The organism is Stenotrophomonas sp. G106K1, assembly GCF_037969685.1.
In the GTDB taxonomy this organism is placed as follows: Bacteria; Pseudomonadota; Gammaproteobacteria; order Xanthomonadales; family Xanthomonadaceae; genus Stenotrophomonas; species Stenotrophomonas lactitubi.
This window is the reverse complement of the sequence record NZ_JBBPFR010000005.1, coordinates 113,769-226,879: the sequence shown is the minus strand read 5'-3', so window position 1 is coordinate 226,879 and position 113,111 is coordinate 113,769. Positions and strand designations below refer to the sequence as shown.

Sequence of the window (113,111 nt, the reverse complement as noted above, 5' to 3'; positions counted from 1 at the left end):
GCGCTCGGGCGCGTCGCTGTCGAGGCCATTGGCATGGCGGCGAACCTCCAGTGGCCTGTCTGCGGCGCGGTCGAACCTGACGCTGCTGCGATAACGCGGCCACAACGTCGCGCCCTGGTACAGCGCCGGGTCAACGCGTGCACCCGCCGCATCGACACGCGCCCACGTATCCAGCTGTCGCAGCCACCAGCCATCGTCGCCCGCTGCACGCGCCTCGTCGAAGTTGCCACTCAGCAGCACCGCGCCCTTCTCATCCTGCACGCGGCATGGGGCCATTTCATAGTCGCCGCAGATCACGTACACCTTCCGATCTGCGAAGGGTCCGCCCACCCATATCTCCTGCGCATCGATGTGCAGGACTTCGCGACCGTCGAGGCTGAAGATGCGTGCGCCGCCATCGCGCCCCTGCCAGGCCATCCGATCAGGCGCAATCACCATCCAATCACCAGCCTCGCGCATCGGGGGGAAATGCACCTTTCCCTGCGCATCGGCCAGGCCGGTCCCCTGATAACCGCCCTGCTCGTCGCGCAGCTCGATTTTCCAGAGCAGATCGCTGCCTTCAAGACGGTCGCCGTAGCGGATGCCTCGCGTGGACGTGTGCAGCAGCCGGCCTTCATCATCGAACCACTGCGAACGCTGCGCGTTGCCGTTACCTGTCTGCTGGTACCAGTCGCTGCGGTACCAGCGATCCGGTCCCAGCGGAATGATGCTCGAGCCATCAGGTGCCACCCGCAGGCGACCGTCCGCCCCCAGCAGTGGGTCGCCTTCAAAACCGCTCAGCTGCGGTGCGAAGGCACCAGGAGCGGCCATTGCCACACCGCAGGCTGACAGCGCGCAGCAGAGAAACATCCTTTTCATCGTTCACACCATGACGAGCAGCGCTGCACGCTATGCGATGCTGGTGAACGATGCAATCGAAGCATTTCCGTTGCACAGGCGGATACCGACCTTGCGCCGGCATCCATCCGGGCAGAGTCCGCTCAATACACCGGCAGTTCGATGTAACTGGCCTGCGCGGCGCTGTGCCATACCCGCTGCGTGGCCTTCTGGTAATCACCCGGCTTGGCCAGGTAGATGTTCGGCACATAGGTCTGCGGGTTGCGGTCGTACAGCGGGAACAGGCTGGACTGCACCTGCACCATCACCCGGTGGCCCTTCTGGAAGGTGTGGTTGGCATTGGGCAGGTCGAAGCGGTACGGCAGCACCTGGTTGGCCACCAGCGCCGTGGGATCGCTGAAGCTCTCGCGGTAACGGCCGCGGAAGATCGCCAGTGACACCGGCAACTCATAGCCCCCCATCTCCGGCGTCGATGCCTCCTGGTCCGGATAGACGTCGATCAGCTTCACCACCCAGTCGCTGTCGGTGCCACTGGTGGACGCCTGCAGGTTCACCACCGGCGTGCCACCGATGCGCAGCGGTGCGGTCAACGGCTCGGTGATGAAGGTCAGCACGTCAGGCCGTCCATCGACGAAGCGCTGGTCCTTGACCAGCCAGGTGGTCCACATGTCGCGGTCGCCAAAGCGCACCGGGCGCGGTACGAACGGCACCGGCTTGGCCGGATCGGACACGTATTCCTCGAAGTCGCCCTCGCCCGCCGCCGGTGCCTGGAACGCCAGCTTGCCACCGGCGCGCAGGTACAGCGGTTTGCTGCTTGTCGCGCACGCCTTCTCGCAGCTGCGCGGCCAGCCCTGCAGGCGGTCCCAATGGTTTTCACCGGTGTTGTAGACCAGCACCGGTGGCGTATCGGCCTTCGGTGCGCCGTCCACCAGGTACTGGTCGAAGAACGGCTTGAGCACGTCGCGGCGGAACTGCAGCGCGGTATCGCCGTCGAACTTCAGCGCTCCCAGCTGGCTGCCGTCATAGTTCACCTGGCTGTGCCGCCACGGCCCCATCACCAGGTAATTGTGGGTGTTGCCGGTATCGCGCCCTTCCATCGCCTGGTAGGCATGGTTGGCACCCCACATGTCTTCCTGGTCCCACAGGCCCTGCAGCCACATGGTCGGCACCTTCAGCGGCGTCTTCGCCATCACCTCGTCCAGCGCCTGGCCCTGCCAGAACGCATCGTATGCAGGGTGCTGCACCAGCTTCTTCCACCAGGTCAGCTGGTCCACGCCGGTGAAGCGCGCGTAGTCACCGGCCGAACCGATGCGCAGGAAGGTACTGTAATCGTCGTAGCCCAGCGACGGCAGCGGCGTGCCCTTGCCGCGCTTCTCGGTCTGCATTGCGAAGTAGTTGAAATTGACCTGGCGGAAGGCGCCGTAGTTGAGCCAGTCGTCGCCCATCCAGCCATCGACCATCGGGCTCTGTGGCGCCGCCACCTTCAGTGCCGGGTGTGGATCGGTCAGCGCCATCACCACGGTGAAACCTTCATACGATGAACCGAGCATGCCGACCTTGCCATTGGTTTCCGGCACATGCTTGACCAGCCAATCGATGGTGTCCCACGCATCGGTGGAATGATCGACCTTTGTACCGTTCAACGGCCCGCGCAGCGGCCGGGTCATCACGTAGTCGCCTTCGGAGCCGTACTTGCCACGGATGTCCTGGAACACGCGGATGTAGCCGCCATCGACGAACACTTCATCGCCCTGCGGCAGCAGATCGCGCATGCGCGGAGAATCACTGCGGCTGGCGCGGCCGGCGGCGTCGTACGGTGTGCGGGTCAGCAGGATCGGCGCGTTGTGGGCGCCCTTGGGCACTACGATCACCGTATACAGTTTGGTCCCATCGCGCATCGGCACCATCACCACGCGCTTGTCGTAGTCGCGGCCCACATCGGGAGCGACGAAGGGTTTTTCGCTGATATCCGGGGTCATCGGCGGCGTGTCGGCGGCCAGCACGGTGCTGGACAGGCTCAGGGCTACGGCAACAGCAACGGCACGCACACGCATGGACATCACCTCCCGGCAGGAAAGGCCCCAGCCTACTCCCGTAGCACCCGGCAAAGCGCGTGCCTGCTTTGCATTCTGCGGCGTTTACAGGCAGGACTGATGGCACATGTGCGGGCTGCTGCCGTTGCGCTCGCCGGGCCATGCCCGGCGGATCCATCACGCCACCGTTACCTCATGCAGCGCCAGCCAGTGCCAGCGACCGTTTTCCTGCCGCAGCACCGCCAGGGATTCCCGCCATGTGGTTTCTCCCTCGCCAATGGCATGTCCCTCGCGGTAGCGCAGCACCGCCAGCGGCGACGGCGCTTCCACCGCCTGCACAGCCTCGATGGCGATCTGCAACCCAGGTCGTGCACCGTGGCCGCCCGCGAACAGCGCCTGCACTGCACTCCGGTCCAACCTGCGTCCGGCAATGCCCACCATGCTGAAGTCCGCGCAGAAATGCATCATCAGATCGTCCAGCGCATCGGCCGCGGCCTCTGCGCGGAACCAGGCCTGCAGCTTGTCGTGCAGAAAATGGATTTCGTGTTCGGCAGTCTTGTCCATCAAGCAGTCTCCGGAGTGGAAAGGGAATGCAGCTGCGACCGGCGCAGCAGCGCCAGCGGCAACAAGGTGAGTACCGCAGCCAGGCCGAGCGCCACGCCGGTGGCATGCGCCGGCCACCACTGCATGGCCAGGGCCAGCAGCAGGGCGATGGCGGCGGTACCCAGGCAGAAGCTGAGCTGGCGGTTGAGATTCCACAGCGCGCTGGCATCGCCCAGCGCCTCCGCGTCCACACCATGGAACGCCAGCGTCTGCGCGGTGCTGCTGCACAGGCTGCCACCCGCACCCATCAGGGCGAACAGCATCACGGCCAGCACGAACGATGGCTGTGCTTGCAGCGCCATCAACAGCAGACCGCTGGCCTGCAGGACCATGCCCAGCCGCAGCACCGTGCCCGGCCCGAAGCGCGCCATCAATCGCCGGCTGCCGGTGATCGCCATTGCCGAAGCCAGCGCCCACGGCAGCATCAGTGCGCCGATCTGCGCGGCGCTGTAACCGGCGTGGTTCAACTGCAGGGTACTGGCCAACTGGCTGCCGATGAACACGCCCGGTACTGCCAGATACACCAGCATCGCCATGCGCAGGCCACTGTGTGAAAGCAGCGACCAGCGCAGCAGGGGCTGCGGCTGCCGGCGCGCATGGCGCAGATGGGCGATGGCCAGCACCACCGCCAGCAGCAGCAACCCTGCACCGGCGAAGCGATGGCCGGGCTCACCCAGCCAGGTCAGCGCCAGCAGCAACGCGCCCAGCGCAGACATCGCGGTGGTCAGCGCATAGCCTTGCAGGCGCGGCGCACTGCGCCGGCCATCAGCCGGCATCCACGCCAGCACCAGGGCAATCGCCAGCACCGCCAGCGGCAGACTGGCCCACAGCACGCCTCGCCAGGACAACCATTGCACCAGCAGACCGCCAAGGGCCGGTGCCAGTGCCGGCACCAGCAACGCCACCAGCAAAATGCGCCGGGTCAGCGCACCGCGTTGTTCAGGGGTGCACTGCCGGTACGCCGCCGCCTGTGCCACCGGAATCAGCAGGCCACCGGCCAACCCCTGCAGCAATCGCCAGCCCAGCAGCCAGCCAATGGACGGTGCGGCGCCGGCCAGGCCCGCGGCCACCGCGAACAGCAACAAGGCAACCAGCAGCAGACAACGCTCACCGCAGCGCGCGGCCAGCCAAGGTGCCAGCGGAATCACCACGCTCAGGCCCAGCATGTAGGCGGTGCCAACCCAGGCCAGGGTACCGACGTCCGCATGCAGCTCGGCCGCCAGCGCCGGATAGGCCACCGTGGCGATGAACATGTTGACCAGGTCCAGGGCGAACACCAGCAGGAAGATCGCCTCATGGCGCAGGCGCGGGGAAGGCATCAGCAGGCTCCAGCAACGAAGGTGCCAGCATGGCGGACCAGCCTTGTTGGAAAAACACGACGGCAGCTGCAACACTGTCAAATCTGTTTTGACAATGAGCCACCATGGTCAGCCTCGATCGCTTCGATATCTTCCGTGCCGTGGTCGAGGCCGGCAGCCTGACCGCCGCCGCCGAGCGCCTGGGCCTGAGCCGTGCGGTGGTCAGCTTCAACCTGAAGCGGCTGGAGCAGGAGCTGGGGGTAACCCTGCTGCTGCGCAGTACCCGTCACCTGGCGCTCACCGAGGCCGGCGAACAGTTCCTGCAGCACTGCGTGCAGGCGCTGGATGCCGCGCAGGCCGCGATCGATGCCGCACGCCGCGACCAGCATCAGCTGCAGGGCATGCTGCGCCTGACCACCACCCCGGAGTACGCGCAGCTGCGGCTGATTCCGGCACTGGAAGCCTTCCGCACGCAGCATCCAGCGCTGGTGCTGCATCTAGCGACCTCACCGGCACCGGCCGATCTGATTCCCGAACGCTTCGATCTGGCGATCCGTCTCGGCCGCCTGCCGGACTCGGGGATGCATGCCAGTGAACTGGAACGGCACCCACTGTGTGCGGTGGCCGCTCCGTCGCTGCTGGCGCGCCTGCCGTCTGCCGATGCCGTCGATGACCCGGCGCTGCTCGGCACCCTGCCCCGTCTGGGCTATCCGCGCCTGGCCGATGTACCGGTGGTCGCAGCGGATGGCAGCGATGCCCTGTTCGCCACCAACCCGGGCAACGCGGTGGTACGCGTGGATGGGGCCAGCAGCCTGCGCGCGTTCGCCGTGGCCGGTGCAGGCGTCACCGTGCTGCCGCGCTGGCTGATCGAAGATGACCTCGCCCACGACCGCCTGCGACCCGTTCTGCGCCAGCACCGCTTTCCGCAGCAGAGCGTCTACGCGGTGTACCCGCACAGCAACCAGCCCTCGCCGAAGGTGCGGCAGCTGATCGATTTCCTGCGCGTGTGGTTTGGAACATGAAAACACGGCCCCTTTCGGGGCCGTGTCTTCAAGCATCAGGACCGCGCCGTATCAGCGCAGCACCTGCTCCACCAGCTGCACGTCCACGCTCTGCAGCGGCTCGGCAGCATTGCGCGACAGCTGCACCTGGTAGGTGCCGCCATCGATCTTCCACTGGCGGGCCTGTGCATCGTAATGGGCCAGGGTCTTCGGCTCGGCTTCGATGCGGATGCGGCGCTGCTCGCCCGGCTGCAGGTTCACCTTGTCGTAGCCGATCAGGCGGATCGGCGTGGTGCTGCCGGCCGGCAGCTTCAGGTACAGCTGGGCGACATCTGCACCCGCGCGCTTGCCGGTGTTGCGGATGTCGACGCTGGCGACCAGACGCGAACCCTCCACGCTCACCTTCAGGTTTTCATAGGCGAACGAGGTGTAGGACAGGCCGTGGCCGAAGGCGAAGGTCGGGGTCAGCCCCTTGGCTGCCATCCACTTGTAGCCGACGTTGGCGCCTTCAATGTCGAAATCGAACACATCGCCGAACGGCTTGGCCGGCTTGAAACCGAGGCCATCGATGTGCGGACGCGGCAGCTGCGATTCGTCCACTACCCAGGTCACCGGCAGGCGGCCGGACGGATTGGCCTGGCCGGTCAGCAGCGCGGCAATGCCTTCACCGCCACGGATGCCCGGGTACCAGGCCTGCAGCACCGCCGGCACCTGCGCCAGCCACGGCGTGCGCACCGGGCCGTTGGTCTCCAGCACCAGCACGGTCTTCGGGTTGGCCTTGACCACTGCCGAAATCAGTGCATCCTGGTTGTCCGGCAACTGCATGTCCGGCAGGTCCACCGATTCGGCGGCCCACTGGGTAGCGAACACGATGGCCACATCCGCCTGTGCAGCAGCCTTGGCTGCAGCGGCAGCATTGGTGCCGTCCACATAGGTGATGGTGGCATCCGGACGCGCGGCACGCAGCGATTCCAGCGGCGAAGACGGATGGAAGATCACCGGGCCCGGCCAGGTGGTCGGCAGCACGCCCGGCACCGCATTGGTGCCCTTGGCAGTGACGCCTACCATCGACGAACCACCGCCACCGATCACGCCCTTGTCGGCATGGCCACCAATGATGACGATGCGCTTGGCGCTGTCGGCCAGCGGCAGCAGGCTGCCTTCATTGCGCAGCAGCACGCTGCCTTCTTCCACCGTGCGCTGGGCCACGGCGAAACCGGCCTCGGCGTCGACCTTCTGGTGCTGCGGCGGGTTGTCGAAGTTGCCGTGCAGGAACATCGTGCGCAGGATGCGCGCCACCATGTCGTTCAGGCGCGCCTGCGGCACTACGCCGCCGTGCACCGCCAGGCGCAGCGGCTCATCGAAGAACACCGCCGCATCGAACACTTCACCGGCGGACTGCTGGTCCAGGCCGGCCAGCGCCGCCTTCGAACCGCTGTGCACGCCGCCCCAGTCGGACATCACGAAACCGGGGAATTTCCACTCCTGCTTCAGCACCTGGTTCATCAGGTAACCGTTCTCGCAGCCGTAGGTGCCATTGATTTTGTTGTAGGAACACATCGCCACGCCCGGACGACCGGCTTCCAGCGCGATCTCGAACGCCAGCAGGTCCGATTCGTGCATGGCCTGTTCGCCGATGCGCACGTCGTGGAAGTTGCGGCGGGTCTCCATGTCGTTCAGCGCGAAGTGCTTCATCGAGGAGATCACGTGCTGGCTCTGCACGCCCTGGATCACCGCGCCGACCATCGAACCGGCCAGCAGCGGGTCTTCACCGGCGTATTCGAAGTTGCGGCCGTTGCGCGGGTCACGCTGCAGGTTGACGCTGCCGGACAGCAGGATGTTGAAGCGCTGCTGCCAGGCTTCGCGACCCATCGTTGCGCCACCGGCAAAGGCAACACCGCGGTTCCAGGTGGACGCCGTGGACGGGCCCGACGGCATAGCCGTGGCGAAATCACCCGGGCGGATACCCCCCGGATTGGTCACGCCCACGCCGGCGTCGGCCGACTGCTGCGAAGGAATGCCCAAGCGCGCCACGCCCGGCACGAAACCGGCCGAACCCACCGCACCTTGCGGCAGCTTGCCGCCATCCTTGCCCAGCCCGAAGTAGCTGTGCAGCATCTGGAACTTCTCGTCCTCGGTCATCGCCTTCAGCAACAGCGCAGCGCGCGCATCGGCAGTGAGCGTGGTGTCCATCCACGGCTGCTCGCCTCCCTTGTCGGCGGCATAAGCCAGCGTCAACAGGGTCGCACGCAGCGTGCTGCCTTCCACCTTGAACGGCGCACTGCTGGCAGCCTGGAAACCATCGCTGAAATAGCTGGCATCGGCTTCCAGAGCCACGCGTGCCGGGTCGAAGCCGGCAGCCTTCGCCGATTCACCGGCTACCGCACCGAGCAGCACCGCCGGGGCGCCGAGCCGCGAACGCGACACCAGCGCCGGCAGCTGCGTGGCACCGGCGCCTGCGTCGGTGTAGACCGCCACCGCATGGCGGCCGTCATCCAGGCGCAGGTAGTTCAGGCCCGGCTGGTCCGGGCCGGATTCGGCAGCGATCGGCAGCCGGGTCAACACGGCCTGGCCGTGCTGGGTCTGGCCATCATCCTTGCCGGCGGCGATGAAGCGGTACTGGTAGCCCAGGCCATCGGCCAGCAGCTGCAGCGGATCGACCTGGCCGATGCCGCGCTGTACCTGGCGAACGCTGACCGCGTCCACCTGCAGGGTCTTCAACTGGGCAGCCAGGGCCGGCATCGCGTCCGCTGCCGGCGCCTGCTCCAGGGTCAGCACGGTGAAGGCGGCGGAGTCGGCCCAGGCCGGGGTGGCCAGTGCGGCAGACAGGGCCAGGGACAGGGCGAGCGGCTTTGTAAACGTTTTCATCGGCGGGCGTAATTCCGTTGCCAAGGCAATCGGTCCAGGGAAAGTGCCGCCGAAGGGTGCAGCGTCATGCCGCGCATGCGTTGCCGGGCAACGCCTTGCAGGCCAGAGGACGGACCGGTCTGCGCGCGGGACCCTCCTCCCGTGCGTGACAACCTGCCTGTCCGGGCCGCGCAGGGCGACCCATCATGTGAAGAGTGTGCGAGGGCGTTCATCGCTGTCAACAGGACCTAAGTCACAGGCGCTACCTGCATGATGGTTATCAGCCCATCACCGGCGGTCATCAGCGGGCCGCGCGAGGCTGCCGATAATGGATCTCCCCGGCGACGAATCGAGCCCATGACCGTACATCGCGACTTCGACCATCTCTGGCGCGACCGCTGTGACACCTCCAGCCAGCGCAGCCCGCGCGTGCTGATCCGGGTATTCGTCGCCCCCGGCGAGCTGGAACGCAGCGTGGCCTTCTACGAGCAGCTGCAGGGTGTGGTCGCCGATGCCGGCTTTCCGTTTCCCGAGGCGGGCCTGCGGCTGGCGATGGTCGGTGCGTTCCTGCTGATCGAAGGCTGCGACGAGGCACTGGCGCCCTTCACTTCGACAACGGGCACGTTGCTGGTCGACGACGTTCGGCCGTATCACGACAAGCTGGTGGCCGCTGGCGCCGAGATCATCTTCCCGCTGCAGGTGGTGCCCACCGGTGCGGCGTTCAATGCGGTGCATCCCGACGGTACCGTGGTCGAGTACGTGCACCACCGGCCGGACCCGCAGGGGCGCTGAGGTGGCGCGCCCCACCTCAGTAGATCCACGCCATGCGTGGATGCCTTGCACCCGGAGCCGTGCGGCACCATGACCGCTATCCACGCATGGCGTGGATCTACTGCTCTACCTGCGCCATCCACGCATGGCGTGGATCTACAATTCCCCCATGTCCTCCCCCGCTCTGCCCTGGAATGGCACCCTGCTGCTGGATGCACACGTTGCCGTGCTGCAGGGCCACGCCGGTGACAGCGCTGCGCATGCGCACTACGCCCATCAACTGCTGCTGAGCGAAGGCGCGCCTTGGCAGGTCGAGATCGATGGCGTTCCGCAGCAGGGCCGGCGCGTGTGGCTGCCCTCCTTCCAGCCGCACGCGATCCTGTCGGCTCCCACTGACGGCTGCACGGTGTTCCTCGAACCGGCGCATGCCGACCTCGAACAGATCCAGCAGCATCTGCAGTCGTTGCCAGGCAATGCCGCGCAGCTGCACGAGTGGCTGCCACGGCTGAGTCGCCCGCAGCCCCTGGACCGTCGCGTGCAGGCGGCGCTGGCCCGCATCACCCAGCACCTGCCCGGCCCGGTGCCGGCCGCCGATATCGCCGAGGCCGCGCATCTGTCGACCAGCCAGCTGCATCGGCGCTTCCAGTCCGACCTGGCCGTGACCCTGCGCGGCTGGGTGCTATGGCAACGGCTGCGCAGCGCACTGGCGCATCATCTGCGTGGGCACAGCCTGACCGACAGCGCACATGCCGCCGGTTTCGCCGACCTTCCCCATCTCTCGCGCAACCTGCGCCGTATGTTCGGCATCGGCGCCGCACAACTGCAGGGCCTGCAGCTGCACGCGGCCTGACGCCCCGATCAACCGCGCCTGCGCAGGCCCTCCGGCAGCTCCGGCACATCGCCATGCGGCAGCTCGCGGAACGGCGCCAGCAGTTGTGCGGAATACGCCTGCGGATAGTCCGGCTGGCTGCCGATGCCCAGATCACGCTGCCCCAGCCGATAGCCCGGTGCGTCGAACGCCGTCCCCAGCAGGTGGTCCCACACGGTCAGGAACAAGCCGAAATTGACGTCGCCCGCAGTGCCATAGCGGATGTGGTGGAAGCGATGCAGCGGCGCCCATGCCATCACCCTGCCCAGCACACCCGGGCGCATGTCCACGTTGGAATGCTGCAGCAACAACTGGATCGCAATGGCAAACGCCAGCACTGCGGCCACCGGCATCGGCATTCCCAGCAACAGCAGCGGCAATACGCCGCCCACTGCTTCGGCGGCCTGGTGCAGCGGGTGTTTCATCAATCCATTGAAACCGTACATGCGGGTCACGCTGTGATGCACCGCATGCAGCCGCCACAACCAGCCGATGCGATGGCTGGCGTAGTGGACCAGGGTGATGCCAAGGTCAGCCGCGATGATCGCCACCAGCACCTGCAGCGCGAATGGCCACTGCATCGGCCAGATGTGCCAGGGCACGATCGCCGCCAGCAGCGGCACCGTGGCGATCGACAGCAGGTTCAGGCTTTCATTGACCAGCGCATGCAGGACGTCGCGCAGGCGGTCGCCATGGTCGTGGTTGAACGCCGGGTCATATGGCCACATCCGTTCGGCAGCGAACGCCATCGCGATGGCGACAACCAGCAAGGCAAGCAGCCACAACGGGTCACCGTGATGGTGACCAACCCATACGATGGCGGCAGTGACAAAACCCAGCAGAAACAACGGGGCATACAGGCGGAGCATCCAATTCTTCATGGGCAACCCGGGAAGTGAGGGGCCTGCATGTTGGCGGGGCGTACAGACTGTCGGCTTGAACAAACGGCGCAACCCCTGCGTCGTCCATCCACGCATGACGTGGATCTACAATGGCGACCTCATTGCGGCCGGGACCGGCATGGACTCCTTCACCTTGATGCGCGCCTTCCGCCGCATCGTCGAACGCGGCAGCCTGGCCCGTGCCGCCGAAGACCTGGGCCTGTCGCCAGCCGGGCTGAGCAAGCAGCTGCGCACGCTGGAAACGCACCTTGGCGTAGTGCTTCTGCAGCGGACCACCCGCCGCATGAGCCTGACCGAAACCGGCCATGCCTATTACCGCGAATGCTGCCGCCTGCTCGATGAGCTGGACGCCCTGGAGCGCGGCATCGCCCAGCAGCGCGGTGAAGTGAGCGGACGCCTGCGCGTCAATGCACCGCAGTCGTTCGCGCTGAGCACGCTGTCGCCGCTGCTGCCACGTTTCCTGCAGCAGCATCCGCAGCTTGCGCTCGACCTGGTGATGGAAGACCGGCTGCTCGATGCGGTCGGCGAAGGCTTCGATGTCTCCCTGCGCATCCGCGCCGAGCTGGAAGATTCGCGGCTGGTCGCACGCCGTCTGGCGTCGCTGCAGCAGGTGCTGTGCGCGGCGCCGTCCTACCTGCAGCACCATCCGGCACCGCAGGTGGTGGAGGAACTGCAGGCGCACAGCGTGCTCGGCTACAGCCTGTCCGATTCACCCGGCAGCTGGCCGCTGCTCGGCCCCGATGGCCAGGTCACGGTGACCCTGCCGACACGGGTCACCGCCAACAACAGCCTGCTGCTGCGTGACCTGCTGGTCGCCGGCGTCGGTATCGGTGCGCTGCCCTCGTTCCTGGCCGCACCGGCACTGGCCAGAGGCGAGCTGCTGCAGGTGCTGCCCGACCATCGCTATCCGCCGCGGTTCGTCTACGCGGTCTACCCCACCGCGCGCCACCTGCAACCGAAGGTACGCGCCTTCATCGATTTCCTGCACGCCGAGCTGCCCGCCTGCGCCGGCCTGGATTCGTAACCGCCAGCGAAAACTGAGCTGCCCGCCGCGTGCTGTTTCGGCCCGCCGGCGCCACCTACTCTGCCGCCTCCCCTCTCACGGACGGCAGGCCGATGATCGCCTCTCCTTCGCTGACCACCGCCGCACCGGTGGTCGATTTCTTCCATGACGTGGTCTGCGGCTGGTGCTTCGTGCTGGCCCCGCGCCTGCTGCAGGTCTCGACCGAATTCGGCATCCAGGTCCGCCACCGCAGCTTCGTGCTGCAGGACTCGCGCGAACAGATGATCGAGGTGTTCGGCTCGATGCCGCGCGCCAAGGCCATCATCCTGCGCCACTGGGCCGACTGCGCCGCGCACGACGACAGCACGCGCATCGACATCGACGGCATGCGTGCCCAGCACTTCGAGTATCCCTCCGGCTGGCTCGGTGCGCTGGCCTGCCAGACCGCCGGGCTGATGGGCGGCAACGACGCGCACGGCGTGATGTTCGATGCCGTGCAGTGGGCACACCTGCACCAGCACCGCAACATCGGCGACGCCGAAGTTCTGCTCGATATCGCCGAGTACCTGGGTCATCGGCGTGGCGTCTTCGCCGACCGGATGCGCAGCGATGAGGTGCGCCAGCGTGTGCAGGCCGACCGCGCTGAAGCTGCCGCGCTCGGCATCCGCTCCATTCCCACCGTCATCACTGGTAACGGTCTGCGCCTGCAGACCCTGCCGCTGCCGCAACTGCGCCAAGCCCTGGCGCCGCTGGTCGCGGCCTGAGCCGCGCCGTTCCCCCACCCTGCAAGGAGATTTCCCATGACCCCACATACCCTGGGCACCGCCCTGGCCCTGCTGCTGGCCGGCGCCGCCGTCAGCATTCCCGTATCCGCACACGAACGCGTTCCTTCCGGCCAGCAGGTCGGCACCAGCCCCTGGGGGCCGAAGGACGAGATCGGCCGCCTCAACCTGATCACCGAGGCATCGCGCGCGGCGATCCTGTCGCGGGTCAGCGGCGGCAAGGCCTACGATCTGGCCACCGAGTACTACGTCGGCATGCCCAGCTGGCAGGATGCCGGCGACCCGCACTACCAGTTCTGGATGACCCACACCCCGCGCGGCACGGTGATGGACGACCCGATGGGCGTGGGCGAGACGATGAACCTCACCCGCAGCTACACCGGCACCGCGTTCTCGATGTACAGCCACACCGGTACCCACATCGATGCGCTGAACCACTTCGGCATCCATGGAAAGATCTGGAATGGCTTCGAGGCCGACAAGCACCTCGGCGACCGCGGCTGGAACGTTACCGGCATCGAAAAATTCCCGCCGCTGATCGCCCGTGGCGTGCTGATCGACGTGGCCGGTGCCAAGGGCATGGACATGCTGCCGGACAGCTACCGCGTCACCCGCCAGGACCTGAAGGATGCGCTGGCGCGCCAGCACGTGCAGTTGCAACAGGGCGACATCGTGCTGATCCGCACCGGTCGCATGCGCCTGTTCGAACAGCCCAGGGCCTACATGGCCAACCCGCCGGGCATGGGCCTGGATGCGGCGCGTTTCCTGGTCGAGGACAGCGGCGCGATGATCGTCGGCGCCGACAACCTCAGCTTCGAGACCTTCCCCTCCGAAGTGTCGGACGACTACGTGCCGTTGCACACCTACCTGCTGGCGCAGCAGGGCGCGCCGATCATCGAACTGGTGGCGCTGGATGAACTGGCCCGCGACAAGGTCTACGAGTTCGCCTTCATCGGTGGCCCGCTGAAGATCCGCGGTGGCGACGCCGCCCCGCTGCGCCCGGTGGCCCTGCCGGTACGCCCATGACCCGATAGCGCCGGACCGGGGTGCGGCGGTGCCGGCCTTGGTCGGCACCGTCTTTTTCCCATCCACGCATGGCGTGGATCTACTGCGGGAAGGCCGCCTTCCCCGCATCCAGGCCACCGACTCCCCCAGTAGATCCACGCCATGCGTGGATGCCTTACCTTCTTCAGCAAGCTGAAACCCCACCCTCTGATTTCATTAGTAATATTACTCACAAGCCGAGTAGCATGTCCGATCTCAGCCCCTGATATCGGTCTGTCGATACTCGCTCCATGCCTGCCGTTCCCGCCCACTCCTGTCGCTTGCCGCCAGCCCGGCGCCTCCCTCGGAGGACCGGCTGATGGGTGCCGTCGTCGCCCTCGACCGCCTGCTGGACGGCCGCCAGGTCTGGCGCGGGCCGGCACGCCAGGGCCAGGCCAGCGACCATCTGGCCAGTGGTCACCCGGCGCTGGACGCGCGCCTGCCCGGCGGTGGCTGGCCAGCCAGCGGGCTGTGCGAAGTGCTGCAGGCCGCACCCGGGGTCGGCGAACTGGCCCTGGTCTGGCCGGCGCTGGCAAAGCTGAGCCAGCGCGAACGGCCGATCGTGCTGGTCGCCCCGCCCTACCGGCCGCATGCCCCGGCATGGGCCGCTGCCGGGCTCGACCTGGCCCAGATGCAGATCATCCACGCTGCACCAAAGCAGGCCCTGTGGGCGACCGAGCAGTGCCTGCGCTCTGCTGCCTGCGCCGCCGTGCTGTGCTGGCCGCAGCAGGCCGACGATCGCGCCCTGCGCCGCCTGCAGGTTGCCGCCGACAGTGGCCAGTGCCTGGGTTTCGTGTTCCGCGAAGCCCGCGCCGCCCGCAATCCCTCCCCGGCCAGCCTGCGCCTGCAGCTCGACCACGGCCAGGTGCGGGTGTTGAAGTGCCGCGGCGGGCTGCCACCGGCGCAGCCGTTGCCGCTGGCCATCGCCCACTGAGGCCGCGCCATGCACTGGGCCTGCCTGTTGTTGCCGCAGCTGGCGCTGGACAGCGTGCTGCGCCTGCAGCCCGATCCGCGGCGGCCGCTGGTGCTGCTGCAGGGGCCGGCGCAGCGTCGTGTGCTGCGTGCGGTCAGCCCTGCCGCGCGGGCAGCGGGGCTGCGCCCGGGCATGCTGCTGTCGGCCGCGCAGGTGCTGGTGCAGGACCTGCAGCTGCACGACTACGATCCCAGCGCCGAACAGCACACCCGGCAGTTGCTGGCCAGCTGGCTGTATGCCACCAGTTCGCTGGTCAGCCTCGATTTCCCGCATGCGCTGGTGCTGGAGATCGGTGCCAGCCGTGCCCTGTTCGGCGATTGGCTGACGATCGAACAACGCCTGCGCAACGGCCTGCACGAACTGGGCTTCCGCCATCGCCTGGTCGCCGCCCCCAACCCGCATGCCGCGCGCGTGCTGGCCAATGTGCACGACGGCCTTGGCATCGACGCGCAGCAACTGCCCGCCGCACTGGCGCAGCTGCCACTGGCGCGTAGTGGCCTGCCCATTGATGCGGTGACCGTGCTGGCACGCTCAGGCCTGCGCACGCTGGGCGCAGCCTTCAACCTGCCACGCGAGAGCCTGGCCCGCCGCTTCGCCCCCGGGGTGCTGCAGCAACTGGATGCCGTGCGCGGCCTGGGCAACGCGCCGTTGCGCTATTACCAGCCGCCGGACCGGTTCGATGCGCGCATCGAATTCGAATACGAGATCGAATCCAGCCAGGCCCTGCTGTTCCCGCTGCGGCGCCTGCTGCTGGACCTGGCCGCGTTCCTGTGTTCGCGCGATGGCGGCGTGCAGCGTTTCGACCTGCATTTCGAACACGACCTGCTGCCGGCCAGCGTGCTGACCATCGGCCTGCTGGCCCCCGAACGCGATGCGGCGCTGCTGTTCGAGATCGCGCGCAACCGCATGGAAGCCTTCGCCCTGCCCGCCGGCAGCCGTGCATTGCGCCTGCAGGCCGAGCAGCTGCCGCCGTTCGTGCCGGCCGCGCGCGATCTGTTCGACACGCGTCCGGCGCAAGCGATGCCATGGACCCAGCTGCGCGAACGCCTGCGTGCCCGCCTTGGCGATGACGCCGTGCAGCCGCTGGCCGTGCAGGCCGACCACCGCCCCGAGCGCGCCAGTGGCACCCAGCCACCGGCCAAGCCACCGGCGTACTGGCCGCTGCGTCCCGGCTGGCTGCTGGACACGCCGCAGCCGCTGCGCGATCCGCGCCTGCGTATCGTCGCCGGGCCGGAGCGGATCGAATCGGGTTGGTGGGACCAGGCCGACGCGCGCCGCGACTATTACGTGCTGGAAACCGCGCAGGGCCAGCGTGGTTGGGCCTTCCGCACGCGCAATGATCCGCATGCGCCGTGGATGTTGCACGGCTGGTTCGGTTGATCCCCATGCACATCGACCTGCCCGGGTACGCCGAGCTGCATTGCCTGTCGGCCTTCAGTTTCCAGCGTGGCGCCTCCATCGCCGAGGAGCTGTTCGCACGCGCGGCCGGACAGGGCTATCGCGCATTGGCGATCACCGACGAATGCTCGCTGGCCGGCATCGTGCGTGCCTGGCAGGCGGCGAAGGCACACGGCGTGGCACTGATCGTCGGCGCCGAATTCCAGGTCGAGGACGGACCGAAGCTGGCCCTGCTGTGCACCGACCAGGCCGCCTATGCGGGGCTGTGCCAGCTGATCACCACCTGCCGCCGGCGGGCAGCCAAGGGTGAATACCGCTGCCTGCGCGAGGATCTGCATGAGCTCCCCGAGGGCCTGCTGTGCCTGTGGCTGGACCGGCAACCGGCGGCCACCGAACTGGAACTGCTACGCCGTTGTTTTCCGCAGCGCCTGTGGCTGGCGGTGGAGCTGCACCACGAACACGACGACACGCGCCGGCTGCAGCAGCTGCAGGCCTTCGGCGAACGCCACCAGTTGCCGTTGGTCGCCAGTGGCGACGTGCACATGCACGTGCGTCGGCGCCGCGCCCTGCAGGACACGCTGACCGCGATCCGCCACCGCTGCAGCGTGGCCGAGGCCGGCTGGCGTCTGTTTGCCAATGGCGAGCGCCATCTGCGCCCGCGCACCGCACTGGCCCAGCTGTATCCGCCCGAACTGCTGGCTGAAACCCTGCGCATCGCCGAACGCTGCCACTTCACCCTGGACCAGCTGAAATACACCTACCCGCGCGAACTGGTACCCGAGGGCCACGACCCGGACAGCTGGCTGCGCGCCTTGGTCGAGAAAAACATTCACTGGCGTTGGCCAAAGGGCATCGAGCCCGCGCAACGTGAGCAGATCGAACACGAGCTGGACCTGATCGCGAAGAAACAGTACGCGTCCTACTTCCTCACCGTGCAGGACATCGTAGGCTTCGCGCGCAACGAGGGCATTCTGTGCCAAGGGCGCGGCTCGGCCGCCAATTCGGCGGTGTGTTTCGTACTGGGCGTGACCGAGATCGACCCGGCGCGCAGCAACCTGCTGTTCGAGCGTTTCATCTCCGCCGAGCGTGATGAACCACCGGACATCGACATCGACTTCGAGCACGAGCGCCGCGAGGAAGTGCTGCAGTACGTGTTCAACCGCTATGGCCGCGAGCGTGCCGCGTTGACTGCGGTGGCGATCAGCTACCGTGGACGCAGTGCTATCCGCAATGTCGCCCGTGCGCTGGGCCTGCCGATGGACCAGGTCAACGAGCTGGGCGCGGCGATGGATCATTGGGGCGGCAACATCCCGCTGCCGGAGACCCTGCGCGAGCGCGGCTTTGATCCGGAAACACCGTTGATGCGACGGCTGCTGGCATTGACCGCCGAGCTGATCGATTTTCCGCGCCACCTGTCGCAACATCCGGGTGGCTTCGTGATTTCCGAACACCCGCTGTCGACCCTGGTGCCGGTAGAGAACGCGGCGATGGCCGACCGCACCGTCATCCAGTGGGACAAGGACGACCTGGACGCCACCGGCCTGATGAAGGTCGACTGCCTGGCGCTGGGCATGCTCACCGCCATCCGCAAATGCCTGGCGATGCTGCAGCAGCATGGCCTGCATGCAGGGCGGATGGATGCCATTCCCTCCAAAGATGCCAGGACCTACGACATGATCTGCGCCGCCGATACCATCGGCGTGTTCCAGATCGAATCGCGCGCGCAGATGGCGATGTTGCCACGCATGCAGCCGCGAAATTTCTATGACCTGGTGATCGAGGTGGCGATCGTGCGCCCCGGCCCGATCCAGGGCGACATGGTCCACCCCTACCTGGAACGCCGGCGGATCCTGCGTGAACAGGGCCCGGATGCGTTGAACGACCCGGACAACCCGCTGTATCCAGCGCGACTGGAACGCGTGTTCGCGCGCACACTGGGCGTGCCACTGTTCCAGGAACAGGTGATGCAGCTGGCGGTGGATGCGGCCAACTACACCGCCGGTGAAGCCGATGCCCTGCGCCGCTCGATGGCCGCCTGGAAGCGTCGTGGCGGCCTGGAGCCCCATCGCGAAAAACTGCTGACCGGCATGTTGAAAAACGGCTTCAGCCTGGAATACGGCGAGCACCTGTTCGAGCAGATCAAGGGTTTCGGCGATTACGGATTTCCCGAAAGCCACGCCGCCAGCTTCGCCCTGCTCACCTATGCCAGTTGCTGGCTGAAGTGCCATCATCCGGCCGCGTTCACCGCCAGCCTGATCAACAGCCAACCGCTGGGCTTCTACAGCCCCGACCAGCTGCTGCAGGATGCGCGCCGGCATGGCATCACCGTACTGCCGGTGGACGTGCGCCACAGCGACTGGGACTGCACGCTGGACTTCAGCAAAGGCGCGGCGGCAATCCGCCTCGGCCTGCGCCTGGTCGATGGCTGCAGCGAACCGGCCGCGCAGGCCATCATGCGCGAACGCGCGCGGCGCCCGTTCGACGATGTCGGCGACCTCTGCCAGCGCACCGCACTGGATCGCCGCCAGCAGGGCCTGCTCGCCGATGCCGGCGCCCTGCGCGGCCTCAGCGGCCATCGCCACCGTGCACGCTGGGATATCTCCGGCGTGGAGAACCGCCTGCCGTTGTTCGACCAGGCCCGCGCCACCGCCGAAGCACGCGTGGCCCTGCCCCTGCCCAGCGCCTGGGAAGACATGCAGGCCGATTACCGCAGCACCGGCACCACCCTTGGCCGCCATCCGATGTCATTCCTGCGCGCGCAGCTGCGAACCCGCGGCTGCCTGGATGCCGCGCAGCTGGCCAACCACGGCCATGGCCGGCGCATACGCATCGCCGGCCTGGTACGCATGCGCCAGCGCCCGCAGACCGCCAGCGGCGTCACCTTCCTTACCCTGGAAGATGAAACCGGCATGGTCAACGCCGTGGTCTGGCGACATCTGGCCGACCGCCAGCACCACATCCTGGTAGACACGCAGCTGATGCAGATCGATGGCCGACTTGAACGCGTGGATGGCGTGCAGCATGTGATCGTGCAGCGCATGCACTGCCTGGACGAACTACTGCAGGGACTGCGCAGCCACAGCCGCGACTTCCATTGACGATACACATCGTCACACAACGAACTGGCCACGATCGACCGGATTCCGCTATCGTCGGCCACGTCCAAGGAAGGAATACACAATGGCTCGTGCCCTGACCCTGACCACCCTGGTGGTCGCCACACTCGCGTTGCTCGTTTCCGGCTGGACCGCCTGGAACCTGCATCGCAGCCAGTCACCGCAACGCGTGATCGAAGCGCGTGGCCTGATCATCCACGATGCCAGCGGCCAGCCGCGGGTGATCCTCGGTGCACCGGTCCCCGATCCCCTCAGCCAGGGCCGCCCGCAAGGGCCGCGTGCCACCGCCCTGTCCGGCGTGATCCTGCTCGGCCCCGATGGTTCCGAGCGCGGCGGCTATGGCACCAGCGACCGGGGTGGCGAAGCGCTGCTGACCCTTGACGATGCCACCGGCACCACCGAAGTCTTCAAAGTGGTCGCCAACCCGGACCGCGGCGCCAGCCTGATGGTCAAGCACCAGAACAACACCGGCGCCATGCTGAGTTCCTGGCAGGGCAAGCCGGAGCTGGTGTTCCTCGACGACAGTGGCCAGTCCTACTACGTGCGTCCGGGCGCCAGCGCCGCGCCCTGAGCACGCTCAGCGCATCACCGCCGCCAGGTCATCGGCCATCCGACGCTGCTGCTGCGGTCCAAGTGCCGCACAGGTGATGCGCAGCCCATGCGCCGGTGCAGCCACGGCAAAGACTTCACCTCCACGCACATGCCAGCCACGCGCCGCCAGCGCCAGCACCTGCGGTGTGCTGTCGGCCGGCAGTGGCAGCCACAGATTCAAGCCCTCCATCGGCATGGGTGTCGGCAGTCCACGCGCCTGCAGCAGGGCCTGCAGACCCTGCAGCCGCTGCTGGTAGCGTTCACCGGCCGCAGCGACCTTCGCCCGTTGCTGCGCCGACTCCAGTACCGCACTGACCGCATCCTGCAACAGATGGCTGACCCAGCCGGTGCCCGCCGCCAAGCGCAGGCGCAGGCGCGCCGCGGTCTGCTCATCGCAGGCCAGCCAGGCCACTCGCAGGTCCGGGCCCAACGCCTTGGACAACGAACGCAGCAACGCCCAACGCCGACCGTCCATCGGCAACACCGAGTGATAGGCCTGCTGCGAGAGCAGTGCGTAGTGATCGTCGATCAGCACCGCCACCTGCGGATAGCCGGCCAGCAACTGGCGCAGCGCACGTGCACGCTTCGCGTCCAGGCTGGCACCGGTGGGATTGTGCGCGCGCGGGGTCAGCAGCACCGCGCGTGCGCCTGCATCCAATGCCTGCCGCAGTGATTCCACCTGCATGCCGTGCGCATCCACCGCCACCGGCAACGGCGCATGTCCGGCCGCACCGAGTACATTGAGGCTGCCCAGGAAACAGGGATCCTCCACTGCGATGCGGTCCCCCGGCAGCAGCCACGCCGACAACAAGCGCTCGATGCCATCGACCGCGCCGTGGGTCAGCTCCAAGGCATAGCCCGGCGGGCAATCGGCATCCAGCGAGGCTCGTGCCAGGCGTTGCATGCGTGGATCGACCGTCTCCACCCCATACAGGCGCGAGGCCGTCGCAGCTACGCGCAGGCTGGGCAGGCAGCGCGGATCCGGATTACCACCGGCCAGATCATGCAGGGCCAGTCCCGGCGCACTGCCTTCGCGTGCCATCGTCGCTGGCAGGCCGCGCACCACCGTGCCGCGACGTCCCGCCGTACTGGCCAGGCCCGCCGCGTCCAGCCGCTTGTAGGCGGCGGCCACGGTATTGCGGTTGACCCCCAACTGATCGGCCAGCTCCCGCACCGGCGGCAGCACGCTGCCCGCCGCCAGATGGCCGCTACCGATGCCCTCGCGGATGCTGTCGAAGATCGCTTCGGCGTTGCTTCCGGTGATTTTCATTTTGTCCTATGCCAAACTATCTATTGTCCTGTGCCAGTGTATCCCACCCTGGCCACCCCGCACCGGAGGTGCCCCATGTCCCTCGCCCCCGCCGACTGGCCTGTCGCCCGGTCCGTCGAACAGATCGCCGCCAACCTGGCCACCGTGCGCCAGCGCATCGCCAGCACCTGTGCCCGCGCCGGTCGTGATCCGGCCAGCGTGCGCCTGCTGCCGGTCAGCAAGACCGTCGATGAAGCACGCATCCGCATGGCCGTAGCCGCCGGTTGCCACGAGCTGGGCGAAAACAAGGTGCAGGAGGCGCAGCGCAAGGCCGAGGCCATGGCCGACCTTGGCGTGCACTGGTCGGTCATCGGCCACCTGCAGACCAACAAGGCCCGTTACGTCGCACGCTTCGCCAGCGAGTTCCAGGCGCTGGACAGCCTGCGCGTGGCCGAGGCGCTGCAGCAGCGGCTGCTGCTGGAGGACCGCACGCTGGATGTGTTCGTACAGGTCAACACCTCGGCCGAGCCCAGCAAATACGGCCTGGAGCCGGCCGCGGTGGCCGACTTCGTGCAGCAGCTGCCCGCCTTCGACCGCCTGCGCGTGCGTGGCCTGATGACCCTTGCCATCTTCACCCCCGAGGTGGAACGCGTACGCGCCTGCTTCGTGCGCCTGCGCACGCTGCGTGAGCAGCTGCAGCAGACAGCGCCGGCCGGCATCGACCTGTCGCAGCTGTCGATGGGCATGTCCGGTGATTTTGAAGTCGCCATCGAGGAAGGCGCCACCGTCGTCCGTGTCGGCCAGGCGATCTTCGGTGCACGCTCCACGCCCGACAGCTTCTACTGGCCCACCCCGGGAGCACCGGCATGAAGCGCGCCGTTGCCCTGCAGCACGTGGCCTTTGAAGATCTCGGCACCCTGCACCCGCTGCTGCTCGCGCAAGGGTGGGATGTGCAGGTCCTGCAGGCAGGCGTGGATGCACTCGATGCCGCCGAAGATGCCGATCTGCTGGTGGTGCTGGGGGGGCCGATCAGCGTCAACGATGGAGCTGCCTATCCGTTCCTCGCCGACAGCATCGCGTTGCTGCAGCGTCGGTTGCAGCAACAGCGGCCGACGCTCGGCATCTGTCTCGGCGCCCAGCTGATGGCGTACGCCCTGCACGCCGACGTCGCCCCCACCGGTGGCAAGGAAATTGGTTTCGCACCGCTGCTGCTCACCGATGAGGGCCAGCGCTCGCCATTGCAGGCATTGCAGGGCATCCCGGTGCTGCACTGGCATGGCGAAGCCTTCGAGCTGCCGGTGGGCGCGCGGCGCCTCGCCAGCACGCCCGCCTGTCGCCACCAGGCATTCGCCATCGGCCACCATGCACTCGCGCTGCAATGCCATCCCGAACTGGATGCGCGCCAGTTCGAGCGCTGGCTGATCGGCCATGCACTGGAACTGGCCGAGACCGGCATCGATCCCGTCGACCTGCGCACGCACGCCCGTCGCTATGGCGGGCCGCTAGCGGCCGCGGCGACCGCGATGTTCCACCAGTGGCTGCACGACCTGCCGGAGACCCGCCCATGCACTACCGCCTGACCATCCAGCACAACGGCATCCATTGGGGCCATGTCGACTGCGACGGTCCCAACGCGCTGCAACGCATCGATGCCATCGCCGCACGCCTGCCCGCTGCCGAAGGCTTCATCCTGCAACGGCAGAAGGGCATCGGCGAGGAGCGCATCCTCTCCAGCACCGCCGATGGCCTGCGCGTGCTGGCCGCGCAGATCCAGTACCGCGATCTCTGACCCAGCAGGTGATGCAGCTTCCATTGCCGCAGTGCGCTGGCGGAGGCGCCACAGGAACGGGGGTGCTGGTGGAGTACTCGGTGGAGTACTCTCTGCGCTAGGCGCTGTAGGCCTCGGCCTCGATCTCGAACAGCATTCCGTCCAACGCCAACCGCGGCACCGGAATCAGCGTGCAGGTCGGTGCCGGGCGATTGGCCCAGCGCCGCCGCACCTGGCGCGCGATGATGCCCAGACGGTCCTCATCGTGGTCTACCACCAGGATCCGCAGTCGCGCAACATCGGTCAGATCCGCATGGGCCGAGCGCAGCGCGGTCTGCAGATTGTCCAGTGCCTGCGACACCTGCTCCTCGAAGCTGGGCGACAGGGTTCCCTGCTCGTCTTCGCCCCCCTGCCCAGCGATGTGGATCACACGCGCCGGCAGTCGTACCACCGCCACGTGCGAATAACCGTTGGCACTGGGATCGTATAGACCGGGCGGATCGAACAGATCCAGCAGGCCATGGCTGAAGTCCGGGGTGGTCAGCAGGTTCATACCGCATGCCTCGTGGGGAATGCGAAGCAGTCTGCGACCTCAACTGCTGTTGAGGTCAAAGCAATTGCATGCAACAGAGCGGTCCACCGCACGCAACGATCGGCGGCAACAACATCAGGTCCATGCCGGATCCGCGGCGAAATCGATCGTCAGCCAGAACGTGCTGCTGCGCGCGTCCATTCGTACCGCGATCTCATCGCGCATCGCATCCACTTCGCCCACCGTGCCCAGCAGGGGCGACGGCGAGGTCAGGATGTGGATCTCGATGAACCGCATCCGTTCCATCTTCGCCACATGGCTGGTGAAGCCGGCATAGCCATGCCCGGCCACGAACGCCTGCATCAGGCGCGTACACGCAGGCCAACGACAGGATCACTCCTCCCAGTGCCTCGACCATCTGCTCCAGGTGCCAATAGCCGTACTGGAAGCGCGGGCTGTGCTCCCTCGCCACCAGCCGCAGCACCGACAACGACACCAGGGTCAGGGCTACGTCGACCAGGCTGTAGATGCCGTCGAACAGGATGGCCTGCGATCCCACCAGCAGGCCACCGATGAAGCCGACCGCGCTGACCGCCACGGTGACCCCGATCGAGAACTTCAGGATGCGTTGCTCGCGCGCGGTATCCATCGTTCGCCGAAGGGCCGACCATACCGGCTCAGACCTTCAGCACCTCCACCTTGTAGGACGGCACGTCGCCATCGCGCTCGATGATAAGGCCATGCACGTCCGACTCGAAGCCCGGGAAGCGCGCGTTCTGCTCGCGGGCGATGCGCAGCGACTGGATGATCGGCTCGTCGCGGTCGCCGAAGCGCTCGCCCGGCATGATGGTCGGGATGCCCGGCGGGTACGGCACCAGCATCGTCGCCGCGATACGGCCGCTGATCTGCTCGATGTCGACCCGCTCGATCTCGCCCTTCACCAGGTGGTTGTAGGCATCGGCCGGGGTCATCACCGGTGTCGGCAGGTCCACGTACATCTCACGCATCACCTTGGCCACCGCGAACTCCTGGTTGAACGCATGCAGCGCGTCGCACAGGTCACGCAGGCCCCAGCCGGCATAGGCATGGGGGTAATCGGCGGCCAGCGACGGCATCGCCTGGGTCAGCGGTGCGTTGCGGTCGTACAGTTCCTTGAACGCCATCAGTTCGGTAACCAGTGTGCTCCACTTGCCCTTGGTGATGCCCATCGAGAACAGGAACAGCACCGAGTACAGATTGGTCTTCTCCACGGTGATGCCGCGGCCCCACAGGAACTTGCTCAGCACCGCTGCCGGAATGCCCAGCTTGCCCATGCTGCCGTCCATCGACAGGCCCGGGGTCAGCAGGGTCACCTTGATCGGATCGATCAGCACATAGTCGTCGACCAGGTTCTCGAACCCGTGCCAATGCGCATCGGGCTGCAGGTACCACTCCTCGCGCTTGGCGACCAGCGGCGCCGGTGTATCGCCCTTGTCCAGGCTGCGCTCGACCTGGGTCGGCTGCCATACGCTGAACCACCAGTCATCGCGACCCAGATCATCGCGCACGTGCAGCATGGCCCGGCGGAAGGCAATCGCCTCGTCATGCATTTCCTGCACCAGCGAACGACCGGCATCGCCCTCCATCATCTTCGAGGCCACATCGCACGCGGCGATCACCCCGTAGTGCGGGCTGGTCGAGGTATGCATCATGAACGCTTCGTTGAAGCGCTCGGCATCCAGGTCGCGGCTGGCCGAGTTGCGCACGTGGATCATCGACGCCTGCGAGAATGCGGCCAGCAACTTGTGCGTGGAGTGCGTGGTGAAGATGATCGCATCCTGCTCACGCGGCTTGCCCTTGGCCATGCCGTAGTGGTTCTCGTAGAACGGATGGAACGCGGCATAGGCATACCACGCCTCGTCGAAATGCAGGAAGTCGACCGCGCTGCCGATCTCATCGGCGATCTTCTCGGCGTTGTAGCACAGGCCGTCGTAGGTCGAGTTGGTCACCACCGCGATGCGCGGCTTGGAGCCGGCCTGGTAGGCCTGGCTGGCCAGCGGATTGGCGGCGATACGCTGCTGCAGCGCTTCCGGAGTGAACTGGTCCAGGCTGATCGGGCCGATGATGCCGTGCGCGTTGCGGCTGGGCGTGAAATACACCGGCACCGCGCCGGTCATGATCAGCGCATGCAGCAGCGACTTGTGGCAGTTGCGGTCGACGAACACCACGTCGCCGCGGGCCACGGTGCCGTGCCACACGATTTTGTTGGCCGTCGACGTACCGTTGGTGACGAAGAAGGTGTGGTCGGCACCGAAGTTGCGCGCGGCCTCGTCCTCGGCGTCCTTGATCGGGCCGGTGTGGTCCAGCAGCGAGCCCAGCTCCGGCACCGAAATCGACAGATCGCTGCGCAGCGTGTTCTCACCATAGAACTGGTGGAAGGCGCGTCCGACCGGTGACTTGGTGAAGGCCACGCCGCCGGCATGGCCCGGCGTATGCCAGGAATAGTTCGACTCGGCCGCGTGATGGATCAACGCCTTGAAGAACGGCGGCAGCAGATTCTGCATGTAGTCCTCAGCCGCGCGCATCACCTGGCGCGAGATGAAGCTCTTGGTGTCTTCGAACAGGAAGATGAAGCCGTGGATGTACTTGAGCAGCTTGCTCGGCACCTTCTCGATGGTGCGTCGCTCGCCGTACAGGAACACCGGAAGATTGGCGCGGCGCGCACTCTGTTCGCGCAGGAAAGCGGTCAGGCGCTGGAACTCGCCATCGACCTCCTCGCTGCCGTCGATCGAGATCAGCACCGCCGACGCGGCCACGTAGGTCCGGGCGCCGGCACGGGCGTCATCGAGGTTCAGGCCGCACAGCACGCGCTGATCATTGCTGCGCAGTTCTTCCACCAGCGCACGGATGAGGATGCCGCCGATGCGCGGCGAATCGTAGTCACCGTCAATGACGATGACCGGATAATCCAGGGACTTGAAATACACGTTGATTCTCCTTGTCTAACTCAGGAACGCTGCGCGCCGACTGAAATCGCCGCCGCCTCGCGGGAACGCTGCCGCTGCTGGCGACGCTCCTCGCTGAAGAAGGGATAGAACACAGTGATGAACAGCACGAACAGGAAGGCGTACTGCACGATCGTTCCCGACGAGCCATAGATCGCCCACAGGCAGTACACGACCGTCAGGCTGGTCAGGGTCCAGAACGCACCGGTGTGCACCAGCGTGTGCGACCGCTCCACCACGAAGTAGCACGCCACGCACGAATAGATGTACGGCAGCAGCGTCAACACCACCGCCGCCGAGGTGATCACGTCGAACTGGGCCGAGGCGGTCTTCGAGGTGGAGGTCACCAGCACCGCCAGGGTCATCAGCACAGCCACGATCAGCACGCCCTTGACCGGCACGTCGTCCTTGTTGGTCTTGCTGAAGATGCTGGGGAACAGGCCATCATCGGAGGCCGCCTTGGCGCTCTGCGCGGTCAGCAGGATCCAACCGCCCAGCGAACCGGCGGCGCCAACGAAGGCACACAGGCTGACCACCGCACCACCCCAACCGCCCACGGCCTTGGCCGCGGCCAGTGCGAACGGTGCGTCAGACACCTGCAGCTCGCCGTTGGGCACCATGCCCATGATCACCGACGAGCTGGCGATGTAGGCAATGGCGGCCAGGAACACACCGGCCAGGGTGGCGCGGGCCACGTTCTTCTCCGGATTCTCGACCACACCTGCGGTCACCGACGCCGACTCCACGCCGATGAACGCCCACAGGGTCAATGCCGCAGCACTGGAGATTGCGCCGAAGTTCGATTCGCCGGACACGTTGTACGCGCCCTTGAAGATGTCGGCATCGAAGAAGAACCAGCCGAAGATGGCGATACCCAGGATCGGCACCAGCGCGAAGCTGGTGGTGACCGTCTGCACGCGGCTGACGAATGCCGGGCCAATCATGTTGGCAAAGCTCAGCGCCCACACCAGGATCAGCACCGCGATGCAGCGCACCAGCGGCTCGGACAGGATCGGGAAGAAATAGCTGAAGTAGCCCACCGCCGCGATGGGAATGGCAACGTTGCCGATCCAGTTGGCGAACCAGTAGATGGTGTTGGTCTGGAAGCCCATGTAGGGACCGAACCAGTCGCGCGCATACGCGTACGGGCCGCCCGCCTTGGGCGCCAGCTTGCCGAGCTTGGCGAACACGAAGGCCAGCAGCAGCGCGCCGGCCGTGGTGATCAGCCACCCCCATATCGAGGCGGTACCGATCTTGGCCAGGCTGGAGGGCAGCAGGAACACCCCTGAGCCCATCATGTTGCCGGCGACGAGGAAGGTGGCTCCGACCACCCCGATTTTCTTTGCTTCTGCCATGACAATCTCCTGTACCTGGCATGGGCCCGGTGAACCCGGGCGTGGGGAATGGCTACGCTGGCGTGCTGCCGCTGGCGCCTACTTGATGAAGTTGTATTGCAGGCTGCCCTGCACCCGGACCGTGTCGCCGCGCGCTCCGCCCTGCTGCTGCAGGCGGCCGTACAGCAGTTCCATGCCCATCGTCCACGACGGTGCCGGGCTCCAGATCAGGTTGAACATGCCGTAGCGGCTTTGCCGGAATGCATCGGTCGGCAGCGCCACATTGCGTTCCAGGGTCAGCTGACCGTAGATCAGGTTCGAGCGCCACAGATCCGACCAGTAATGGGTGTAACCGACGAAGCCACCGTGCAGATCCAGCGCATCGATGCGTCCATCGGCACCTACCACGGCGTCCAGACCTGAGCCGGTGAGGTCGGCGGTATAGCGGCTCAGGCCGCGGCCGCCCAACGCGCCGAACAGCAGCAGATCGCGTTCCCCCACCGAGACCGAGCCACTGAGCTGCGCGCCACCGGCAAAGACGCGGTCACGACGGGCATCGCCGTCGTAGGCCAGATTGCGCGCCACGACGCCCAACTGCAGGTGGCCCCAGTCGCGCTCCATGCGCGCGATGGCACTTACATCCGGCAGTCGATTGACTGCCGCCATCGCATCGCTGGCGCCAGCCAGCTCGGTGTCCGGGTCTTCGGCGGCCAGCGTCAGGGTGTTGCCCTTGCCCAGCGCAAAGCTGTGATGGATGCCGGCCACAAGCAGGTAGCCGGCGCCGCCGGGGCCAGCAAAATCCAGCGTGTCGGGCAGGCTGTCCGGATCCATGAAACTGGAATAGCCATACCCCGCGTAGGTGTTGCCCAGCTGGCCATAGGCGTGACGCAGGCGGAATTCATAGCCATCGCTGCTGCCGAAGAAATCATTCTCCAGATAGAAGCGGAGGTTGCCGTGCGTGGTCGGCCGCCGCGCCTCGAAGCTGAAACGCGTCTGCTTGGCGTGGATGTTGAAGTTCGAAACATCCCGATGGTTGCCGCCCACCGGCATCGATGAGGGAATGAACTGATCTTCGTCCCCTGCCCCGCGCGAATCCGCAATCGCATCGAGCTTGGCATAGCCGCCAATGCGGATCACGGTGTCGGTGCCGGGAATGGCAAAGAAGCCTTTCAGGTCCGGATCGGTGGGGCCGGCGGCGCTGTCTGGACGCGAGGCTGCCGTTGAAGGATCGGCCACCGATTCACGCTGTGGCAGCACAGGAGGTGCCACGCCAGGCACCTGGGTAGGGTGCAGGATGCCGCTGGCGGTTGACTCCGTCGTGGTCGACTGCGCTGCAGCGGGCATCGGCAACGACGCTGCAACGGGAGCCGCAACTGCATGCTCTTCGCGTCGTTCAAGCTGGTCCAGACGCTGCTGCATGCTTTCCAGCGTCTGCCGCATCGCGTCGATCTCCCGACGCAACGCCTGCGCATCGTCCTGAGCACGCAGCGGCATCGCTGCCATCGCCGTCAGACACCCCAGACTCAGTACCGCCAAGCGCATTGCATCCTCCCTGGGCTGAAACTCCCGCTGTCCGGTCGTACAGCGCGCGTGCGCCATCCCGACCTCAACGAGCCGTTGCTGGAAATGCGGGTACTGCGTCGACGACCGTCGCCAGCCTGCACGTTGCAGGCAACAGGGCAATGAAACTGTCCCGATTGCCAACACTGCGCCGGGGTCGCTCCCACTGCAGCAGTGCTGCCGAAGGGGTGGCGACCGCAGGCGTCTGGGTAACAAGCGCTGGGTGAGAATGTCGTGAATGGCATTGCGCGCACGCCCTCTCGAGGGCGTGACGTATGCGGCATCCATAACGCAGTGACGCTGTAATCCATGCGCCAAGGCTAGTTCGACTGTCGTTTTTGGCCTTGATTGGGATCAAAGCGAAATGCTTGATGTCAGTCACGATTCAGACGTGACATCTGTTCACGACGTGCGCAGCCCTCATCGCCGGGACTGTCGCAGAAAGCAACAGGCCCACACGTTGCCGTGCGGGCCTGTCGCTCAAAACAGCATGTCGAGGGCGCCTCAGCGTGGGCCGAGCACCGCCTGCAGATCGTTGCCCTGCGGAAGGCCGGCACGTCGCTGCACCTGGCCCTGCGCATCCTGGAACAGGATGCCCGGCGTGCCCTGGAAGCCCATCTCCACCATCAGCACCTGGTTGGCATCCAGCTTGGCTGCGATCTCCCGGCTGATGCTGGGCAGCGGCTTGATGCCACCACGATCGAACTGATGCTCGTTCTCCAGCAGTGCGGCACTCGGATCGCGTGCGGCCATGATCGCCGCCGCTTTGGCCGGGCTGTCCTCCCGGATCACGCCGACCATGATGTGGCGCAACTGCACCTTTCCTGCGTCCACCCAGGGGCGTGCCGCCTCCCAGAATTTGTGGCAGTAAGGGCAGTTGGCATCACTGAAGGTGTACACCACGCGCGGCGCATCAGCCTTGCCATCGCGTACCCAAGCACTGGCTTCAAGCTTGCTCCACATCTTGGCCGACACCGGCGCGGCAACCAGCTTCTCCAGCGTCTCGGCTGCAACTTCGTTGCCCTCGGCGTCGAACAGGCTGCCCACCAGCACATGCTTGCCATCGGCGGTCACGTAGGCCGCCGCCGGCTGCTGGCCGCCGACCATGCCGGCAAAGCCGCGCAGGCCACCCGGCGCGTCGAATTCGGAGACCACCTCGAAGCCATGCTTCTCGATGCCCTTCAGGACAGCCGGCAACTCGCCCTTTTTAGCAGCCGCCAATGCCGAAGCGGTTGCCGGTGCAGCGGCATCCTTGCCCGGCGGGGTCTGTGCCTGGCTGCAGGCAGCCAGCGCCAGCATGGCCGGCAGCATCAGCGTATGCGCGATGCGCGGGGAAATCGACAACATGGAAACTCCGTAGTGGGATGCCAGCGCAGGCTACCGCAGCCGGCGCAGTTTGTGTTCAAGACCGGCCTGGGTCAGTTCGCCAAGATGCAGTTCCTGCAACCGTCCCTGCGCATCGAAGAAGAGCGTGGAAGGGAAAGCCCGGACGTCCAGCGTGGTCGACGCAGCCGAAGCCTCATCCAGCAGGACGTTGCCCAGCGAGATGCGTTCAGCGGCAAGAAAGGTCTGAACCTCCACAAGGGTCTCGCCCTGGTTGAGGAAAACGAACTGGACATCTGCATGTTTCTGCTGCGCCGTCGCCAGCACCGGCATCTCCCGGCGGCACGGGCCACACCAGCTGGCCCACAGGTTCAGTACCAGCGGCTTGCCATGAAACTTCTGCAGGTCAATCGCCCTGCCCTGCAGGTCGACCACCTGCAGCGTGGGCAGTGGCATCTGCTTTGCCTGCCAGTACGCGAGCCCCTGGCTTGCCCCGCCCCACAACAGCAACCCAACCAGCGCACCTGCCAGCACCGGCGCCCGCAACGGGCACTGCCGGCGCAGCCGCCACAGCGCCCAGGCAAATCCAGCGCCAACAACAACGGGAAGGTGGTACCCGCCATCGGCAATCTGCAGCACGCTCCAGGGAGCTTCACGATAGAGGCTGAAATGCGCTGCGACAAACGACAGCCGGCCACACAGCAGACCAACCAGCAACATGTCCAGCACCATCCCAGCTGCGGGCGGCCGAACCTGACCAGGTTCACCACGCGACCAGATCCGCGCAATGGCCATCGCCAGCAGCAGGAAGATCAGGATCAACACCACCGGCATCGGCACCGGCCCAACACTCGACATCAGCTTACCCGCTCTCGCCTGCACAGACCCGCATGGTCAAAGCGTCGAGCCCGCTATGCAAGCACGACGCATTGAACCTTGTTCATCAAGCGGCGCTGCGACCCAGCTGCGTGCCCGGCGAGGCGCGCAGCCCCCGCAGGCTGCCGGCCACAGCAGGCGTCAGCGGACGATCGCGGCGTTTGCTGCTGACGTGGCGACGATAGTTGGCGGGCGTCATGCCGACAATGCGCAGGAACAGCCGGCGGAATGCGCTCTGATCGGCGTAACCCACACCCCAGGCAACTTCATCGATGCTGGCGCCCTGCTGCAGCAACGTCTGCGCCTTGGCCACGCGCAGCCGCTGGCAATACTCGATGGGCCGCAGCCCGGTCGCCTTCAGGAAACGACGCTGCAGGGTCCGCGGTTCCAATCCGGAAATCTCACAGATCGCGCCCAGCGTGGCCCCACGTGCGGCCGTGGTATGCAACCAGCGCTGTGCCTTCAGCACGTCCCGGTCGCCATGGGCGAAATTGGCACTGAATCGCTCGAGATCCTGCTGGATGCCGACCGGCACCACTATTCCCAACTGCTGCGCCACCGCGCTGGCCACGCCCTGGCCATGCAGCCGGTACAGCAGGCGCAAGCCAAGGAAGCGCCAGGCCTGGGCGCCGCCCACGGTGAGCAGATCGCCGTCATCGACGAGTGCCCGCTCACTGGGCGCCCAGCTGCCGACCTGCACCTGCAGCGCCGGATGGCGGTTGAGGTCAGGGCCGGATACCGTACGCCCGGTCAGCAGACCGGCCCGCGCCAGCACACTCACCCCGTCACCTGCGGCGGCCAGCAGGCTGCCGCCGTCGTAGTGGGCCCGCAACCAATCCAGCAGGACGTCCTCGGCACGCACCGACGTGCTGGAACTGACCTGCCCCGGCAAGGCGATCACCGCAGGAATTGCCGCGTCCAGCATCTCTGCACCGGCGATGCGGTGCACGCCGGTGTTGCTGGCGGGCACGATCCAGCGGGTCACCAGCACCCGCTTGCAGGGCCGCCGCTGCTGCTGTGCCAGACGATTGGCGACGTGTGCCATTTCGGCAAGCACCGATGCAGCCGACGGATCGCCTCCGGGGTATTCAACCACCGCAACCTCTACGAATCCCTCGTTCCTGATTCCCTCCACTCCCCACCTCCTCTTCCGGTTCAGGCCGTCGAGCGGCCGGTTCAGGCGCAGGGTAGGAACTGCTTTGCCCTGGGGGATATGAAGAAAGTTGCAAAGTGTGCTGAATAGGCGATGCCGGCAAAGCCTTGACTCTTGACCAGAGTCCAGGGATGACTATGCACGGCAGGTCCCAAGGAGTCCGCCGTGAACATTGGTCAGTTGGCACGTCAGGCCGGCGTTCCCATCGATACCGTCCGCTACTACGAACGTCAGCAGCTTCTGCCCACCGCAGCGCGCTCGGCAGGTGGCTACCGCATCTTCGGCGAGCAGGACCTGCGACGCCTGCGCTTCATCCGCCGGGCAAAGGCGTTGGGCTTCAGTCTCGATGAGATCGGTGAACTGCTTTCCCTCAGCGACCATCCTCCGCAGGACATGGGCAGCGTGCGTGACACTGCGCGGATACGCCTGCAGGACATCGAACTGCGGATGGCGGAGCTGCAGCGCATGCATGGCGCGCTCTCCCAACTGGTCGATGCCTGCCCCGGACATGGCGCGCTCGACCAGTGCCCGATCCTGGCAGCGCTGACCGGGGAAGACCGCTGAACCCTTCGCTTCTGCATCGACACATGTGCTGCCCGGCATGCAGAAAACGCAGCTGCGCCATCGCGCGCGCTACGTGAAGAAAAGTGCAACAAAGCGCTTGCCAACCCCCGGGGGCACAGCTATTATTTCGCTCCTCAGCGACGTGGGGCCATAGCTCAGCTGGGAGAGCGCCTGCATGGCATGCAGGAGGTCAGCGGTTCGATCCCGCTTGGCTCCACCATACTTTCGGCATTAGGCCGTCGAAAGGTCGCAAAGAACATTGATGAGATCTGCGTCCCCATCGTCTAGAGGCCTAGGACATCACCCTTTCACGGTGGCGACCGGGGTTCGAATCCCCGTGGGGACGCCACTCATCATGAACAACGAGGACCCGGCCGATAACCGGGTCTTTTTTGTTCACCGCCCACCGGCATTCAGGTTGTGGCGTCGGAACGCTCCCCGCCCTTGTGGCAATGAACGATTCGATGAAAAAGCTTCAAAAAAAGCTTCCACAAATGTGAACAGGCAGGTATGATAGGCGGCTCGGTAACACGGGGCCATAGCTCAGCTGGGAGAGCGCCTGCATGGCATGCAGGAGGTCAGCGGTTCGATCCCGCTTGGCTCCACCACTTTCGACATTAGGCCGTCGAGAGTTCTACAACTTGAAGTTTTTCGTGCGTCCCCATCGTCTAGAGGCCTAGGACATCACCCTTTCACGGTGGCGACCGGGGTTCGAATCCCCGTGGGGACGCCAGTTTCAAAAAGGACCCTGCTCCCAGCAGGAATCCGAAGTTTCATGGGGCCATAGCTCAGCTGGGAGAGCGCCTGCATGGCATGCAGGAGGTCAGCGGTTCGATCCCGCTTGGCTCCACCACTTTCGGCATTAGGCCGTCGAAAGTCCTACAACCTGAAGTTTTTCGTGCGTCCCCATCGTCTAGAGGCCTAGGACATCACCCTTTCACGGTGGCGACCGGGGTTCGAATCCCCGTGGGGACGCCAATCTTTGAAACCCCGGCTTCGGCCGGGGTTTTTCTTTGCCTGCGATTCCGCGGTAACCGTACCTCAGAACCGGCGATACATGCCGATCGAGGCTGGCGCGGTCGGCGCAAAGCCAAACTGCGCATACAGCCGATGCGCTTCGCCATCGGCCAACAGACTCACGTACGCCGAGGGCGGCAGATTGCCCTGCATCCAGTCGCCCAGACGCTGCATCACCGCCTTGCCCAGGCCCTGACCCTGCAGACGGGGCAGCACGGCGATATCGCAGACCTGCAGATGGCAACCGCCATCGCCGATGATCCTACCCATCGCTACCAGCTCGCTGCCCAGGTAGGCACAGACACCGAAGACAGTGTTGGGCAATGCCCGCGTTGCCGCCTCATGGGTCTTTGCACTGAGCCCGGCCAGTGCACGCAGCTGGCAGTAGTCCTCGACCGTCGGCACTGCCTCGCGGAACTGGATCGTCTCTGGATCATTCATGCAACGTCTCCTGGAAGGTCGGGCTATCCTGCCGCATCCGCGTCGCAGCCGCTGCGACCCATCTTCCGGCAGAGTCCCATGTGCTATTCCGCCCTGATCCGCGCCGACTACGCCAAGCTGGTGCGCGAGTTCGGCGCTGTCCTCTCCCTGGAGGAATTCGCCGAACTGTATGCGCATGATCCCGGCAAGAAACGGCCGAAGACGCCAAAAGCCATGGACGACGGATTTGCGGGTGCGCGCACCGAGCTGGGCCGCGACATCGTGGCGAAAATCCAGCAGTGGCATGCTCAGGAGCGGCAACAGCTGCAGGCCGAGCTGGAACGGCAGCTTGAACGTCGCGACATCGCCAATGCGACCCTGGCCACCCGGCCCACGCAGAAGGCACGCAATGACCTGCGCGTTGCCGGCAACCGCATCGACCGCGCACAGGCACGGCTGGACGACCTGCACCGGGAACAGCTGCTGCCACGCGACAACCGTATTTTTCCCGGCACCTACGCACCGGTGATGGTCAGCGAGAATGGTCGGCGCGTGATCAAGCCCATGCGCTATCAATGCCGGCTGCCGGACAAGCCCGCGCGCAACGATGTGCTCTACCCGGGCACCTACAATGCGCGGCGGGACAGCCTGGAAGGCTATTGGCGCGGGGCCTTCGGGCTGCGCCATGGCGTGGTGGTGGTACAGGCCTTCTACGAGCACGTACCTCGCCATGCCATTGCCGGCCGCACCTTGCACAATGACGAGAAGGCACAGGATCTGGTGCTGGAATTCCGCCCCGACCCGCCGCGCGACCTGCTGCTGGCCTGCCTGTGGGCGGAATGGGAGGGTCCGGAAGGACGCCTGCTGTCTTTCGCCACCATCACCGATGCACCATCAATCGATGTCGCCGCTGCCGGCCATGACCGGGGCGTACTGCCGATCCGCGCCGAGCACCTGGACGCATGGCTCAACCCGGACCCGGACAACCTGGCGGCGCAGTACGCCATCCTCGACGACCGCGAGGAGATCCGTTACGTCTACGAGGAAGCCGCCTGAACGACTGGATCAGGCGTTGGCGCTGGAACGCCCCACGGCGCGGACCAAGGCCTTGGACAGTTCCGCCGACAGATAGGGCTTGATCAGCAGTACGCCGGATTGCATCGCGACCGGCAGTTGTTCAGCGGCCATGCCAGTGGCGAGCACGAACGGCACGCCGCGCGCGGCCAGCGCCGCAGCAACCGGTTCACTGGTCTCGTTGTGGGCCAAGCGGTAATCCAACAGGGCCACGTCAGGGGCGGCCTCTTCCAGCAAGCGCAGCGCCTCGGCAACGGACGGGGCCAGGCCGACGACCAGAGCGCCGGACTGCACCAGTTGCATCTGCAGCAGGGCCGCACTCATTTCATCGTTTTCGACTACCAGCACCCGCAGGTCCTGCAACGCTGACATAGCGCTATCGCTCCTGTGCCTGTTAAGCCTTCACAGTATAGCCAGCAGCCAGCCGATACCGACAATTCAACGCCATTTCAGCCCCGTTCGCCCGCACCTCTATCAACACCCGCCGAGCTCGGGTACACTAGCCCGCTGCTGCCGGTGTGGCGGAATGGTATACGCAGCTGACTCAAAATCAGCCGGGGGTGACCCCATGAAGGTTCGAGTCCTTTCACCGGCACCACGATCAAAGGCCAGGTCTACGACCTGGCCTTTGTCGTTTCCGGTCTTGCCCTGCCCGACCGACGCCGCCGACACTCGATCGATGGCAACACACTCCACTCCAATCCTTCCCCCAGCGCTCCAGGCCCACCTGCGCGAACTGGTCCTGCCAGACGCTGTCGCCTGGTCGAACTACCTGTCGCTGCCGGGCGTGATCGAGCACACCAGCTGGGGCGATGTCTCTGTAGAGGCTCTGCAGCGGCAGATCGTCGACCATGCGCGCAGCACGCGATGCCGCCGCTGGGCGATCTTCGACAACGACGACCAGCTGCTCGGCACCGTCGGCCTCAACGACATCGACATCGAGCACCACCGGGCTGAACTGGCCTACGACCTGTCCCCTGCCCATCAGGGACGCGGGCTCGCGACCGGGGCGGCGCGCGCGGTCATCGCCTGGGCGCATACCGCACTAAGTTGCGTGCGCATCCAGGCCACCGTACTCGACAGCAATCTGCGATCCATTGCCGTGCTCGAACGCGCAGGCATGCAACGCGAGGGATTGCTGCGCGGCCAGGGCGAAGGCCGCGCCGCTCCATAGCCCAGCGCGGCTCTACGCGCTACACCACCCGCAGCGCCGGCGCATGCACGCCATGGCCGTGCCCTGAACCAGGCCCCGCGTGCACACGGAACCCTGCAACCGTCTGCAACAGTTGCGAGGACTGCTCCTCCATGCTGCGCGCGGCCGCGGAGGCCTCTTCCACCAGCGCCGCATTCTGCTGCGTGCCCTGGTCGATCAGATCCACCGCGTGGTTCATCTGCTGGATGTCGTCGCTCTGCTGTTGCGCAGCGGCGCTGATCTCGGTCATCAGGTCACTGACCCGACGCACGTCGACCACGATCTCGTCCATGGTCCGCCCTGCACTCTCGACCTGCGCTGTTCCGGCGCCGACGTTGGCAACCGACGCATCGATCAGCTGTTTGATTTCCTTCGCCGCACCCGCCGAGCGCTGCGAGAGCTCGCGGATCTCGGTGGCGACCACGGCGAAACCACGACCATGCTCGCCGGCACGCGCCGCTTCCACGGCCGCGTTGAGCGCCAGGATGTTGGTCTGGAACGCAATCCCATCGATCACGCCGATGATGTCGACGATGCGACGCGAGGACGCGTTGATTACCGCCATCGTCGAGACCACGTCATGTACCACCTGGCCACCGCGTGCGGCCACATCGGCGGCGCCGCCGGCCAGTTGGCTGGCCTGGCGCGCGTTGGTGGCGGTGCGCTGCACGGTCTCGGCCAGCCCCTTCATCGACACCGCGGTTTCTTCCAGTGACGCCGCCTGCTGCTCGGTACGCTGGGACAGGTCGTTGTTGCCTTCCGCGATTTCGCTCGCACCCACTGCAATGGTGTCCGCGGCGAACTTGATCTGACCGATGATTCCGGCCATTGCTTCGACCAGCGCATTGACACCGTCGCACAGTTCGGCGATCGGGCCGCTCTTGTCGGCCATGGCGATGCTCCGGGTCAGGTCGCCCTCCTTTGCCGACGCAACCACCTCGCGCGTCTGCGCTACGGCGCGCTGCATGGCCTGGCTCTCATGCACCTGTGCGGTGATGTCGGTGGCGTACTTGACGACCTTGAACGGCCGCCCGCCCGCATCGAGGATCGGGTTGTACGACGCCTGGATCCACACTTCGCGGCCACCTTTGCCCAGCCGCCGGTACTGGCCTGCGTCGTACTCGCCGGAGCCGAGCTTTTCCCAGAACCGGCGATACTCGACACTGGCCCGATAGTCGGGCTCGACGAACAGCGAATGATGCTTGCCGCGTACTTCTTCCAGCGTATAGCCGGTGGCGGCCAGGAAGTTCGCATTGGCCGTCAGGATGCGGCCATCCATGCTGAACTCGATGACTGCCTGCGATTTATCGATGGCGGCCAGCTGCCCCGCCGACTCGGCTGCCTGCTGCTTCTGCGCCGTGATGTCAGTCGCGAACTTGACCACCTTGTATGGCCGCCCGTGCTGGTCAAGCACCGGGTTGTAGGAGGCCTGGATCCATATCTCGCGCCCACCCTTGCCGAAGCGCCGGTACTGCCCTGCATCGAATTCACCGCGGCCGAGTCGCGCCCAGAAGTCGCGGTATCCGGTACTGCGCGCGTCCTCGGGATCGACAAACAGGGAGTGATGCCCGCCCTGGATCTCATCCAGGCGATATCCCACTGCCTGCAGGAAGTTGTCATTGGCCTGCAGGATGGTGCCGTCGAGCGCGAACTCGATGACCGCCTGCACCCGATGCAGTGCAGCAACCTGGGCCTCAAGCTCGACGTGCCGCCGATGCTGCTCGGCCACCGCTGTGGCGCGGCGCTGCCTGCCCAACACCCCCTGCAGTGCGCGCAGGGGAGACCAACGGGTGAGCACTTCGGCCGGCGCCTGAGCACCTTCCATGGAGCCTGAAATAAGCATCGTCTGATCCTCGGTGTCCGGGTAGCGGTTGCGACCCGCCGGGCGGGATGCCCGGCGGCAACTTCGATTGCCTGGGACTGCAGACGCCGGAAGGCGTCACTCGAGCGACTGGCAGAAACAGTACGGCAGCTGCGATCGTCATCAAACAGCGGCGGAGCACACGGCACAGGCCGACCATCGGAGGCAGCCTCGGGTCCGGCAGCGGGAACCAGCAGCGGGCTCCAGAGAAGGTATCGGCGGGGCGACCAACTACTTTAGGGGGCCAGCCCCTGGTCGGCAGCGCGCCACAGAACCCAGCGCAGCAGCATCGTTGCCAGCACCGCCGGCAGGTAGCCCAGACTGCCGCAGACCACCAGCAGGGAATGTTCCACCAGTGGCCCGCCACCACCGAAGATCCAGCTGCGGGTGGCGAGGATGTACAACGCGAACGGCACCAGCAGCAACGGTGCCAGCCGCAACAGCTGCCAGCGCCACCTGCCCGGCCCGATCCAGCCAGCCAGTGCACCAAGCACGGCACCTGCGGCTACGATAGTGGCGATTTCATCCATGACGCGCTTCCGGAAGTCTTCCAGCCACCATTCTGGACCAGCGCCGACGGAAAGGGGATGCGACAGGCACGCAGAAGGTTGCAATGACCATCGGGACATCCCACGCCTGCGCGCTGCCAGCGAGCATGTGCTCACTGACTGGATTTTTCCTGGGAGGCAACATGCTTCGATGCTTGAACGCCATCATCATCCTCAGCCTGTGCAGTGCCGGTGCATTGGCCAGCGACGCGGGGTTCCGTCCCAGCTTCCATCCCGACCAGCTGAAGGGACCACCCGCCGGTCGCCACAACGAAGTACTGGTGCTTGGGACAGCACATCTGTCGGAACTGCCAAAGACCTTCGAGCCGGCCCTGCTGGAGCCCTTGCTGCAGCGCCTGGCACGTTGGCACCCGCAGGCGATTGCCACCGAAAACCTGTCCGGCCTGCAGTGCGACTTCATGCGTCGCAATCCCAGCCGCTATGCCGAAAGCGTTGAAACCTACTGCTTCGACACCGACGTGGTCCATGTCGCCACCGGCCTCGACGTGCCCAGCGCGAACGCCGAGATGGGGCGCCTGCTGTCGGCATGGCCGGCAATCCCGACAGCAGCGCAGCGTCGGCACCTGGCCGCAGTGTTCCTGGCCGCTGGCGAGCGCGGATCGGCGCAAGTGCAATGGCTGCGTCTGCCTGTGCAGGACCGGATCGCCGGCGACGGTCTGGATGCTGCGCTGGTCGAGATTCTCGACAAGAGCCTGACCCGCCGCAGTGAAACCAACCTGGTGGCGGCAGTGCTCGCTGCCCGCCTGGGGCTGGAACGCCTGTGGGCAGTGGACGACCACACCGCCGATTCGCCCACTCCGCCCGAGGACGAGAAGGCGGCACGCGAAGCAATCATGAAGGCGTGGGACAACCCGCAGGCAAACGCGCGGCGCGACGCCGACGAGCCGCTGTATGCCAACATCGGCAAGGTCAATGGCGTGCTGGAGCTGTACCGCACCTACAACCGCCCCGGCGTCGGCCTGCAGACCTACCAGGCGGACTTCGGCGCCGCGCTGGTCGAGCCCTCCCCCCAGGGCTTTGGTCGCAACTATGTGGGCTACTGGGAAACCCGCAACCTGCGCATGGTCGCCAACATCCGCGAAGTGCTGGGCCAGCGGCCGGGAACCCGCCTGCTGGCCATCGTTGGCGCTTCGCACAAAGGCTACTACGAGGCCTACCTCAACATGATGCATGACGTGCAGCTGGTGGATGCCGAAGAGGTGCTGCGCTGAGGCCCTGGCGGCGCGCACCTACAATGCTGCGTTTCCTGCACGGGAGTTCCAGCATGCTCAAGGTCATCGCCGAGGATTTCATACATCCTGACGCGGTCGAAATCGTCCTGCCGCTATACCGCGAGCTGGTTGCCTGCACGCGGCGGGAACCTCTGTGCATCGCCTACGACCTGTTCGTCGACCAGAAGGATCCCGGCCACTTCATATTCATTGAGCAGTGGCCGGATCGCGCAGCGCTGGACACCCACTGTGCAACCGAGCACTTCCGCCGCCTGGTCCCCCTGATCGATGCGCACCAGCGCAGTCCGGGCACGTTCCTGCTGATGGATCCGGCTGCGCTGTAGCCGTCCATCGTCTGCCCTGCGTGCAGATCAACGGCGCTGCTGCGTATCACCGCGCCGGGCACGCCAGATCGTCACGCTGGCAGCGACGATGCAACCCAGCGTGAACAGCAGCATCACCGCCACGCCCCACTGCACCACGGGGACCAGCATCCGGGCCTGCTGATCATTGCGCAGCTGCTCCAGCCGGAGCCAGCCAGACAAAGCCAGGGACCAGCCGATAGTGGCTGGCGCATAGGCACGGACTGCACTCAGGTTCCAGGACCTCATTTCGTTTTCCTGCGGAGGTGGGGTGTTGGCGCAGTATTCGCCGCGCCCCTCTCACAGGCTGAGATCAGCCATCGCCGAGGTCGCTGCCCTCCGCCGACGAACCGCCGGGAAGTTCACTGCTTTCTCCCTGCACCTGCACGTTGTTGCGGCCCATTGCCTTGGCCCGGTAGCACTGGGCATCGGCGGCGGCGACGGCCTGGTCCACGCTCATGCCGGCGGCAAGCGGCGCGATGCCGATGCTGGCACCGATCCGCAGTTGGTGCTGATCCCACGGAATGGACAAGCTTGACAGGGTATGCAGCAGTTCACCACCGATGCGCGCCGCACGCCGCGGACTGCACCCGGACAGGATCACTGCGAATTCGTCACCGCCCAGCCGCGCCACCACATCCGAATCGCGCACGCCATGGCGCAATACGCTGGCCACTGCCCACAACACGGCATCGCCGGCCAGGTGCCCAAAGGTATCGTTGACCGGCTTGAACCGGTCAAGATCGATATACATCAACGACGCCGCCTGCCCCGTCCGCTCGACCCGGGTGATCGCCTGCTGCAGATGCACTTCGAAGCCGCGGCGGTTACCCAGTTCGGTCAGCGGGTCCATCTCCGCCAGGTGTCGTGCCTCGCGCTCGCGTGCACGCTGCTGGGTGTCATCGCGCAGCACCCACACCGCGCCACGCACCTGGCCCTCGTCATCGCGAAGCCAGGCGCGGGTCAGGTCCACCGGCACCACAGCGCTGCCCATCTGCAGCAGCAGATCGGCATGCAGGTCCACGGCATTGCTTTCCGGATCCAACAGTACGCCGACGTCGAGCTGCGACTGCGGTGCGTATTCGGTAGTCAACGACAGCACGTCCTGCACGCGATGCCCGGCAAGCGACAGCGCGCCATCACCGGCAAGCATTCGCACGGCGGCCGCGTTGGCGTATTCGATACGGCCGTCCAGGGCAACGCTGAGCACCAGGTCGGCAACCGCATCCAGGGTGATGCGGCTGCGCTGCTCGCTTTCGAACAGGCGCTGCTCGCTGCTGCGCTGGGCGCTGACATCCTGGATCTGCGACACGAAATGCAACGGTTCACCGCGCTCATTGCGTACCAGTGATACCGACAGCCGTGCCCAGATGGTGTTGCCCTCACGGCCCAGGTAGCGCTTTTCAAGGTGATAGTGCGTGCGTCGCCCCGCCAGCAGGTCCTGCACCAGGGCCAGGTCGGTCTGTAGATCGGCCGGATGGGTCAACCGCTGGAAATCGACCTGCAGCAGTTCCTCGCGCGTGTAGCCGAGAATGCGGCACAGCGCATCGTTGACATCGAGCCAGCGCCCTTCCAGCGACACCAGCGCCATGCCCAAGGCCGCCGAGGTGAACGCACCGGCGAACTTGTCCGCCGCAAGACGAGCCTCGGCGCGCGCCTGCAGGATCTCGGTGACGTCGATGGCCATGCCGACATAGCCGATGCGCTCGCCATTGGCGCCATCCATGCGGCTGATCGACAGGCGCACCTGGCGACGCTGACCGTCCTTGCGCAGCAGTGTCCACTGCCGCGAATACGTCTGGCCGTCGGCACGTGCACTGAGTGCCTCGAACACACCCGGAACCTGTCCATTGGCGGTCGCCAGCGGTCGCAGCCACGCCTGCAGTTCAACCGGGTCGTGGAAGGCATCCAGGCGGCGCGCACCCACTACTTCAGCAGCGGTGTAGCCGAGCAGACGCTGCGCGCCGGTATTGAAAATGGTGACGATGCCATCGGTGTCGGTCGCGATCACCGCCACTTCGTCGGAAGCATCCACCATCGCCTGCAGGCGCTGCCGCATTTCGGCTGCGTCCTGGCGCGCCTGCTGCAGTTCGGTGACGTCTGCATGTGCGCCGGCCATCCACAGTGGCCTGCCCTGCGCGTCCCACTCGAACACCCGTCCGCGATCGTGGATCCAGATCCATTCGCCATTCCTGTGGCGCATCCGCAACAGGCAGACATAGTGGTCGGTGCGGCCATCGAAGTGGTCCTGCAGAGCCGCATCGGACAGCGCCAGATCATCCGGATGGACCAACGCGATGAAGGTCTTCTGGCAGATCGGCTCCAGCTCGTCCAACCGGTAGCCGACGATCTCGGCCCAGCGTTCGTTGACCCGCATCTGCCCGCTCTGGACGTTCCATTCCCAGGTGCCGGCCGCAGTGCCCTCGATGATCATCGCCAGGCGACGGCGCTCTTCGGCCAGTTCCTGCAGCCGGCGCTCCAGCAGTGCGCTGCCGCTGTTTTCCTGATCGGCCATCAGCCGCCTCCCCTGCAGACGCAGCTGCCCGCAGGCCGTGGCGAGGCGCCACAGCGGTCACGGAACAGGGTGGATGGTGCTGACGGCATGGCCTCCCCAGCGACAGCAGGGGCCCAAGCGCCCCTTCCGGCGCAAGTGTGCGCATTGCCGGGGAACATCGACAAGTCCCCCGCCCGGATCACGCCGGGAGGGGGACGGCGGACTCAGCTGCGCTTGGCCCGGGCGAACGCCTCGGCCAGGGCATTGTTGGCTGGCGGCGCGGCCTGTGCCGGGCGCCCGCCATTGCCCGGGTTGCGCCCCTGGCCACGTCCCTGCCCTGGGTTACCGGCGTCGCGACGCGGCGCCTGCCCCTGGCTGCGTTCGTCACGGCTGCCCGGGCGGCTGGTGGCCTGGCCGGGCGTGTCGTCCAGGCGACGGGTCAGGGCGATGCGCTTGCGCGGCACATCCACCTCCAGCACCTTCACCTTGACGATGTCGCCGGCCTTGACCACGTCGCGCGGATCCTTCACGTAGGTATCGGACAGCGCCGAGATGTGGATCAGGCCGTCCTGGTGCACGCCGATATCGACGAACGCACCGAACGCGGCCACGTTGCTGACCACGCCTTCCAGCACCATGCCCTCGCGCAGGTCCTTGATGTCCTCGACGCCATCAGCGAAACGGGCCGCCTTGAACTCCGGGCGCGGATCGCGGCCAGGCTTTTCCAGTTCCTTGAGGATGTCGCGCACGGTCGGCACACCGAACGTTTCGTCGGTGAACTGCTCGGCCTTCAGGCCGCGCAGGAAACTGCCGTCGCCGATCAGCGCCTTGATCGGGCGCGCGGTACTGGCCACGATGCGCTCGACCACTGGATAAGCTTCCGGATGCACCGACGATGCATCCAACGGCTCATCGCCATCGGCGATACGCAGGAAGCCTGCGCATTGCTCAAACGTCTTCTCGCCCAACCGCGACACCTTCAACAGGTCCTTGCGACGCTTGAACGGGCCGTTGTCATCGCGGTGGCGCACGATGTTCTCGGCCACCGTCGACGACAGGCCCGACACGCGCGACAACAATGCAGCCGACGCCGTGTTGACGTACACGCCGACGGCATTCACGCAGTCCTCCACGCGCGCATCCAGCGCACGCGCCAGGCGGTACTGATCCACGTCGTGCTGGTACTGCCCCACGCCGATCGCCTTCGGCTCGATCTTCACCAGTTCGGCAAGCGGGTCCTGCAGGCGACGCGCGATCGATACCGCACCACGGATCGACACGTCCAGGTCGGGGAACTCCTTGGCCGCCGTTTCCGACGCCGAATACACCGAAGCCCCGGCTTCACTGACCACGATCTTCTGCGGCGCGTTGTCACCCAGCGCCTTGATGGCTTCACCGGCCAGCTTGTCGGTCTCGCGGCTGGCGGTGCCGTTGCCGATCGCGATCAGCTGCACGTTGTGCTTGGCACACAGCTGCTTGATCGTCTGCAGCGACTGCTCCCACTGCCGGCGGGGTTCGTGCGGGTAGATGGTGTCGGTGGCGACCAGCTTGCCGGTGGCGTCGACCACGGCGATCTTGCAGCCGGTGCGGATGCCCGGATCCACGCCCAGCACGCTTTTCGGGCCAGCCGGCGCGGCCAGCAGCAGATCCTTGAGGTTGTCGCCGAACACCGCGATGGCTTCGGCCTCGGCTTTCTCGCGAGCCTGGTTGAACAGGTCCAGCAGCAGGTGCATGTGCAGCTTCGCTCGCCAGGTCAGGCGGCAGGCATCGAGCAGCCAGCGATCGCCGGGGCGCCCCGCATCGCGAATGCCAGCGTTGTGCGCCACGCGCCCTTCGGCGTACTGATGACCGGCCTCGGCATCCTTGCCCGGGTCCAGTTCCAGGAACAGGATCTCCTCGCGGCGCGCGCGGAACAACGCCAACAACCGGTGCGAGGGGATCTTCGCCAGCGACTCGGCGTGCTCAAAATAATCGCGGTACTTGGCACCCTCGGTTTCCTTGCCCTCGGCGACGCGGGCACGGATCACGCCGTGCTCGCTCAACCAGCTGCGCAGTTCACCAACCAGCGTGGCGTCCTCGCCCCAGCGCTCCATCAGGATCGCGCGGGCACCTTCCAGCGCGGCCTTGGTATCGGCCACGCCCTTGTCGGCATCCACGAACGTGGCAGCAAAGACCTGCGGGTCCCGCGTCGGATCGCCCAGCAGGCCGTCGGCCAACGACTCCAGTCCGGCTTCGCGGGCGATCTGCGCGCGGGTGCGGCGCTTGGGCTTGTACGGCAGGTACAGGTCTTCCAGCCGGCTCTTGGTGTCGGCAGCGAGGATCTCGTTGCGCAGCTCATCGCTGAGCTTGCCCTGTTCGCCGATGCTGGCCAGCACCGCCGCACGGCGGTCTTCCAGCTCGCGCAGGTAGGTCAGGCGGGTTTCCAGATTGCGCAGCTGGGTGTCGTCCAGGCCGCCGGTGACTTCCTTGCGGTAGCGGGCAATGAACGGAACGCTGGCGCCCTCATCGAGCAGGCCGACGGCGGCACTGACCTGGGCGGTCTGGGCACCGATTTCATCGGCGATGGTCTGGGCGATCTGCTGGGCGTGCTGGCGCTGGGCGTGCTTGGCGTCGTGCATTGTTTCCGGCCTGGGCCGCATTGCGGGAAAGGCCCATTCTTGCAATGCGCGGGCGGCAGGGACAAGGCGTTGACAGAGCGGCGGTTCAGGCGGTGGGTCCGGATCGGACGCCGGCATCCTGGCAAAGGGGGCTCGGACTGGCCCCGGGCTGGGATGCCGGCGCGGACGCGCGATGGTGGGGCGCGTCCTGCCGCGTAGTGCGAAGGTCAGCGGTAGTGGCGGGCGGCACGCTGCATGACGATGTCGTCACGCAGGCTCTCAAGCGCCATCAGGCGGACCTTGCCGACACCCTGCAGTTCCATGAACCGCTCCGTGTAGAACTCCGGCCCCAGCGCGGTATCGGCGCGGGATTTGCTGAAGCCGTAGGGCACCACGCCCTTCTCGCCATCCTTGCTACCACCGACATAAAGAACGATTGCCATGTGATGTCTTCCTCCAAATTGCTACTGCGTACTGCACACGATGAGCGGTACTTGCGAGCCCATCGGGGTAGAGCTTACCGCGACCAAGCTGACTGGAACGTCACGAAGACTAATGACGATCGGTTGCATGCAGATGACTGCGGGATCGCAGCAGAATGCTTACGTATCTTTAACTTCTGACTAACGAATAGGGCGATTTCCAGCCAACGGCGCAGCCCCTCGTGGCTGGGTTGGCTGGTCGGGGAATGCAAAAGCCGTCGCGCTGGTCGGCCGGGTTGGATTCGCGGGGGACGCCGTGAATCCGTCCCTGGAGGCTTGGCCGCGGCATCCATGCCGCGGACACCCCCGCGAACCCAACCCGCCCGCCCTCTGACAGATTTCTGCGGTCCGCCACCCACGGAAAAGAAAAAGAAGATCAAAAGCAAAAGCGACCTGGCCAGCCGGTTCTTGTAGAGCCGAGCCCACGCTCGGCTGCGTTCAAGCCAGTCCGCGAAGCCGAGCGCAGGCTCGGCTCTACACGAGCAAGCGCAGCGCGCGACCCGCTTCTGCTGTTCTTTTTCTTTTCCGTGGCTGGACGCGCCCGGAAACTGTCAGGGGCTGGGCAGGTGGGTTGCGCAGGGGCGTGAGCCGCATGGATGCGGCGACCGAGCTTACAGGGACGTACTTGCAGCGGCCCCTGCGCAACCCACCTGCCCGGCCCAATCACATGATTCGCTCTACGCGACCACCCACGAGGGGCTGCGCCGTTGGCTGGAAACTACGGCCACCAGCCGTGCCCGAACCGCGCGTAATGATCAGCCGCGCGCTCGAACGGATTGCGCGCGCTGACGCCCCCACACAGCAGATACACCGGCAGGCACAGCGGCCCCAGCACCAGGTACTGGTACACGTGCGCACGCTCGTGGTCATCCAGCCGGATCAGCGGCTCCACGCCCCACCCCGCCTGATGCGCGTAGGTACGGCAGCACATGCCCAGGTCGTGGCCGGTGTGCAGGATCACGTTGCCCAGGGTGATCGCTCCGCCCGGGCCCCACGGCCAATGGTCGAACACCACCGCGCAGTCGCGACCACTCCAGCGCATCTTCGCGCCGCCCAGCAACCCGGCCAGACCGCCGAGCAGGCCGATCAGGGTATTGGGCACGGTCCACAGCGCGCCCAGCACCTGCAGCGCGCGCAGCCAGATCGGCCAGGGCCGGGACGCGGCGTTCAATCGGCCTCGTTGGGGATCAGCAGCCACAGCAGCAGGTAGATCAGGATGCCCGGGAAGGCGGCCGACGCCAGCGAGACCACCACGTACAGCACCCGTACCAGGGTCGGGTTCCAGCCGAAACGATGGGCGATGCCGCCCATCACTCCGGCGATCATGCGGTCGTTCAGCGAGCGCGACAGGGTGCGCGGCACAGCGTTCATGGCGAGGTCTCCCGGCTGACTGGCTGCTGCCACTGTAGCGCCTGCAATGTCTACGGCGTGCGTTGGCGCAAGGCCTGCAGGCGCGCGCCGAACCACGCCGCAGAGGTCTGTTCGGGCTGGCCGGGGCAGCGGATCCGATACGCCTTGCCACTCATGCTGCTCTGGCTCGCCGCACGTTCGATGAACTGCTCGGCAGTGTCGACCATGTCCTTCTTCAGCAGGTAGTCGTATTTACGCTGCAGGTGCGAACGCGCGTCGGCGGGTCCGTACCAGCTGCCATTGCGCTGGAACTGGCACTGGGAGCCATCCAGGCTGCCAATCAGCTGCGTGATCTCGCGGCGTGCATCGGCGCTGGGCGCTGCGCCGGCAATGCCCGGTGCAAGGGCCAACGCAAGCGCGAGCAAGGGGAAATACTTCATGGCGTGCGTTCCTTCAGCCAGTTGTCGATGGTCGCCGGCACTTCGCGCTGCGCGCGCCCGGACACGTAAATACCAATATGCCCACCGCGGAAACTGGATTCGGTGTAGTCCTGCGTACCCAGGCGCCCGCGCATTGCACGCGACGCATCCGGCGGCACCAAGTGATCCTGTTCGGCGTAGATGTTGAGCACGGGCAGGGTCACCTTGGCCAGGTCCACCGCCTCCTCACCGATATACACGGTGCCGTTGACCAGTCCGTTGCCCTGGTAGAACTGCTTGATGAACTCACGGAAGGCCTCGCCCGCCAGATCGGGCGAGTCGAAGATCCACTTTTCCATGCGCAGGAAGTCTTCCAGCGCGGCCTTGTCATCGAGGATGTCGAGCAGGCCCACGTACTTCTGCACGTTCAGGCGGAACGGTTTGAGCATCAGGTAGCTGGCATTCATCAGATCGGCCGGGATGTTGCCCAGCGTGTCCACCAGCAGATCCACATCCACCTGCTGCGCCCAGTGCGACAGCATGTTGTCGGCCGTCTGGAAATCGACCGGGGTGACCATGGTGATCAGATTGCCCAGCTTCTGCCGGCGCAGCGCGGCGTAACACAGGGCGAACACGCCGCCCTGGCAGATGCCGAGCATGTCGACAGGGCCTTCACTGCGTGCACGCAGCGCATCCACCGCACCATCGATGTAGCGCAGCAGGTAGTCCTCAAGCGTCTGGTAGCGCTCGGAACGATCCGGATAGCCCCAGTCCAGCACGTACACGTCCTGGCCCAGCGCCAGCAGCTTCTGCACCAGTGAGCGATCGGCCTGCAGGTCCACCATGTACGGGCGATTGACCAGCGCGTACACGATCAGCAGCGGCGTGCGCCGGACCGGTGCGTTCTCGCCGACGAAGCGATACAGCGCCACTTTGCCATCGCGCCAGACTTCTTCGCGGGCGGTGGCGCCATAGTCGACATCCTCCACCTGCGGCAGCAGCTTCAACCCTTCCATCAGCTTGCGCTGCATGGCCAGGGTCTCCTGCATCAGGTCATCGGCATTGAAGCCCAGCGGTCCTTTCATCGCTTACGACGTCCGCGTGGTGGTGCGCGAGGTGGCCTTCTTCGCTGGCGCCTTCTTCGCAGCAGCTTTCTTCGCTGGCGCCTTCTTCGCAGCAGGCTTGCGCGCGACGGGCCTGACCCTCGCAGGCGCCGGCTGGGCCACCGGATCGACCGCGTCGGTACCGGCAAGCACCGCTACCTGTGCCTGCAGCCGGCGCAGGCTGCGCTCCAGCTCGGCGATGCGACGGTGGGCGGCATCCATCTCGGTGCGGGTCGGCAGGCCGATGCGTTCACTCATCTGTTCCACCTCGCGTTGCAGCCCCGCGCGCAGGCGCATCTGCGCATTGCCCAGCGCTGCGTAGATCTGCTGGAAAGGTGCAGACATGGCGACCTTGGCGTAGGCCTCCTCGGCCACTTCGATCCACAGATCGAACATCGCCCGTGCGCTGGTCAGCTGGCTGCCGGGCTGCTCATGCTCGGCCAGGCGCTGTTCGAACAGGTCGAACGCCTCTTCCAGCGCCTGCTTGATCTGCTCGATATAGGCCTGCGAGTGATGCTGATACTCCTCCTGCGCGCGCAGCAGGGCCTGCCACCGCGCCTGATGCTCGCGGCCGGGCCCGAACGCCGGACTCTGCAACCAAGGGCCGGCCAGCGTCTGCAACTGCTGGAACCACGCCGTGAACTCGGGCGGAGCAGCGTCCACATGGGTGCTGCCGCGGGCCCCCTGCAGCATCCACTGCAGCATGCCGTCACCCTGCCCCTTCACCGCTTCACGCCAGGCCTGGGCAACCTCGGCACTGCTGGCATCGCGGCCGGCAAAGCGTGCCGCGACTTCCTGCATGGTGCCGTACCAGCTGCCAGCCTGTTCGCGGAACCGCCGTATCGCCTCTTCCGGCGCCGCAGCACCGGTCCCGGGCAACAGTTGGCCCCACCAGTCGAACAGGCGCTTCCAGCTGCCCGGGTCGTCACCAGAGGGCGTTCCCGGCACGGCGGCATGGCGCAGGGCATCACCCCAGGCGCCGAAGTACTGCCGGGCCAGGTTCTCGAAATCGCTGCTGCCGGGGTCGTTGGCCGAGCTGGTCATCGCACTCCTCCGCAGGACTGGGTCATGGCTTGGGAATGCGCAGGGTCTTGCTGATCATCAGCGACCCGGACAACGCGAACAGCAGCACCAACGGATGCAGCTGCCAAGGACCGATCTGCCACTGGCCCAGCCACAGGTCGCGGCCAATGGCATCGGTGCCGGCGGCGATCGCCAGCACGATCACCAGCGCCAGGCTGGTGGGAATCGGCGTTCCCTCGAAGTACTTCACCTTCCCTTCGTCACCGCTCATCGCCTCGGCGGTCACGTTGTAACGGGCCAGGCGGCTGACGCCGCAGCAGACGAAGTAGCTCAGCACCAGCCAGTCCCAGCCGCCCTGCATGCCACAGGCATAGGCCAGCGCTGCGGGTGCGACACCGAAGGAAATCACGTCCGACAGCGAGTCGAGCTCGCGGCCCAGCGTCGAACTGGACTTGCGCCAGCGCGCGATGCGGCCGTCCAGCGCGTCGAAAATGAAAGCCAGCGGGATCAGCGCCATACCGAACAGCAGGTAGCCGCGCTCGCCATCCTGCAGGAAACGCATCGCGGCAAACACCGCGCCGGTGCCGCAGAAAGCGTTGGCGAGGGTGAACCAGTCCGCCAGATGGAACTCGCGCAGCATCGAGAAGTGACGTTTCATGAAGTCTCACGGGGCAGCAAGGCCCACAGGGTACCGCGAGCGCCGCCACCGGCAACAGCATGGGCTGCCCCTGGCCTTCACCCGCCACTCACCGATCCTCACCGGCGGTGAATTTTTCGCCACCCATCTTGACAGCCTAGGGGGGTGGCGCCTGTCAGCGCTTATCCACAAAGTTGCCCACGCGTAATCCACACCCCCTGTGGACAACTGGTTCTCACTGACTGCGACGCTGGACATTTCCTCATCACTTCAAGCCGGGGTTTCCCTACTTCCCAAGCCGATCGGCTGGCGCTATGGTCTGCGGCGGACCCGCCGCCGCCACGTCCGACTCCTGACCCACGGACGATGTTGATGCTGGATGCACGCACCCTGGCCGCGCAGTTGCGGCAGCCCCATGGCGAGGCCGCGCTGGCCGTGGGCGAATCGATGAACCGCAGCAACGGCGCCCTCAACCAGGCAGCAATCGCGTTGCTGGCGGTCGCTGCCGCAGAGCAGGTGCTGGAGATCGGACCCGGCAACGCCGCCTTCGCGCCGCTGCTGCTGCAGGCCAGCGGCAGTCGCTACGTGGGCGTGGAGCTGTCCAGTGCCATGGTCGACGCCGGCAACCAGCAGCTTGCCGCCAGAGGCCTGTCCGGGCGTGCCGCGTTGTGCGAGGGCGATGCCCATGCCCTGCCCCTGGCCGATGCCTGCGTCGATGCTGCGCTGGCGGTCAACACCCTGTACTTCTGGCCGAACCTGGCCCCGGTACTGGATGAACTGGCGCGGGTGCTGCGCCGAGGCGGCCGCCTGTGCCTGGCCTTTGGCGATGCCAGCTTCATGCGCAGCCTGCCATTCGCCGCCGACTTCCAGCTGCATGAGCTGGATGCCGTGGAGCTGGCGCTGCGGGTGTCCGGCTTCAGCGTCACCGCATGGCGCTCGCATCGCGAATGCACCGCCGGCAATGACGGCCAGCAGCGGGAAAAGCACTTCCACCTGCTGCTGGCGCGCCGTCGCTACCGTGCGCTGGGGTAGTGCCGGCCGCTGGCCGGCACTACCGTGGACCCGACGGGTGGAGAGCCCCCCCTTGTTGTTCAAGGGGGCGCGCCGAAGGCGCGGGGTTAAGGGAGGATGCGGGGGCAGCTGTCCTCGTCGAAGACGAGGACAGCTGCCGGCCAGCGGCCGGCACTACCAAACCGTCTCCGTCCCGGGTCCGGTCAAAGCCGGCTGAAGGACCAGCTCTGCATGCGCCCATCCCGGTAGGGCATCACTCCGTGGAACGGCCGCGGATCGGCATCGAACACCAGCGGCAGGAAATTGCGGTCGCCCTCCCACATCGGCAACTGGTCGAGCTTGTCCACATCCACCCACTCCAGGGTGCCTTCGTGGTTGCCGCCGTGCGGGGCACCCTCAAAGCTGTCGATGACGAACACAAAACCGAACCAGTCCTCGCCGTGCTTGCCGAAGCCCGGCCAACTGATGGTGCCGCGCAGGCGCATGGCCGTGCAGCCGATGCCGGCTTCCTCGGCGATTTCACGGCGCATGCCGGCGGCCACGTCCTCGGTCGGTTCGACCTTGCCGCCAAGGCCGTTGTACTTGCCCAGGTGGTGGTCGCCCGGCCGGGTATTGCGATGGATCATCAGCACCTGGCGACGATCGGGCGAGAGCACATAGCCCAGGGTGGCGACGATCGGGGTATACGGCATGTGCAGGTCCGGCGGCGGGTCAGCCGTGGATTATGGCCGATCAACGCACCAGCGACAGGCGACGGTCGCCGGCACCCACGGTGTTGCCGTCAGGGTCAAGGCGCAAGGTGGCCACGCCATGGCCGCGTTCGGCCAGGTATTCCAGCCATTTGCCGAGGAAGGTGTTCATCCGCATGCGATGGCTGATCAGTTCGGCCGGCGGCGGGTACAGGCCCATCGTGTCCTGCCAGCGGCGGCCGACGTAGCAGTGGGTGGTCTCGGCCTGGCGCGCGTCCCGGTACAGGCGGACGAAGGCCGACGGGTCGGGTTCACCGGTTACGGGGTCGGCGAGGTCATAGGTCAGGCGCAGTTCCACCGTGTAGCGGTGGCACTCGATCACATCCAGGCGCACGTCCAGGCCATCACCTACCGAAGAGACGTAGCTTCCCGCCACCAGCTCGGCCGGAGCGAACAGGCGCACCAGGTGGCGGTAGTTCTCTGCATACAGCCCCATGAGCCAGCTCAGCCGGCTCAGGCGGGGAATACGCTCGGTACGGGGCAATGCTCGGGCCATGGGTTGATCCTACACGTTGGTGCTTCAACGTGGGGACGGTTCAACCCGCAGCCAAGCCGCCAACGGCGATCACCCATGTGGAGCCGAGCCCATGCTCGGCTGCTCTTCGGCAAGAACCCGGTGGCCCAGCCGAGCGTGGGCTCGGCTCTACAGGGCGCAGTTGAAGCGCCCATTGGTAGTGCCGGCCGCTGGCCGGCAGCGCGGCGCGAGGGAAAAGATCAATACAGCTCGCGCTGCAGCCCCAGCGTGCCGAGCACCTTGCTGGAGATCTCCTCGATCGAGGTGTGGGTGGTGCTGAGGGTCGGGATGCGTTCCATCTGGAACATGACCTCCGCCGCAGCCACCTCGCGCTTGCAGGTGTCCAGGTTGGCGTAGCGCGAATTGGGCCGGCGTTCCTGGCGGATCTGCTGCAGGCGGTCGGGGTCGATGGTCAGCCCGAACAGCTTGCGCCGGTAGTTGCGCAGCCGGGGCGGCAGGCGGTCGCTTTCCAGATCCTCGTCGGTCAACGGGTAGTTGGCCGCGCGCACCCCGTAATGCAGGGCTAGGTAGATGCAGGTAGGCGTCTTGCCCGCCCGCGACACCGCCACCAGGATCACGTCGGCGTCGTCGTAATTCACCGCGATGCCATCGTCGTGGGTCAGCGCGAAGTTCATCGCGTTGATGCGCCGGTGGTAGGTGTCGAAGTCGACCATGCCGTGGGCCTGGCCAACCCGGTTCAGGCGCGAGCTGGACAGTTCGCGCTCCAGCGGCTCGATGAACGGGGCGAACACATCCAGCATCAGCGCCCCGCTTTCGGACAGGATCACGCTCAGGCTCTGGTCCACGCAGGAGTTCACCACGATCGGCCGGACCTGGTACCGCTCCCCCGCCGCCTGGATCCGGGCACACGCTTCCCGGGCTTTTTCGGGGTCATCGACAAATGACATCCGGTCGGTAATGAAGCTGAACCCGGAGAACTGGGTCAACAGGCTATGCCCAATGGTTTCAGCGGTGATACCGGTTCCATCGGAAACGTAGAACACCGGACGGATGGTCGACATGCGCGCTTTTACCCCCTACGAAGCCTAAAAGGGCCGCCAACACAAGCTTGTGCCGACGGTGGTCTGCCCGGCATCATATCGACTTCTTCCTACGGACGCGGCCATTCAGCCCGCCTCGGGCGATGGCCAAACGGAGCATCGCGCTTGAACGAGAACATCCTGTGGTTGCACGAACTGCGTCTGGCCGACCTGGCCCGCGTAGGCGGCAAGAATTCCTCGCTGGGCGAGATGATCGGCAACCTGGCCGGTCTGGGCGTCTCCGTTCCTGGAGGTTATGCGACCACGTCTGAAGCCTTCAAGGACTTCATCGCGCACAACGACCTGTCCAAGCGCATCTTCGACAAGCTGGCCACGCTGGACGTCGAGGACGTCACCGCGCTGACCGCGGCCGGCAAGGAAATCCGGAGCTGGGTGATCGATGCGCCGCTGCAGCCGCAGCTGGACCAGGACATCCGCAGCGCCTACGCCAAGCTGAGCGCCGACAACGGTGGCGGCGACGTGGCCGTAGCCGTGCGCTCTTCGGCCACCGCCGAAGATCTGCCCGATGCCTCCTTCGCCGGTCAGCAGGAAACCTTCCTCAACGTCACTGGTGCCGACGATGTCGTGCACAAGGTCAAGGAAGTGTTCGCGTCGCTGTACAACGACCGTGCCATCGCCTACCGCGTGCACCACGGCTTCAAGCACGAGGACGTGTTCCTGTCGGCGGGCGTGCAGCTGATGGTGCGTTCGGGCGTGGGTTCGTCCGGCGTTCTGTTCACCCTGGACACCGAATCCGGCTTCCGCGACGTGGTGTTCGTCACCTCCTCGTTCGGTCTGGGCGAAATGGTCGTGCAGGGCGCGGTCAACCCCGACGAGTTCTACGTCTACAAGCCCACCCTGCAGGCCGGCAAGCCGGCGATCCTGCGCCGTTCGCTCGGCAGCAAGGCGATCCGCATGGTGTATTCGGATGTCCCCGGCGAGCGCGTCAGGATCGAGGACACCCCGGCCGAACTGCGCACGACCTTCTCGATCAACGATGAAGACGTGGCCGAACTGTCGCGCCAGGCGCTGACCATCGAAAAGCACTACGGCCGCCCGATGGATATCGAGTGGGCCAAGGACGGTGTCAGCGGCAAGCTGTTCATCGTGCAGGCGCGCCCGGAAACCGTGAAGTCGCGCAGCCATGCCACCCAGATCGAGCGCTTCGCGCTGACCGAAAAGGGTGGCAATGTGCTGGCCGAGGGCCGTGCCGTGGGTGCCAAGATCGGTGCCGGCGTGGCCCGCGTGGTGAAGACGCTGGACGACATGAACCGCGTGCAGCCAGGCGATGTGCTGATCGCCGACATGACCGATCCCGATTGGGAGCCGGTGATGAAGCGCGCCTCGGCCATCGTCACCAACCGCGGTGGCCGCACCTGCCACGCCGCGATCATCGCGCGCGAGCTGGGCGTGCCGGCCGTGGTCGGTTCGGGCAACGCGACCAAGGTCATCGAGGATGGCCAGCTGGTGACCGTCAGCTGCGCTGAAGGCGATACCGGCTTCATCTACGAAGGCAAGCTCGGTTTCGAGCGCACCACCACCGATCTGGGCAACATGCCGCCGGCACCGTTGAAGATCATGATGAACGTAGCCAACCCGGAACGTGCCTTCGACTTCGGCCAGCTGCCGAATGCCGGCATCGGCCTGGCTCGCCTGGAAATGATCATCGCCAGCCACATCGGCATCCACCCCAACGCGCTGCTGGAATACGACCGCCAGGACGCTGCGACGAAGAAGAAGATCGACGAGAAGATCGCCGGTTATTCCGATCCGGTCGGCTTCTACGTGGACCGCCTGGCCGAAGGCATCGCCACCCTCACTGCCTCGGTTGCGCCGAATCCGGTGATCGTGCGCCTGTCGGACTTCAAGTCCAACGAGTACGCCAACCTGATCGGCGGCAGTGGCTACGAGCCGCACGAAGAGAACCCGATGATCGGCTTCCGCGGCGCCAGCCGTTACGTCGACCCGAGCTTCTCGGCCGCCTTCGCACTGGAGTGCAAGGCCGTGCTGCGCGTGCGCAACGAGATGGGCCTGGACAACCTGTGGGTCATGATCCCGTTCGTACGCACCCTGGAAGAAGGCCGCAAGGTCGTCGAGGTGCTCGAACAGAACGGCCTCAAGCAGGGCGAGAACGGACTGAAGATCATCATGATGTGCGAAGTGCCGTCCAACGCACTGCTCGCTGATGAGTTCCTGGAAATCTTCGACGGCTTCTCAATCGGTTCCAACGACCTGACCCAGCTGACCTTGGGCCTGGACCGCGACTCGTCGATCGTGGCGCACCTGTTCGACGAACGTAACCCGGCGGTGAAGAAGCTGCTGTCGATGGCGATCAAGTCGGCACGTGCCAAGGGCAAGTACGTCGGCATCTGCGGCCAAGGCCCGTCCGATCATCCGGATCTGGCCGAGTGGTTGATGCAGGAAGGCATCGAGTCGGTGTCGCTGAACCCGGACACCGTGGTCGATACCTGGCTGCGTCTGGCCAAGTTGAAAGCCAAGGGTTGAGCTGTTGACGCTTGATGGCTGACGTCGCTTTCATCGACATCGGCCCATAATGAAGTTGCACGCAAGCCCCGCCTTCGCGGGGCTTGCTGTTTCTGGCGTCCGCGCACGCCATGTTCCTGTCGCACTTGTTCCCGTCGCAAAGGAGTCCGCATGATCGCCGCTGCCCCACCCTCGCCCGCCACGACCTCCTGGTTCCATTCACTCGACTGGGAGCGCCTGCTGGAAACCTATGGCGTGCCGTTGCTCGCTGCCATCGTCGTGTTGCTGGTCGGCATGTGGGTGGCGCGTCGCCTCTCCAACGCGATGCCACGCGCGACCGCGCGCATGGGTGTGGACCCGATGCTGGGCAGCTTCCTGCGCAACGTGGTCTATGCGGCTTCGCTGGTGATCGTGGCGGTGCTGGCTATCGGTACGCTGGGCGTACAGATCACCCCGCTGCTGGCCGTACTGGGCACCGCCGGCCTGGCCGTTGGCCTCGCGCTGAAGGATTCACTGTCGAACATCGCCTCCGGCGTGATGCTGGTGACCCTGCGCCCGTTCCGCGTGGGCGATGTAGTGACCATCGCCGGGCAGACCGGCACGGTGCGCGAAGTGCGCATCTTCCAGACCGTGATCACCGGTGCGGACAACCAGCACACCACCATTCCCAACACGCTGATCACCGCCGCACCGATCATCAACCTCACCGCAGAGCCCACCCGCCGCGTCGAGCTGGTGGTGGGCATCGGTTACGAAGACAACATCCAGCTGGCGCGTGATACCGCGCTGGCACTGATGAAGGCCGACCCGCGCGTGCTGCAGACGCCAGCACCGGACGTGGTGGTGTACGAGCTGGGTGCGCATGCAATCAACCTGGGCATCCGCTGCTACGTGAAGTCGGCCGATTGGTTCGGCACCAAGGTGACGCTGCTGGAACAGCTGAAGCTGGGCTACGACAAGGCCGGTATCAACATTCCGTATCCGCAGCAGGACATGCACCTGTACCTGCATGGCAAGGACGGTGGCGTAGTCGAGGCCGACGCGCTGGTGCGCGACAAGCCCTGATCCATCCCGGTAGTGCCGACCAACGGTCGGCACCCACCGAGGGGCATCAGGCGTCGACGGCCTCTTCCAGCGTCGGGTAATCGGTAAAACCCTCCACACCACCGCCGAAGAACGTGGCGCGATCCGGCGGATTCAGTTCTGCGCCCATACGCAGGCGCTCAGGCAGATCCGGATTGGCGATGAACGGCCGGCCGAAGCCGATCAGGTCGGCCCAGCCTTCCGCCAGCGCCTGCGCGGCACGCTCGGCGGTGTACTTGCCTGCGTAGATCAGCGTGCCCGGGTAGACCATGCGCAGCGCCTGCTTGAAGGCCACCGGCATCGGCGGTGCATCGTCCCAATCGGCCTCGGCAATGTGCAGGTAGCCCACCCCCATCTCACCGAGCAGGTGCGCGGCAGCCAGATAGGTCGCCTGCGGCGTATCGTCCACCGCACCCTGCAGCGTGGTCAGCGGCGCCAGGCGCACGCCAACGCGATCACCGCCGGCCACTGCCACTACCGCCTGCACCACCTCGCGCAGGAAGCGCAGCCGGTTCTGCAGCGAGCCGCCATAGCCATCGGTACGCTGGTTGGCCTGCGAGTCGATGAACTGGTTGATCAGGTAGCCGTTGGCGCCGTGCAGCTCGACGCCATCAAAGCCGGCGGCCAGTGCATTGCGGGTGGCCTGCGCATAGTCGGCCACGATGCCCGGAATCTCGCCCTCGCCAAGCGCGCGCGGCATCGAGTGCTGGATCATCTCGCCCACGCCGGATTCCGGACCGGCGCCGGTGGGGTCGACGAAGACCTTCACCCCTTCGGCCAGCAGTGCCGAGGAAGAGACCGGGGCCGCACCGTCCGGCTGCAGGGCCACATGGGACACCCGCCCTACATGCCAGAGCTGGGCATAGATGCGACCACCGGCCGCGTGCACGGCATCGGTGACCCTCCGCCAGCCTTGCACCTGCGCTTCGCTGTGGATGCCCGGGGTCCAGGCGTAGCCCTGGCCCTGCGGGCTGATCTGGGTGCCCTCGCTGACAATCAGGCCGGCACCGGCACGCTGGGCGTAGTACTCGGCCATCTGTGCGGTGGCGACATTGCCGGCAGCCGCACGCGAACGGGTCATCGGCGGCATCACGATGCGGTTGGGCAGCGTCAGCGCGCCCAGGCGGTGGGGGGTGAACAACATGGCGGCATTCTCTTGCGGGGGATTGCCGGCAAGGATGGGGATGGTGTTGCGTGCGCAACAGGCGCGTTTGTGCAAAACAGTTGTGCCTGCGGGGCAACGATGCCGCATCCACGCATGGCGTGGATCTACGCGCGCTCCGGCTACAACGTCGGCTCGATCAACGCCCCGCCGTGTGCGATGCGGTCGTAGCAGGTGCGCACTACCTCTTCGCCGTACTTCAGCTCCAGCCGGCGCACGATGAAATGGCCACGGGCCATGTCCTGATAGTAGTCGGTGAACATGGTGTTGAGCGTCGCGCCGGCTGCCGCACCCACGATTGGTACCGCCTGCGCGGCAAACTTCTCGGTGACCACCACGCCGAAACGAGCGGCGACCTTTTCCACCAGCTTGGCCAGCAGCTTGCCGGCTTCCTTCGGCGCCACGCCCAGGGTCAGGTCGCGTCCCGTCACCACGCGCCCGGCCAGTTCGGCCGACAGGTGGCGCATGACATCGGCGGTGAAGCCACGGGCCAGGTAGTAGCCGGTCTCGCTGGCATCGTCGCGCGGCGAACTGCCGCCCAGTGCGAACACCTCCAGGCAGGCCTGGCGGGTGCTGAACTGCGATAGATCGAAGCCTTCGCTGCGGGCGACATCGGCCACCGCACGCATCATGATCGTGGTCGACACCGGCAGCTCGATGAACAGCGCGGCGAAGCCGAACGCACCACCGACCGCACCGGATGTCGCTGCCGCCAGCTTGTGCCAACGTGTCGAGGCGCCCTTGCCCGGGGTGTTGTCCATGCTCCACAGCGCGGCCTGCACCGATTTGGACAACGCCGCCTGCACCGCACCGTGGATGCGGTTGGAGACCGAGGCGGGAAGCGCCTTCACCGCGAACTCCAGCGGCGTCCCGACCAGGTTGGCCATGCGCGCGGTGATCGTGGGCGCTTCCAGCAGGGCTACCGCCCGCTGCAGGTCAGACCAGTCGCCAGCGTCGTGGGCGATATCACGGGGCAGCAGGATGGGCTCGTTCATGGGCCGATCTTAGCGCCAGGAAGTTGAACGGATCGTCGCGGGGGTCAGAGCCCTTTCCGCTGGAAAGGGGTCCGACCCCACCGGGTGACCGCCTCAGGCAGTGGGCAGCCCCGACAGCGCACCCATGAACTGGCGGTAGTGGCGCAGTTCGTTGATCGAATCATGCACATCGCTCAGCGCGGTGTGGTTGCTGTTCTTGCCCACGCCCGCGGCCACGGTCGGCGCCCAGCGCTTGGCCAGCTCCTTCACCGTGGACACGTCCAGGTTGCGGTAGTGGAAGTACTTCTCCAGCCGCGGCATCTGCCGGTGCAGGAAGCGGCGGTCCTGGCAGATGGAGTTGCCCGACATCGGCGACACGCCAGCCGGAATCCACTGCGCCAGGAAGGCCACGGTCTGCGCTTCGGCCTGGCCAAGCGTCGTGGTGCTGTCGATGACACGCTGCCACAGGCCCGAACGACGATGCTGGTTGCGGTTCCACTCGTCCATCGCTTCCAGTGTTTCCAGCGGATGGTGGATGGCGAACTCCGGGCCCTCGGCCAGCACGTTGAGCTGGGCATCGGTGACCACGGTGGCGATCTCGATGATCGAATCGTTGTCGGTATCCAACCCGGTCATTTCCAGGTCGATCCAGATCAGTCGCTCGTTGGCCGCGCCGTTCTCTGCCATCGTGTCGCCTCGTTGCTGGGCAGGCACGAGGCCGGCCGGTAATTGAAAGTGGCGGCCATCATACCCTTTCGCCACTCAGCCCTCGCCAGCGTGGCCCTCCAGCAGCAGCAGCGGCGGCTTGCCACGCTTGGCCCGGAAATAGTTGGTCAGGCGGTTGCCCGCCTCCTTGGCCAGCACGCCGGCATGGACCTCGACCCGGTGGTTATGGCGGGCATCACCGACCAGATCGAACACGCTGCCACAGGCCCCCGTCTTGGGATCGCTGGCGCCGTAGACCAGGCGCGCCACACGTGCATGCACGATCGCCATCGCGCACATTGCGCAGGGCTCCAGCGTGACATACAGCGTGCTGCCGATCAGGCGGTGATTGGCCAGCAGCCGCCCGCCCTCGCGCATGGCCACGATCTCGGCGTGCGCGCTGGGATCGTGCGAGGCGATGTTGAGGTTCCAGCCCTCGCCCAGCAGCTGGCCGTCGGCACCCACCAGCACTGCGCCGACAGGGATCTCATTGAACTCGCGTTGCGCACGTTCGGCCAATGCCAATGCGTGACGCATCCAGCTCTCATCAACGTCGTGCACCGGCACGCCCAAGGTTTCAGTCATGGCGTTTCTCGGATTCAAGGAGTCAGCGCGTGGCTAGTGTAACGCAGGGCTTTTGGAGCTTCCGCCGACTGGATGCGATGAGCCTTGGCCCGGCCAACAGTGCAGCGCCGCTTGATCTGCCGTGAAGACTCCTTCACGCTACGACCGCGCTTTCGTCATCTGACGATTGTGCACTGCCGCTTGCCGGCAACGATTTCACCTTTCGATCTCTACAGGGGGTAGTTTTGAACGCAGTTGCAGATACCACCGTGCAGGCCAGCCCTGCCGGAAAAGCCGCATGGATCACGCTGGCGATCGCTTGGTTGTGCTTCCTCGTACCGTTCCCCGGCCTGGGCCTGTTCCTGGGCTGGCCGTTGAACCTGGTGGCCTTCATCCTCGCCATCGTCGCAATGGCCAAGGGCGGCGCCATGAAGGGCCTGTTCCAGCTGCTGGGCTCGATCATCGTTTCGCCGATCGTGTACTTCGTCGGCCTGGCGATCTTTGCCGGCACCATGAGCGGCATCAGCGCGCAGAGCAAGGGCCAGCACGATGCGGCCGTCGCTGAAGCCAGCGTCTCGTCCGCCGCCGCGGAGGCAGATGCTGCCGCCAAGGCCACGGAAACCGCAGCCCCCGCAGTCGCCAGCGATGCCGCGATGGCACCCGCCTCGGCGCTGGAAGTGACAGCCACCACGATGTTCAGCGATTACCAGGACAACGAGATCGCTGCTGACGGCAAGTACAAGGGCAAGGCGCTGCTGGTTTCCGGCACGGTCGACTCGATCAGCTCGGACTTCATGGACAAGCCGGTCGTGCAGCTGAGCGCCAAGCCGTTCGGCTTCGTACAGGCCAGCGACCTGCCCAAGGACGTGGCTGCCGGCCTGAAGAAGGGCCAGAAGATCACGCTGGCCTGCACCGGCAATGGCGAAGTCATCGGCTTCCCGGCAGTGTCCGGCTGCACCGTGCAGTAAGGCACACAGCGAACGCTGATGCTCAGAGCCCCGCTTCGGCGGGGCTTTCTGTTGGCGGGTATCACACCGTTACAATCCAGGTATTCCGAAGCACCTTGGCCTATCCCATGACCACCCTGCGCCCTTCCCGCGCCACCGATGGTGACGCGCTCGTCGATCTCTGGCGTCGCGCCGTCGACGCCACCCATGACTTCCTCAGTGCCGAAGACCGCCAGGCTATCGATGCTGAAGTTGCCGGCTTCCTGCCACAGGCCCCAATGGTCGTGGCCGTCGGCGACCAGGACCAGCCGCAGGGCTTCATGCTGATCGACGGCTCGCACATGGAAGCGTTGTTCATCGATCCCGACGTGCGCGGAACCGGTATCGGCCGCCAGCTGCTGACGCATGCGCTGGCCCTGCATCCGCGCCTGAGCACCGACGTCAACGCGCAGAATGCGCAGGCTGTGGGCTTCTATCGGCGCATGGGTTTCGTCGAAACCGGCCGCTCACCGCTGGATTCGCAGGGTCGTCCGTATCCCCTCATCCACCTGCGCCACCCAGGCTGACCGGCGTTTGGAACGCCGGCCATTCCCCGATCAGGCAACCGCGTCGAACGCCGGCGAGTAACGCACCTCGCCCTGCGCCATCGGCGGCTGCAGGCACAGGGCCTGGAAATACGCCGCCGGCACGCCGGGTAGGACCAGACCCGGCACGGCACGGAAGCCGAAGCGCCCGTAGTAGGCCGGCTCGCCCAACAGCACGCAGCCCCGCGCGCCCTTCCTGCGCAGAGCCTCGATCGCGGCCCGCATCAATGCCGTGCCCACGCCGCGCCCCTGCTGCTGCGGCAGCACCGAAATCGGCCCGAGCCCGAACCAGCCCTGGCTGCCGTCCTGCACGCTGACCGGGGACAGCGCGACATGACCCACCAGAAGGCCCGCATCCTCTGCCACCAGCGAGATGCTCAGCTCGCCACGCTCACGCAATGCGTCGACGATGTGGTGTTCGGTATGGCTGCTGTGGACAGCATCGCGGAACGCCATTTCGGTGAGCTTGTGAATGGCGACATGGTCGTCGATGGATTCTGGGCGGATTGCAAGGTTCATGGCAGGCACTTTGTCAGGGTAAGGAAGGTGTGAATTCATGATTCAAGTCACAAATTGATAGTGAGAGCCGATCGCGACATTGAAACGCCTTGGCGCTATCGAATCGCCTGTGCCGCAGTCGATTCACTGGCATCACCCTTCGCCGAATGCGTCAATAAATCGCCACCCTTGTCCAGAGACGGCTGGCGCCAGCTTTCCCGGGCACTCCATAATCGCCGGACCTGTCACCGGGGAAGGATGCATGGACATGGATGTACCACGCCGTATCACGCCAAAGGGAGCGCATGAACGTCGAATCGCTCCTGATGCATGTCCCCCGCGCATCGAAGAGATTGCCGGATATGGCGCAAGCGGCGAGGAAAACCCGACGCGCTACCGGGTAGATCTGCATGACGCGTTACTCTCAACCATGATCACTGCGCAGAATCTCGCGCGGAGAGTGGCCTGCTCCATATATCCCTCTATGCCCCAGGGAGGCCGACATTGCGCCCCAAGATGCTTCCGTGCCTTGCTCTGCTTCTATTGACCGCCTGCAACCCGGAGTCCGCCATGAACCAGGAACGTGCCGCTGCCGAAGCCGATGTCGCCCAGGGCGGGCGTGGCCTCGCAAAGCTCAACCCCAGCCCGCGCAAGGCCTATGAACTGGTGCTGCGCCTGAAGGATGCCCCCGGAGAATTCGCGGTGGTCGAGGGCGTTGCGCAGTACGACGTCATCAACGAAGACCAGTGCGGTCACATCGAACCCGCCACAGGCACCGCAGCGCGCATCACCAGCCAGGAACCGGTGCAGCTGCGCAAGGTTGCCGATGGCGAGTATCGCGGCACGTTGTATGTGGACCGTATGCTGGATGAGGACTACTACGGCCGCGGCGTCTGCAAATGGGAATTCAGCGGAGCCGGTGCCATGCTGAAAGCAACCGGCGCCGAAGACGAAACTCGCTTCCTGACCTTCGTCGATGCCAAGCCGCTGACCGACGGCAGCGCGCATACGCTCTACTATCCGGATCTGGTCTATCCGCGGGCAGATCGCGTTCCCAATTTCCCGGCCAGTGGTGAGCCTGATCGCAGCGGCTATGCCGCCGACCTGCAGGACAAGCTGTTCACGATCAGCCTTTCTGCGAGTGAGGTGGCACCGTGACCATCACCTCCCAGGACTACGCTGCGCTATCCGATGACGCCTACAAGGACCGCGCCGTCGGCCGACGTGCACCCGGCCAGGAAGAAAAGGTCACGCTCAACGGCCATGAGTACAGAATACTCGAGCATGTCGACAACCGGCTCAACGGCTATCAGGGCACCGTCTATCAGCGCGTAGACAGCAAAGAGATCGTCATTGCCCATCGTGGCACGGAGGATATTGCCCGCGATGCGATCCTGACCGATGGCGGCATGGTGGTAGCGCGCACCAATGTGCAGGCACCTGACGCGATCGCATTGACCCAGAGAACGCTTGAATCTGCCGCACTCCAGTCCCGCTTGAATGGTGGACATACTCCCCAGGTCACCGTCACCGGCCACTCCCTCGGCGGCGCCCTTGCCCAGATCACTTCGCACCACTTCAACGTCAAGGGTGAGACCTTCAACGCCTATGGCGCGGTCAGCCTCAGCTACCGCATCCCCGAAGGCGGCAACACCATGATCAACCACGTCATGGCATCCGATCCGGTCAGCGCTGCTTCGCCCCACTTCGGCCAGGTACGCATCTACGCCAACCCGGATGAGATCAAGAGGTTGTCAGCGGCTGGCTTCAGCAACCACCCGCTGCGCGACCTGATCCCGGATCGTCCAATCCTTGCAGCAGGCAGCTCGTTCGGCGCGCACAAGCTGGGCAACTTCCTCGGCGACGGCTCGGTCCTGAAGCATCCGGATACGCAGCAGCTGGCGAAAGACAACGCCAAGATGATCGAGGAGTACCGCGACGACGTGGAATCCCTGCGCAGTGGCGTTACCCGCGCAGCGCGCGGCATTCCCGGCGGCGCCATCGATCTGTACGACCACATCCGTGGCCCGCTGCAGCCCGGTGAGCCGGCACGCCGCGAAGCGGAGAAGAACGGCCATCACACCAGTATGCTGCGCATGGACGATGCCAATCATCTGGGCAATCCGTTATTCAACGACGCGATCCGTGGCGTGCATGCGCAGGACGTGCGCGCCGGCCGCGTGCCGGATGTGATGAGTACGCAGCTGGCTGGCAGCCTGGCCGCCGAAATGCACGCCGCGGGCGGCAAGCGCATCGACGACGTGGTGATGAACGCCGATGCCTCGCGCAGCTTCGCGGTGCAGGGCCAGGGGGGGGACCCTGCCCATCTGCGTGTATCGGTGGACACGGCCGTTGCGATGAACACGCCGCTGGAGCAGAGCAGCCAGCGCATCGAGCAGCAATCTGCCGGTCAGGCCCTGGCGCGCGAGCAGCAGCTGGAACAGACCCAGGCGACCCAGCGCAGCCTGCACGCCTGAGACGATTGCTGGAATGAAAACGGGAGCCGGCACCGCCGGCTCCCGTCGTATCTGCGGTCGATCAGGGGCTGGAAACTGCCGAGTTCACCGTCGACCCTGCCAGCACGTACGCATCTGGGCCCGAGTCCGGGAAACCGCTGCAAGGCTTGTCGCCCGGCGCCACGGGATCACACGGCCACTGTGCGCGCGTCACCGTATCGCGCAGCTCGAAGCCCGTGCCGTTCCAGACCACGAAGGACAGGTGCTCACGGTTCCAGTCGCTGAAGCTGTGCGGACCGGTCTTCTGCGGCGATTCCGGGTACTGCACGAACCAGCGCATGGCCGGCCCGTACTGCAACTTGCTGTGATCCAGGATGACCTTGCCCTCGCGGGCGCGGTGACGGGCACGATCGGCCTCGGCGATCGATGGTGCCGCCGGCATTGCCATTGCAGTGATGTCCTGCGGGACGCCATCGCTGCCCACTTGGTACACGCGCTGGCGGACGTAGGCCTGCCCGCAACTGCCGGCTGCGAGCCGGACGGGCTCTGCGGTGTTCTCGTTTGGCAGTGCGCCATCGGCACAGTCGAACGGCGCCGAGACCAGGTAGGTGGTCGTCGACGCATCCGCGCCTTCAAACGAACGTACCCAGATGTCTCCCACGCGGGCGATGAAGTCCGGGCGCTGGCCCATGCCGGCCACGGCCTTGAACCACGCCTTCTGGCGCACTTCACGCTCGCGCCAGCTGCGCGGCAGGTGGATGTCCTGCTCAGGCAATGCCACCAGCAGCGCCGCCAGGTGCGGCGGCAACGTGCCCTGGCAGGCGCCGATCATCAGATCGCCCTGCGGTGCCAGGCGACCGGCCAGATCGACCGGGCAGCGCGCACCGAGCTGGCGCTCGGTGGCCTGGTCTGCTGCGAGCGGGATGATCGGTGGTGCGACAGGGGCTGGGGCTGGCGGCGGGACGGGTGTCGGGGCCGGTGCGGTGTCGGGTTCCTGCGCAGCGGCCACAGCGGAGGCTGACACCGGCACGGGAGTCGGAGGTGGGGCCGCGGCAGGGCCCGATGCAACAGGGCCAGCGGGTGCAGCATGGGCGGACGCTGCGTCGGCCGCAGGGGCCGTCGGCGCTGCCGCAGGCACTGGTGCAATCGCGGGTTCGGCGGCGACGGCTTCCGAAGCGCCGTCCGTTGGCGGTGCCGGCTGCGGTGCGGATGCAGGCGGCATGGACGGCTCCGCCGCGGGCACCGCTGCAGCAACCACCGCAGGTGCCGGCTCAGGCGCTGCGACGGGGGCCGGGGCAGTGGCGACATCCGTTGCGGTGTCCGCGGGCGCCTGCGCGCTTGTCGTGGTCACTGACACCGCCTCCTCGACTGCGGGAACCGCCGGAGCATCCGGGGCCTGTTGCGCGTGGGCCATGGCGGAGGCCAGTCCCAGCGGCAGCAACCACAATGCCGAAGCGCGACCACGCTGGGCCACGTTGGAATGCAGGAAAGTGTTTCGCATGTTGTGTCCTTACAAAGAGATCCATGTAGGCACCCGAGGGTGCTCGATGTCGTGCGATGGGCCCGCCGGTCTCCGACCTGCAGGCGGTGCCCAGATTACAGCGATCGCGGGCGGTTCTGCTCCTGTTCGCGAGTAACCGAAGCAGCCTGTTCCTGGCGGGAAGAGGCTTCGGCCGCCAACTGCTGGCTGCTCTGCTCCAACGGCAGCTGGGCGGCGGCCTCACGCTCGACCATCGAGCGCTGCATCGCCGGGTCCCCCATGACGCCCTGCACCGCGAACAATGCCCTGCCATCGGTACCGGCCACCACGTGATCGATACGGCTCATCCCTGCCTTCTGTGCGCTCAACGCCAAGGCTCCGGCCGTATTGTCCAGTTCCTGCTGGCTGCGCATGCCACTCTGCGGCCCCATCTGCTGCAGATGACCCCGTGCGTCGGTGAACAAGCGATTGCCGGCATGGGCCGGATCGGACATATCGCGCGCGCGCTCAGGCAACTGTGCAGGTTCGCCCACTTCGCCGCGGGCAAGCCGGTCCATCACGTCCGGGGTCAGCTTCTGCTGCCACGCCTCGAAACGCTTGAGCCGGTCCTCCACCCCGTTGACGGCGCCGTTAATGGCGTAGGTCGCCTCGCGCACGTCCTCGCGCGCGTGTTCCGGCACACGGTTCTGCCATTGCCACACCGCGATGCGACCTGCGTGTTCCGGCTGCGATGCCAACTCGGGCTGGTTGACCAGATCCAGATCCAGCGCACTGCCCGCACGCTCGTAGCTTTCCTTACCGGTCAGCGGCAGATAACCGCGCCCGTGGTACTTCAGCGCATCACCGGGCGCATCGTTGCCCATCCGGCCGCCATACATCAGCTCGGCCAGGTCATCCGGACGCCCTCGCAGGGCTTCCTGGCGCGCGGACTCCAGCGCCTCGGTGCCATTGCGCCACGCCGCTTCGACCGGGATCTGCGAGATGCCCCGGGTATAGTTGAAGCTCTCGTTGAGCCGGCTCAGGCCGCGCGACTCGTGCCCTGCCTGGGCCATGAAATTGGCCAGTTCAAGGGGGGAGTCGATGCCGGCTTTCGTCGCCTGCCGCAGCAGTTGCGACTCTCTATCGGTCGACACAGTGCAACTCCTGGATGTTCATCAGCGCGGATTCCTTTCCGCCGGTTGGAGCTTGGCTCATGGAAGCGACACCTCGGCGACACTGGACGGGTCGAAGTCCTCGAACCGCACCCTGCCCAGTTCCGCCACCGAGAAATCCCGGATGTTGGTCGCTTCGGTCTCGATATCCACGACCTTGCGTCTCACCCCATCCACCCAGCACGCCTTGTCCGCCGATGCATAGCGGAACCGGTACGTGCTGCTCCAGCGCTCGCGGCTGCCGCCGTTGGTGATCACGCTGAAGGTGTCTTCCTCAACCATTGCATACGCAAAAGGGTCGCCCGCCAGGCCACCGCAGGTGGAACACGGCACCAGCTTGTCGTTGCGCGCGGCCAGCTGCCAGCGCCCGCGCCCGTCACCGCGCAGCAACAGCAGCACCCGGTTCGGTCCGTGCTGGCCGGGCACCAGCCCTTCCGGCGTTGGTTGGTCGATGACCAGAAGCTGGTACTCGATGCCATCGCCGTTGAGCTCGCCCCTGACGGCTTCCAGCAGGTTCGCACCGGACGGAACGAATGCCAGGGCATCGTCCATGTGTGCGCCAAACCTGTCTTCCATCCCCTCCCACTCCTTCAATGTCGTCTTGCCGATGCCCGCGTCCCTGGCCGGTCGGAACGCGGTGTCCCGGCTCGCCCGCGCCTGCGCAGATGCGGATCATAGCCCCGCGCACGGCGTGGCCGCGATAGTGGCAAGCGTCACCCGTCGGACGGGCGGACAGAGTCCTCATTGGACGGAAAAGCTCCTGCAATCGGTGGCACTGGCGCGTCATTTTTATGGCGCGCGGGGAGCTTACCGCGAGGAGCTTTGCCGCGTCGAAGGTCGGGAGAAGCGAAAAGCGGAATTGATCACATAAAAACTGGGCTTAACGTGAATGGTGCCCTACCTGATGAACAGATCCGCGGTGCAGGCCGTGTTGGCGATCCTGCATTGATCCTGGGGCATCCGCTTCCACGCCGCCTTCGCGTTGCATTGCTGCATAGCGACAATGACCGCTCCCTGTTCGGACATGGCGGCGGCGACACTGGTGGTTTCAGTACCCAGCCCTGTGTGAGCGACCGCCACGCACTGCGCCTGGAACAGGGTCGCCAACGTGCATTCGCCCTTGCCGAATTCCCTGCACTCTTTCATGGACGCGCGCTTGGCCTTGCCGCGGGACCGCATCGAGTTGCTGATGAAAGTGTCACCGCGGGCATCCATCGCCACGCCGCGCACGGTCTGCGCCCAGTTGGGGCGATTGCTGTAGGGCGAGCCTGTGCTGCTCACGGGGATGGGCGCGCAACCCTGCACACCCTGGCCACCGATGGGATACATGCCCTGCGGGCAATTGCCTTCGGCCATTGCAGTAAAAGGCAGAGAGCCCGCAACCAGCAGCAGGCACGACAAGATAGCTTGGTGGATTCGCTTCATGGCTTCCCTGATTCCCGGCGGCTTGGCCTGTAGCCACGATCAGCGCAACTGCTGCGCGCACGTGGCCCCTTGAGTGGCGTAGTCACGGACGTAGCCATCCATCGTCAGCACCGTGATATCGCAGCGGTTGTTCACGTCACTGACGACATGCCCGTATACGTTCAACCCCTGAACGCGCTCGCCACGATGCAGGTACAAGGTGCGCGAACCATCGGCCCCATTCTCCACACGGTCCGGCGTGCCCCATGTCCGCACGAACTCCTGCTCGGTCTTGCCGATCCACATGTCCATCAGATTGTTGCGGCCCACGCGGTTGGCTGCGCGAAGCGACTCATCCAGAACGCGGCTGGTCTCCTTCTGGCCACGCGCCAGATTCGCTTCCAGACTGCGCTCAGCCCGGTCCATTTCGGCGTCGGTCGGCCGATAGGTGAATGCTGGGCGCGTGCCATCCTTCCACAGATTGCCCCATATGAAATTCGCAGGTGACTGGCCGACGTCACCGATGGGCAGGAAGCCGCGCTTCATCATTTCCGCCGGCTCTTTCGCCTTGGGGTCAGGCCCGACGAGGCAGGCAAAACGCACCAGTTGCACCTGCCAAGGCTCGACTGCCTCGCTGGCCGGATCGAATCTCTCCGGTGGAATATCCTCGATCGCACGGTCGCGCCATTGCACCAGGCTCATCTTCATGGCCACGGTGTTACGCGCACAGTTCACCGAGTACTTCCTGATCAGCCGATTCGGCTTGATCGCGTTCTCGTAAACCGTATTGACCTGGATCTCGTATACCGGATCCGGGCCAGCGAGGGGCTCACCAGGCTTCGGCGGCTTCTTGCGGCGCAATTGCTTCAAGTACGCGTTCTGCTCTTCCTGCGTGGCCGTCTGCAGGAAAGCCATCAGGTCCGAGCGGCTGCTGAGCGTTTGCGCATCCACTACCCACGCTTCACGATTGGGCTTGTCGCCACCGGCGAAGATGACCCAGCTATCGGCGGCGAGTGCTGACGAAGCCAGCGCCAGACCGCCGACCAGCGCCACTACACAGAAGGCGGAGGGATTCTGCATGATTCGTTCCTTCGAATAGCGTGAAGACCAATGCAACGCGGATAGTGCTTTGCAGCAGAGCCTACCGTGTCATGTTGACTGATGTGATCACGATATGTCCATGGCGCCCCCCCTTCAACGCACCTATTGTCGCGGTGCGGCTGCAAAAAAATATCTGGAAAGCCTCGAACTTTGGTTCTGTGCATGCCGAATACACGACACCACAACTCTCCCCCCCTCGAGACTGACAGAGTTCAGTAGCGACCTTCTTGGCAACATCAACAGTCTCTCCGCTCCCAAAGTTCGTACCTTGAGTGCCCGAGCTCGCAGTCTCGGCCGCCGCACACTGGTGCTTGTACGTAAAAGCGATGTCGCAATCACGTGCGCCGGTCGCTTCGCACTCAACCATTGCTGCTTTTTCAGCCTCCTCTTCTTTACCTTCCCGACCGAAACACCTGATGCCCCAAAATTGGACATTGCGATGGCGCCCCAAGTCTTGATCCACCGGCCCATCGCTCTGGGTCCAGTGTCTCCGCTGCTACCCGAAGGAATTGGCGCACATCCCGGTGCCCGACTGTCACCTGAAGGCGCCGTCGAGCAGGAACTTGTTGACCAAGGCGGTGGACCAGAACGCGGCCGAGACACGGATCACCATGTCCAGCGCGATCGATACCATCGCTGCCAGTACCGCCATCGAGAACATCGTGCCGATGCCGTAGAACAGCCATCGCTGGAACAGCTGCTTGGTCTGGTCGAACAGCAGACACAGAATGAACAAGGGACCCAGGCCGATGAACAGCGCCAGCGCGACCTCGTAGAGCAGCAACATCGCACCAGCAGTGACCGCCGGGCCGCCCGTGCCCAGACCGATGAACCACAGCGCCCGGGTCTTGTCCGCCTGCAACCCTGGATCATTCAGGATCTTGATGCCATCAATGCTCGACAGCGCCACCTGCATCCAGGCCAAGCTCTTGTCGATCTGGTCTTCCGGCTGCTGGTCCTTGCCGGTCACCACGTGGGTGATCAGGCCTTTGACGTCCTCGTTGAGGAATTTCTGCAGGTTGCTGCCGAACATCGCCATGCTAGTGGCAACGGTGACGATCAACGCAGCACCGCACACATCGCGGCATCAGCATCCATCAAGAGTGAGGCTACGGAAGGATCAGTACGCCTTGAAATACGGCTCCGTGCAACCGCTGTAAACAACCTTGCACGCCGCCCCCCCCCCCCGTAACTTGACAGTCCTTGAGAGCGCGGGCCTGAGCCACGCCCACATCAGCACCAGTATGGATCTTCGTACCACGCCCCCCACCAGCGGTAGCCGCAGCTACACACGTGTTCTTGAATGCTAGATCGATCCGACAATCACTAGCCCCCCATTGGGCGCACTGTGCGAGAGCATCCCTCTGAGCATCAGACTTGCTGAATTTTCCCATCGAAACTCCCGCATCACCTGACGCGGAGCTGGAGAGCGCGCCCCAAGTTTTGATCCAGCGACCAGTTGGCCTGGGGCCAGATTCCGCCCCCCCCCCCCTCCCGCTGGAATTGGCGCACAGCCAGGCGCTCTGTCATCTCCGATTGGGTACTGACCGGGCGGGCACCTACCCTCTGCCAGCACTGGTCCGGCAACAACCGATAGAGCAGCCATAGTACAAACGACTATCACGGCGCGGAAAATCGGGGCGGTCGATTGAATACCTGATCTGTAGCCGTTTCTCATCTTGAATCCTTTGCTGTGACTGCGATACCTCGCTGCCCCGTATCTTGACTTACACCTGAGGCCCCACTGTTCATGCCCCCCATTCGACTGTAGTCAGCGCCGGAACTGCTGCTATCAGCATGATCTTTCGATTTCGGTGCCGCCGGCGTATACGAACCCGGCGGCTGGCCCTGCGGACCCGGCTGGCCCGCTGCCGATCCGCCGATCTGGGAGTATGGCGCGAAACCATCCAAGGTCCCCTGGAAGAACATCGCCGCCATTGGGGGGGACGCAGTCAGGGTCATGAGGATCAATCCCATGCCTCCCCCCTGCGGTATCGCCTGGCTGGTCATGCCGTCGCTGGAGGCGCCATCGAGCAGGAATTTGTTGACCAACGCAGTCGATCAGAGCGCTGCCGAGACACCATGTACAGCGTACAGCGCGATTGAGATCATCGCTGCCAGTCAGGAAGAAGATCGACATTATTGGCGCTGCAGCCAGCGCCACCATCGGGATGCCAGCTATCGATGCGTCAAAACGCTTCGAATTTTGGCTCTGTGCAGGCTGAGTAAACAACATCACAGCCACGTCCGCCGCGGGAATCGCACAATTTAGTAGCTACGCCTTTGGCAAGCTCTTCCGTAGCTGCACTGCCAAAGCTAGTCCCAGGGGTTCCAGAGCTAGGAACAGCCGCCGCAGCGCACTGATTCTTGTAGGTAAACGAAACCCGGCAATCACGCGCCCCTGAGGTAGCACATTCAGAAACTGCATTCTTCGCGGCGTCTGATTTCTTAACCTCACCAGTGACTGTTCCTGAGGCGCCGGTAGAGGAGGTTGCAATTGCCCCCCATGTCTTTATCCAATGGCCAGTGGCACGCGGCCCTTCCACAGCTCCGCCACCACCAGCAGGGATTGGAGCGCAGCCTGGAGCGCGGCGGTCCCCTATTGGATACTGGCCAGGAGGACATCTGCCCTCCGCGTTCACTTCTCCTGAGAATGCAAGGGCTACACAGACCAAGACAGGCACCATCAGTGAACTTTTGTATGAAATAGGCATCATTATCTCTTAACGTGCTGGCCCATTCTCCATCAGATCCTGTGGCCCCTCATCCTTATCCATCAAGACAAGGTCAATCAGACCTCAATGAATGAATCCATTCAGAACGCTTCAAACTCCGGCTCAGAACAAGCGGAATAAACCGTACGGCACTCCAACCCGCCACCTGACCGACATTCTTTAAGCGCGAGCTCCTTGGAAGTGGCCTCGTCAGCTGATCGCGCGAAACTAGTCCCTCCCTCGCCTGCGCTTGGAACAGCTGCAGCGGCACACTGATTTTTGAACGTAAAGGCTACTTTGCATGCCTTGCCGCCGGCGTTGGTACACACGCCTTCCGCATCCTTTGCAGCAACAGATTTGCTACGCCGTCCCGTCGCCGCACCGGAAGCACCATCGGGGGAAAGTGCAATCGCACCCCAGGTCTTGATCCATCGCCCCGTCGGGCGTGGCCCAGCAGATTCAGAACCCGATGCGGGAATCGGCGCACAACCAGGTGCGCGACTATCGCCAATTGGATACTGCCCGGGAGGACACCTCCCCTCAGCCAACGCAGCATCCGAAAAACAGAAGCCGCCCAGGATAAGGAATGCGCCAATGACGACCCTGAATTTCGAAGAGACAATTGCCATTCTAATCCTTGGATATTTCACGTACATCATTGCCCCACCATCCTCACCTTGCTGAGCCATATATCCCGGGCGTCAAATCATTGTTGCTGGTCGGAGCTGATGGAATTGAGGTATGCACGCGACTGGCATTGGATTCTGTAGTATGCGCAGCACCCTTCTCCGGTGCCGGCGGCGTATACGAACCCGGCGGCTGACCCTGCGGACCCGGCTGGCCCGCTGCCGATCCACCGATCTGGGAGTATGGCGCGAAACCACCCAAGGTCCCCTGGAAGAACATCGCCGCCATTGGGGGAGCGGTCAGGATCAGGGTCGTGAGGATCAGGCCCATGCCGCCCTGCTGCATCGCCTGGCTGGTCATGCCGTCGCTGGAGGCGCCGTCGAGTAGGAACTTGTTGACCAAGGCGGTGGACCAGAACGCGGCCGAGACACGGATCACCATGTCCAGCGCGATCGATACCATCGCTGCCAGTACCGCCATCGAGAACATCGTGCCGATGCCGTAGAACAGCCATCGCTGGAACAGCTGCTTGGTCTGGTCGAACAGCAGACACAGAATGAACAAGGGACCCAGGCCGATGAACAGCGCCAGCGCGACCTCGTAGAGCAGCAACATCGCACCAGCAGTGACCGCCGGGCCGCCCGTGCCCAGACCGATGAACCACAGCGCCCGGGTCTTGTCCGCCTGCAACCCTGGATCATTCAGGATCTTGATGCCATCAATGCTCGACAGCGCCACCTGCATCCAGGCCAAGCTCTTGTCGATCTGGTCTTCCGGCTGCTGGTCCTTGCCGGTCACCACGTGGGTGATCAGGCCTTTGACGTCCTCGTTGAGGAATTTCTGCAGGTTGCTGCCGAACATCGCCATGCTGGTGGCAACGCTCACAATCAACGCCGCGCGCGCCATGTTGGTCACCAGCACCATCATGGAGTCGCGGCTGCGGCCGGTGACGATCCGGAAGCCCTGGATCAGTACCCACAGCGTCATCAGCACCAGGGCAATGCCACCGACCCAGGACATCATACGCCCCATCAGGTCGATGCCGTAGTCACTGATCCTGTCGCGCAGGTAATCCATGATCAGCTTGAAGAAGACGAAATCGCCGATCGACTGGACACGCACCGCGTAGCCCAGCAGATCCTGCAATCCGCCTGAGAAATCAAAGTTGGCCAGCCACCTGATCGTCATTTCCACAATCCCTTGGTAATTCCGTTACTGCAAAGAACGCCGCATCGCTTTGCAGCGCCTGTCTACGTACTAGCGGCCTGCAATCATTTGACGCTGAGCGCGGTCTTCAGTGCGGTGGTCTTGACCATGTCGCTGATCAGCTGCTTGGTCGGGTCCCCCTTCAATGCGGCCTGCGCCACCACCTTCTGGTTGGCCTCCATGACCTCGATATAGGCATCATAGGATTTCATCCGTGCTTCCCAGCTCTGGGCAAGTGCGGCAATGTCATTGGCGGTGCGCAGCGATTCGCTGTCGGCACCCTGCACGGTGCCCTGATCGTTGTTGGTCAGGCGGATCTTGAGGATGCGGGTCAAGGAGTTGTTGATGCGCGGAACGGTCTGGGTCAGGAAATCGATCGCGTCGTTGTACTTGCGGTTCTGCATCATCCGGATGTTGACGCAGATCTGCATCTGCTGCTCCTTCACATCCGCCTGCGGATTGAACACGAACACCTTGAAGGCGGACTCCAGGCTGAAGTCCAGCGCCTTGCCGCAGGTTTCGGCAACCAGATAGTTCGGCGCCACCGGCACCAGCGGCGCGCTGTCGGGCATGCCGAAGCTGTTTACCGCCGCCTGCACCTGGATCAGCGCCTGGCGATACTGTTCCAGCGTGCGGATCCAGCGGGTGTTCTGCTCGACGTACTCGGCCGCGTCCTGCGCTTTGGCCGCGTAGGCGGTCGCCTCAGTCTTGTAGGTGTTGATCTGATTGAGCAGGTGCTGGATAAGGCTGGTACCGGTCTCCTGCACGGGAATCCAGGCGCTGACATTGGCGCTGCCGAGCGTCATCATGGCTGCCACGGCCATCGCTGCAAGACGGGGCGCGCGGCGGCGGGGCGAGGAAGCTTGCTTGGTATTGTTCATATCAGTCTCCATTGATCGGAACTCGTAGTCTTCGGGCAGGCCGTCTCGCGGATCAGGTAACAGTGTCGCGCGCTGCGACAGCCGCCTTGCCCGAGCCCTTTCGATTCTTGTAGAAATCTTCAAGCCACTGTTCCGGCGTCAGTTCATCCACCGTCACTCGTGCGCGTACCGCAGCCGTCTGCAATACGCGATGCATGATGTCGATGTTGTCAGTGGACGCCGAGATCACCGACAGAATGTCGTCCATCCCGCGCAGGTTGAGCTGGCACACGCTGGACGCGTGACCCTGCTTGACCAGGAAGCAGCGCGAGCGCTCATCCAAGGCGGTGACCACCTTGAACTCGGCCTCGGTCAGCTTCAGGCCGTCCAGGTAGTCGCTCTTGCTGGCGTTCGGGTTCGGAAGCAGGATCAACGTGGCAGTCTGCTCGATCAGCGCTGCGGAAATGTCGCTTTTCAGCGCGTCCTCCGGGCTCTGCGTCGCGAAAATGCCCAGGCCATTCTGCTTACGGATGGTCTTCTGCTTGTTCTTGGCGAATTCCTTCAGGCCACCCTCACCGTCCAGAATCTTCCAGAATTCGTCCATTACGTAGATCAACGGACGACCGTCGATCAGCGACTCCAGCCGGTGCAGCAGGTAGTTGATGACCGGCACGCGCACTTCGGGGTTGTCAATGATGTCGGTGTAGTCGAAACCGATGATGTTGGCCTTGCTCAGGTCCACCGTATCGACCGGGTTGTCGAACACCCAGCCCAGCGAGTTGCCCGAGGTCCAACGGCGCATGCGCGCGTACAGGCCGTCGTCGCCCATGTTGGGCAGGCTCTTCTGGAAATTGGTCATGCTGCGCAGGTGCATCGGCGTGTCAAGCATGCTCTCGACGGCGCGGTAGATATCCTCTTCTTCGCGGGAGCTGTACTCGCGCTTGCCTGCCAGCACCTTGATCAGGTCGGCCAGGAACTGCACATTGCTTTCGTTGTTCTCACACTGGAACGGATTGAAGCCGGTCGGCGCGCCGTTCTCCAGGGCCAGATAGTTGCCACCACAAGCACGCACGAAGATCTCCGCGCCGCGGTCCTTGTCGAAGAAGAAGATGGTCGGCGATGGCTCGTACTTCTGCACCTGGCTGAGCAGGAAGTTGATCAGCGCGGTCTTACCGGTACCCGACTTACCAATCACCATGGTGTTGGCAATCGCCTTTTCACCCAGCGAATTTTCCGACGGATGGGTGGCATGGAAGTTGAAGTAGTACGGCTGGCCGTTGGTCGTCTGCAACGTGGTGACGCAGTCGCCCCACGGATTGTTGTGCTGCTTGCCGGTGGCGAAGTTGTGCAGCGGCGACAAGCCGAGGAAGTTCAGCGAGCTGACATTGGCCAAGCGGGTGCGATAGCGCCAGTTGGCCGGGATCTGCGAGTAGAACGACGAGGTAACCGCCAGATCTTCTTTGGTGGTCACAAAGCCAGCGTTGGACAGTTCAGCGCGCGTGGAGGCCACGTTCTGCGACAGCTTTGCCTGACTGTCGCCGTACACCGCCATGATGAAGTGGTACTCACCGAGCACGAAATTGCCGGAGGACAGGTGATCCATCGCCTGGTCCAGCTCGACGATCTGGCTGACGGCCTTGTCACCGGAGGAAATCATCATGCCCTTGGTGCGATCCAGCACCTTCAGCGCGTCCTGGCGCCCCATCGGGCTGAACGAATGGGTGATGACGTACTCAAAATCCAGATACTTCAGGCCGTTGAGGATGCCCGGGTAGGTGCCCTCGGCATACTCCTTGATGTTGAGGATGGCGCCGAAGTGATTGACGCCGTTGGGCGTATTGATCACGAAGTCGCCGGTCTTGGCCGAGAACATGTGCCGGCTGACCGGCAGGTAGTCCTTCACTGGTGCCGACAGCACCGGCACGGGCTCATCGATGCGGTTGATGAGATAGCCGAACAGTTCCAGTGTCTCGGAGAACACCACGCCGTTCTTGGCTTCGTACATGCCCAGGCGGTACGGCGCGTAGTCGCGGATGACGGCTTCGACGTTGCCAGCCAGTTCCATCAGCTTCTCGACGGCCTGTTCCTGCTCGGCACGGAGCTTGTCGACGTTGGCCGATTTCTCCACGAAGCGCTTGCCGGCCACTACCGGCCGGTAGAGCATGGTCAGGTACAGCTCGTTCTGCATGATGCGCTGCGAGGACAGCATGCCCATGTACTGGTCGGACACGTCCTGGTTGAAGCGCTGCTTGTAGCTGCTCTTGCCCTTCAACGTGCGGCGACGGCGGATGTCATGCACCCAGAAGGCGACGTTGACGAAATCCGGCGCGCGCAGCGTCTGCAGCAACCGATTGAAGGTGTTGTGCCGATGTTCCAGCTCCCACTCCTCGCGCCCCACGAACGGCAACCCTTCCAGGTGCCAGGTCAACAGATAATCGCCGCCCGTGGTCTTCACCACGTTCGGGGCTACATGCGAGGACAGAGGAATGAATTCGCTGATGGACGTATCTGGGCTGAACATACGACTGCTTCCAAAGGGTACTGCCGACGAAGATTCGGAGTGGACGAGGTGGGCGTCTGACGCCCACCTTGTCCGATCCAGCCCTCAATCCATTCGGGCTGGCTTGTTGCGGTAGTGATTCGGGTTGAACACCCACATTCCTTCGTGTTCCTGCACGTTGCGAACCCGGAGCTTGAACATCAGCCTCAGGCCCAGCAGCCGGAAGATCATTTCGTCACGCTTGGCCATCTGACGCATGATGAAGATGGCCACCGGAATGGTCAGCAGGAACCAGAAGTTGGTATACATGCTCAGCAGCAACAACCCGCCCGCCACCATGAAAAATGGCAGGTAGGGAACGCCCAGAAACATCGCCGGACGCGTGCAGCCGCGAAACAGTACGTTCTTATGCACTGTAGTACTGAACAGCGTTGTTGATCAGGTAGTACGTGGTGCCGTCGCCGCCACCGCACTTACCATCGCTGCCGTCGCCCAGCAGCATGCGGGCGATCTGGCCGGCAGCACCGATCAGCACGCCACCAATCAGGATCGACGCGACGTCAGAGATGCGCTTGTGCGCGAACGCAATCTGGTAGCCGGCGAAGATGACCGCGATGGTCACCACGGCGATCGAGGCGATGTTCAACAGCCCGTTGATGTTGTTGAAGAAGCCACAGACTTTCTTGTCGGTACCACCGAAGTCGGTGGCGCCGCCGGCAAACACCTGCGGGGCGAACACGGCGCCCACGAAGAGGGTGGCCATCAGCAGGGTCTTCAGCGTGCGCTGGGCCTGGACGAGGTCGAGATTGGATCGCTTCATGGATTGATTTCCTTGTTGATGGACTAACACAACTGAATCGACCAGCCGGGGGACTGGCCGTACCACGACTTCGTCAGAACACGAAGGCCGCATCCCCTGCGGGAATCTGTTGCACCGGCGCTGCCGCTGGCGCGTTGTATACGTTGCCGTTTCCCGCCACAGGTGCGTTCCGCTCGCTCCATGGGCGCAGCATGACCGGGGCATCGTCGCCGGCGACGGCTCCGGGAAGCTGCTGCGGCATGACAGGCCCACCCTGCCCCTGCCTGCCTTGCGGATTCTGCTGCGGCGACTGCGGATAGCCGGCGCCTGCCGAGGCTTCCGGCTGCATCATTCGATCCACCGAGCCCAGCACAACGCGGGACAGCGCCTGATCGGCAAGATTGACCAGACTGCTGCGCGCCATCGCACCGGTAGACGGATAGACGGTATAGGCGCGTGCCGGATCGTTGGACGGCACGTACACCGGAGTACTGGCCTGGGCGACGATGCGTGCCTGTGCCGGAGACGCCAGTTGCGGGTGATGCTCCACCTTGACGGTACGGCGCTCACCACGATTGATCACGTCGATGGGCGCAACGCCATTGGAGGCAACCCGCTGGCCACGACGGATCGAGTCATAGACCTTCTGCACATAACCGTGGCGGAAGCCCGTTTCGAAGTTGCCCGAGTAGTAGCAACTGAACGACTTGCCCCAATCCTTGCCCGAGCGCTTGTAGCACTCGGCCAGGATGCGGGAACCCGCCTGCAGGTTCGGGCACTGCTGGAATGCCTTTTCGTACGAATCCAGGCCGTACTTGGCCAGGTTGTAGCGATTGACCTGGGCCAGGCCGATGGAGAAGTTGTAACCCTTCTCCTCCAGCATGCGCACGGTGGCGAGCGCTTCGTCCAGCGCCTTGGGCTGGCGCGCCAGTGCACCACCAACCACGCCAATGGCGTAGGGGTTGCTCGAAGATTCCACGTTGATGACGTGCTGCATGACGTCCATCGAGACGGCCATCTCCGGGCACGCCATCATTTCAAGTCCTGGCAACATCGCTCAGCCCTCCTGCCCCTGGGTGCGCCCAGGATTGAAATCGATACCGGTGATATAGCGCGAGCCTGCATGGGCCTTGATATGCACGACGATGTCGATGGTCATCATCAGCAGACGCTTGATGACGTTGAATTCCAGACCTGAACCTTCGGTCGACGCCTTCACCATCAGCGCCAGCTGGTCCCAGGTCTGCTCCGGGCTGCCGGCGTGGCAGCTGGTGATCGAGCCGGGGTGACCAGACGCGCAATTACGGATGAAGTAGAACGCCTCATCGCCGCGCAGCTCGGCGAGGATGATGCGTTCGGGCTTCATGCGCAGGCAGGCTTCCATGCAGCTTTTGGCCGTCACGTTGCTGGCACTCTGCCCGCCCTTGGAATACAGCAGGTGCACGACATTGGGTTGGGTCAGAAACAGTTCGCGCGCATCTTCGATGGTGACCAGGCGCTCGCTGTCCGGAATATGATTGACCAACGCCTTCATGAAGGTGGTCTTGCCGCTACCGGTGGCGCCAGAGACGACGATGTTCTTGCGGTACATCACCGCCCGCCGGAAAAATTCAGCGTACTCGCGGGAATGCCGCAGTTCCAGCAGCTCGCGATCCTGCTCGCTGACCCCACCATCCTGCTCGAGGATCTGGTTGAAGAAGCCATCCTCGTGGTACTGGGTGAGCGACTTGGTGTGCTTGGACGGCAGACGGATCGTGATCGACACCTTGCCTGCGTCGCAGGCCGGCGGAATCACGAACTGCGCACGCTGCCCGGTCGGGAAGGTCAGCGACACAACCGGGTCGGCATCGGTAATGCGCTGACCAGTGTTGCTCTCGTTGACCACCGCGGTGCAGAACTGCCGGGCCCGCTCGAAGGTCAGGCTCGGCACGCTCACGTGCTGCCACCCTGCCCGCGTCTCCAGGTACAGCTCGCCCGGACGGTTGATGCAGATTTCCGTCACGTCAGGCGAAGTCATGTACTCGGCGATGCCCAGCACTTCGTACTGATAGCGCAGGAAATCGCTGGAGACGAGGGCGAGGGGCGACACTTCGGCGTCCATGATCGTTCTGGTTTACCGGCGCGGGTTCAGCACGCTGGTGAAATCAACGTCCTTTGCGACGTAGACATTCACGATCGTGCCCTGGTTGATGGTGACAGTCGGCGGACGACGACCTTCGCTGAGGGCCTCATTGGCCAAGCGCTCCATGGTGCGCGCGGTGGCGCTCTCATAGGGCGAGCGGACAGCGAAGCCGTTGCTGGCGACGGTGGTCGACTCTGGACCGTGCTCTGCGGCAGCGTATTTGAAGGCGTCAGCGATCAGGCTGATCATCAGGGCCGACGCGATGCGACTACCCCAGTGGGCGCTGTACTGACCCGGATGACCGGCGCCACCCAGCTGGTCCACGCCAGGACTCGACATGGCTACGTCGATGCCGTTCGGGGTCGTGATGCGATCCCAGATGACTTCCACGCGCTTCCCGGTTGGGCCGCCACCGTATGCACCATAGATCTTCGAACCCTTCGGCAGCAGCAGGTTGCGGCCGTTGATCGAATAGACCGGCTCGGTCACCAGGCAGGAGGTATAGCCGGCGATATCGGTGATGATGCGGGTTTCCAGCACGCAGCGCAGATAGGTGCCGCGCACCAGCAGGGCATCCGGGCTGCGGATGAAGCTGGCGCTGGACACGTCTTCCACGTCCGGTCCGCGACGGACCTTTGCCGGCGCCGCCTGGTTGTTGGGCAGCTGGGCCAGCATGGCACGGGTGTACTCATCCATGCCGCGGCCGCCATTGCCGCCATTGCCCCCGTTGCCATCCTGTCCATCACCACCACCCACCCCGCTCCCGGAGCCGATGCGGCGGTCCAGCAAAGTCGGGCCACGGTCCATCTCGCGTGCCGAATCGGACTGGGGAACGAACAGCGGGGCGGAATCCAGCGGTGGCGGCGGCGGTAGCGGCGGCACCATCTGGATCGGATCGGCAGCAGCCTGCGGCGGTGGTGTAGCCGTCGGCAGCTCAGGCGTCACTGCGCGCGCGGTCTTGTTGACGTCCGCCGGGGCATCCTTGTCTTCCTGCCCCTTGCGGAACAGCAGGAAGCCCATGGCCACCAGCAGCACCACGATGCCGCCCAGGAACAGCAGCGCCTTGCGGTTCAGGCGTTGTTCCTCGGCCGAGCGCAGCTGCGGTGCACCAGCGTCCAGATCCGGCGCAGGGCCGGCCTGGGTGTTGTCGAAATAGGGATTGGACGACGCCTCGGGCGCAGCGCCAGAAACGCTGCCGTACGGGCTCTGGCTATCGTCGCGCCCGTTGTTTGGATCGCTTCCGGGAGTGTTCTGCTGGCTCATTTCTTCACGTTCCTTCGCAGACCAACGACGAAATCGCCGTGGCGGATGACCAGGTACGGGTAGGTCCCGTGGACGATCAGGGTGTTTCCTTCGACGGTGGTGTTGACCACGAAGTCCTCTCCGTATTCCTTCTCGCGACCGAACACGGCCGGGAAGATGCCCGTCTTGTATTCAGGTGAGTTCGGCAATTTCAGATAGGTGAAGCGACCATCGTCGTAGGCGTTGACCGGAATCAGCCACCCCATCTTCTTCGCCTTGCTGGTCGAATAGGAATAGTTGAAGTTGTATTGGCGATCCTTGGCCAACTCTGTGCTCAACAGCGGCTGCGCCTCTTCCTCCACGGCCTCCTGGGCAACACCGAACACGGTGTCGTTCGGGTAGCTGAAGGCGATCTTGTACTGCACGCCGGCACGACGGGCCTGCTCGAGCTGGCGCCAATCGGTCGCCACCACCTTCAGTTCGAAGATGTACGAATGGGTCTCGGTGCGCACCATCATGTTGGTGTCGACGTCGACGTTTTTCGGCTTGATGTAGAACACGTTCTCGCGACGGGTCAGCTCCCAGCCGCTGCTGAAACCGGTGCTGTAGTCGAGGATTTTCTCGTTCGGGCTCAGTTCGATCTGGGTGGTCAGCCCCAGACCGGTGCGAACCGGATAGATGCGGTCCTTCTCATACTCGTAATGGTCTACCGCCTGTGCCATCGCCGCGGTGGAAAACACCAGCGACAGCAACGACAGCAGCGCCAATGCGCTCCCCCTGACTTTTCGACTACTCATCGGTTGCTTGCTCCATCAGCATTTCCGGTGGAATTGTTCGGCGCCGGCGGCATGGCCTGCCCCTGCTGCATCGGCTGGCCCTGCATCGGCTGGCCTTGCATCGGTTGCCCCTGCATGGGCTGGCCTTGCATCGGCTGCCCCTGCTCATTGACTGGCACTGCCACAGGTTGGCCCGTTGCAGGATCAATCATGGTTGCCGCGGCAGGGTTGTTCGGATCATAGATGCCCTGTGCCTGCTGCGCGGCCTGCTGCGCCTGCGCCTGCATCGCGCCATCGTCCGGCACCGGCACGCCACGTGCGTAATCGTTGTCCACGCGGTATTCGGTGACCTGGAAGGCCAGCGGATTGAGTACACGATCCTGTTCGGACAACGCCAGGTTCTGGTTGTACTCGAAGCGCATCGTCACCAGCTGGTTGTCCAGATAGGTCGCCGCGCCACTACGCTTGTCGAGCAGGCTACGCTGGATGCGCACCGAAGCGCCGCGGAAACTGCCGTTCGCCTCAGTACCCAAGGGGGTGATGCTGAGGATCTTGACCCGGATCGCTTTCTCGCGACCGTACATCACGAACGGGTTCTGCGGGTTGTTGCCGGCATAGCGCTGACGCATGCTCTGGGCGACAGGACCGCTGGACATCACAAACACCAGCTCCCAGTCACGCAGGCCCATCACCGCCGAGTCATACGACTCGCGTGCCAGCACGTACTGGGCGACGTTGCTGCGGTTGACCGCTTCGTTGGTGGTGATCGTCTCGCCCTGGAACGTGCCGCGCAGGCGCGCGACCGTCGCCGTACCCGTATAGGCATCGGCCATCACCAGGAACGGCACCTTCTCCTTCAGCGGCAGCATGTAGTAGTAGCCGCCGGCCAGCGCCAGCGACATCAGCAACGAACCGGTGGCGACCCACCAGGCACGACGCTCGCTGCGCCGGGCCATGTCGGCCACGGTGATCTCGTAGCTGACCGCCTTGGCGACCGACTGCTCGACCTTGGGGCTGTTGCCTGCATCCTTCTTGCGGAACATGGGTTCTTCCGTACTGCTGAAACATCAATGGGCGTGACGCCCCTGCGCCAGGCGCGGGGTGCGGCACGTTCGATGATTTCGACGCGGTCTCAGCTGCCGCTGCTGGCTTCGGGATCCTGGGCCGACGCGGTCGGCGTCGATCCAGCGCTCTGCACGACGATCTGGTTGCCGACGATGGAGACGGAAACGCCCTGCGCCGCATAGGCCGCCGTGAGATCAATCACGGCCTGCTGTGCGTTGGTGGTGTCGATCTCCGACACCGCGCCATACAGGGTGAAATCCGAACTGAGGCGATAGTCCAGCGTGCGGCCGGAATCCTTGGCCCAGCGCTCGAGCATGGCCTTCAGCGTGCGATCCATCGGCGACGCCTGATAGACATAGCTGGAGTACAGCGGAATCTCGGTCGGAGCCGTCGCAAAGCGGTTGACCGGCTTCCAGCGCCCTCCGAAGTCGGGTGCGGGCTTGGTAGCACAACCTGCCACCATCAGCGCCGCCACTGCGGCGATGGACATTTTTGCAATAAACGCCTGATTCATACGGGCTTCACTTTGACGTACGAAAAAGCAGTCCCGATGTTGGTCCCTTGGTCGTCCGGCACTGCGCGATGCACGCCGGAAACGTAACGAATGCACTGCTTGACAGCACATGGGCACGGTTCCCCTGCAGCTCGAAAGCTGCCAACCAAGTCGCGTGAAGCAACCTCATCCGAGGCCCCTCTCACGCACCCTCACCAACGTCGGAACCATCCCTGTTCCCATGGCTGAAACTCCTGGCCACTCTGAAAGCATGACGAATCACACAGATTCGCAGGCCATGCATAGATTCGCACAACCACACGTCAATTCCATGTCAGACAAATCTGAAATCTACCGACGTATGGCATTTTTTTGACGTGGCGCACTAATTCACTTCCATGAATTCGTGCATTCGTCACACTTTCATGTCTGCAACTTAGACATCAAGCATCGGCACGTCAACCTTTGGCAGTAGCCGTGACGTGAAATAACGATCCTTGTAATAGCGAATCTTGTCGCACTTGACCGGATGCGGGATGCCTTCGTACAGGAAGACTTCCTTGTCCGGCCCCATCGCCTTGAGCTCCTGCGGCAGCATCAGCGCGCGGCGCTCCTCGGTGAAGCTATGGGTCTTCTCACGTGCGTGGGTAACGTTCTTCTTGCGGATGGTGGTGTAGCCCAGCATGTCCGAATAGTCGTTGGCATCCTGCTGTTCGCGCGGGGCGTACAGAATCTGCAGCGCATGGTTGGTAATGATCGTGCGCGAGACTTCACGACCATAGGTGGCATCAAGCTGCGACATGCTCTGGATGATCGGCAGCAGGCGCACGTTGTAACCGGCCATGTAGGACACCGCCGAGGCGATGATTTCGACCTTGCCGATCGAGGTGAATTCGTCCATCAACAACAGGCACTGGTACTTCAGGTCCGGATTGGACTTGGGCAGTTCCTTGGTATTGAGGTTGATCAGCTGGCTGAAGAACAGGTTGATGATCAATCGGCTTTCGGCCAGCTTGTTGGGCTGGATGCCGATGTAGATGGTCATCTTCTTCTTGCGCACGTCGGTGAGCAGGAAGTCGTTGGTGCTGGTGGCCTTGTCCAGCACCGGGTTGATCCAGGGATTCAACGGTTCCTTGAAAGTGCCCAGGATCGAGGCGAAAGTCTCGTCGGCCTGGGACAGCATGTTGGCGAACGCCGAGCGCGCGTTGCTGCTCAGGAATGGGCGCTCGGACAGGCTCTTCAGGAACTTCTTCAGGTCGCTGCCATCGCCGGAGGACAGGCGGTAGACCGCACCCAGGGTCGGCGTACCCTGCCCGCCCGGGAAGCCGCTGCTGCGCTCGTCATCCCAGTTCTCGAACAGATACAGGGTGAAGGCGATGAAGGCATTGCGCGCCTGGCTGATCCAGAACTTCTGATCTTCCGAGCCATCGGGATAGAGCATCGCACCGATGCTCATCAGGTCCGAGACGCGGAACGCCGGATCGTCGGAGACGTAGCTGAGCGGGTTCCAGCGATGGGTACGGCGATCTTCGGCGAACGGGTTGAACAGGTAGATTTCCTGGCCCTGGCTGGCGCGCCAACCACTGGTCAGGTCGAAGTTCTCCTGTTTGATGTCCAGCACCACCAGCGATTCGCCGTACTCCAGCAGGTTCGGGATGACCACGCCGACGCCCTTGCCCGAGCGGGTCGGAGCGGCCAGGATCACGAACTGCTGGCCATCCAGCCGCACCAGCTTGCCGCCATGGCTGCCTACCACGATGCTCTGGCCGCTCTTCTTGAACATGCCATGTTTGGCCAGATCTGCGCTGGTGGCAAAGCGCGCGTCACCGTGCAGCGAGCGCTTGTCCTTCTTCAACAGCACGACCAGGCCGACGACGGCCAGCACCAGCAGCGGCAGGCCAAAGCCGAGGTAACCGGCCCATTTGATCTTGCCCACGAACGGGGCAACCTGCGGCTGGCCGATGGCGTGGAAATACTGGTAATAGGTATTCCAGGTGAGCAGCTTGGTATCCAGACCAAGCAGCAGCAGCGTCAGGTAACCGGAAAGCACGAACCCGAGCAGCAGGGTCGCCAGCGTGATGATGGCAATGAGCAGATACTTCTTACTGGACAACACCCGAATCCTCCATGATGCGCCCCATGGGCGCGACGGCTTAGCGGCGGCGTCGCTGCGACGCCTTCCTCCGCAGGTTGACTTCATTCTCCAGCCCGGGCTCCACGCCCTCTTCCCGCACCAGTTCCTCAAGGTACCGGCGCGCATCGGCCAACGACATCAGGTCGGTCAGACGTTCCCCACCGTCGACGATGACCGCATGGCCGACCACATCGCCGGGAGCGTACACCGGCTCGTGGGTCACCGCTACCAGACGGAAGCGCCCGCGTAGTTCCAGCTGATGGGTGTATTCCTGCATGTCTCACCTCCCTGATGGAATCCAGATGCCATTCCTGCAGCGTCCGATGATGCCTGCATGGCCGTGGTGGCGGCATGCAGACAGTCCGTACGACAATACACGCTTGCACCGGGGAGATCGCAATGGACTGGGTAGCACGCGCTCGCACGCTGGCGATGGAGGCCCATGCCGGCCAGGTCGACAAGGCAGGACACCCCTACATCGGCCACGTTGGCCGGGTGGCCGCTGCCGTGCGCGGCGATGATGAAGCCGAGGCGGTGGCCTGGCTGCATGACGTTGTCGAGGACTGCCCGGCCTTCGCTGCGCAGGTGCAGGCCTTTCCCGCCCCGTTGCAGGAGGCGGTGCGGCTGCTCAGCCGGACGTCTGCGGCGGATACCGACACGTACTACGCACGAATTTCGGCGGATCCACTCGCACTGAAGGTCAAGCTGGCCGATATCGCCGACAACGCCGATGAAGCGCGGCTGGCATCACTGGATGCCGCCACCGCCGAGCGCCTGCGTGACAAATACCGACGGGCCCTGGCGGCACTTGGCCAGCCGGCCACGCTGGCAGCACCACCCATCGAACACTGATTTATCCCCAGCCCGGCTGATGCCTGTTGCGGTGCAGCAGTACAATGGGGTGCTTCCCCGCCCCCTTTGCGCCCCCCCCCGCATGAGCCCCAATTCCCCTCTGGCCGCTCGGCTGACGCCGCGCCAGCGCACCCTGATCATCCTCGCCCTGTCATTGGGCGGCTTCGCCATCGGTACCAGTGAATTCGCCAGCATGGGCCTGATGCTGGAGATCAGCCGCGGCCTTTCGATCAGCGAAACACAGGTCGGCCACCTGATCAGCGCTTACGCCATCGGCGTGGTGGTGGGTGCACCGATCCTCGCCTTCGTCGGCGCCAGCTTCCCGCGCCGCAAGCTGCTGCTGGCACTGATGGGCTTTTATGCCGTCGGCAATCTGGCCAGCGCGTTGGCGCCGAACTACGGGACGATGCTGGTCGCGCGCTTCGTCGCTGGCCTGCCGCATGGCGCCTACTTCGGCGTGGCGATGCTGGTGGCGGCCGCAATCAGCCCGGCCGGCCAGCGCGGGCAAGCGATGTCGCGCGTGCTGTTGGGGCTGTCGGTGGCGATCCTGATCGGTAATCCGCTGACCACCTGGCTGGGCCAGCAGCTGAGCTGGCGTACCGCCTTCGCCCTGGTCAGCGTGCTGGCCATCGCCACGGTGGCGATGATCGCGCGCTTCCTGCTGCCCGATCCGGATGAGGTGCGAACCTCCCCGATGCGCGAGCTGCGCGCATTCAACACCACCCAGGTATGGCTGGCGCTGTCGATCGGCGCGGTGGGCTTTGCCGGCATGTTCTGCGTGTTCACCTACCTGGCACCGACCCTGGTGCAGGTGACCGGCGTGGCCGAGTCGTGGATGCCGCTGGCGGTGGGCGTGTTCGGCATCGGCGCGATCATCGGCAACATCGCCGGCGGCTGGCTGGTCGACAGATTCCACTTCAAGGCCGCTGCGGTGGTGCTGGTGTGGTCGATCGTGATGCTGCTGCTGTACCCGCTGGCTGCCGAATCGGTGTGGACCATCGGCCCGATGATCATCACCGTGGGTACGATGGGCGCCCTGGCTGCAGTGCTGCAGACCCGTCTGATGGACGTGGCGGGTGAAGCGCAGACCCTGGCTGCCGCCTCCAACCATGCGGCGTTCAATACCGCCAATGCACTCGGCCCGTGGCTGGGCGGGATGGCGATCAGCGCCGGCTTCAGCCCGGCCACCACCGGCTACGTCGGTGCGGCGACGGCGGTCGGCGGCCTGCTGCTGTGGTGCGTGTCGGTGATGCTGGAGAAGAACCGCAAGGCCGCTGTCGCCGCCGGTCGCTGAGCTTGGAAGCGGTTTACGGCGAGTGCGACTGAGGCAGTAGCGCTTGGGCTGCGGCAACCACACTGCAGGCTGACAAACACACGGCGTAGATCCGCCTTGTTGCAGAGTTGCGCACGCCAGCTCCCCAAGCGCGACACAGCCCACATGCACCGCCAGCTTTCCCCCACCTGCCACGATGCGATTGCCCTGCGGGCCGGCGCGCTGGGCAGCGTGCTGGGCGTGGCGCTGTTCAAGGCCTTTGCGCTGTCCGCCGCTGCGGCAGGCTCGATGATGACGGTGGCGCTGTGGATGCTGGGATGTGCGCTGCTGGCAGCGTGGGCGCTTGCGGCCTGCCTGACCTGCCTGGCATTGAGCCGGCGCGTGTTCGTGTTGATGCTCGTGCTTTCGACGGTGTTCCTGACCTGCATTGCCTGATGGACAGTGGGCAATCCTCGAGTATCTCCACACTTGTTACTCAATAACAAGTGCTGCCAGTCCGATTGCGCGTGTGCCAGGTCACGGATTGAATCCGATGGCCAGACCGGCCCTCTCGAGATCCCCCTTATGCGCCTCCTGCAGCCCCTGTTCCGCTCCGCCCTCTGTGTCCTAGCACTCGGTTCGATCAGCGCCTGTGCCACCTATGACGATTCAGTCATGCACGCGGCCTGCCAGGAGTCGCCGCATGTGAAGGACCTGCCGCCTGAGGTTGCCGCCCGCGAAAGCCGATGCAGCAAGAGCGTTGAGGTCTGGTCGAGCGAGCGCAAAGGCAGTGACCAGCCGCTGGACCTGAGCGGCAAAAAGAAGGATCTCTGAAAGACGGCGGCGCAGCCCTGCGCGGGCTGCGCCTGACCTCAGACGGGGCAGCCCGCGGATGATGCCGAGGCGCGGCTGGGCGCCTCGATGCTGGCGGCGTAGATGGTGGCCGCCTACGCACAGGGGCTGCGTGTCCTGCCCTGCGGCGGCGATCCGCGGCAGGCGACGCTGCCGCCGATCGTGCGCGGTGCCACCGGCGTGCTGGTCACATTGGCCGGTACGCCGTATACGGGTCCATCGGCGCGTTCATAACGCAAACGGGGGATGGGCACCCGCCCATTGCAAATGTTAATCTTTCTCATTTGCAGACAAGCCAGATACGCCCATGCCCCACTTCCTGCCCCGCCGCAGCATTCTGTGCCTGGCCACGACATTGGCTTTCGCGACCCCCGGATACGCCGCCGACGCCCCGCCCAGCCCTGTGCAGGCGCTGGACAAGGTGGAGGTGCGCGGCCGCGCTCAGACGCTGTACCGGGTAGATGATGCCGCTGTCGGCACCCGTACCGATACACCGCTGGAACTGGTGCCGCAGTCCATCCAGGTGCTGCCGCGCGAGCTGATCGACGACCAGGCCGCACGCCAGGTGACCGATCTCTATCGCAGCATCAGCGGCATCAGCTACTTCAGCTATGCCGGGGTGACCCTGCGTGGTTTCCGTCAGGAGAACGTGCTGTATGACGGCCTGCGTGGCGATCCCTATGCGGGCTTCTCGGTACCGCAGTTGTTCAACATCGAGCGGGTGGAGGTGCTGAAGGGGCCGGCCGGCGCGTTGTACGGGGGTGGCGATGCTGGCGGGGTCATCAACTATGTGACGCGCAAGCCGAAGGCCACTGCCGAACGCCGCATCGAGCTGCAGGTTGGGAACCGCGATTTCCGCGCCGGCTCGATCGAAGGTGCCGGGCCGTTGAACGCAGCCGGCACGGTGCGCTACCGCGCCGGCCTGTATGGTGACAGCGAACAAGGCGTGCGCTGGAACACAGACAGTGAAAGCGTGATCGGCGATGCCTCGCTGGCGTTCGACGTGGGCGACACCGGCGAGTTGACGCTGCAGTTCACCGACATTACCCAGAACCTGGGCGGAAACCGGCTGCGCGGCGTGCCAGTGAACGATGCCGGCACCTTTCTGACCGACCGCCGCTGGAACCACAACGAAGCCAGCGACTTCCTGGACATGCGTGCCAAGGTGGCGCTGGCGCAGTACCGCTTCGCGCCGCACGACGACCTCGACGTGGACGTCGCCGCGCGCTGGTTCAGCAACAACGAACACCAGATGTACCACGAGCCGATGGGCCTGATCGACCGCGACCGCGATGGCCTGGCCGAATGGATGACCCGGCAGTTGCGCAACCAGATCCGTGACAACGAGGCGTTCACCGCCAACGCCAATGCGGTGTGGCGGCTGAGCACCGGTGCGATCGAACACAAGGTGCTGTTCGGTGCGGACGTGTACCAGCTGGATGCGGACTTCACCGCGCAGACCGCCAACAGCGCCGACCTCGCCCGCGGCGCCGGCCCTGTGCGCGGCATCGATCTGTTCAACCCGGTGTACGGCGCCAGTACCTGGCACGACTACAACCTGTCTGCGCTGCCCTGGCGCAGCACCAGCACACGCAGCAAGCGCTATGGCGGGTATCTGCAGGATGAGCTTGCCTTGACCCCGCGCTGGCACGTGCTGGCCGGCCTGCGCTGGGATGGGTTCAAGGATGACGACCGCATCGCCGGTAGCAGCGTGGACGGCAACGACATCAGCTGGCGGCTGGGCAGTACCTTCACCGTGCGCGATGGTCTGAACCTGTATGCCAACGTGGCCAGCGGCTTCGTACCGCAGTCAGCAGCAAACCAGAACTCCGCCGCAGGCGGACCGTTCGATGCAGAGCGCAGCAGGCAATGGGAAGTGGGCATGAAATCGCTGCTTGCCGAGCGCGTGAGCCTGAACCTGGCGGCTTACCGTATCGACCGCAGCAACATCGTGCAGGCCACTGGCGAGGTCATCAATGGCGTGAACCAGCTGGCGGCGCTGGGCCTGGTGCGCAGCACCGGCATGGAACTGGATCTTCTGGCCGACGTGACCGAGCGCTGGGTGCTGAACCTGACTTACGCCTACAACGATGCGCGGGTGAAGGACGCGGGCCCCAATGGCATCACCAATGCCTCTGGCAACCGCTTCGCCAATGCACCGCGCAACAAGCTGGGGCTGTGGACACGCTACGATCTGCCCGCGATCCGTTCAGCCATCGGCTTTGGTGCCGACTACGTGGATGAGCGCATCAGCCTGGATGGCCAACGGGTGAAGCCCTACACGGTGTTCGACATGAGCTGGAAAACCACGTGGAAGCGGTGGCAGTTCCAGGCCAACGTCAAGAACCTGTTCGACAAGGTGTATGCCGCCAGCGGGTTCATCGAGCGCAATGGCCATTTCCCGGGCGAGCCGCGCCGGGTGTATGTGCAGGCCGGTTACACGTTCTGAACTGCGCAACGCTGCCTCGCAGGAGCGGGCCAGGTTCGCCCCTGCGCTGTGATGTTGATCCGATGCGTAATCATCCCATCCGCATGGCAGGATTCTCCAGCGCCTGGAAGTCGATCTCCTGCTGACGCTGCATTGCCCGCTGTTGCCGTTCCATGCTGTCCGTCTCCATCTGCCGCAGCGACTGCTCCACCGGTGTCTGCACTGCCACGTCCGTGGGCATCGATGCGCGCAGGTGGGCGGGATCACCCAGGTCTCCCTGCACCACGAACACGTTGCGGCCCGCAGGGTTGTCCGCCGTCTGCGCGCTGAGCAGCACATGGTCGGCACGGTCCAGGTTGTTCTGACGGGCAAGGGCCATCACGCTGGCGGTCAGCCGTTCACTGCTTTCATCCGGCGTGCGCCCCGCTCTCGCGTCGATGCCGGCGACATGCCCGCTGACCTGTTGCAACAGGTCGTACTCGGCGTGGCCCGGGCCGATATCTGCCAGACGCATTGGGCCGCGCTGGAGGTCGGGCATGCCGTCGACCGATGCGGTAAGCGGGCTGCGGGTGATGGTTCGGTACGGATCTTCCGGGTGGAACTGGGTGGCCTTCTGCTTCCGCTCCAGGCGGACTTCCCGCGCATCGTTGAGTTCAGCGATGCGGGCCGGATCGGTGATCTCGCGCAGCGAACTGTGGCCGCCGCCGGAGGTGACACTGGCCCACTTGCCGTCCTTTTCAAAGTACAGCGCGTAGGAACTGAGGCCGCCGATGACGTTGGGATCGACCGAAGAGCGGCCATCCAGGGCCTGGGTGACCTCATGGAAGGTCAGCGTGCCGATGTACTGGCTCCCTTTGCTCAACCCCATCTGGGTGAACGCATCGCGGCTGGTACTTCCCACCCGCGGAAGTCCAGCGCCACCGTTGTCGAGCATGTTGGTCCAGATCTGCTCCAGCTTCTGCGGGCCACTCTTTTCCAGTGCGGCCTGAAGGAGCACGCGGGGTGTCCAGCAGTTGGGGTCGAGGTGGTGCTGCTCGAACGCGCGGTCGTGCGCGGTCATCACATCCTTGCCGGGCAGGTTCAAGGCAAGATCCGGCCGCTGCTGCTGCGACCAGTACTGCCGCAACACGAGGTCCTGCTTGAGCAGACTCTGTCCGAACGCCTCCCATTGCCGTTCACTCAACACCGCATTGGGGAAGCGTGAACCATCGTCGTGCTGCGTTCGCGCATATTCCTGTGCGTAGCTGTTTGCCACCCGCCCAGGCAGGCTGTCGTTGCGCACAACGCCCAACGCCAGTGTTCCATACCCGTCTGCACCTGGCAGTTGCGAGAGATAGTTCCAGTAGAGCTCCCGATTGCCCGAATCCGCATACGCAGTGAGGATCCTGATGTCCTTCTGGGTCAGTCCACCCATGACTTACTCCGACTTGTCTTCAGATCACCTGGCCTTGGTGCGTGCCAGAACATCACGTACCGCATCTTCCATGCGCTTCCAGTCCTTCAGGAACGCCCGTTTGTAGTTCAAGGTGATCGAAAGCTTGTTCTCGACATCCACGAAATAGTGCGTACACCCCGCTGCTACCGGGTCTTCCAGATCGATGACCTGATCGCCTTCCAGGCGCACACCATCACCCCGGAATCGGGTGGTCTCGCACTTCAGGAACGTGGTGAGCTGACCCGCGTCATCACGCGCAACGTACCAGTCATCCTCATAAGCCGGGTTGCGCACAGGAGGCTTGCCGTAGCGTGCTTCGTAGTCCTTTGAGTAGCGGGCCATCTTCTCTTCATCGATGGCATACGGGATCAGTCCCAGTGTCGATGACCGGGCAATACGCTGGTCCAGGCGTGCCCGTGGATCGCCTCGCTCCACCGATCCCTCCTCGGTGAGGGCCTCGTTGGACGACAGTCGGGCAAGCGAAGTTTCGATTGGAATCCTGTCGATGTAGTTCACCGCCACCGCGATCTCCCTGCGGAAATCATTCGTACGGGGATTGGCCCGTGCGCCCGGTGCGGTTGGCGTCATGTCCGGCCATTCAATGACCAGCGAAACGCCTTCACCCGGCCATGGCGCAATCTGGCTGTCCAGATAGTTGGCGGGGATACGGAAGGTGTTCGGCCCCAGCTTCACGTCCACGGGCGCGTTGGTATAGGTGTGGCCGTTGAGGGTGCGGCCGGTCTGTGTTACGCCGGACATGGCAGGATTCCTTTCGTTTTCGGTGGACGGCGCACGTGCGCAGGCACTGGCGCTAACGGCGATTGCGATTGCGAGTGCCAAGCACCGCCCGGAGGACATCGGGTGCATCGGGCCATTCCATTGCGGGGTTTGGAACCACTATAGAAAGATTGAGGTCAGTGGAACAGGCCCCGGGAATATCGCTTCAGGCATTTCGAACACTTCCGAAGTCGTCATGACCTCGGCCCTCCGGTTCACAGGCTGCTCAACCATCGAGCGAACCGGGATCCAGGTTCCGATGAATGAATCGACCAGCTTCATCCCACTCGGGTGGCGATAGGTCCATTGATTCCGTATCGACAGCGTATTGATCCTCCGTCAGCGCCTGTAGGCTCTGCTGAATCGCTGTACGGAATGAGGAGACGTCAAAGTCCTTCGGCTTGCGTGACTGGCGACTCCAGTTGTCGACCGCATGCAGCAGAGTGGAAGTGTAAGCGGCCCATTGGGCGGCTGCATCGAGATGGCGGACCTGCGTCCATTCAAGCTGACCAACCGCCAGGAACGCGTGTCTGGATCGGTAATAGCGCGTCAGATCGCGTGTCGCCGCCATGGACTGCAGAACCGATTCATCGTCCAGCACGCCGCCTATGCGATGCATCTCAAATCCGAAAATGAAACGGGTAACGGCGGCACCGAACTGCTGAGCGGCCAGATCCTGCTGCAGGTGTGTTTCTACCCGGTTGATGTCGATCCGCCAAAGTCCTTCACTGATATCGAAACGCCATCCCTGCCTAAGGGCAGTGGCTTCGAAACATCCAGGTGACCAGGTTATCCAGAGCTCGAATTCCATCGGCGAATGTTCCTCTGCGATCCGTGCAAGGGGTACAAGAGGCAGCGTGTCGGCTTTGCCGGGCAAATGCCCCGCAGCTTACTGGTCCCGGGTCACGCGAAGATTACCATCGGAGGGAAGCAGCACGCGGTACACCTGACGTTCGCCCGCGCCCAGCGTCAGATTCTGCGAGGTGGAAATGTTCGGGCAGAGACCACCGCCCGTTTCCAGTTTGAGGAAGTAGGCCCCCGGAACAACATGGAGCGTGGCCGCCTCGCCCTGCCTGATCGCCATCACCTTCTCGTTGTTGAGATAGATGTCATGCGAGCAGCCGGAGCCAAAGTAACCTTTGTCACGGCTGATATAGATCGTCGCCGAGCGCTCAGCAGACTCCTGCAAGTACTGCGGAAGGTAGACCCGCTCGGAAGCGATCGGCTTGGCCTGGGCCTCCGTCACTGGCACCGTAGAGCATCCGGCCAGCGAGAAAAGAGCGACCACGATGGTCAGCGCTGCGACGTTCTTCATTCATTTCCCCAGATCGTTTCTCCGAAGTTTACCTGAGAGTTCAGCGGATAGAGGGCGGGGAGCACGGGTTCACCGCCCTCATCCTGTCCGTGGCAATGCGCCGGCAAGTCAGGGGACAAGACAGCGCTCTACCTGCAGCGACAGTGCTTCGCATGCATCAAACAGACCATCGACCAGCGCTGCCGACGGATAGAAGCCCGGATCGTCGTTCTCCCGGGCTACGTGTGCAGCGTGCAACATGGCAGTGAGCGCGGTGATACCCGAGGCACTGCGGGTGGCCAAAGCCAAGTCGAAAGCGCGACCGGGCGTGAGGCGGTTTTCGGACCACGGCGTGCCGTCCGCACGATGGCCTTTGCCGTGGCCTTGCAGGAATGTGAAGAACGCCGAGGGAGGCGCGGACTCGGCGGCGTCACTGAGTGCGTCTTCCATCTTTTCGGCGAGAGCATTGGGAAGATCGCGCACGGCATCGCCGAGCAGCGCGTGCAGACGGGGATAGTCGGGAAGCAGGTCAGGCATGATGGCAACCTCGCGGTGTGGCCACCTGCAGATGCAAGGTGGCGGACGGTGCGGGTTGGCGTGCCGGATACGTACCGCTAAAGCCGGCGGATCAGAAGATCCCCACGCACCGTCCGCCATGGACTGGCAATCGGCGCATTGTCGTGACTGCAGTTGTGGCTGCAAGCAAGACCGGTAGCGGTACGTAAGTTCGGGACGCCAATCCCGGCCGAGGCAGGTGCCTTGGCGAGGCCATGGTTGACTCGTTGCGCTGGCGATGAAAAGCAGGGAAAGCTCGTATCAGTGCGTAGTTGCGGATGTTGCGTCATGGGATGCCGACTTGCGCATTGAATGGCGCACTTCGCATGCCGGATACCGCTGAGAATCTGGACCGTCCATACGCAGAGCGGTGTCAAAAGCGACATGTGCCAAGCGGAGCGCTACGAGATCCGGACACTCCCCCGTCAATGCGCAGAACGTCGCAATCTGCCCCGTCCGCGCTCGATGTCTCGACCCGCCCGGGTGTCGTGAATCACGGCGGAAAGCGCTTCCACTGCAAGGCCAACCGGCCGCCAAGTGACGCGCACACTCCATGCTCATCAAGCGCATTGGATTGGACGCAACCCCGCAGGTCAGTATGGCCGCCTGCTTCAATCGATTCGGGAGCTGACCGTGAATTTCACTTCTTGGCGCAACATTCTCGCCGCTGGTGTGGCTATCGCACTCTCTGTGGTGGCCTACAAAGACCATCATCGCCATGCCCTCACCGACGGACTCGACGGGCGGGATGCCGTGGGCCAGGTGACTGAAGTCACCTGGGACGAGCGAAAGGATCGAGAGAACAATTTCGTCCTGAATGTCGAGTTCGAAACTGAAGACGGCCAGGAGCGGGTGGAGAAGATTGCGGTATCCAACAGTCTCGGCAATCAGATGCGTGCATCCGACGAAGCCGAGGAGATTGATATCCGCTACTACCTCCATGATCCGTCCGTGGCGGTGGCCGCTGGAGATACTGGCAATTCGCTTCTGATGCTATGGCTGGCCATTGCCTCAGGACTGGTCGCGCGGGGCCTGGCTACGGCGCGGCTCCTCAAGGGGCGGAAGGTTCAACCCGCCTGACCCAACGCTCTTGAATCGTCAGCGACCGCTCGTAGGTCGCTGCGACAGGTGGGTTCTACCTTGCCCCCCGGACGTCCTGTCCGAGACCGTCAAGCGCGCCAGATCTACGACAAGGCCAAGCCGCCTTCAAGCGAGGCGCAGTGTTGGTGAAGAGGCGCCGCATGCTGACGGAGTGGGCCAACGTCTGCAGGTACGCATTGTCGTAGACATCCGAACGGCCCCACAGGCTCTCACGCCTCAATCATCTGCGCCGCCATCGGAAAACAGCCATGGGGTGAGGCATTCTGAATGTGTGATCCAGCGCTCATACCTTGGCATGGAGGGTCGAGACCTTGGAGCCCGACCGATGCGGGTCGTATAGTCAGATGACGCAGAGCAATGGAACGCCGGTGAACGCAATCCCGCAAAGCCCCGAATCACTGGGTCGCATGGATGAAGGCCGTGGAAATGAACAGCCAGCAGGGCCAAGGCTGTCGCGTTTGCCCCTAAGTTTGGCCCAAGGCGCCGTGTCCGACAACCGAACCCCGTGTCGGGCCCACAGGCGATCGGGCCAGCCCTGTCGGCGGTTTCGCGCATTGAGAACCATGCTCCGTAGTCGCCCTGTACAAGCCTACCCCCGTAGTACTTCAATCAGCGACATGGACCGCTCATGCTGAAATTTCTTAGAGCCCTTCCACACGTGGCATTGATCGCGTTGATCACCCTGGCCGTTCCAGGCTGCAACAAGGAACGCTCATACCCGGTCTACCGCGAAAATCCCGCGCCCAAGGATCCGCTGCCGATTGTCATCCGGGTCCACGATGCGCCTGTGGAGATCCCAGCTCCTAAGATCTTCGTCACGTACGAGATAGACCCACTTTGCCTCCCCCCGGTCAACAACTACGAGGGTGTGCAGTACGAACCTAACCAGCACAAGGTTGAGCTTCAAGCACAGCGCCTCAGTACTACTGATTTCAGCAGCGCCTTGTTTAAGGACGGAATGGAAGTCGCCAACTATTACGGTCGTGGCCCGTGCACATGGACACCCGTTCTCGTGGAAGCTTCATTCGACTTCATCATCGATAATCGCTCAATCCAAGCAACCGCCTGGACCTCATTCACAAAGCTTGAAACCGAAAAATCCTCTACCACCTACGTAGATCGCGCATTGCGCCCCATGACTTCAGGGCAATCACCAGAGTGGACGCCTACCGAGCCTTCGGTTTCGTACGAGAAGATGCCTCAAGCTAAACGAAAAGAATACTTTCCAATCGAAATCTCCACACGGACTGAAGGAGTAGCCCCATGAACCCTGGAGCAAGTGCAACCCTCTCAAATCATGTCTACAAGGACCCGCTCCCGGAACCCAAGGCCATCGTTACCATTGCCGGGACGGAATATCGCGTATTGGCCAGCCTAAACTCCGACACAGGCTACCAAGGGGTCGTCTATCAGAACCCAGAATCCAAAGAAGTAATCGTCGCCCATCGCGGCACCGAATTCGATCGCCAGCCTCTGATTGACGGCGGCATCGATGCAGCGATGGTCACCGCCAAGCTCAACGCACAACTCGGCGATGCCCTAGCGCTGACCAAGCAGGCCACCAAGCTGGCTGAAGAGAAGGGGTATGGTCCGGTATCCGTCACCGGCCACTCCCTGGGCGGTGCACTCGCACAGATCACTGCGCATCACTACAACCTCCCAGGCGATGCCTTCAATCCTTACGGTGCTGCCGGGTTGGCGTACCGCCTGCCCGAAGGCCAACCCGCCAATGCGGCGCCCTTCACCAACCATGTGATGGCAGGCGACCTGGTCAGCGCTGGCGGCCCGCACTACGGCAAGGTTGAGATGTACGCGCTCCCGAAGGAACTCGAGGTTCTTCGCAACGCCGAGCAGGGCCAACGCGTCGCGTCCCTTGTAGCACCAGGATTGAGAAGCGGCCACGCCATCTCCGCTGCCGTGGCGGTCCAGCTGGGTGACTCCCATCGAATGGTCCATTTCCTTGATCGCATGACCGATAAGGGGCCAGTGCAGTCCGTGTTGGATGACCCCAGTGCCCGGGTTACAGACCCTGAAGACCTGCGCCGGATTGCCGACTACCGCAGTGACATCCATCAACTGCGCGCGGGAGTCACGGTGCTTGCAGGCGGTGGACCTGGCCTCCTGCGCGACGGGATCAATTACCTGCGTGGCACCGAGGATGCAGGCGCATACGCTCGCCGCGAGGCCGAAGCGGAGCAGCAGCCCCGCATTGCGCTCAAACCCGGTGAGCGAATGGCACAGGACGCAACTGACAAGGGCTCTCCCTCTCTCAGCAATCCCGGCTTCTCTCCCAAGAGCCCGTTGCAGCAAAGCATCGAATCCACCTTGGACAAGGCAGGCTTGGATCCCAGGAAGGAAGGCCATCCTGACCATTCGCTCTACCGGCAGATTCGCGACGGAGTATCCGCCGTAGATGCCAAGCACGGGCGCAGCTTCGATGAAACCAGCGAGCGGGTAACAGCCAGCTTGCTGGCAACGGCCAAGAGCAACGGCCTGGAGCGCGTGGATCATGTGGTACTGGGCAACCCGCTCAGCAACGAGTCTGGCCCGCGCATGTTCGTCGTGCAGGGCGAGCTCAACAACCCGGCACACCTGCGCGCATCGGTGGCGGTCAGCGAGGCAATCAACACGCCCGTGGAGCATTCGCTTGCCAAGGTCGAGCAAGTTTCGAAGGCGCAGCAGGTCGCGCAGCACGACCACGCCCAGGAGCAGACGCAAGCAGCGATGCGCATGGGCTGAATGCAGTCAATCAGAGGCGGTGTGGATCGGTAGTCCACCTGCAGAATTCATCAGCGAAACGCCCATCTGATAGTCAAACTCAGAGGTACTTATGGCGACCTGCTGGCGAAAACCGACGTTCCTGTAGAGCCATGGACGAGGTTACCTCGGCTTCCTGTAAAGTCGCGCCACCAGAGCGAGCTTTCGCCCTGGGACAGGTCTTTTCTACAGGCAGCGAAGCATGTATCGCAGAACCGCCAAGATCATGATTCGTACCGCGATGTGCGCCGTTCCACTGCTGGCCACGAGCTGCGCCTTGCCTACCCGGCAGCCCGAGGTCGCTGACGTAAGGCCAGTGCCCGCTGAGCGGGTATTCCCCCTTGCCGTTCAGGGGCCTTCAACCGGCAATGTCGTCGTGACACGCGATATAGGTGCGATCAACGGAATGTGCGCCGTGGGCGTCATGGTTGACGAAAAGATGGCCGCCCACCTCAACACTGCTGAAACGGTGACGTTTGCCTTGAAGCCAGGTCGGCATCTGATGACCGCAACGGTGCTTGAGGCCACGGGCCTGTGCGCGCTGGGCGTGACCAAGGCTGCGATCGCCAGGCGACGCTCCATCGAGATCCTGGTGGATGTGGACACCACGCGGAAGTATCGGCTTTCCTACCCGACGATTGATTCTTCTCCGGTGATCGAGCCTGCGTTCTGACGACATTGTGTCGTTACTGCACAAATGCAAACGCCCCTTTCGGGGCGTTTTTGCATTCTGGCGGAGAGAGTGTCTGAATTTAGGGCGTTCCCTAGCTTCCGTACGCCTTCGTGACACCAGTCTCAGCCCTTGCGCCAGCTAGGTTTCACCATCCGGGTTCGTTCGCAGGCTTTCGCGTGAAGTCGCGTCTGCCGGGTGGGTACATGGATGGGTAGGAAATGGGATTGAAGATCAATCGCCTGACGGCGAGACGGGTGGCCACGGCCACCAATCCGGGCTACCACGCTGACGGCGGCGGCTTGTACCTCCAGGTCACCGCCTCAGGGGCGAAGAGCTGGGTGTTCAGATATCGCTTCGAGGGGAGGCGCCCAGAGATGGGACTTGGCCCGCTGCATGTGATTAGTCTGGTCGATGCGCGGGCGGCGGCTGACGCCGCAAGAAAGATGGTTCAATCCGGGCAAGATCCGCTCGCCGGGCGGCGAGCAGCCGCGGTGGCCACCTCCTCCATCCCGACGTTCTGGGAGGCTGCCGTTGCTTACATCGCTGAGCGTCAGGCCGGATGGACCAACCCAAAGCATGCCGGCCAGTGGACCAGCACCCTGGAGACTTACGCCAGGCCAGTACTGGGAAAACTGCGGGTGGATCGCATCGAAACCGATCACGTCCTGGCTGTGCTGCGCCCTATCTGGGCCACCAAAACGGAGACTGCCAGCCGTGTGCGGCAGCGCGTTGAAGCCGTGCTGGACGCGGCAACCGTGCAGAAGAATCGAATCGGAGAAAATCCAGCGAGATGGCGTGGCCATTTGGCAGTGATCCTACCGAAACCTACAGCGGTGACAAAGGTCGAGAACTTCCCCGCCCTGCCTTACGCGGAACTGCCAGACTTTATGGCTTTGTTGCGATCCCGGCACGGGGAGGCAGCGCGGGCCCTGGAATTCACGATTCTGACCGCCGCACGCACCGGGATGACGCTCGGTGCTGCCACAGGAGAGGTAGACCTTGCCGCCGGAACGTGGACCGTTCCCTGGAACAGGATGAAGGGGAAGATCGAACACACCATCCCTCTGTCGGCGCCAGCACTAGCGCTGGCGCGGCCGCGTATGAGCAGGCAGCTACTGTTTCCGAACGACCTCAGCAGCGAACCCCTGAGCGAGAACGCCATGCTGGCGCTGCTGAAGCGCATGGGCTTCGGCCATATTACCGTCCATGGGTTTAGATCTACCTTCAAGGACTGGGCCAGCGAGATCACCAACTTTTCTGACGACCTGTCTGAGGCCGCCTTGGCCCACCGAATTCGAGACAAGGCCAAAGCAGCTTACAAGCGAGGAAAGATGATAGAGAAGCGGCGCGCCCTAATGGATGCGTGGGCACAGTTCGCGCTTTCAAAGGCAGAATTTACTTAGCTATCCCAGCCCCTTCCTGGAACTTTGGCCACAAGCAGCCCTTCAGCCGCTCGCGTTCCTGGGGCACTGATTCTGCGAGATAGCACATAAAATCACGCGCCTTAGGCGTAGGGGGTGAAGTCGGCACATAGAACAAGCACCCAACGGAAAAGGCAATAGCAACAACAAGCGAAATCATCGCCCACACGCGCCGAATTCTCACAACCTCGTCGTTTAAGAACGTCCGATTCCGGTCTGCAATGGGATTCAAACTCTCACGAATCTCGGAAGCGTGAAGTATTTTAGAATAACCACCCGTCAGAATCTCCTCAAAGGCCAACTCCGAGTCACTGAGGGTTCGCCGAGCCGAGCGAACCTCATGCTCCAGCCAAATCGTGAAAACAACAATTACCACTAAAAGAATCATTAAATAGGCGGAAGAAAAGAATTTCTCAACACCTGAGTCCTTGACTCCGTTAACTACCACAACACCCAAAATAAATGCCGCCATCGTGGCGACGCCACCCTTAAGGGCCACGACAAGATTTTGAGCTGTCGCATGAGCTTTCGTAGAGGCATCCACCAGAAGCTCGGCAATCCTACTTTTAACTTCTAGGTAAGCCGAAATGTTACCCTTCAGATAGATCTGATAATTAGACTGAATGGCACCCCATACGCCACTTTTATTTGTGACCTCCGCAACGTCATCAACATGGAGTGAAATTACATTCCTAGCGAGACCAATTCTGTCCGAACTCGCACCAGGACCGTAGGCCCACTCGTATATCTTATACAGCAATGACAAAGCAGGTGACGCAACAGCGGAATTAATCGAACCAGAAATAGATTTATAACCGACTAGACGATAGTCAAGGTTTCCAGATGCATCGAAATTCGAGGAGTTAGCGAGAAATGCAACACAAAGGATGGATGCTACGCGATCAAAAAAATCATTAATTCCCGACACCTTCGAGCGTGCCGTAAGCCAGAAATCCGAGGGAATCCATCCCCCGCCAAGCCCTTGCACGTAGCAGTTCTCCTTAAAAACCGCCAACTCGCCACCCCTATGCTCGACGGCAGGATTTCGAGACTTAAAACTTCCACGCGGATAGAAGCCTATCGACGAAGAACCAAACCATGAGGTCTCCTCAAAGCACTCAAATTTAATTCCGTCATCGAAACGAGTCCATAGAGCATCAATGGCTACGCGCAGCGCTTGCCCTGACCAGTGACTAGCCAAATCTTCCTGGCTGTACACAGAAACCCACCCAAGCCCTTTTCCCTTGATGACATTGAACCGCACATCCACTTCAGATCCCGACTCAACCTCGACCAAATGCGCGCGCATTGCGTCGAAGCTACCTTGGCTATTATCCTTAATAACCAAGGGCTCGTCGCCATCGATTTCGACGTGCAGCTCAAACTTATCCCGACTTGAAATCTGGCCCGCCAAACTCAATAGACCCTCCATCCTTGGGATGAGATCATCGCCGAGTGAAGGCACGTCCAAACTGCCAAAAAACGAAAAGGCATCCAAGCGCTCTTCGCTCTTCAGGCTACCGCCAAACAATTCACTCGCAAAGGCCTTAAACACGACTTCACCCCATGGGCTTGTACTTAAATCTAGAAAGAGCAGACTTGTCCGCCTCAACAATCACAACGCCTTTTCCATCAACGGTCGACGACGACCATATTTTATCATCTATATTGGAAATATCTTCATTAAATGTCACCGAAATCTCACCCGTCAACGGAAGGGTAAGTTTCTTAAATGAAACACTAGAAGGGACCAATGTAAAATGACTATCGAATTTTCTTGTGGCGGGCAACTCTTTAATCTTCTTAACTATGTCCTTGAACTTACTGGATGCAGCCTTTTCTGAAAGCTCGTACCCCTCTATCACATCAGAAACGAACGCATCGAAATCCATATCACCGACTCGCTTGAAAGCGGCCACAGATGCGTTTCTAAGAACCGTATAGTCAGCTGGCGCAACCTTTTTTAGTGGCCCTAGCGCCTTCACAACCGCCGAAATTGCGATGTTTGTGTTATATGAATCCGTCCGAACCTCGACCATTTCCCAGAAGTCATTCCACCAATAGGCCGAGGGACTGGAATTAGTATCAAACACCAAAGCACTCGCAACATTTCCGACCTCGTCAAAGGAAACTTTGCACGCTTTGTATATTTTATGCGACTCACCAATGCCGGCTCGCCTGGAGAAGTCGGACTCGTCCAAGAAGAATTGATGCTCGACCTTTACACCAAGGTAATGGAGCCCATCATGCCCCTCAAATACAAACTGCAGGAAGCTGCCTTTATTTAGCAACCTTCTATCTTTTTTGAGATGCCCGTACTTCTTCTCAGTCGCCTCTTCAATGCGCAGAAGCCTAGCAGCGAGACTTGAGGCGGCCGGACTTGCCACCTCATCATTTACCAAGCTACGCACCTCAAAAAAGTTTGAGAGTGCGGTGGCGAACTCAGTAGTAGTCGACGCCATTCTGAATTCACGCTTCTGCGGCCTTTGCTGGATCTCAAAAAGAAGATCCTTCAAATAGTTCTGCAAGGCCTCGGCTCCGACCTCAATAACAATCTCGTTACACGTCCCCGTCTCCGCGTCGATATGGTGCAGAACGTTGCTGATGACATTGTATGAAGTGCTCAATTTCCCCCTCCCTTTCCTTGGATTAGGGAGCTTATATCACAGGCCTTTCACAGTCATGCGCGCGCCTGAGTGCAGCAGCCTCCGAGTGAGCGGGCAGCGTACCCGCCTTGAAGAACCGTTCTGCTGGAACATTGCGTCCGCACCCACAACGCCCCGTGTTTAGCTATATCCCTTCGCCCTAGGCTTGGCCACTGCCGGCGACCAGCGCGGCTCCAGCGCTTCCTTGACCCGTTCCAGCTCCGTCGTCCCAGCCTCGGCCAAGCGCCGCGCCTGTTGCTGCTGCTCGCGGGTCGGCGGCAGGCCCGGCATCGGCGGCGGCAGCTGGATCGGGGTGCTGTCGGTCAGCAGAGCGACCGCTTGCCGCAGCGGGACGCCCGGACAAAGCCTCGCGGCGCACCAACGCTCAGCGTAGCGCTTCGCCTGTCGAACGCTTGCCGCGCGCACTTCCTTCACGTCCCACATCTTCTGGGCTTCCATCCAGAGTCGCACGCCTGGGCGACGATCCAGCTCCACCGCTGCAACCTCGCGGCCATTCCACCACAGCACCCACCGCTCCCCGGTCTGGACCCAGCCAGAGGGTGGTGGTGCTGAGCGGAAACCTTGGTAGCCGTGCGAGGGAAGCATGGCCGGGAGCATACGACCGGGCGTCGCAGATCCTGCGAACGCGGCAGCGGCCTGCCTGAATCGTTCGGGGAAAGTGCCGGCGCGGCGCTGCTCAGGCTCCACCCGGTTGAGCGTCGGAAATTCCCTACATAGAGGCGAGCACTCTCCCGATTGACGCATTGCCAACTCGCTGAGACATTCAATTAAGCAACCATTCACAAAGTCATTCAAATATGCCGGCATGAACATGAGAAAAATTTTGGCCGCAAGTCTTGTTGTGCTTCTTGCCGTGGCATGTGTCATCGCGCTCTCCATGAACAGCTCCACTCGCGCCCCCCAGTCTGAGAACGTTCAAGGCGGCGACAGTTCTTCCGCAACAACGGATAGGCATGCGCTGAGTTCCTACCCAGCTCTCATTTCCCAGAAGAAGCTTGACCCCAAATTTGTCCAGCCACTGGGAACGAGGGCATTCGCTATCTCACGGAATGGGGAATTCCGTCCAAGAGGTGACGCGAAAGAGTTCATCCTCTCTCGGTTAGGTGCTTCTGACTCCGGCGATAGCACCGCTTCCTACGAGATATATCTAGCCGCTCTGGACTGCAGGAACGCAGGATCCCCCGGCGAGCTCCAGTCTGCAAGATTGCTCGCAAATCAATCAGACCAGCAAGCCGCGCTCAGATCGTCTGAGCGACGACTGCAGGAGTGCTCCTTACTGCTGAAGGACTCGGACCTGTCCCCTCCTGGGAAGTGGCTGCTGAAAGCAGCGAAGCAGGGCTCCGTAGAAGCCATGCTCCTATATGCCGCTGATACCGAATCCGCATTCGGCGGCTCGGCCTCAGCCATCCAGAACCCCGAAGCGGTGATTGAATGGAAGCAGAATTCTGCGTCATTCCTCAACACCGCAGCGAGTCAGGGCAGCGTTGACGCCCTAGTCGCGCTTGGCCGTGCAAACACCAACGGAATAATCGTCGAGAAGAATCCAACCGAGGCCTACGCCTACTATCTTGCGGCGAAAAGGGCAATGCCTTCGGCGTTCTCGGACAAATTGCTCGGCATGTACAAGAACGAACTGAGTTCCGCTCAGCAGCAGGCGGCCATCAGCCGTGCCGATGCAATTTATAAAGGCTGCTGCCAATAACAAGGAGAGTTTCTAGATGTATCGCAGCTTCACTACTACAGCATTATCGATCGCACTCGTCGTGATTTGCGGCTGGGTTCTCTACGCCAAAGCAACCGAAGGAGGACAGACATATGGTCCGCTGGCGTGCACCGGCTGCAATCTAGAAAGTCCAATGCCGGGCCCGGGAACACAGACGTTCCTCGACGCGTGGGCTTGGGACGTCCGGCACACAATCGCTGTTTGGACGCAGATCGTTGTTGTACCAGGGGATAAAATCATTGTCTGCAACGGAAGCTCATGCGTCACCTACACAATGACCAACAGCAACAGTTATCTGGGGGGGCCGCCGACGCCTCAAACGTCCTCCCCGGGCGGCGGTGCTGGCGGCGGCATGGGCGGCGGTGGCGGGTCTGAAGGCGATGGTGGCGGTGGCGGCTTTGGTGGAGATACCTGCTCCGTAGTTCCTGGCACTTCGACCGGTTGCTCATCGGTACATGGCGTAAGCCTCTGCCAAACGATCGATACGGGCTATGTCGATTGCGGATTCGGTCACTGACCCTTGAGCCAAACTCAAAGACGCCCGGAGCTTCTTCGCTACCGGGCGTCTTTTCCCCGGCGACTGCTGGGGATTCAGTGCCGATCATTCTGAGACCGCCCTCAACCGGCCGGGAGACGGAATAGCACATGGCCGCAATCTGGCTGCGGGCCGCGGGCCGCGTTGCGGCAGCGTGATGGATGAGGCAGCAGTCAGCCCGTACCCAACCCAGCGACAGGGGGGCTTTTCACCTGGCCTATCGGGAGAGCCGCCCCCTCCCCGCCCTTGCCCATGCTTTCGTCGCGTCCTTCGCCATGAGCTTAGCGACCGGCGGCCTGCGCGGCTCCAGCGCTTCCTTGACCCGTTCCAGCTCCGTCGTCCCGGCCTCAGCCAAGCGGCGGGCCTGTTGCAGCTGCTCAGGTGTCTGGGGCAGACCTGGCATCGGCGGCGGCAGCTCGGTGGGCGTACTGTCCACCAGCCGGGCTACCGCTTCCCGCAGCCTCAGCTCGGGGTAGAGCCTGGCCGCGCACCACCGCTCGGCGTAGCGCTTGCCCTGCGCGATGCTGGCCGCCCTGCCTCTCTTGGTCTGCCACATCTTCTGGCCCTTCATGCAGAGCCCGACGCCATGCTGGGCATCGGCCACTACGTGAGCCACCGACCGACCGTTCCACCACAGATCCCAGCGCCCGCTCTGCTCCACCCAGCCAGAGGGGGTCGGGGCGGCACGGAAACCTTGGTAGCCGGGTGAGGGAAGCATGGCCGGAAGGATAAGGCTGGCCGTCGCAGATCCTGCGAACGTGGCTGCGACGTGTCTGAATCGTTCGAGATGCGTCCCGGCGCGGCGCTGCTCAAGCGCCTCTATTTGACACGCGCCGTCGCACCGGAAGTCGCCTCAGACAGACGCGGGGCGCACTGGCGCTCTTCCTGAATTCGACACTTGGCTGTATCAAGCCGGGCGGATGCAGCACAGGACCCACGACTTTCCTTCTGTCACCCATCGCATCGCCGGTAGTCAAATGCGACCTCTAGTCTTTCTTCATCCTCTCCGGGACCAGAGATGGTGGCAGTCAACGACACTCCATTGCGCCGATATTCGATTCTGTTCGGGAAGTCATTTGCCTGGTTCTTAAACACCACCCAATCCACTCCAGACTCAGAGATGGCAAATACGACCGGCGTCACGCCATTTGGTTGTACGTGGAGACCGACATGCTGCCCCGCGGGCACAAGGCGCATGAATTCGTACGACTCCAAGACGCCGCGATTCAGCGTACGTGACATCCCCAGCAATGCGCCTCCGGCCTCGGGGAGCCACACCTCGTCGATCCTCCGTTCCGCATCACGACCGCACCAATGGCCACTCAGCCAGTCGAACTCGATCGACGCTGCTGCGGACGTATCCCCAAGCATCAAGCCTGCACCTATCATCATCGCTTTCATGCTCATCTTCCCCTCCGCCTGAATTGACTGGCCCAAAATAGCTGACGACCTCAGAGGGATGCTTGTAAAAAAGCGCAGGATGGGGTTCGATTGCCTATGGACTATATTGAGCACACGCCTCCCAGCGATCTGCGCCGTTACGTGCAATGCCTCTGGCTGCTACGAGACGATGCTCCCGAGGAGGACGTACAGGTCATCTATCCAGATGGCCGTTGCGAGCTGCTGGCAGAGCTTGGCGTTCCCCTGCGCCTGCGAGGTGTAGATGGACAAATCCGTTCGGATCAACCGCTGTGCTTCGCCGCCCAGCAATCTGGCCCGATCCGGTTACAAGCGGGAGGTACGATCTTCTGCATCGGCGTGCGATTGCAACCAACCGCGAGCGCCTTGGTGGCCGGCCGTCGGCTCCCCGGACTTCGTGACCATGCTCCTGACCTGCACACCCTCGACGCAGCTTTCGCCCTGAAGTTCGGTGCCGCCGCGCGTACGTGCGCCACTGCTGGCTCCCAGCAGCCGCTATGGGATCTGCTGCGGGAACGCTGTGCAAGTTTCAGCCTGGATAGTTTGATTGAACAGGCTATCGTCAAGCTGGATACGTTGGAAGGCGATCTACGCATAAATGAGCTGGCACGACAGCTTGATATCTCACCGCGCAGCCTGCAGGTTCGCTTTCTCGCTGCAGTTGGCTTGACTCCAAAGGAGTACGCCCGCGTGCGCCGTCTACAGGCGCTTCTACGCACACTCGATGCTGAAGCAACGGACATCGCTGCAGCCGCCACGCTTCATGGCTACACCGATCAGGCGCATGCGACTCATGACTTGGTTAGCTGGACTGGCTTCACACCCGGTCGCCTAGTCCGCGCCTTGCGCAACGACCGCTGTAGCGATGATGCAGTTCGGCTAGCAGCTGCGTTTTTGCGTGGAACCAGTACAACACGAGTGCGCCAAGTGCTGCGAGCACCTATGTAGCAGCACCGTCAGCCACTTTCCCGCAGGCGGCGCAGGTCCGATGACGCAACCAGCCATGTTCGTCCACGCGCTGAGACAAAGCCTCCCTTCGTACGCAACCACCATCAGCGGCTTGTCGGGCAGGCTGGCAGAGCGAGCAGTACAGCAGAAGTTGGCGGGAACAGGCAAGGCCGCAAGGATAAGGCTGGCGGCCGCAAATGCTGCGAATCGCACACTTGCTCTCGCGGGCATCGTCCCCGAGGATCTAAAGCGACCCTAGGTCCTCAACCACCGCTCGACTTTCACTCAGCGTCGCAACCAGAAGCCTGCCACCCGCGACCTGGCGGCCAACAGCCCGATTGAGCCAGGCCGCCTGTAGCCGACCCGCAGCCAGCACGTCTACGAGCTCGAAACTGTCAGGGATGCCTTCCAACGGCTCGCCCGGAGACGCCAGCCCTCCATCCAGAGGTTGGACAATTGCAGGGATCGCACTGTCGTGTTTGGCATAGGCCGTTGCCGCGATTCGCCCGTTCTTCGCCGACCAACCACCGAGGACGAGCTCCGTACCGAGAGCAGATCGAGGTAGGCCGGCCTCAATGGCCGCTTTCTCATAAGCGGGCCAAAGCTTGTCGATCACCAGCCCCAGCTCTGCCATCAGTTGCTCCATCGTGAAGTCCGCCCGGAAGCTCGCCTGCAGCGCCAACTCGTATATGCGAAGGAAGAATTGAGTAGATCCGCGAGTGGCCAAGACCAGGTTGTGCTGTGGGATCAGCAGCAGCTTTGCCCCAGCAGATGGAACTCCGGTAAAGGCGTCTTCTGCCAGAGTGTCCACAGCTACCAAGAGCTGGTCAGCACGTAGAAGAACGTTGAGGATGCTCATAGCGCATGCCGAAGGGCCCGCGCTGACTATCTCCGCTATTCAGCCACCTGTCCAGAGGTCCGTCATGCGAGCAACAGATGCAGAAATTCTCCAACGACTTGAAGCCTGCGAAGCAGACCTAGAAGCGCACCGCGGCTATCTGAAAACATTCGAGTACGGCCTTCGGGCAACTGTCATAGCACATCCCGAACCCGGAGCCCTGTCAAAGATCTGGACGCAGTTGCTTCCTGGAATTGAGGAGAAACATGCAACCGAGGGCGGAGCCGTCTACAAGGCCGCGCTGCAGCAGGCACTGGCGGTCCTGACCGATCAGATTGAAGCATCATGCGACGCCTCTTTCGCAAACGGAATCAATTAGCGCGCTGGAGCTCCTTGATTGACGCCGCCGCAACCGGGTCAACGAACCAGCGGGGCACCGCCCTAGCCGATCACCGCGACTTGTTGCTGGACCGCGACCTGCAACAGATCCATTCCCGTAGCGTTGGGAGCGGTCGCATCTCCTCGCTGGAAGAAGCTGGTCCAGTCAGCACTCGCCATCCGAGCAAGTTCTTGCGATTCGACCGGTAGCCACCGCATTGGCCAGAATGGCAATCGCCGACGCCCTACCCTTCCTCGCTGCAACTCTACGAGGCCGGAGTGGCTGCTTGCACCCACCACCCTGGAATAAGCAACGGCTAGGCCATCTTCCGGTCCTTCCAGATACTGCAGAAAGCGCTCGCCATCGAAGAGAAGTACGCCAGTTACGCCAGCGTCTCGGTTGAAGCGGGCGGCGTCGTCAATGATGGAGCACAGCCTTCCTTCCGTCTGGCCCAATCCATCTGCAACGATCTCTGCGACCGCCTCACTCGCGTACACCACGGCTCGGATAGGCATAGGGGCATCTCCTTGCGGGGCTCTACACCCTATCAAGGCTTGCCGAAGAATAAAGTGATGTGCAGGTTGAAAACACAACAGTTCAGGAACGCGCGAAACTGAATTCGTGGACGCGTCACTAGGAGCCCTACCAATGCCTGACACCGGACTCTTCTACATACTCGCTTTGGACTACGGCGCTGATGACGCCCGAATCGGCCACGTGAACTCGATCACAATTCGATGCAACCGATGCCACCATGTCACTCGATTGGACAAGAGAATCGAGCGCATCGCGGGAGGGACGGTTCTGACCTGCGGTAAATGCGGGGCGCGACAGGCTGTGAGCAACGCTAGGTTGGTCGAATGCGATCACAGCTTGGGACATGCCAGAAGTTGAGATAGCGGCGGCGAAATCTCACCTCCCCAAGCCGACCCAAAGCTGATGAAGCGCTCAACCGATGAAGAGCATTTGGGGGGGGGGCCGGCGAACTCACATTAGGGTCACATGGTTTGCAACTGTCCTAACACCTTCTCCAATAGCCTGTCGCCTCCATTCCTTTGGAGAAAAGCGATGGCAATCAAAACTGCTGAAGATCTGTTCATTCACGAACTGTCCGACATCTACAGCGCGGAGAAGCAGCTCACCAAGGCGCTCCCGCGCTTGGCCAGGGCATCCAGCAACCCCGACCTGGCCGCGGCCTTCGAACTTCATCTGGACGAGACGCAGGGCCAGATCGAACGCATCGATCAGGTAGTTGAAGTCCTCGGCATCCGCCTGAAGCGCATCAAGTGCGCAGCGATGGAAGGGTTGATTGAGGAAGGGAAAGAGATCATTGACTCCATCGAGGAGGGGCCCGTTCGGGACGCCGCGCTGATCGGCGGCGCACAGAAGGTCGAACACTACGAAATAGCTTCCTACGGCACTATTGCCGCACTGGCCAAGCAGCTGGGCTACAAAGATGCTCTACCCCTCCTGCTCGAGACGCTCGAAGAAGAAAAGGCTACGGACGAAAAACTGACCATGATCGCCAAGGGCGGCGGCA

The 113,111-nt window shown here is 63.8% G+C and carries 108 protein-coding genes, 7 tRNA genes and 3 pseudogenes (2 of these 118 cut by a window edge); 48 read left to right on the top strand and 70 right to left on the bottom strand.

The window, feature by feature from the left end:
- From WKB25_RS07565 to WKB25_RS07550, 4 genes are all read right to left on the bottom strand, one after another.
- A protein-coding gene (locus WKB25_RS07565; RefSeq protein WP_340569778.1) for a hypothetical protein crosses the window boundary here: on the bottom strand, positions 1-810 show its beginning. It extends 1,017 nt beyond the left edge of the window; the window shows 810 of its 1,827 coding nt (coding positions 1-810); it begins with the start codon at positions 808-810; its stop codon lies off the left edge, out of view.
- 170 nt (positions 811-980) lie between these two features.
- Positions 981-2,891: a CocE/NonD family hydrolase gene (locus tag WKB25_RS07560; RefSeq protein ID WP_340569777.1), complete on the bottom strand. Its 1,911-nt coding sequence runs from the start codon at positions 2,889-2,891 to the stop codon at positions 981-983.
- Positions 2,892-3,047: 156 nt separating this feature from the next.
- Positions 3,048-3,434 (bottom strand): DUF4440 domain-containing protein, encoded by a 387-nt coding sequence (locus tag WKB25_RS07555; RefSeq protein WP_340569776.1) that lies wholly within the window; start codon positions 3,432-3,434, stop codon positions 3,048-3,050.
- On the bottom strand, positions 3,434-4,792 hold the full coding sequence (locus WKB25_RS07550) for an MFS transporter (protein WP_340569775.1): 1,359 nt from the start codon (positions 4,790-4,792) through the stop codon (positions 3,434-3,436). Before WKB25_RS07550 ends, WKB25_RS07555 begins: the two co-directional genes overlap by 1 nt.
- A 104-nt stretch (positions 4,793-4,896) precedes the next feature.
- On the opposite strand from WKB25_RS07550, the gene WKB25_RS07545 reads away from it, so the two are divergent.
- Positions 4,897-5,793, top strand: coding sequence for a LysR family transcriptional regulator (locus tag WKB25_RS07545; RefSeq protein WP_340569774.1), 897 nt, complete (start codon positions 4,897-4,899; stop codon positions 5,791-5,793).
- A 51-nt stretch (positions 5,794-5,844) separates the two neighbouring features.
- Here the strand turns inward: WKB25_RS07545 and WKB25_RS07540 are convergent, their stop codons facing one another.
- Positions 5,845-8,640, bottom strand: a complete 2,796-nt coding sequence (locus tag WKB25_RS07540; protein WP_340569773.1) for a glycoside hydrolase family 3 C-terminal domain-containing protein — start codon at positions 8,638-8,640, stop codon at positions 5,845-5,847.
- Positions 8,641-8,976: 336 nt separating this feature from the next.
- Between WKB25_RS07540 and WKB25_RS07535 the strand changes: the two genes are divergently transcribed.
- Together WKB25_RS07535 and WKB25_RS07530 are read left to right on the top strand one after the other, a co-directional pair.
- Positions 8,977-9,411, top strand: coding sequence for a glyoxalase (locus WKB25_RS07535; protein ID WP_100552795.1), 435 nt, complete (start codon positions 8,977-8,979; stop codon positions 9,409-9,411).
- A gap of 124 nt (positions 9,412-9,535) precedes the next feature.
- Positions 9,536-10,240 carry an AraC family transcriptional regulator gene (locus tag WKB25_RS07530; protein ID WP_340569808.1) on the top strand — a complete coding sequence of 235 codons (705 nt, stop codon included), beginning with the start codon at positions 9,536-9,538 and terminating at the stop codon, positions 10,238-10,240.
- Positions 10,241-10,248: 8 nt separating this feature from the next.
- Here WKB25_RS07530 and WKB25_RS07525 read toward each other — a convergent pair whose 3' ends face one another.
- Positions 10,249-11,127 (bottom strand): sterol desaturase family protein, encoded by an 879-nt coding sequence (locus WKB25_RS07525; protein ID WP_340569772.1) that lies wholly within the window; start codon positions 11,125-11,127, stop codon positions 10,249-10,251.
- A gap of 106 nt (positions 11,128-11,233) precedes the next feature.
- Here WKB25_RS07525 and WKB25_RS07520 point away from each other — a divergent pair, with 106 nt between their 5' ends.
- From WKB25_RS07520 to WKB25_RS07490, 7 genes are all read left to right on the top strand, one after another.
- On the top strand, positions 11,234-12,184 hold the full coding sequence (locus WKB25_RS07520) for a LysR family transcriptional regulator (protein ID WP_340569771.1): 951 nt from the start codon (positions 11,234-11,236) through the stop codon (positions 12,182-12,184).
- A 92-nt stretch (positions 12,185-12,276) separates the two neighbouring features.
- Positions 12,277-12,927: a DsbA family protein gene (locus WKB25_RS07515; RefSeq protein WP_340569770.1), complete on the top strand. Its 651-nt coding sequence runs from the start codon at positions 12,277-12,279 to the stop codon at positions 12,925-12,927.
- 36 nt (positions 12,928-12,963) lie between these two features.
- Positions 12,964-13,971, top strand: coding sequence for a cyclase family protein (locus tag WKB25_RS07510; protein ID WP_340569769.1), 1,008 nt, complete (start codon positions 12,964-12,966; stop codon positions 13,969-13,971).
- Between the two features lie 337 nt (positions 13,972-14,308).
- Positions 14,309-14,923: a translesion DNA synthesis-associated protein ImuA gene (imuA, locus tag WKB25_RS07505; RefSeq protein ID WP_340569768.1), complete on the top strand. Its 615-nt coding sequence runs from the start codon at positions 14,309-14,311 to the stop codon at positions 14,921-14,923.
- A 9-nt stretch (positions 14,924-14,932) separates the two neighbouring features.
- Positions 14,933-16,342: a DNA polymerase Y family protein gene (locus WKB25_RS07500; protein WP_340569767.1), complete on the top strand. Its 1,410-nt coding sequence runs from the start codon at positions 14,933-14,935 to the stop codon at positions 16,340-16,342.
- Between the two features lie 5 nt (positions 16,343-16,347).
- Complete coding sequence (locus tag WKB25_RS07495; protein ID WP_340569765.1) at positions 16,348-19,458, top strand: error-prone DNA polymerase; 3,111 nt, start codon at positions 16,348-16,350, stop codon at positions 19,456-19,458.
- An 82-nt stretch (positions 19,459-19,540) separates the two neighbouring features.
- Entirely contained in the window at positions 19,541-20,047 is a 507-nt protein-coding gene (locus tag WKB25_RS07490) for a hypothetical protein (RefSeq protein WP_165377437.1), read from the top strand.
- Between the two features lie 6 nt (positions 20,048-20,053).
- Here the strand turns inward: WKB25_RS07490 and ptsJ are convergent, their stop codons facing one another.
- Positions 20,054-21,337 carry a transcriptional regulator PtsJ gene (gene ptsJ / locus WKB25_RS07485; RefSeq protein ID WP_340569764.1) on the bottom strand — a complete coding sequence of 428 codons (1,284 nt, stop codon included), beginning with the start codon at positions 21,335-21,337 and terminating at the stop codon, positions 20,054-20,056.
- A 75-nt stretch (positions 21,338-21,412) separates the two neighbouring features.
- On the opposite strand from ptsJ, the gene WKB25_RS07480 reads away from it, so the two are divergent.
- From WKB25_RS07480 to WKB25_RS07470, 3 genes are read left to right on the top strand one after another with little or no spacing between them, the layout of a single operon-like run.
- Positions 21,413-22,186 carry a YggS family pyridoxal phosphate-dependent enzyme gene (locus tag WKB25_RS07480; RefSeq protein ID WP_340569763.1) on the top strand — a complete coding sequence of 258 codons (774 nt, stop codon included), beginning with the start codon at positions 21,413-21,415 and terminating at the stop codon, positions 22,184-22,186.
- On the top strand, positions 22,183-22,896 hold the full coding sequence (locus tag WKB25_RS07475) for a glutamine amidotransferase (protein WP_340569762.1): 714 nt from the start codon (positions 22,183-22,185) through the stop codon (positions 22,894-22,896). The genes WKB25_RS07480 and WKB25_RS07475 overlap by 4 nt, the downstream gene beginning before the upstream one ends.
- Positions 22,881-23,105 carry a hypothetical protein gene (locus WKB25_RS07470; RefSeq protein WP_340569761.1) on the top strand — a complete coding sequence of 75 codons (225 nt, stop codon included), beginning with the start codon at positions 22,881-22,883 and terminating at the stop codon, positions 23,103-23,105. The genes WKB25_RS07475 and WKB25_RS07470 overlap by 16 nt, the downstream gene beginning before the upstream one ends.
- Positions 23,106-23,202: 97 nt before the next feature.
- Here the strand turns inward: WKB25_RS07470 and WKB25_RS07465 are convergent, their stop codons facing one another.
- The 8 genes and pseudogenes from WKB25_RS07465 to WKB25_RS07430 form a co-directional block, all read right to left on the bottom strand.
- A complete protein-coding gene (locus WKB25_RS07465) occupies positions 23,203-23,637 on the bottom strand; it encodes a RidA family protein (RefSeq protein WP_340569760.1) in 435 nt (144 codons plus the stop codon).
- Positions 23,638-23,751: 114 nt separating this feature from the next.
- A pseudogene (locus tag WKB25_RS07460) lies at positions 23,752-24,265 on the bottom strand (cation transporter).
- Between the two features lie 28 nt (positions 24,266-24,293).
- A complete protein-coding gene (locus WKB25_RS07455; RefSeq protein WP_340569759.1) occupies positions 24,294-26,582 on the bottom strand; it encodes an Orn/Lys/Arg decarboxylase N-terminal domain-containing protein in 2,289 nt (762 codons plus the stop codon).
- Positions 26,583-26,602: 20 nt separating this feature from the next.
- A complete protein-coding gene (adiC, locus tag WKB25_RS07450; RefSeq protein WP_340569758.1) occupies positions 26,603-27,955 on the bottom strand; it encodes an arginine/agmatine antiporter in 1,353 nt (450 codons plus the stop codon).
- A gap of 78 nt (positions 27,956-28,033) precedes the next feature.
- Positions 28,034-29,476 carry a DcaP family trimeric outer membrane transporter gene (locus WKB25_RS07445; protein ID WP_340569757.1) on the bottom strand — a complete coding sequence of 481 codons (1,443 nt, stop codon included), beginning with the start codon at positions 29,474-29,476 and terminating at the stop codon, positions 28,034-28,036.
- Between the two features lie 522 nt (positions 29,477-29,998).
- Positions 29,999-30,841 (bottom strand): thiol:disulfide interchange protein DsbG, encoded by an 843-nt coding sequence (gene dsbG, locus WKB25_RS07440; RefSeq protein ID WP_340569756.1) that lies wholly within the window; start codon positions 30,839-30,841, stop codon positions 29,999-30,001.
- A gap of 30 nt (positions 30,842-30,871) precedes the next feature.
- Positions 30,872-31,675: a TlpA disulfide reductase family protein gene (locus tag WKB25_RS07435; protein WP_340569807.1), complete on the bottom strand. Its 804-nt coding sequence runs from the start codon at positions 31,673-31,675 to the stop codon at positions 30,872-30,874.
- A gap of 85 nt (positions 31,676-31,760) precedes the next feature.
- Positions 31,761-32,828: a helix-turn-helix domain-containing protein gene (locus WKB25_RS07430; protein ID WP_180167383.1), complete on the bottom strand. Its 1,068-nt coding sequence runs from the start codon at positions 32,826-32,828 to the stop codon at positions 31,761-31,763.
- 183 nt (positions 32,829-33,011) lie between these two features.
- Here WKB25_RS07430 and WKB25_RS07425 point away from each other — a divergent pair, with 183 nt between their 5' ends.
- From WKB25_RS07425 to WKB25_RS07395, 7 genes are all read left to right on the top strand, one after another.
- Positions 33,012-33,410: a MerR family transcriptional regulator gene (locus tag WKB25_RS07425; RefSeq protein WP_089235984.1), complete on the top strand. Its 399-nt coding sequence runs from the start codon at positions 33,012-33,014 to the stop codon at positions 33,408-33,410.
- Between the two features lie 144 nt (positions 33,411-33,554).
- A tRNA-Ala gene (locus tag WKB25_RS07420) sits at positions 33,555-33,630 on the top strand.
- Between the two features lie 53 nt (positions 33,631-33,683).
- A tRNA-Glu gene (locus tag WKB25_RS07415) sits at positions 33,684-33,759 on the top strand.
- Positions 33,760-33,942: 183 nt separating this feature from the next.
- Positions 33,943-34,018, top strand: a tRNA-Ala gene (locus WKB25_RS07410).
- 49 nt (positions 34,019-34,067) lie between these two features.
- Positions 34,068-34,143, top strand: a tRNA-Glu gene (locus WKB25_RS07405).
- 44 nt (positions 34,144-34,187) lie between these two features.
- Positions 34,188-34,263: transfer RNA gene (locus tag WKB25_RS07400), tRNA-Ala, on the top strand.
- Between the two features lie 49 nt (positions 34,264-34,312).
- A tRNA-Glu gene (locus WKB25_RS07395) sits at positions 34,313-34,388 on the top strand.
- Positions 34,389-34,451: 63 nt separating this feature from the next.
- Here the strand turns inward: WKB25_RS07395 and WKB25_RS07390 are convergent.
- On the bottom strand, positions 34,452-34,868 hold the full coding sequence (locus tag WKB25_RS07390; RefSeq protein ID WP_340569755.1) for a GNAT family N-acetyltransferase: 417 nt from the start codon (positions 34,866-34,868) through the stop codon (positions 34,452-34,454).
- Positions 34,869-34,946: 78 nt separating this feature from the next.
- Between WKB25_RS07390 and WKB25_RS07385 the strand changes: the two genes are divergently transcribed.
- Positions 34,947-35,903, top strand: a complete 957-nt coding sequence (locus tag WKB25_RS07385; protein WP_340569754.1) for an SOS response-associated peptidase family protein — start codon at positions 34,947-34,949, stop codon at positions 35,901-35,903.
- Between the two features lie 9 nt (positions 35,904-35,912).
- Here WKB25_RS07385 and WKB25_RS07380 read toward each other — a convergent pair whose 3' ends face one another.
- A complete protein-coding gene (locus WKB25_RS07380) occupies positions 35,913-36,293 on the bottom strand; it encodes a response regulator (protein ID WP_340569753.1) in 381 nt (126 codons plus the stop codon).
- Positions 36,294-36,433: 140 nt separating this feature from the next.
- Between WKB25_RS07380 and WKB25_RS07375 the strand changes: the two genes are divergently transcribed.
- Both WKB25_RS07375 and WKB25_RS07370 read left to right on the top strand, forming a co-directional pair.
- Positions 36,434-36,519: transfer RNA gene (locus WKB25_RS07375), tRNA-Leu, on the top strand.
- Between the two features lie 81 nt (positions 36,520-36,600).
- Positions 36,601-37,095 (top strand): GNAT family protein, encoded by a 495-nt coding sequence (locus WKB25_RS07370; RefSeq protein ID WP_340569752.1) that lies wholly within the window; start codon positions 36,601-36,603, stop codon positions 37,093-37,095.
- A gap of 19 nt (positions 37,096-37,114) precedes the next feature.
- Here the strand turns inward: WKB25_RS07370 and WKB25_RS07365 are convergent, their stop codons facing one another.
- Together WKB25_RS07365 and WKB25_RS07360 are read right to left on the bottom strand one after the other, a co-directional pair.
- On the bottom strand, positions 37,115-38,956 hold the full coding sequence (locus WKB25_RS07365; RefSeq protein ID WP_340569751.1) for a methyl-accepting chemotaxis protein: 1,842 nt from the start codon (positions 38,954-38,956) through the stop codon (positions 37,115-37,117).
- A 254-nt stretch (positions 38,957-39,210) separates the two neighbouring features.
- Positions 39,211-39,504 (bottom strand): hypothetical protein, encoded by a 294-nt coding sequence (locus WKB25_RS07360; RefSeq protein ID WP_340569750.1) that lies wholly within the window; start codon positions 39,502-39,504, stop codon positions 39,211-39,213.
- 161 nt (positions 39,505-39,665) lie between these two features.
- Between WKB25_RS07360 and WKB25_RS07355 the strand changes: the two genes are divergently transcribed.
- Positions 39,666-40,754 (top strand): DUF5694 domain-containing protein, encoded by a 1,089-nt coding sequence (locus WKB25_RS07355; RefSeq protein ID WP_340569749.1) that lies wholly within the window; start codon positions 39,666-39,668, stop codon positions 40,752-40,754.
- Between the two features lie 53 nt (positions 40,755-40,807).
- Positions 40,808-41,098 carry a putative quinol monooxygenase gene (locus WKB25_RS07350; RefSeq protein ID WP_340569748.1) on the top strand — a complete coding sequence of 97 codons (291 nt, stop codon included), beginning with the start codon at positions 40,808-40,810 and terminating at the stop codon, positions 41,096-41,098.
- Between the two features lie 27 nt (positions 41,099-41,125).
- Here the strand turns inward: WKB25_RS07350 and WKB25_RS07345 are convergent, their stop codons facing one another.
- From WKB25_RS07345 to WKB25_RS07300, 10 genes are all read right to left on the bottom strand, one after another.
- A complete protein-coding gene (locus WKB25_RS07345; RefSeq protein WP_340569747.1) occupies positions 41,126-41,365 on the bottom strand; it encodes a hypothetical protein in 240 nt (79 codons plus the stop codon).
- 64 nt (positions 41,366-41,429) lie between these two features.
- Positions 41,430-43,631, bottom strand: a complete 2,202-nt coding sequence (locus WKB25_RS07340; RefSeq protein WP_340569746.1) for a PAS domain S-box protein — start codon at positions 43,629-43,631, stop codon at positions 41,430-41,432.
- Positions 43,632-43,834: 203 nt separating this feature from the next.
- Complete coding sequence (locus WKB25_RS07335) at positions 43,835-46,228, bottom strand: Tex family protein (RefSeq protein ID WP_340569745.1); 2,394 nt, start codon at positions 46,226-46,228, stop codon at positions 43,835-43,837.
- A gap of 206 nt (positions 46,229-46,434) precedes the next feature.
- Complete coding sequence (locus WKB25_RS07330; RefSeq protein ID WP_025879252.1) at positions 46,435-46,650, bottom strand: hypothetical protein; 216 nt, start codon at positions 46,648-46,650, stop codon at positions 46,435-46,437.
- Positions 46,651-47,407: 757 nt separating this feature from the next.
- Complete coding sequence (locus WKB25_RS07325; RefSeq protein WP_340569741.1) at positions 47,408-47,860, bottom strand: hypothetical protein; 453 nt, start codon at positions 47,858-47,860, stop codon at positions 47,408-47,410.
- Entirely contained in the window at positions 47,857-48,060 is a 204-nt protein-coding gene (locus tag WKB25_RS07320) for a PspC domain-containing protein (RefSeq protein ID WP_340569739.1), read from the bottom strand. Before WKB25_RS07320 ends, WKB25_RS07325 begins: the two co-directional genes overlap by 4 nt.
- Positions 48,061-48,110: 50 nt before the next feature.
- Positions 48,111-48,479, bottom strand: coding sequence for a YfeK family protein (locus tag WKB25_RS07315; RefSeq protein ID WP_340569737.1), 369 nt, complete (start codon positions 48,477-48,479; stop codon positions 48,111-48,113).
- Complete coding sequence (gene phaC / locus WKB25_RS07310) at positions 48,476-49,543, bottom strand: class III poly(R)-hydroxyalkanoic acid synthase subunit PhaC (RefSeq protein ID WP_340569735.1); 1,068 nt, start codon at positions 49,541-49,543, stop codon at positions 48,476-48,478. Before phaC ends, WKB25_RS07315 begins: the two co-directional genes overlap by 4 nt.
- A gap of 3 nt (positions 49,544-49,546) precedes the next feature.
- The gene (phaE, locus tag WKB25_RS07305) at positions 49,547-50,605 is read right to left on the bottom strand and encodes a class III poly(R)-hydroxyalkanoic acid synthase subunit PhaE (protein WP_340569733.1); all 1,059 of its coding nucleotides are present in this window, start codon (positions 50,603-50,605) and stop codon (positions 49,547-49,549) included.
- Positions 50,606-50,627: 22 nt separating this feature from the next.
- Positions 50,628-51,242: a phosphatidylcholine/phosphatidylserine synthase gene (locus WKB25_RS07300; RefSeq protein ID WP_049467510.1), complete on the bottom strand. Its 615-nt coding sequence runs from the start codon at positions 51,240-51,242 to the stop codon at positions 50,628-50,630.
- 345 nt (positions 51,243-51,587) lie between these two features.
- Between WKB25_RS07300 and WKB25_RS07295 the strand changes: the two genes are divergently transcribed.
- Positions 51,588-52,253, top strand: coding sequence for a class I SAM-dependent methyltransferase (locus WKB25_RS07295; protein ID WP_340569730.1), 666 nt, complete (start codon positions 51,588-51,590; stop codon positions 52,251-52,253).
- Positions 52,254-52,435: 182 nt separating this feature from the next.
- Here the strand turns inward: WKB25_RS07295 and WKB25_RS07290 are convergent, their stop codons facing one another.
- The 3 genes from WKB25_RS07290 to WKB25_RS07280 all read right to left on the bottom strand — a co-directional run bounded on the left by WKB25_RS07290 (position 52,436) and on the right by WKB25_RS07280 (position 54,517).
- Positions 52,436-52,924: an 8-oxo-dGTP diphosphatase gene (locus tag WKB25_RS07290; protein ID WP_340569728.1), complete on the bottom strand. Its 489-nt coding sequence runs from the start codon at positions 52,922-52,924 to the stop codon at positions 52,436-52,438.
- A 40-nt stretch (positions 52,925-52,964) separates the two neighbouring features.
- Complete coding sequence (locus WKB25_RS07285; protein WP_100552867.1) at positions 52,965-53,477, bottom strand: DUF1249 domain-containing protein; 513 nt, start codon at positions 53,475-53,477, stop codon at positions 52,965-52,967.
- A gap of 218 nt (positions 53,478-53,695) precedes the next feature.
- The gene (locus WKB25_RS07280) at positions 53,696-54,517 is read right to left on the bottom strand and encodes a pyruvate, water dikinase regulatory protein (protein WP_089236004.1); all 822 of its coding nucleotides are present in this window, start codon (positions 54,515-54,517) and stop codon (positions 53,696-53,698) included.
- A 144-nt stretch (positions 54,518-54,661) separates the two neighbouring features.
- Between WKB25_RS07280 and ppsA the strand changes: the two genes are divergently transcribed.
- The gene (ppsA, locus tag WKB25_RS07275) at positions 54,662-57,040 is read left to right on the top strand and encodes a phosphoenolpyruvate synthase (protein ID WP_340569725.1); all 2,379 of its coding nucleotides are present in this window, start codon (positions 54,662-54,664) and stop codon (positions 57,038-57,040) included.
- 150 nt (positions 57,041-57,190) lie between these two features.
- Positions 57,191-58,084 (top strand): mechanosensitive ion channel domain-containing protein, encoded by an 894-nt coding sequence (locus WKB25_RS07270; protein ID WP_340569723.1) that lies wholly within the window; start codon positions 57,191-57,193, stop codon positions 58,082-58,084.
- 46 nt (positions 58,085-58,130) lie between these two features.
- Here the strand turns inward: WKB25_RS07270 and WKB25_RS07265 are convergent, their stop codons facing one another.
- The 4 genes from WKB25_RS07265 to tadA all read right to left on the bottom strand — a co-directional run bounded on the left by WKB25_RS07265 (position 58,131) and on the right by tadA (position 61,528).
- Entirely contained in the window at positions 58,131-59,246 is a 1,116-nt protein-coding gene (locus WKB25_RS07265) for an alkene reductase (protein WP_340569722.1), read from the bottom strand.
- Between the two features lie 140 nt (positions 59,247-59,386).
- Positions 59,387-60,259: an EcsC family protein gene (locus WKB25_RS07260; protein WP_340569720.1), complete on the bottom strand. Its 873-nt coding sequence runs from the start codon at positions 60,257-60,259 to the stop codon at positions 59,387-59,389.
- A 93-nt stretch (positions 60,260-60,352) separates the two neighbouring features.
- Positions 60,353-60,925 (bottom strand): oligoribonuclease, encoded by a 573-nt coding sequence (orn, locus tag WKB25_RS07255; protein ID WP_099820642.1) that lies wholly within the window; start codon positions 60,923-60,925, stop codon positions 60,353-60,355.
- Positions 60,926-61,000: 75 nt separating this feature from the next.
- On the bottom strand, positions 61,001-61,528 hold the full coding sequence (tadA, locus tag WKB25_RS07250; RefSeq protein WP_340569718.1) for a tRNA adenosine(34) deaminase TadA: 528 nt from the start codon (positions 61,526-61,528) through the stop codon (positions 61,001-61,003).
- 224 nt (positions 61,529-61,752) lie between these two features.
- On the opposite strand from tadA, the gene WKB25_RS07245 reads away from it, so the two are divergent.
- A complete protein-coding gene (locus WKB25_RS07245; protein ID WP_340569716.1) occupies positions 61,753-62,475 on the top strand; it encodes a hypothetical protein in 723 nt (240 codons plus the stop codon).
- Positions 62,476-62,582: 107 nt separating this feature from the next.
- A complete protein-coding gene (locus WKB25_RS07240; RefSeq protein WP_340569714.1) occupies positions 62,583-63,020 on the top strand; it encodes an acetyltransferase in 438 nt (145 codons plus the stop codon).
- Positions 63,021-63,050: 30 nt separating this feature from the next.
- On the opposite strand, the gene WKB25_RS07235 is transcribed toward WKB25_RS07240, so the two are convergent.
- Positions 63,051-63,557 carry an N-acetyltransferase gene (locus WKB25_RS07235; protein ID WP_340569712.1) on the bottom strand — a complete coding sequence of 169 codons (507 nt, stop codon included), beginning with the start codon at positions 63,555-63,557 and terminating at the stop codon, positions 63,051-63,053.
- Positions 63,558-64,040: 483 nt separating this feature from the next.
- Between WKB25_RS07235 and WKB25_RS07230 the strand changes: the two genes are divergently transcribed.
- Positions 64,041-64,694 (top strand): hypothetical protein, encoded by a 654-nt coding sequence (locus WKB25_RS07230; RefSeq protein WP_340569710.1) that lies wholly within the window; start codon positions 64,041-64,043, stop codon positions 64,692-64,694.
- Positions 64,691-66,013, top strand: a complete 1,323-nt coding sequence (locus WKB25_RS07225; RefSeq protein ID WP_340569708.1) for an XVIPCD domain-containing protein — start codon at positions 64,691-64,693, stop codon at positions 66,011-66,013. Before WKB25_RS07230 ends, WKB25_RS07225 begins: the two co-directional genes overlap by 4 nt.
- Before the next feature lie 61 nt (positions 66,014-66,074).
- On the opposite strand, the gene WKB25_RS07220 is transcribed toward WKB25_RS07225, so the two are convergent.
- From WKB25_RS07220 to WKB25_RS07120, 21 genes and pseudogenes are all read right to left on the bottom strand, one after another.
- Positions 66,075-67,016, bottom strand: coding sequence for a hypothetical protein (locus tag WKB25_RS07220; protein ID WP_340569706.1), 942 nt, complete (start codon positions 67,014-67,016; stop codon positions 66,075-66,077).
- Positions 67,017-67,588: 572 nt separating this feature from the next.
- On the bottom strand, positions 67,589-68,605 hold the full coding sequence (locus WKB25_RS07215; protein ID WP_340569704.1) for an XVIPCD domain-containing protein: 1,017 nt from the start codon (positions 68,603-68,605) through the stop codon (positions 67,589-67,591).
- 57 nt (positions 68,606-68,662) lie between these two features.
- Positions 68,663-69,199: a hypothetical protein gene (locus WKB25_RS07210; protein WP_340569702.1), complete on the bottom strand. Its 537-nt coding sequence runs from the start codon at positions 69,197-69,199 to the stop codon at positions 68,663-68,665.
- Between the two features lie 321 nt (positions 69,200-69,520).
- Positions 69,521-70,048 carry a DUF4189 domain-containing protein gene (locus tag WKB25_RS07205; protein WP_340569699.1) on the bottom strand — a complete coding sequence of 176 codons (528 nt, stop codon included), beginning with the start codon at positions 70,046-70,048 and terminating at the stop codon, positions 69,521-69,523.
- A 39-nt stretch (positions 70,049-70,087) separates the two neighbouring features.
- Positions 70,088-71,107 (bottom strand): hypothetical protein, encoded by a 1,020-nt coding sequence (locus WKB25_RS07200; protein WP_340569697.1) that lies wholly within the window; start codon positions 71,105-71,107, stop codon positions 70,088-70,090.
- A gap of 565 nt (positions 71,108-71,672) precedes the next feature.
- A pseudogene (locus tag WKB25_RS07195) lies at positions 71,673-72,167 on the bottom strand (type IV secretion system protein); the annotation flags it as partial.
- Positions 72,168-73,317: 1,150 nt separating this feature from the next.
- Positions 73,318-73,815: a DUF4189 domain-containing protein gene (locus tag WKB25_RS07190; protein ID WP_340569805.1), complete on the bottom strand. Its 498-nt coding sequence runs from the start codon at positions 73,813-73,815 to the stop codon at positions 73,318-73,320.
- Positions 73,816-73,943: 128 nt separating this feature from the next.
- The gene (locus WKB25_RS07185; RefSeq protein WP_340569695.1) at positions 73,944-74,471 is read right to left on the bottom strand and encodes a DUF4189 domain-containing protein; all 528 of its coding nucleotides are present in this window, start codon (positions 74,469-74,471) and stop codon (positions 73,944-73,946) included.
- A 43-nt stretch (positions 74,472-74,514) separates the two neighbouring features.
- Positions 74,515-75,657 carry a type IV secretion system protein gene (locus WKB25_RS07180; protein WP_312106537.1) on the bottom strand — a complete coding sequence of 381 codons (1,143 nt, stop codon included), beginning with the start codon at positions 75,655-75,657 and terminating at the stop codon, positions 74,515-74,517.
- 83 nt (positions 75,658-75,740) lie between these two features.
- A complete protein-coding gene (locus WKB25_RS07175; RefSeq protein WP_312106539.1) occupies positions 75,741-76,679 on the bottom strand; it encodes a hypothetical protein in 939 nt (312 codons plus the stop codon).
- Positions 76,609-79,056, bottom strand: a complete 2,448-nt coding sequence (locus tag WKB25_RS07170; RefSeq protein ID WP_340569692.1) for a VirB4 family type IV secretion/conjugal transfer ATPase — start codon at positions 79,054-79,056, stop codon at positions 76,609-76,611. The genes WKB25_RS07175 and WKB25_RS07170 overlap by 71 nt, the downstream gene beginning before the upstream one ends.
- 84 nt (positions 79,057-79,140) lie before the next feature.
- Positions 79,141-79,449, bottom strand: a complete 309-nt coding sequence (locus tag WKB25_RS07165) for a VirB3 family type IV secretion system protein (protein WP_154880788.1) — start codon at positions 79,447-79,449, stop codon at positions 79,141-79,143.
- Entirely contained in the window at positions 79,442-79,855 is a 414-nt protein-coding gene (locus tag WKB25_RS07160; protein ID WP_312106544.1) for a TrbC/VirB2 family protein, read from the bottom strand. Before WKB25_RS07160 ends, WKB25_RS07165 begins: the two co-directional genes overlap by 8 nt.
- A gap of 493 nt (positions 79,856-80,348) precedes the next feature.
- A pseudogene (locus WKB25_RS07155) lies at positions 80,349-80,888 on the bottom strand (lytic transglycosylase domain-containing protein); the annotation flags it as partial.
- Positions 80,889-80,891: 3 nt separating this feature from the next.
- Positions 80,892-81,935, bottom strand: a complete 1,044-nt coding sequence (gene virB11, locus WKB25_RS07150) for a P-type DNA transfer ATPase VirB11 (protein ID WP_340569687.1) — start codon at positions 81,933-81,935, stop codon at positions 80,892-80,894.
- Positions 81,936-81,947: 12 nt separating this feature from the next.
- Entirely contained in the window at positions 81,948-83,219 is a 1,272-nt protein-coding gene (locus WKB25_RS07145; RefSeq protein WP_340569685.1) for a TrbI/VirB10 family protein, read from the bottom strand.
- Positions 83,216-83,995: a TrbG/VirB9 family P-type conjugative transfer protein gene (locus WKB25_RS07140; RefSeq protein ID WP_176020365.1), complete on the bottom strand. Its 780-nt coding sequence runs from the start codon at positions 83,993-83,995 to the stop codon at positions 83,216-83,218. Before WKB25_RS07140 ends, WKB25_RS07145 begins: the two co-directional genes overlap by 4 nt.
- Positions 83,992-85,017, bottom strand: a complete 1,026-nt coding sequence (locus WKB25_RS07135) for a type IV secretion system protein (protein WP_340569683.1) — start codon at positions 85,015-85,017, stop codon at positions 83,992-83,994. The genes WKB25_RS07140 and WKB25_RS07135 overlap by 4 nt, the downstream gene beginning before the upstream one ends.
- An 89-nt stretch (positions 85,018-85,106) precedes the next feature.
- Entirely contained in the window at positions 85,107-85,553 is a 447-nt protein-coding gene (locus WKB25_RS07130) for a hypothetical protein (protein ID WP_025878721.1), read from the bottom strand.
- 415 nt (positions 85,554-85,968) lie between these two features.
- Positions 85,969-87,648, bottom strand: coding sequence for a type IV secretory system conjugative DNA transfer family protein (locus WKB25_RS07125; protein WP_340569681.1), 1,680 nt, complete (start codon positions 87,646-87,648; stop codon positions 85,969-85,971).
- Between the two features lie 37 nt (positions 87,649-87,685).
- Positions 87,686-87,943: a hypothetical protein gene (locus tag WKB25_RS07120; protein ID WP_025878723.1), complete on the bottom strand. Its 258-nt coding sequence runs from the start codon at positions 87,941-87,943 to the stop codon at positions 87,686-87,688.
- Positions 87,944-88,065: 122 nt separating this feature from the next.
- Between WKB25_RS07120 and WKB25_RS07115 the strand changes: the two genes are divergently transcribed.
- The 6 genes from WKB25_RS07115 to WKB25_RS07090 all read left to right on the top strand — a co-directional run bounded on the left by WKB25_RS07115 (position 88,066) and on the right by WKB25_RS07090 (position 93,071).
- Positions 88,066-88,518, top strand: coding sequence for a phosphohydrolase (locus tag WKB25_RS07115; protein ID WP_340569679.1), 453 nt, complete (start codon positions 88,066-88,068; stop codon positions 88,516-88,518).
- An 82-nt stretch (positions 88,519-88,600) separates the two neighbouring features.
- Positions 88,601-89,812: an MFS transporter gene (locus tag WKB25_RS07110; protein ID WP_340569677.1), complete on the top strand. Its 1,212-nt coding sequence runs from the start codon at positions 88,601-88,603 to the stop codon at positions 89,810-89,812.
- Positions 89,813-89,956: 144 nt separating this feature from the next.
- Complete coding sequence (locus WKB25_RS07105; protein WP_340569675.1) at positions 89,957-90,226, top strand: hypothetical protein; 270 nt, start codon at positions 89,957-89,959, stop codon at positions 90,224-90,226.
- Positions 90,227-90,355: 129 nt separating this feature from the next.
- The gene (locus WKB25_RS07100; protein ID WP_340569673.1) at positions 90,356-90,604 is read left to right on the top strand and encodes a hypothetical protein; all 249 of its coding nucleotides are present in this window, start codon (positions 90,356-90,358) and stop codon (positions 90,602-90,604) included.
- Positions 90,605-90,706: 102 nt separating this feature from the next.
- Positions 90,707-90,856: a hypothetical protein gene (locus tag WKB25_RS07095; protein WP_340569671.1), complete on the top strand. Its 150-nt coding sequence runs from the start codon at positions 90,707-90,709 to the stop codon at positions 90,854-90,856.
- Between the two features lie 73 nt (positions 90,857-90,929).
- Positions 90,930-93,071, top strand: a complete 2,142-nt coding sequence (locus WKB25_RS07090) for a TonB-dependent receptor (RefSeq protein ID WP_340569669.1) — start codon at positions 90,930-90,932, stop codon at positions 93,069-93,071.
- Between the two features lie 70 nt (positions 93,072-93,141).
- On the opposite strand, the gene WKB25_RS07085 is transcribed toward WKB25_RS07090, so the two are convergent.
- From WKB25_RS07085 to WKB25_RS07065, 5 genes are all read right to left on the bottom strand, one after another.
- Positions 93,142-94,464: an XVIPCD domain-containing protein gene (locus tag WKB25_RS07085; protein ID WP_340569668.1), complete on the bottom strand. Its 1,323-nt coding sequence runs from the start codon at positions 94,462-94,464 to the stop codon at positions 93,142-93,144.
- A 24-nt stretch (positions 94,465-94,488) separates the two neighbouring features.
- Entirely contained in the window at positions 94,489-95,352 is an 864-nt protein-coding gene (locus tag WKB25_RS07080; RefSeq protein WP_340569666.1) for a hypothetical protein, read from the bottom strand.
- Positions 95,353-95,488: 136 nt separating this feature from the next.
- The gene (locus WKB25_RS07075; RefSeq protein WP_340569664.1) at positions 95,489-96,073 is read right to left on the bottom strand and encodes a hypothetical protein; all 585 of its coding nucleotides are present in this window, start codon (positions 96,071-96,073) and stop codon (positions 95,489-95,491) included.
- A gap of 78 nt (positions 96,074-96,151) precedes the next feature.
- Positions 96,152-96,577 (bottom strand): hypothetical protein, encoded by a 426-nt coding sequence (locus WKB25_RS07070; protein ID WP_340569662.1) that lies wholly within the window; start codon positions 96,575-96,577, stop codon positions 96,152-96,154.
- Positions 96,578-96,685: 108 nt separating this feature from the next.
- Positions 96,686-97,093 carry a hypothetical protein gene (locus WKB25_RS07065; RefSeq protein WP_340569659.1) on the bottom strand — a complete coding sequence of 136 codons (408 nt, stop codon included), beginning with the start codon at positions 97,091-97,093 and terminating at the stop codon, positions 96,686-96,688.
- Positions 97,094-97,744: 651 nt separating this feature from the next.
- On the opposite strand from WKB25_RS07065, the gene WKB25_RS07060 reads away from it, so the two are divergent.
- The 5 genes from WKB25_RS07060 (at position 97,745) to WKB25_RS07040 (ending at position 103,045) form a co-directional block, all read left to right on the top strand.
- On the top strand, positions 97,745-98,191 hold the full coding sequence (locus tag WKB25_RS07060) for a hypothetical protein (protein WP_340569657.1): 447 nt from the start codon (positions 97,745-97,747) through the stop codon (positions 98,189-98,191).
- 649 nt (positions 98,192-98,840) lie between these two features.
- Complete coding sequence (locus WKB25_RS07055) at positions 98,841-99,479, top strand: hypothetical protein (protein WP_340569655.1); 639 nt, start codon at positions 98,841-98,843, stop codon at positions 99,477-99,479.
- Positions 99,476-100,951: an XVIPCD domain-containing protein gene (locus WKB25_RS07050; RefSeq protein ID WP_340569654.1), complete on the top strand. Its 1,476-nt coding sequence runs from the start codon at positions 99,476-99,478 to the stop codon at positions 100,949-100,951. Before WKB25_RS07055 ends, WKB25_RS07050 begins: the two co-directional genes overlap by 4 nt.
- Positions 100,952-101,171: 220 nt before the next feature.
- Positions 101,172-101,642 carry a hypothetical protein gene (locus WKB25_RS07045; protein ID WP_340569652.1) on the top strand — a complete coding sequence of 157 codons (471 nt, stop codon included), beginning with the start codon at positions 101,172-101,174 and terminating at the stop codon, positions 101,640-101,642.
- Between the two features lie 218 nt (positions 101,643-101,860).
- On the top strand, positions 101,861-103,045 hold the full coding sequence (locus WKB25_RS07040; protein WP_340569650.1) for an integrase arm-type DNA-binding domain-containing protein: 1,185 nt from the start codon (positions 101,861-101,863) through the stop codon (positions 103,043-103,045).
- Here the strand turns inward: WKB25_RS07040 and WKB25_RS07035 are convergent.
- The 3 genes from WKB25_RS07035 to WKB25_RS07025 all read right to left on the bottom strand — a co-directional run bounded on the left by WKB25_RS07035 (position 103,038) and on the right by WKB25_RS07025 (position 106,314).
- A complete protein-coding gene (locus tag WKB25_RS07035) occupies positions 103,038-104,618 on the bottom strand; it encodes a hypothetical protein (RefSeq protein WP_340569647.1) in 1,581 nt (526 codons plus the stop codon). The two genes, WKB25_RS07040 and WKB25_RS07035, sit on opposite strands and share 8 nt — an antisense overlap.
- Before the next feature lie 4 nt (positions 104,619-104,622).
- A complete protein-coding gene (locus tag WKB25_RS07030; protein ID WP_340569645.1) occupies positions 104,623-105,690 on the bottom strand; it encodes a hypothetical protein in 1,068 nt (355 codons plus the stop codon).
- A 159-nt stretch (positions 105,691-105,849) separates the two neighbouring features.
- Positions 105,850-106,314 carry a hypothetical protein gene (locus tag WKB25_RS07025; RefSeq protein ID WP_340569804.1) on the bottom strand — a complete coding sequence of 155 codons (465 nt, stop codon included), beginning with the start codon at positions 106,312-106,314 and terminating at the stop codon, positions 105,850-105,852.
- A 766-nt stretch (positions 106,315-107,080) separates the two neighbouring features.
- Here WKB25_RS07025 and WKB25_RS07020 point away from each other — a divergent pair.
- The gene (locus WKB25_RS07020; protein ID WP_340569643.1) at positions 107,081-107,431 is read left to right on the top strand and encodes a hypothetical protein; all 351 of its coding nucleotides are present in this window, start codon (positions 107,081-107,083) and stop codon (positions 107,429-107,431) included.
- 16 nt (positions 107,432-107,447) lie between these two features.
- Positions 107,448-107,969, top strand: coding sequence for a hypothetical protein (locus WKB25_RS07015; protein ID WP_340569641.1), 522 nt, complete (start codon positions 107,448-107,450; stop codon positions 107,967-107,969).
- A 235-nt stretch (positions 107,970-108,204) separates the two neighbouring features.
- Here the strand turns inward: WKB25_RS07015 and WKB25_RS07010 are convergent, their stop codons facing one another.
- Both WKB25_RS07010 and WKB25_RS07005 read right to left on the bottom strand, forming a co-directional pair.
- Positions 108,205-108,591, bottom strand: a complete 387-nt coding sequence (locus WKB25_RS07010) for a hypothetical protein (protein WP_340569639.1) — start codon at positions 108,589-108,591, stop codon at positions 108,205-108,207.
- A 347-nt stretch (positions 108,592-108,938) separates the two neighbouring features.
- Positions 108,939-109,394: a DUF6265 family protein gene (locus WKB25_RS07005; protein WP_340569637.1), complete on the bottom strand. Its 456-nt coding sequence runs from the start codon at positions 109,392-109,394 to the stop codon at positions 108,939-108,941.
- A gap of 90 nt (positions 109,395-109,484) precedes the next feature.
- On the opposite strand from WKB25_RS07005, the gene WKB25_RS07000 reads away from it, so the two are divergent.
- A complete protein-coding gene (locus WKB25_RS07000) occupies positions 109,485-110,354 on the top strand; it encodes an AraC family transcriptional regulator (RefSeq protein WP_340569635.1) in 870 nt (289 codons plus the stop codon).
- Between the two features lie 244 nt (positions 110,355-110,598).
- On the opposite strand, the gene WKB25_RS06995 is transcribed toward WKB25_RS07000, so the two are convergent.
- On the bottom strand, positions 110,599-111,213 hold the full coding sequence (locus tag WKB25_RS06995) for a hypothetical protein (RefSeq protein ID WP_340569634.1): 615 nt from the start codon (positions 111,211-111,213) through the stop codon (positions 110,599-110,601).
- A gap of 64 nt (positions 111,214-111,277) precedes the next feature.
- Here WKB25_RS06995 and WKB25_RS06990 point away from each other — a divergent pair, with 64 nt between their 5' ends.
- Positions 111,278-111,571, top strand: coding sequence for a hypothetical protein (locus tag WKB25_RS06990; protein ID WP_340569632.1), 294 nt, complete (start codon positions 111,278-111,280; stop codon positions 111,569-111,571).
- Between the two features lie 62 nt (positions 111,572-111,633).
- On the opposite strand, the gene WKB25_RS06985 is transcribed toward WKB25_RS06990, so the two are convergent.
- Entirely contained in the window at positions 111,634-112,086 is a 453-nt protein-coding gene (locus WKB25_RS06985; protein WP_340569631.1) for a BLUF domain-containing protein, read from the bottom strand.
- A gap of 553 nt (positions 112,087-112,639) precedes the next feature.
- Here WKB25_RS06985 and WKB25_RS06980 point away from each other — a divergent pair.
- On the top strand, positions 112,640-113,111 hold the 5' portion of the coding sequence (locus WKB25_RS06980; RefSeq protein WP_340569629.1) for a ferritin-like domain-containing protein. Its footprint extends 26 nt past the window's final position; 472 of the gene's 498 nt are visible here — the first part of the coding sequence; the start codon lies at positions 112,640-112,642; its stop codon lies beyond the right edge, outside the window.

Excerpts from the sequence above, each read along its gene's own strand:
- WKB25_RS07190 (WP_340569805.1), bottom strand. The coding sequence starts at position 73,815 with ATGGTGCCTGTCTTGGTCTGTGTAGCCCTTGCATTCTCAGGAGAAGTG.
- WKB25_RS07110 (WP_340569677.1), top strand. The coding sequence starts at position 88,601 with ATGAGCCCCAATTCCCCTCTGGCCGCTCGGCTGACGCCGCGCCAGCGC.
- WKB25_RS07180 (WP_312106537.1), bottom strand. The coding sequence starts at position 75,657 with ATGACGATCAGGTGGCTGGCCAACTTTGATTTCTCAGGCGGATTGCAG.
- WKB25_RS07435 (WP_340569807.1), bottom strand. The coding sequence starts at position 31,675 with ATGTCGAGTGTTGGGCCGGTGCCGATGCCGGTGGTGTTGATCCTGATC.
- WKB25_RS07470 (WP_340569761.1), top strand. The coding sequence starts at position 22,881 with ATGCACTACCGCCTGACCATCCAGCACAACGGCATCCATTGGGGCCAT.
- adiC (WP_340569758.1), bottom strand. The coding sequence starts at position 27,955 with ATGGCAGAAGCAAAGAAAATCGGGGTGGTCGGAGCCACCTTCCTCGTC.
- phaE (WP_340569733.1), bottom strand. The coding sequence starts at position 50,605 with ATGACCAGCTCGGCCAACGACCCCGGCAGCAGCGATTTCGAGAACCTG.
- WKB25_RS06995 (WP_340569634.1), bottom strand. The coding sequence starts at position 111,213 with ATGAGCATCCTCAACGTTCTTCTACGTGCTGACCAGCTCTTGGTAGCT.
- dsbG (WP_340569756.1), bottom strand. The coding sequence starts at position 30,841 with ATGTTGTCGATTTCCCCGCGCATCGCGCATACGCTGATGCTGCCGGCC.
- WKB25_RS07270 (WP_340569723.1), top strand. The coding sequence starts at position 57,191 with ATGATCGCCGCTGCCCCACCCTCGCCCGCCACGACCTCCTGGTTCCAT.
- orn (WP_099820642.1), bottom strand. The coding sequence starts at position 60,925 with ATGGCAGAGAACGGCGCGGCCAACGAGCGACTGATCTGGATCGACCTG.
- WKB25_RS07115 (WP_340569679.1), top strand. The coding sequence starts at position 88,066 with ATGGACTGGGTAGCACGCGCTCGCACGCTGGCGATGGAGGCCCATGCC.
- WKB25_RS07550 (WP_340569775.1), bottom strand. The coding sequence starts at position 4,792 with ATGCCTTCCCCGCGCCTGCGCCATGAGGCGATCTTCCTGCTGGTGTTC.
- WKB25_RS07355 (WP_340569749.1), top strand. The coding sequence starts at position 39,666 with ATGCTTCGATGCTTGAACGCCATCATCATCCTCAGCCTGTGCAGTGCC.
- WKB25_RS07135 (WP_340569683.1), bottom strand. The coding sequence starts at position 85,017 with ATGTTCCGCAAGAAGGATGCAGGCAACAGCCCCAAGGTCGAGCAGTCG.
- imuA (WP_340569768.1), top strand. The coding sequence starts at position 14,309 with ATGGGTGCCGTCGTCGCCCTCGACCGCCTGCTGGACGGCCGCCAGGTC.
- WKB25_RS07315 (WP_340569737.1), bottom strand. The coding sequence starts at position 48,479 with ATGAAGTATTTCCCCTTGCTCGCGCTTGCGTTGGCCCTTGCACCGGGC.
- WKB25_RS07235 (WP_340569712.1), bottom strand. The coding sequence starts at position 63,557 with ATGAACCTTGCAATCCGCCCAGAATCCATCGACGACCATGTCGCCATT.
- WKB25_RS07540 (WP_340569773.1), bottom strand. The coding sequence starts at position 8,640 with ATGAAAACGTTTACAAAGCCGCTCGCCCTGTCCCTGGCCCTGTCTGCC.
- ptsJ (WP_340569764.1), bottom strand. The coding sequence starts at position 21,337 with ATGAAAATCACCGGAAGCAACGCCGAAGCGATCTTCGACAGCATCCGC.
- WKB25_RS07300 (WP_049467510.1), bottom strand. The coding sequence starts at position 51,242 with ATGAAACGTCACTTCTCGATGCTGCGCGAGTTCCATCTGGCGGACTGG.
- WKB25_RS07350 (WP_340569748.1), top strand. The coding sequence starts at position 40,808 with ATGCTCAAGGTCATCGCCGAGGATTTCATACATCCTGACGCGGTCGAA.
- WKB25_RS07075 (WP_340569664.1), bottom strand. The coding sequence starts at position 96,073 with ATGGAATTCGAGCTCTGGATAACCTGGTCACCTGGATGTTTCGAAGCC.
- WKB25_RS07090 (WP_340569669.1), top strand. The coding sequence starts at position 90,930 with ATGCCCCACTTCCTGCCCCGCCGCAGCATTCTGTGCCTGGCCACGACA.
- WKB25_RS07100 (WP_340569673.1), top strand. The coding sequence starts at position 90,356 with ATGCGCCTCCTGCAGCCCCTGTTCCGCTCCGCCCTCTGTGTCCTAGCA.
- tadA (WP_340569718.1), bottom strand. The coding sequence starts at position 61,528 with ATGACTGAAACCTTGGGCGTGCCGGTGCACGACGTTGATGAGAGCTGG.
- WKB25_RS07445 (WP_340569757.1), bottom strand. The coding sequence starts at position 29,476 with ATGCGCTTGGCGGTACTGAGTCTGGGGTGTCTGACGGCGATGGCAGCG.
- WKB25_RS07025 (WP_340569804.1), bottom strand. The coding sequence starts at position 106,314 with ATGCTTCCCTCGCACGGCTACCAAGGTTTCCGCTCAGCACCACCACCC.
- WKB25_RS07295 (WP_340569730.1), top strand. The coding sequence starts at position 51,588 with ATGTTGATGCTGGATGCACGCACCCTGGCCGCGCAGTTGCGGCAGCCC.
- WKB25_RS07370 (WP_340569752.1), top strand. The coding sequence starts at position 36,601 with ATGGCAACACACTCCACTCCAATCCTTCCCCCAGCGCTCCAGGCCCAC.
- WKB25_RS07145 (WP_340569685.1), bottom strand. The coding sequence starts at position 83,219 with ATGAGCCAGCAGAACACTCCCGGAAGCGATCCAAACAACGGGCGCGAC.
- WKB25_RS06985 (WP_340569631.1), bottom strand. The coding sequence starts at position 112,086 with ATGCCTATCCGAGCCGTGGTGTACGCGAGTGAGGCGGTCGCAGAGATC.
- WKB25_RS07205 (WP_340569699.1), bottom strand. The coding sequence starts at position 70,048 with ATGAAGCGAATCCACCAAGCTATCTTGTCGTGCCTGCTGCTGGTTGCG.
- WKB25_RS07475 (WP_340569762.1), top strand. The coding sequence starts at position 22,183 with ATGAAGCGCGCCGTTGCCCTGCAGCACGTGGCCTTTGAAGATCTCGGC.
- WKB25_RS07280 (WP_089236004.1), bottom strand. The coding sequence starts at position 54,517 with ATGTCGACCATCCGTCCGGTGTTCTACGTTTCCGATGGAACCGGTATC.
- WKB25_RS07365 (WP_340569751.1), bottom strand. The coding sequence starts at position 38,956 with ATGCTTATTTCAGGCTCCATGGAAGGTGCTCAGGCGCCGGCCGAAGTG.
- WKB25_RS07210 (WP_340569702.1), bottom strand. The coding sequence starts at position 69,199 with ATGGAAGACAGGTTTGGCGCACACATGGACGATGCCCTGGCATTCGTT.
- WKB25_RS07170 (WP_340569692.1), bottom strand. The coding sequence starts at position 79,056 with ATGTTCAGCCCAGATACGTCCATCAGCGAATTCATTCCTCTGTCCTCG.
- WKB25_RS07330 (WP_025879252.1), bottom strand. The coding sequence starts at position 46,650 with ATGGCAATCGTTCTTTATGTCGGTGGTAGCAAGGATGGCGAGAAGGGC.
- WKB25_RS07020 (WP_340569643.1), top strand. The coding sequence starts at position 107,081 with ATGCTCCTATATGCCGCTGATACCGAATCCGCATTCGGCGGCTCGGCC.
- WKB25_RS07055 (WP_340569655.1), top strand. The coding sequence starts at position 98,841 with ATGCTGAAATTTCTTAGAGCCCTTCCACACGTGGCATTGATCGCGTTG.
- WKB25_RS07335 (WP_340569745.1), bottom strand. The coding sequence starts at position 46,228 with ATGCACGACGCCAAGCACGCCCAGCGCCAGCACGCCCAGCAGATCGCC.
- WKB25_RS07120 (WP_025878723.1), bottom strand. The coding sequence starts at position 87,943 with ATGCAGGAATACACCCATCAGCTGGAACTACGCGGGCGCTTCCGTCTG.
- WKB25_RS07290 (WP_340569728.1), bottom strand. The coding sequence starts at position 52,924 with ATGCCGTATACCCCGATCGTCGCCACCCTGGGCTATGTGCTCTCGCCC.
- WKB25_RS07500 (WP_340569767.1), top strand. The coding sequence starts at position 14,933 with ATGCACTGGGCCTGCCTGTTGTTGCCGCAGCTGGCGCTGGACAGCGTG.
- WKB25_RS07140 (WP_176020365.1), bottom strand. The coding sequence starts at position 83,995 with ATGAGTAGTCGAAAAGTCAGGGGGAGCGCATTGGCGCTGCTGTCGTTG.
- WKB25_RS07105 (WP_340569675.1), top strand. The coding sequence starts at position 89,957 with ATGCACCGCCAGCTTTCCCCCACCTGCCACGATGCGATTGCCCTGCGG.
- WKB25_RS07240 (WP_340569714.1), top strand. The coding sequence starts at position 62,583 with ATGACCACCCTGCGCCCTTCCCGCGCCACCGATGGTGACGCGCTCGTC.
- WKB25_RS07525 (WP_340569772.1), bottom strand. The coding sequence starts at position 11,127 with ATGCTCCGCCTGTATGCCCCGTTGTTTCTGCTGGGTTTTGTCACTGCC.
- WKB25_RS07480 (WP_340569763.1), top strand. The coding sequence starts at position 21,413 with ATGTCCCTCGCCCCCGCCGACTGGCCTGTCGCCCGGTCCGTCGAACAG.
- WKB25_RS06990 (WP_340569632.1), top strand. The coding sequence starts at position 111,278 with ATGCGAGCAACAGATGCAGAAATTCTCCAACGACTTGAAGCCTGCGAA.
- WKB25_RS07490 (WP_165377437.1), top strand. The coding sequence starts at position 19,541 with ATGGCTCGTGCCCTGACCCTGACCACCCTGGTGGTCGCCACACTCGCG.
- WKB25_RS07510 (WP_340569769.1), top strand. The coding sequence starts at position 12,964 with ATGACCCCACATACCCTGGGCACCGCCCTGGCCCTGCTGCTGGCCGGC.
- WKB25_RS07360 (WP_340569750.1), bottom strand. The coding sequence starts at position 39,504 with ATGGATGAAATCGCCACTATCGTAGCCGCAGGTGCCGTGCTTGGTGCA.
- WKB25_RS07045 (WP_340569652.1), top strand. The coding sequence starts at position 101,172 with ATGTATCGCAGAACCGCCAAGATCATGATTCGTACCGCGATGTGCGCC.
- phaC (WP_340569735.1), bottom strand. The coding sequence starts at position 49,543 with ATGAAAGGACCGCTGGGCTTCAATGCCGATGACCTGATGCAGGAGACC.
- WKB25_RS07545 (WP_340569774.1), top strand. The coding sequence starts at position 4,897 with ATGGTCAGCCTCGATCGCTTCGATATCTTCCGTGCCGTGGTCGAGGCC.
- WKB25_RS07040 (WP_340569650.1), top strand. The coding sequence starts at position 101,861 with ATGGGATTGAAGATCAATCGCCTGACGGCGAGACGGGTGGCCACGGCC.
- WKB25_RS07070 (WP_340569662.1), bottom strand. The coding sequence starts at position 96,577 with ATGAAGAACGTCGCAGCGCTGACCATCGTGGTCGCTCTTTTCTCGCTG.
- WKB25_RS07390 (WP_340569755.1), bottom strand. The coding sequence starts at position 34,868 with ATGAATGATCCAGAGACGATCCAGTTCCGCGAGGCAGTGCCGACGGTC.
- WKB25_RS07085 (WP_340569668.1), bottom strand. The coding sequence starts at position 94,464 with ATGGGTGGACTGACCCAGAAGGACATCAGGATCCTCACTGCGTATGCG.
- WKB25_RS07000 (WP_340569635.1), top strand. The coding sequence starts at position 109,485 with ATGGACTATATTGAGCACACGCCTCCCAGCGATCTGCGCCGTTACGTG.
- WKB25_RS07535 (WP_100552795.1), top strand. The coding sequence starts at position 8,977 with ATGACCGTACATCGCGACTTCGACCATCTCTGGCGCGACCGCTGTGAC.
- WKB25_RS07495 (WP_340569765.1), top strand. The coding sequence starts at position 16,348 with ATGCACATCGACCTGCCCGGGTACGCCGAGCTGCATTGCCTGTCGGCC.
- WKB25_RS07380 (WP_340569753.1), bottom strand. The coding sequence starts at position 36,293 with ATGTCAGCGTTGCAGGACCTGCGGGTGCTGGTAGTCGAAAACGATGAA.
- WKB25_RS07515 (WP_340569770.1), top strand. The coding sequence starts at position 12,277 with ATGATCGCCTCTCCTTCGCTGACCACCGCCGCACCGGTGGTCGATTTC.
- WKB25_RS07185 (WP_340569695.1), bottom strand. The coding sequence starts at position 74,471 with ATGGCAATTGTCTCTTCGAAATTCAGGGTCGTCATTGGCGCATTCCTT.
- virB11 (WP_340569687.1), bottom strand. The coding sequence starts at position 81,935 with ATGGACGCCGAAGTGTCGCCCCTCGCCCTCGTCTCCAGCGATTTCCTG.
- WKB25_RS07050 (WP_340569654.1), top strand. The coding sequence starts at position 99,476 with ATGAACCCTGGAGCAAGTGCAACCCTCTCAAATCATGTCTACAAGGAC.
- WKB25_RS07080 (WP_340569666.1), bottom strand. The coding sequence starts at position 95,352 with ATGCACCCGATGTCCTCCGGGCGGTGCTTGGCACTCGCAATCGCAATC.
- WKB25_RS07065 (WP_340569659.1), bottom strand. The coding sequence starts at position 97,093 with ATGCCTGACCTGCTTCCCGACTATCCCCGTCTGCACGCGCTGCTCGGC.
- WKB25_RS07285 (WP_100552867.1), bottom strand. The coding sequence starts at position 53,477 with ATGGCCCGAGCATTGCCCCGTACCGAGCGTATTCCCCGCCTGAGCCGG.
- WKB25_RS07265 (WP_340569722.1), bottom strand. The coding sequence starts at position 59,246 with ATGTTGTTCACCCCCCACCGCCTGGGCGCGCTGACGCTGCCCAACCGC.
- WKB25_RS07345 (WP_340569747.1), bottom strand. The coding sequence starts at position 41,365 with ATGAGGTCCTGGAACCTGAGTGCAGTCCGTGCCTATGCGCCAGCCACT.
- WKB25_RS07200 (WP_340569697.1), bottom strand. The coding sequence starts at position 71,107 with ATGCAGAATCCCTCCGCCTTCTGTGTAGTGGCGCTGGTCGGCGGTCTG.
- WKB25_RS07015 (WP_340569641.1), top strand. The coding sequence starts at position 107,448 with ATGTATCGCAGCTTCACTACTACAGCATTATCGATCGCACTCGTCGTG.
- WKB25_RS07320 (WP_340569739.1), bottom strand. The coding sequence starts at position 48,060 with ATGAACGCTGTGCCGCGCACCCTGTCGCGCTCGCTGAACGACCGCATG.
- WKB25_RS07555 (WP_340569776.1), bottom strand. The coding sequence starts at position 3,434 with ATGGACAAGACTGCCGAACACGAAATCCATTTTCTGCACGACAAGCTG.
- WKB25_RS07385 (WP_340569754.1), top strand. The coding sequence starts at position 34,947 with ATGTGCTATTCCGCCCTGATCCGCGCCGACTACGCCAAGCTGGTGCGC.
- WKB25_RS07465 (WP_340569760.1), bottom strand. The coding sequence starts at position 23,637 with ATGAACCTGCTGACCACCCCGGACTTCAGCCATGGCCTGCTGGATCTG.
- WKB25_RS07095 (WP_340569671.1), top strand. The coding sequence starts at position 90,707 with ATGGTGGCCGCCTACGCACAGGGGCTGCGTGTCCTGCCCTGCGGCGGC.
- WKB25_RS07530 (WP_340569808.1), top strand. The coding sequence starts at position 9,536 with ATGGCGTGGATCTACAATTCCCCCATGTCCTCCCCCGCTCTGCCCTGG.
- WKB25_RS07160 (WP_312106544.1), bottom strand. The coding sequence starts at position 79,855 with ATGAAGCGATCCAATCTCGACCTCGTCCAGGCCCAGCGCACGCTGAAG.
- WKB25_RS07260 (WP_340569720.1), bottom strand. The coding sequence starts at position 60,259 with ATGAACGAGCCCATCCTGCTGCCCCGTGATATCGCCCACGACGCTGGC.
- WKB25_RS07340 (WP_340569746.1), bottom strand. The coding sequence starts at position 43,631 with ATGGCCGATCAGGAAAACAGCGGCAGCGCACTGCTGGAGCGCCGGCTG.
- WKB25_RS07130 (WP_025878721.1), bottom strand. The coding sequence starts at position 85,553 with ATGAATCAGGCGTTTATTGCAAAAATGTCCATCGCCGCAGTGGCGGCG.
- WKB25_RS07560 (WP_340569777.1), bottom strand. The coding sequence starts at position 2,891 with ATGCGTGTGCGTGCCGTTGCTGTTGCCGTAGCCCTGAGCCTGTCCAGC.
- WKB25_RS07005 (WP_340569637.1), bottom strand. The coding sequence starts at position 109,394 with ATGAGCATGAAAGCGATGATGATAGGTGCAGGCTTGATGCTTGGGGAT.
- WKB25_RS07520 (WP_340569771.1), top strand. The coding sequence starts at position 11,234 with ATGACGTGGATCTACAATGGCGACCTCATTGCGGCCGGGACCGGCATG.